This is a genomic window from Nocardia puris (genome assembly GCF_003315035.1).
In the GTDB taxonomy this organism is placed as follows: domain Bacteria; phylum Actinomycetota; class Actinomycetes; order Mycobacteriales; family Mycobacteriaceae; genus Nocardia; species Nocardia puris.
Window position 1 is genome coordinate 1 of sequence record NZ_QNRE01000005.1, and the last position, 112,317, is coordinate 112,317.

Sequence of the window (112,317 nt, forward strand, 5' to 3'; positions counted from 1 at the left end):
TGGCGACGCCGACACCAGCATCGCGCCCGCACCAGCCACTACCAGCGACGATCCCACCTCACACCATGATCACGAAGTCCGGCTGGAGTACTAGATCACGCGCAGCTGGGTAGATCGTCGGCCCACCCTCAGGCGGCTTCGCCAGGCGAACCATCAACCAAGGAAACGGCCCCGAATTCGTGACGGTTCACCCGGTCGGGATCAGCACAGCCACCCAGTTGGTCAAGACTCTCCATCACACCGAAGTTGCTTGGCGCGCCACGCTCCACAGCCTCGTCGGTACCCACGAGAAAGAGTGAACGGTGGTGCGCCTCGTTTGGGCACACCACCGCTCACTGTTGTCGGCCGACCACAACAATCCGCCCGGGGGCTGCGTCACCCGTACCCGTACACACTGTATTCTTGCCGAATACATAGCAACCGGGCGCGGATCAGGCGAACCCTTCGGTGCGATGACCTGCGACGATCCGTTTCGCGGGCACACCGGTAACTCATCGGGGATGGGCTGACCCGACCACCTCCCTTACCGGAGACGGCAGGCCGAACCAACCCGAACCTCACCCGGCCGCCTTATACGCGGAGAGGCGGAAAAGGAGGCGGGCATGCGTAAGAGTTTGATCGGGGGTGCGATCGCGTTGGTTGTGCTCATCCTGCTCGCAGTCGGCACGTACCACCTCATGAACTCCCGCACCTATCAACTCGCGGGCCGCCTCGTCGATCGCGTCGACACCTCCGACAAAGTCGTCGCACTCACCTTCGATGACGGCCCCAGCGAGCGCACCGGCGAAATGCTGGAAGTGCTTGCGGCAGCCGACATCCCGGCCACTTTCTACCTGAACGGCCGCGACCTGGCCGCCCACCCGGAGGCGGGGCGGGCGATCGCCGAGGCCGGCCACGAAATCGGGAACCACACCTACAACCACCGCCGCATGGTCTTCGTCTCCGGCGACACCGTGCGCGACGAAATCGACCGCACCGACGAGGAAATCGCGAAAACCGGCTACACGGGCCCGATCACCTTCCGCCCGCCCTACGGCAAAAAGCTGTGGGCCCTACCGCGATACCTCTCCGAGAACGACCGCACCACCGTCATGTGGGACATCGAACCCGACTCCGGCAAGCGCGCGAGCGCCGACGAAATCGTCACCGAGACAGTCGAATCCGTCCGCCCCGGCTCCATCATCCTGCTGCACGTCATGGGCTCCGCCCCCCAGAACCGCGACTCCGTCGCGGCCGTCCCGCGCATCATCACCGAACTACGCTCCGCCGGCTACTCTTTCGTCACCATCTCCGACCTGCTGCGGCGGTGATTCACAGCATTCCGTAGGCGCGGTCGGGGGTGAAGCGGGCCAGGACTCGGCGTTCTTCGACCATGGCGCGGCGGTAGTCGGACCAGTCGGGGTGTTCGCCGGAGGCGGCGCGGTAGTAGTCGACCAGGGCGTCCACGGTGGGGTCGTCGGGGGCGGCCGCGATGGGGGTCAGTTCCACTGTGCCTTCGAGGACCGCGTAGGCGAAGAAGTCGTCGCGGGTGACGTGCAGCGCGGCCCACGGGTCGCGGCGCAGGTTGTGGTACTTCGCGCGGTCGGCGGTGATGGAGATGCGGATGACGTCGTCGTCGCCGAGCAGGTGCAGGACGTTGGACAGCTGGGGGCGGCCGTTGCGGCGGATCGTGGCCAGCACCGAGCGGCGAGCGGTGCGCGCGAATTCGAGCCCTTCGGAGAGTTCCATATGATGTGCAACCCGGCGGCGCTGCGAGTCGTTCCGCGCGGTCACTCCCGGTGGTAGGCCGCCTGCGCCTCGTGCACGCGCGGCATGTTCCGCTCCACCACCCGGATCAGCCCTTCGAGCTGTTCGGCGACTTCCGCGCCCAGGTCGGTGAGGGTGTATTCGACGCGGGGCGGGATGGTCTCGTGCACCTCGCGATGCACCATGCCGTCGCGTTCCAGGGCTTGCAGGGTCTGCGAGAGCATGCGTTCGCTCACACCGTCGACGCGGCGGCGCAGCGCGCTGAACCGGTAGGGACCCTCGCGCAGCGCGACAAGGGCGAGGATGCCCCAGCGGCTCGCCACGTTCTGCAAAACGGGGCGTGACGTGCAATTTCTCGCGAAGACGTCGGCCTCCAGCGTCGGGTCGCCGGTGTCGGCGGACGCGGTCTGCCGGGTGCTCATGGATCCGATGGTACCGGCCTTGACCACAGCGATGACGGAATGCATAGTGCTTACGAATAGTTAGTACTTGCGGAACCGTACTCAACCCTGGAGGAAGTCATGACCGTCGCCGTCACCGGAGCCAGCGGACAGCTCGGCCGTCTCGTCGTGGAGGAACTGCTCCGCGCGGGCGTCACGCCCGTCGCGATCGTGCGCGACCCGGACAAGGTGGCCGACCTGGCCGAGCGGGGCGTGGACGTGCGGCGTGCCGACTACTCCGACGCTGAAGCCCTGGACCGCGCCCTCGCGGGTGTGGACCGCCTGTTGCTGATCTCCGGCAACGAGTTCGGTGAGCGAATCACGCAGCACACCAATGTGATTCGAGCGGCCGAGCGCGCGGGCCTCGACCTGCTCGCGTACACGAGCATCCCGCGCGCCACCGAAAGTCCACTGGTGCTCGCGCAGGAGCATCGCGGCACCGAGGCCGTGCTCGCGGAATCGACTGTGCCGCATGTGTTGCTGCGCAACGGGTGGTACTGGGAGAACTACCTCGGCGGTCTCGCGCACGCCGTCGAATCCGGTGTGCTGTCCGGCGCCGCCGGTACCGGAACCGTCGCGGCCGCCACCCGCGCCGACTACGCCGCGGCCGCCGCCCGGGTGCTCACCACGGACGGCCATGCGGGCCAGGTGTACGAGCTCGGCGGCGATCGGCTGACCTATTCCGAACTGGCACAGGTGATCTCGGAGGCTTCCGGCAAGCCGGTCCGCTACGAGAACCTGTCCGAGGCCGACTACGCCGCGGCCCTGGTGCAGGCCGGGCTGCCCGAGCCGTACGCCAAGGTCCTCGCCGATGCCGACGCCGGTGTGGCAGGCGGCTGGCTCGACGTCACCTCCGGCGATCTCGAGAAGCTCATCGGCCGCGCCCCCACGCCGCCTGTCGAGGTCTTCCGCGCCGCCCTGGCCTGAGATCGGATGCGTGGTCCTCGTTTACGTCGATGTCGCCCTGTGCTCCGAGCGGGTAGTCGGGCCGCCGGATTCCCGCGCCTCGTCGCCGTGGAGGTGCATCCGTTCGCCGCGCCGGCTCGGCCACAGGCGGCGCGGGGCGCGCCGGCAGGTCGACTTGCCGGCGCGCCCGACGAGACGTCGATGCCGCCCTGGTACGTGGGAGTCGATCTGGAACTATCTGGCTCCGAGATGCATTCGGGTGCAGGGGGATTCGGCGTCGAGCTTTACCGGTTCACCCACTGCACCAGTTGCAGGATGATCCCGTTCGGATCCCGCATCTGGAAGTACCGCTCACCCCACTCCTCGGTCTCGATCGGCGTCACGATCTCCACCCCCGCGCCGCGCAACCGCTCGTACTCGGCGTCGATGTCCTCGACGGTGAACGCCACCAGCAGCCCGTCACCCGCCGGCCCCGCCGCACTCGCGGGCTTGAAGGTGGACAGCCCGACCCGCAGGTAGACGATGCTCATCCCGGCCTCCGGATGTCCCAGCGACACGAAGCCGTCCGCCGACATCAATTCGGAAAACCCCAGGTGATCGATGAGAAAGCGGGCCGAAGCCCCTGGATCCGCGACATTGAGCGAAAGGGTGGACTCGGTGATACGCACGGCGCCTCCTAGGCTTCGGCAAATACTCCGTACTGAGTGCGGTGAATGTTGTACGAAAGATTTCGCCGGGCTGCCATGTGATGTGGGTCACTGACACGACCGGCCCCGCGCCTGGGATCCAGCCGGAGTGACCGAGGCTCGGTGTCGGGGATGGCGAGCGACCACGCGGTCGTGTCGACCGCCGGGCTCGGCATGCGCCCAACGGCGGGGGTCCGGCATGAGCGAGTGCATGCCCTGGTCAGGGCGTCCTGGAGTGTGGCGCAGCGGCTCCGCCCGCGGCTGCGATCGAACACGGGTTCGACGTACGTCCTCGCGGAGGACGACCCCTTCGATTGGGATGCCATCGACCCGGACACCACGCGATTTCTCAACAAGGTGTGGAACACCTACGGGGGTATCGCGGCGTGGAAACTGCGCAATATGACGCACGACGAGCCGCCGTGGCAACCGCATTTCGTCCAAGCGTCCGCGATATCGAGATCCCGGTCGACGAAATCGCCGAGTATTTCGCCGCGCGACGTGGGCGGTAGCCGAGCGGAACGGCGCAGGGCGACGCGGTCGGCCCTGCCGTCCGGCGAACGCTTCGATCTGCCCGCGCCACCGGCCGATTCGGCCGCACTCCGGTGTTCTGCCTGCATCATCTGCAACCGGGGTTCGACGTCGCCGCGTTGCGGGACAAGGACGCGCAGGCGCAGTTCGCGCTGACCCTGCACCAGCGAGCGAAACTGAGTTGGCAACAGGTCGGGCAGTCGGGCAGGCACGGCAACGGAACGGAGCTCATCCCGGCGAGATCAGGGCGCCCATCCCGGATCGGTTCCGGGATCAGGAGAAGTTCGTGGCGTTCCGGTGCAAGGGCAAGTTGCCGATGCTGGGTGTGCGGATCAACGAGGTATTCCATGTGCTGTGGATCGAGCGGCAGTTCGGGGAGGTGTATGACCACGGGTGAGTCCGGGGCTCGCGAACTTCGCGCGGTAGCGGCGGGGGGAGATGCCGACGTCGTGGGTGAAGGTGGCGCGGAAGGTGACGGGGGAGCCGAAGCCTACGTCGAAGGCGATGCGTTCGATGGGGGTGTCGGTGGTTTCGAGGAGTTCGCGGGCGGCGGCGAGGCGCTCGGCGGCCACCCAGCGCATCGGGGTGGTGCCGGTGTCGCGGTCGAAGCGGCGGGCCAGGGTGCGGGGTGAGGTGTTGGTCGCGCGGGCGAGGTCGGCGAGGGTGACGGGTTCTCGCAGGTGCTCGCGGAGCCAGGAGCGCAGGTCGTCCAACCATCCGGCCGGTTCCGAGAGCGGTTCGGCGGCGACGTACTGGGCTTGATCGCCGTCGCGGTGGGCGGCGATCACCAGGTTGCGGGCGATCGTGTTGGCGGCGCGCTCCCCGTGGTCGTGGCGGATCAGGTGCAGGCACAGGTCGAGTCCGGCCGCCGAACCGGCGCTGGTGAGGATTCCGCCGTCGTCCACGTAGATGGCGCGGGCGTCGACCTCGACCTCGGGGTACACGCGCTGGAGCAGGGGCGCGTGGCGCCAGTGGGTGGTGGCCCGGCGGCCGTCGAGCAATCCGGCTTCGGCGAGCGCGAACGTGCCGGTGCACAGCGACGCGACACGAGCGCCCCGCTCGGCGGCCGCGCGCAGCTCCCGCAGCAGCGGTTCGCCGACCGGACGTCCGGGCGGTACGGCCGGGATCAGCACCGTGTCGGCCGCCGCGAGCTCCCGCAGCGGATACTGCGGAGACAGCCGCGCGCCGGTGTGCGTGCGGACGCCGCGCAGATCACCGCACAGCCGGACGTCGTAGAGCGGCGCCGCACCCGGATCCCAGTCGTACCCGAGCGCCTCCAGCGGCATACCGATCTCGAACAACGTCATGCCGTCGACGAGTGGTACCGCGATCGTGGGCCGAGTCATCGTGCCCCTTTCTGGCGGTGGCAATTTTCCATCGTTTTATGTCGATTCTGCCACTCCTCCCGGCCGCCCGCCACTGCCACCATCGGGGTATGGACATCGCGAACGAAATCAACAAGGAAACGCCCGACCGCACCGAAACCGTTGCCGCCGAATCGGTTACCGCGCACCAGGCGCCCTGCCTCACCACGCCAGGCAAAGGGTTCCTCCACGCCCTACGCTCGACCGTCCGCCAGCTCGCCGACGGCCTGGACGCCTCCTCTCGCATCCGCCACGGCCGCCCGGTCCCGCCCCGCCACCCCGCCCGCAACCCGTCGGAATAGCGCACCCGTCACCCGGCGCGCGTGCCGCCCCGACGCTCGGCGAGATGTTCCGCGGCATTCCCGGTCCGATGCGAACCCCCACTTCCTCCGCGGGGATCACGCCGTGCTCGTCGCAGACCACGTGCGCGTGCACGTCGGCCCCGCACTGTGCGTGCTGGTACAGGATGGGCGGCTCGATGGGGGAGGCCCATTCGTCGCCCCACTCCGTCAACGCACAGCGTCGCCGCCGATCTCAACCGCCGTGCCGTGTTCCCTCCCTGCGCTGACCGCCCCGATCAGCGAACCGCCCTGTCGGCGCGCCCCCGTCCAAGACGACCATTCCGTCCACGGGCCACCGTTCAAGAGAACTGACAGCCCTACACCCCATCCCGCTGAATACGCAGCGCGGTGATCGTAGCGGCCAATCCCTCGTATTGATTGATGAGCAAGACGATTTCGATGAGCGACCGCTCGTCGTAATGCGCGGCCAACTCCGCCCACGTCTCGTCATCGATATCGCGGGTCTCCACCATCCGGTCCACGGCGGCGAGCAGCGCCCGGTGCTTGGGCGACCAGCCGGGCGCACTGGGACCGGTGCGGAGGCGGTCGAGAATCTCCGGCGTGACGCCGGCGCGGCGGCCGAGGCGGATGTGGTGGTCGGTCTCGTATTCGCAGTCGCGCAGGTGGGCGACGCGCAGGATCACCAGTTCGGATTCGTGCCGGGGCAGCCTGCCGCCCGGCATGAGCTTGCCGGAGTAGTGCAGCCAGCCGCGGAACAGCCCCTTGGTGCGCCCGAGGGTGCTGAACAAGTGGGCGTCGCGGGTGCCCGTCGCGCGGGAGAGCACCTGCCAGACAACCCAATTGATCGGGCCGAGCTCTTTGATGCGCCCCGGCGCGATGCGTGGTTGCGACGTCGAAACCATGTCCCTGCCTTCCGTACCGACAGCGAGCCTACCGGGGCGTATGGACGTTCCAGTGGTTTTCCCGGGTGTGTACCGGCATCATCAGTACCGGCGCGCGCCGCCGGGGATGTCGGCGGCGCGCGGAAACGAACCGGTCGGGCAGGGGTCGAGACACATGCTGGTGAAGGTCGGGTCCGGAGGGCAGCTCTCCGGCGCCGAGCAGGAGTTCGTCGACTGCCTGCGTTCGTTCCGCTCGACCGGCCTGCTCGCGGTCGGCGTGCACGCCGGCGACAACGGCGCCCGCCGCGTCGACGCGGTGCTGTTCACCCCGCGCGGTGTCGCGGTGGCCGAGGTGAAGGGGTTCCGCCGCAGGCAGAGCGGCATTCTGAAGCTCACCGACGAGGGCCCGTGGACCATCAGCGACACCGCCGCCGACTTCGACGACGAGGACACCGCCGACCCCGTGGATCGGCTCGAGCGGAGCGTTTACGCCGTGCGCACCCAGCTCGAACGCGCCCTCCAGAACCCTGGCCACGTAGCGGGATTGGTCGCGCTGATCCCGTTCCGGGGTGTGGTGGTGCGTCCCGCGCACACCACGGTGCGTCCGGGCCTGGACGTGGTGGTCGCCAATGTGCCCGACGCGACCGAATTGCGTATCTATACCGAACGTTTCGCGTCCGGCCCGCGCTCCTGGTCGGCGGATCGCGTCCTCGGTGCGGCCGCAGCGCTCGGCATCGAACCACTCTCGCGCGAGGAGTTGATCGCCGACGGTTTCGAAGTGCTGGCGGCGCATTCGCACCTTCCGGTCGCGGCCACCCCGCAGCACGCGCCCGCTCCGCCGCCGGCGCCGACCCGGAAATCGGCCGTCGCGGCGTGGACGGTGTTCGCCGTGGCGTGCGTCGGCATCGTCGGCGTCCTGGCCGTGATCGTCTCGGCCGTGGCCAAGGACACCCCGGGCTCGAACTCCGATCAGCGATCGGTCACCACCACGACGGCCGATCCCACGCCCCCGCCGGCCGCGCCCCGCACCTGCTATCCGTTCCAACCCGACTGCTGATCGCGCCCGCGTGCGGCTGCCGGTCCGATCACCTTGCCGCGCTGCCGAATTGGTGCCTTCGACGCCGGTCCGATCGGCGATCGTGCGGTCCGCCCCGATCCACACCGAAGCGCAAAGGGTCCACACGATCCAGCCCCTCAATCCCGATCGTGTGGACCCCTGGTCCGCGTCAGTCGCGGACGGCGCGCCCGAGCCGAGTCAGTTTCAGCGCCTGCTCGGCGCGGGCCAGCACGTGGCGGCGGGCCGATCCGATGTGGGCGACCAGGGTGTGCAGCGCGAGGTCCACCTCGCCGGCGAGCAAGCGTTCGGCGATGGCGATGTGCTCGGCCGTCATCGTCGCGACCCGCTCCGGGGTGGGCAGGTCGAGCGTGCGCACCGGCCGCACCCGCACGTACACGGCGGTCAGCGCCTCGGCGAGCGCCGCGTTGCCCGCCGCCGCCAGCAGCGTGAGGTGGAACCGCTCGTCGGCGGCCACCAGCGCCGGACCGGGCTCGCCCGGTTCCGCGCCGAAACGCTGCCACCACTCCAGTTCCGCCTCGATCACGGTGAGGTCGTGCGCGTCACCGTCGGCGAGCACGCGCTGAATTCCCCTGGTCTCCAGCACCATTCGCAGCTCGAACAGGTTGTCCAGCTCCTCGAGGCGCGGCCGGTACGGGTAGAGACCGTCGGGGTGGCGCTCCACCAGCCCGTCGGCTTCCAGTCGGGCCAGCGCCGCGCGCACGGGAGTGCGTGAGGCGCCGTAGATCTCGGCCAGTTTCTCCTCGCCGAGGCGTTCGGTGGGGACCAGCGCGCCCGCGGCCAGATCCCGCCGCAGCGAGCGATACACCCGCTCGCTCAGCGGGACCCGCCCCTTGCCGTTCACCGTGACGCTCAGATCGCCATGGCCGAGCGGACCGCGCTCGCCGCCTCCGCGCCGCCCTCCCCGGTCGAGGTCACGCGCCCGGACTCGAGCACGTAATAGCGCTGTGCCGCTTGCAGGGCGAAGCCGATGTGCTGTTCCACCAGCAGCACGCTCAGCCCGCCGCGTTTGGTGAGATCGATGATGGTGCGCTCGATTTCGGCCACCACCGACGGCTGGATGCCCTCGGTGGGTTCGTCCAGGATCAGCAGTTTGGGTTCGGTGATCAGCGCCCGCGCGATCGCCAGCTGCTGGCGCTGACCACCCGAGAGCAGACCGGCCTTGCGCCCCAGCAGTTCTCGCAGCGCGGGGAACAGGTCGAGCGATTCGTCGATCAGCGCCTTGCCGCGTTTGCGGCCGTCGGCCACCACCTGGAGGTTCTCGGCGGTGGTGAGCTGGGGGAAACTCTGCTGGCCCTGCGGCACGTACCCGATGCCGCGCTTGACCCGTTTGGACGGCGAGTACTTCGTGACATCCTCACCGTCGAAGTGGATCCGGCCGGATTTCACGCCGAGCAGCCCGACGGCGGTGCGCAGCAGGGTGGTCTTGCCCGCGCCGTTGTGGCCCATGATGGCGACCACGCTGTCGTCGGGGACGGTGAGCGAGACGCCGTGCACCACCTCGGTACGGCCGTACCCCGAATGGACGTCAGTGAGTTCGAGCATCGGCGGACTCCTTGGTCTCGTCTTCCAGTTCGGTGCCGATGGCCGCCGCCGTGCCGAGGTAGACCTCCTGCACCTTCGGATCGGCCTGCACCTGTTCGACCGTGCCCTCGCTGAGCACCTTGCCGCCCGCGAGCACCGTGACCGAGGTGGCGAACGCGCGCATGAACTCCATGTCGTGCTCGACCACCACCACGACGCGCTCACCGCCGATGCGGCGCAACAGGTTTCCGGTCTCCTCGCGCTCCTCGGCGCTCATGCCCGCGACGGGCTCGTCGAGCAGCAGCACCGACGCGTTCTGCACCAGCAGCATGCCGATCTCGAGCCACTGCTTCTGGCCGTGCGCCAGGACGCCCGCGGGCTTGTCGCGCAGCGCGCCGAGCCCGGTGATCTCCAGTGCCTCTTCGATACTCGGCAGCACCGACTTGCGCCGCCGCAGCAGGGTGAGCGGCGAGCGGCCCGCGCCCGCGGCGATGTCGAGGTTCTGCAGCACGCTCAATTGCTCGAAGACGCTGGCGGTCTGGAAGGTCCGGCCCACGCCGAGGCGCGCGATCTGATGCACCTTCTTGCCGAGCAGTTCGGTGCCGGATTTGGTCGCCGACCCGCTCGCGGGCACCAGGCCGGTGATGGCGTCGATGAGCGTGGTCTTGCCCGCGCCGTTGGGGCCGATCAGGAAGCGCAGATCGCCTTGCAGCACGGTGATGTCGACGTCGCTCACCGCCTTGAACCCGTCGAAACTCACCGAGAGCCCGCGGATTTCGAGGTATTCGCTGTCCATACCGGCATTGCCGCCGGGCTTCGGATCGTGACTCGGTGCGGTCATCGCGATTCCACCTTCTCCTCGGTGACGGCTTCCTGGACCTCGACCGGCGCGCTGGGCGGAGATTTCGGCGAACGGCGGAATCTACTGTCCAGCAAGCCTTTCAGCGCGGGCCACAGCCCGGCCAGGCCCGCGGGGATGAAGCCCACGACGACGATGAACAGGATGCCTTGCAGGTAGGTCCATCCCGACGGGAACTGTTCGGAGAACGTGGTCTGCGCCCAGGCCACGCCGATCGCGCCGAGCACCGGGCCCAGCAGCGTGGTGCGTCCGCCGATGGCCACGCCGATCAGGAACGCGATGGAGGGCACCACGCCGATGTCGGCGGGGGAGATGATGCCGACGATCGGAGTGAACAGCGCGCCGGCGATGCCCGCGAAGAACGCGGCCACCACGTAGGCGACGATCTTGACGTTGGCCGGGTCGTAGCCGAGGAAGCGCACGCGCTCCTCCTGATCGCGCACCGCGACGAGCAGTTCGCCGTAGCGGCTGTGCATGAGCTGGCGCGCGATGGCCACCACCACGAGCAGGGTGCCCGCCGCGATGAAGAACAGCATCTGCCGGTTCGCCGGATCGGAGAGCCGGAATCCGAAGAACGCCCGGAAGTCCGAGAGCCCGGTGAACCCGCCGAGCGCCTGCTGACCGGTGAGCAGGATGGCCATGGCCGCGGCCAGCGCCTGGCTCAGGATCGCGAAGTACGCGCCCTTGACGCGGCGCTTGAACACGCCGTAGCCGAGCACGGCCGCGATCAGCGCGGGCACCACCAGGATGGCCAGGATGGTGACCGGCGCGGAGGCGAAAGGCTGCCAGATCGTGGGCAATTCGCGAATGCCCGCGATCTGCATGAAGTCGGGCAGGTCCTGGCCCAGGCGCGCGGCGTCGGCCATCTGCATGTGCATGGCCATGATGTAGGCGCCGAGGCCGAAGAACACGCCCTGGCCCAGGGTGAGCATTCCGCCACGGCCCCAAGCCAATCCGATGCCGACGGCCACGATCGCGAAACAGAGGAACTTCGCCAGCAGGTTCAACCGGAAGTCGCTGAGCACCGCGGGCGCGACCGCGAACAGCAGGATCGCGGCGACGCCGAATCCGGCCCACGCGGTGGCCGAGGAGTGCTCACGCCACCGTTGCGTCAACGAGGTCATGCCAAACTCCTTGTGCGGACGGTGAACAGGCCCTGCGGACGGACCTGCAGGAAGATGACGATGAGGACGAACACGATCACCTTCGCGATGGACGCGGTGGTCGAGTACTCGATGAACGAGTTGAGCAGCCCGAGCGCGAACGCGGCGATCACCGTGCCCTTGATCTGGCCGAGGCCGCCGATCACGACCACCAGGAACGCGTCGATCAGGTAGCTCTGCCCGATGGTCGGGCTGGTCGAGCCGATCAGCGTGAGCGCGACGCCCGCCACGCCCGCCAGGCCCGAGCCGATGAAGAAGGTGCTGATATCGGTGAAACGGCTGGAGACGCCGCTGGTTTCGGCCAGCCCGCGGTTCTGCACGACCGCGCGGATGCGCCGGCCCAGCGGGGTGGTCTTGAGCGCGATCGCCAGCGCGGTCACCGCGACGACGGCCAGCACCAGGATGAAGATGCGGGTCTTGGGCACCACGGCGCCCAGGATGGTCACGCCGCCGCTGAGCCATTCCGGCGCGATGACGTTCTTGGCGGGCGCCCCGAAGATGTCGCGCGCCAACTGCTGGAGCACCAGGCCCACGCCGAACGTGACGAGCAGCGTGTCCAGCGGACGGTCGTACATCCAGCGGATCAGGCCCATCTCCAGCGCCGCGCCCAGCGCGCCGCCGACGAGGAATCCGACGAACAGCGAGACGATCAGCGACACCCCTGCCGAGGAGATCACCTGCTGCACAACGTAGGTGGTGTAACAACCGGCCATGATGAACTCGCCGTGCGCCATGTTGATCACGCCCATCTGACCGAAGGTCAGGGCGAGACCGAGCGCGGCGAGCAACAGGATGGACCCCAGGCTCAGCCCCGTGAAGAGCTGGCCGACCAGTACGTCCACGTCAGGACTCCTCCGATGTCGGGCCGATGCGGTGCGCCCGGGACAGCCGAGCGCACCGCATCGGGAAACGATGGATTTACAGGCCCTCGGCCCACGGGTAGGACTTCAGGTACGGGTCCGGATCGATGGGGCCCTCGGACTCCCAGACCGTGTAGATGAGGCCGTCGGGGCGGATCTCACCGATGCGCGCGGTCTTGGTGATGTGGTGGTTGGAGCCGTCGATGGTGACCTTGCCCTCGGGGGCGTCGAAGCTCACGCCGTCGGCCGCGGCCTGGATGTCGGCGGTGGCGAAGGAGTTGGCCTTCTCCACGGTGGCCTTCCACAGGTAGACCGAGGCGTAGGCGGCCTCCATCGGGTCCGAGGTCGGCTTGTCGGCGCCGTAGGCGGCCTTGTAGGCGTCCACGAACGTCTTGTTCGCCGGGGTGTCCAGCGTCTGGTAGTAGTTCCAGGCGGTGAGCTGGCCCGCGATGTTCTGCGCGCCGATGCCCGCGACCTCCTCCTCGGCGATGGACACCGAGATGACCGGCATCTGCTGGGCGGTCAGGCCCGCGTTGGTGTACTCGCGGAAGAACGCCACGTTGGAGTCACCGTTGAGGGTGTTGAACACCGCGCCCGCGCCCGCGCTGCGGACCTTGTTGACGATGGTGGAGAAGTCGGTCGAGCCCAGCGGGGTGTAGTCCTCGCCCTTGATCTCGATGCCGTTGGCGGCGGCGTACGCCTTGATCTCGCGGTTGGCGGTCTGCGGGAACACGTAGTCCGAGCCGACCAGGTACAGCGAGGTGACGCCCTGCTCCTTGAGGTAATCCAGGGCGGGGACGATCTGCTGGTTGGTGGTGGCGCCGGTGTAGAAGATGTTCTTGCTGTCCTCGAGGCCCTCGTACTGGACGGGGTAGTACAGCAGCGAGTTGAGGCTCTCGAACTTCGGCTTCATGGCCTTGCGGCTCGAGGAGGTCCAGCCGCCGAACACCGCGGCGACGCAGTCGGAGCTGATCAGCTTCTCGGCCTTCTCGGCGAAGGTCTTCGGGTCGGAGGCGCCGTCCTCGAGCACGAGCTGGATCTGCTTGCCCAGCACGCCGCCTGCGGCGTTGATCTCGTTGACGGCCATCTTCACCGAGTTGGCGACGGTGACCTCGGAGATGGCCATGGTGCCCGACATCGAGTGCAGCGAGCCGACCTTGATGGTGTCGGAGGAGGTGTCGACGCAGGAGGCCGCGGCGGCGCCGGGCTCGGCGTCGTCCCTGGCTCCGCAGGCGGTCAGCAACAGGCCGGCGAGCGCCAGCGCGGTCGGGGCGGCCAGTGCTTTGGTCAGCCGGGGGCGATGCCGCCGGGCGGCACGGGGTTCGGACATCGGGAAGTTCCCTCTCACTTCATCTGATGTGCGCGGCACTGGCTGCGCCGCACCGAACACACGCGTTTGTCCCGGTCATGGCTGTAGACGGGGACGTATACAGCGCCTGTATTCGTGGTGGGAACACTAGACAGGAGTTGTTGCGCCGGAATATCTCTCGATGACGACTCCGTTGCCGATGTTTCGGCGGTGTGAAAACTTCCCGGCTACCGGAGGGTGAACGGTTGTGAGGATCACACCGCCCGCCGGTGCCACCTGGGGACCCGGCGCCGCGTGGCTACGGTTGCGTAGCGTCTCGCGGGTGCGGCACGCTTCGGATCGAAGGAGCGTCCGCACACCCGAACACCGCGGCGGGGTCCGCGGCCTGAGTCTCAGGAGGACCAGGTGGGGCATTACCAGGCGAATCTGCGCGATATCGAGTTCAACCTCTTCGAGGTGCTCGAACTGGACAAGCTGCTCGATTCCGGCGCCTACGGCGATCTCGACGGCGACACCGTCCGGGAGATCCTGGCCGAGGTGCGGCGGTTGGCCGAGGGGCCCATCGCGGAGTCCTTCGCCGCCGCCGACCGCGATCCCGTGGTGTTCCGGCCCGAGACCTTCGACATCACCGTGCCCGAACCGCTGCGCAAGACGATCCAGGCCGTGCGCGAGGCCGACTGGGGGCGGCTGGGGATGCCGGAGGGAATGGGCGGCACGCCCGCGCCCGCCGCGCTGGTGTGGGCGGTGAACGAGATGATCACCTGCGCCAACCCCAGCGCCAGCTTCTTCAGCATGGGCACGGTGATGGGCGCGGTGCTCTACACCGTGGGCACCGATCAGCAGAAGCATTGGGCCACGGTGGGTTACGAGAAGGGCTGGCAGGGCACCATGGTGCTCACCGAACCCGACGCCGGGTCCGACGTGGGCGCCGGGCGCACCAAGGCGATCCGGCAGGAGGACGGCTCCTGGCACATCGAGGGCGTCAAGCGGTTCATCTCCGGCGGCGACGTCGGCGACACGGCGGAGAACGTCTTCCATCTGGTGCTGGCCCGTCCCGAGGGCGCGGGGCCGGGCACCAAGGGCCTGTCGCTGTTCTACGTGCCCAAGTTCCTGTTCGACCACGACACCCTCGCCCTCGGCGAGCGCAACGGCGTGTACGTCACCGGCGTCGAGCACAAGATGGGCCTGAAATCCTCGCCCACCTGCGAATTGTCCTTCGGCCTGAACGGCACGCCCGCCAAGGGCTGGCTGGTCGGCGATGTGCACGACGGCATCGCGCAGATGTTCCAGGTGATCGAGAACGCGCGCATGATGGTGGGCGTCAAGTCCTCGGGCACGCTGTCCACCGGCTACCTGAACGCCCTGGCCTACGCCAAGGAGCGGGTGCAGGGCGCGGATCTCACGCGGATGACCGACAAGGAGGCTCCGCGCGTCACCATCACCCACCATCCCGATGTGCGCCGCAGCCTCGCGATGCAGAAGGCGTACGCCGAGGGGTTGCGCGCGGTGTATCTGTACACCGCCGCGCATCAGAATGTCGATGTGGCGCAGCTCGTTTCGGGTGCCGATGCCGATCTGGCGCACCGCGTGGACGATCTGCTGCTGCCCATCGTCAAGGGCGTCGGCTCCGAACGCGCCTACCAGTACCTCACCGAATCCCTGCAAACCCTCGGCGGTTCCGGGTATCTCCAGGACTATCCGATCGAGCAGTACATCCGCGACGCCAAGATCGACTCGCTCTACGAGGGCACCACCGCCATCCAGGCGCAGGACTTCTTCTTCCGGAAGATCCTGCGCGACAAGGGCGTAGCGCTCGCGCACGTCGACGGACGGATCAGCGCGTTCCTCGACGGCGAGAGCGGGCGATTCGACCGGGAACGCGCGCTGCTGCGCACCGCCCTCGACGACGTACGCGCCATGACCGCCACGCTCAGCGGTTACGCCATGGGCGCCCAGGCCGAACCCGCCGAGCTGTACAAAGTGGGGCTGGGTTCGGTGCGCTACCTGCTCGCCGTCGGCGACCTGATCATCGGCTGGCAGTTATTGCGGCAGGCCGAGATCGCGGCCGCCGCGCTGGCCGGTGACGCGGCCGAGAAGGACCGGCCGTTCTACGAGGGCAAGGTGGCGACGGCGAGCTTCTTCGTGAAGAACGTGCTGCCGGGGCTCTCCGCCACCCGCGCCGTGCTCGCCGCGATCGACAACGACATCATGGAACTGGACGAAGCGGCGTTCTGAGCGCGCGGCGGCGGATCCGTTGTCGCGCGACAGATTCGCCGAGCGGCGTAGCCCTGGCGTTCGCCTACTTCAGCACGTACGGCGAGACCGAACTGCGGTGCTCGCTGATATCGAGCACCTTGCCCAGCGGCGGGAACGCCCGCTGCGGGCAGTTGGCGCGCTCGCACACCCGGCAGCCCGCGCCGATCGGGGTGGCCTGCACCTGGTCCAGATCGATGCCGTCGGCGTAGACGACGCGGCCCGCGTGGCGCAGTTCGCAGCCGAGGCCGATGGCGAAGGTCTTGCTGGGCTGGCCGAACCGGGTGGCGCGGCGCTCCACGGTGCGCGCCACCCACAGGTACTTGCGGCCATCGGGCATCTGGGCGATCTGCGTCATGATCTTGCCCGGGTAGGCGAACGTCTCGTACACGTTCCACAGCGGGCAAGTGCCGCCGCTGGAGGAGAAGTGGAAACCGGTGGCGGACTGGCGTTTCGACATGTTCCCGGCCCGGTCCACCCGCACGAACGAGAACGGCACCCCGCGCAGTTTCGGCCGCTGCAAGGTCGAGAGCCGGTGGCAGATGGTCTCGTAACTCTGGGTGAAGAACGCCGAGAGCCGCTCGATGTCGTAGCGGAAGTCCTCGGCCACCTCGTGGAAGTGCGTGTAGGGCAACACCATCGCCGCCGCGAAGTAGTTCGCCAGGCCGAGCATCGCCAGCTTGCGCGCGTCCTCGGAGGCGAAATTGCCCTCCGCCACCAGCTTTTCGAGCAGATCGGCGCATTCCAGGTAAGCGAGTTCGGCGGCCAGTTTGAAGGTGCGCTGCCCGCCGGACAGGTGCGGGGCGATCTCGAGCACCCGGTTGTCGGGGTCGTAGCGGTGCAGCACGCCCTCGCCGAGATCGATGCGCTCGACGATGCGCACGTCGTGCGAGCGCAGCCGCCGCGCGATCTCCGACGGCACGTCGCCGCCGTGGAAGCGGATGCGGGCGGTGAGATCCTCGGCGGCGGTGTCGAGTTCGTGGATGTAGTTCTGCCGCTGATAGAAGTAGTCGCGCACCTCTTCGTGCGGTTTGCTGATGGTGGCGCTGCCCGCGCCGTCGGCGAAGCGGTCCTCGGTGGCGGCGGCGAGCTGGGCACTGGTGTTGCGGTAGCGGTTGTGCATGGCGACCAGCGCGCGGGCCATGCTCGGATGCGCGGAGACCATCTCGGCGATCTCCTGGGTGTCGGCCTCGATGCCGAGCTCCTGGTCCATCACGACCTCTTGGAGTTCGGCGATGAGCCGGGTGTCGTCGGCGGAGGAGAAGAACGTCGCGTCGACGCCGAAGACCTCGCTGATCTTCAGCAGCACCGGCACGGTGAGCGGGCGCACGTCGTGCTCGATCTGGTTCAGGTAGCTGGCCGAGATCTCCAGCTTCTGCGCCAGCGAGACCTGGCTCAGCCCCCGTTCGGTGCGCAGCTGGCGAAGCCGCGCCCCGACGTAAGTCTTGGCCATGTGTCCAGCTTATGGCGGTATTCGCAGCGGTGCCAAGCGAAATTAGCAACAGAGCTGAGCTGTATGTCACAGCCAGGCGCTACCGTCGAGGGGTGTTGTTCGCGGATGTGGTGCTGACCTCGGAGACCGTGCGCGCCACCCGGTCCCGGAAGACGAAGATCGCGGCCATCGCCGCGCTGCTCGGCGCGGCCGAACCGGGGGAGATCGAGCCCGTGGTCGCCTGGCTCTCCGGCGAGCTGCGGCAGGGGCGCGTGGGCACCGGGTGGCGCACCCTGGCCGCGCTCGACGGCACACCGGCCACCGCCGCCACGCTCACCGTCACCGACGTGGACGAGGCGTTCACCGAGCTGGGGGCGATCGCCGGGCGCGGGTCGGGGGAGCGCCGCAAACAGTTGCTCGGCGCGCTGTGGGGCGCGGCCACCGCCGAGGAGCAGTCCTTCCTGGTGCGGTTGCTCGGCGGGGAACTGCGCCAGGGTGCGCTCACCGCGCTGGTCGCCGAATCGGTCGCGGTGGCGGCCGATGTACCGGTCGATCTGGTGCGCCGCGCCTACATGCTCTCGGGCGCGCTGCCCGTCACGGCGCAGGCGGCGCTCGGTGGCGGGGTCGACGCGCTGACCGCGTTCCGGCTGGAGGTGGGCAGGCCGATCCAGCCGATGCTGGCCGCGCCCGGCGGCGCGCTGGACGAGACGCTGTCGGAGTTCGGCGGGGACGTCAGCGTGGAGCACAAACTCGACGGCGCGCGCATCCAGGTGCACCGCGACGGTGCGGAGGTGAAGGTGTTCACCAGGACCCTGCGCGATATCACCTCGGGCGTGCCCGAACTGGTCCACCTGGTCCAGGGGTTGCGCTGCACCAGCGTGGTGCTCGACGGCGAGACCCTCGCGCTCACCGACGCGGGCCGCCCACGCCCGTTCCAGGAGACCATGAGCCGCTTCGCCACCGCCGACCCGAGCGTGGAATCGGCGGTGCCGCGGGTGAATTCGACCCGGGAACTGCTGCTGCACCCGTACTTCTTCGACTGTCTGCACCTGGACGGCCGCGATCTGCTCGACGCGCCGCTCGCCGAACGCCGCGCCGCGCTGCTCCAGGTGGCGGGCGAGCACGCCATCCCCGCGCTGCTGCGCCCCGACGAGGAGGCGGCCGCCGAGTACTTCGACGGCGCGCTGGCGGCCGGGCACGAGGGCGTGATGGTGAAATCGCTGTCGGCGCCGTACGCGGCGGGCCGGCGTGGCCGGGCCTGGCAGAAGATCAAGCCCACCCACACCCTCGACCTCATCGTGCTCGGCGCGGAATGGGGCTACGGTCGCCGCACCGGCTATCTCTCCAACCTGCACCTCGGCGCCCGCGACCCGCGCACCGGCGACAACGTGATGGTCGGCAAGACCTTCAAGGGCCTCACCGACGCCCTCCTGCACTGGCAGACCGCCGAGTTCCCGCGCCACGAACGCGCCCGCGACGAACACACCGTCTACCTGTGGCCCGAACTCGTCGTCGAGATCGCCCTCGACGGCGTGCAGGTCAGCACCCGCTACCCGGGCGGGGTCGCCCTCCGCTTCGCCCGCGTAGTCCGCTACCGCCCCGACAAGGAACCATCGCAAGCCGACACCATCGACACAGTCCGCGCGTTGCTCCCCGGCAAACCCTCCCCCGAACCCTCGGACGCCTGAGCCGCAGACCCGGCCTCCAGGCAGGTTCCGCCTTGTCTTCCGGGGGCGAATTGTCTTGCCGGAGTCTCCCCATGATTTCGTTGGCACATGGGTAACTCACCGGGAACGCTCAGAACCCGACCGCCCGCCGATCTCCGGCCCGGCTGGGAACTCTCCCGCACCCCACGACCGGCGAAAAGACGCGGAGAGGCGGGGGAGTGACCGTCGAACTAATCCTCGCCAAGGAGGAACCCGACCCCACCGACGTCGAGCGCGTCGCGGCGCAGTTGGAGGCCGCGGGCTGGACGCTGGCCGATGAGCTGCCGCCGGGCGATCCGGACTCGGAGTGAGCCGAGCGGGTGATCGGTGGCCGCCCGGGAGCGCCGTTCACGACGTGCGTGCCGCCGCGACGTTGGGCCAGCGGCCACCTGCGGGCGGATAACACGGCCGCCCGGGACACGGACCCGCCCCGATGCGGTCGCCGACCGGTCGCCGGGTCAGAGTTCCTCCACCAGCACGGTCGGTGCGAGACGGTCGCGCAACGTGCGGTCGATCTCGCCGGCCACCGGGATGACGACGGCGGCGGCCGAGGTGGCGACCGCGTCGGCCAGGATCGCGGGCCACTCCGGTTCCGTGCGTTCGGAGAGCGCCGCGATCACCGCGGCGGCGGCGGAATCGCCCGCGCCCGTGGGGTTTCCGGCCAGCGGCTCGGGCAGCGTCGCCGACCAGGCGCCCTTGCCGGTCACCGCGATCATGCCGTGCGCGCCGCGCGTGGCGATGATCGCGCCCACGCCGCGATCCACCAGCGGTCGCGCGGCCGCCACCACTTCGGCGGGCGTCGTCGGCGTGCGGTCGGTGAGCCGGACCAGTTCGGCGGTGTTGGGCATCAGCACCACGCCGGGGACGCCCGCGGCCAGCCGCAGCGCCTCGCCGTCCACGTCGCAGATGGTCGGCACGCCCGCCTCCACGGCGGTGCTGGCCAGCACGGCGGGCAGCGCGGGATCGACGCCGCCGGGCAGTGAGCCCGCGATGACCAGCCCGTTGATATCGGGCAGCAGCCCCGACACGCGGATGGCGAGCTGTTCGGCGGCGTGCGGGTTGGATACGCGCGCGCCCGGCTCCCACAGCGCGGTCGCGGTGCCGTCCTCGGACTCGCTGATCACCACCGTGCGGCGCACCCACGGCAGCGCGTGCACGAAGTCGACGGGCAGTTCGAGTTCGGCGGCGGCCGCGAACGCGTGATCGGAGAAGCCGGTGGCCCTGGCGTATTTGCCGAGTTGATTGAGCACCCGGGTGACGTTGATGCCCTTGCCGCCGATGCGCTGCTCGACCGAGCGCACCCGGTGCGCCTGCCCGCGTTCGAACCGCTCGACACGATAGGTCATGTCGTAGGCGGGATTCATTGTCACCGTGAGGATCACATCAACCACTGTCCAAGTCTGGTTACCCGGCGCACACGCCCCCCTCGGTCGGTCGGAGTTCCATCACCGCAGCGTAGTTACCGGCGGTAACGGACTGTTCGTCGGGCGGTCGTCCGAGGCATCTGTGCAGCATGCCACTTTCGAGAGGCCGACGTGACCGCCGTATTCGGAAATCTATCTTGCCGCAGTGGTGCGGAGGCGGGTGGACGCGCCGTCGTGTTCGTCGGCCCGACCTCGTGATTCCGGCCGAGGCGGAGTTGGCAGAGCGGTTGCCGGAACCCGTCGCGAGTACTCGCCAGTACCCGTCCCTGGGGTGCTTTCGACGGCAGGCCGCGCCGTCTGGGCGGGATCGATCGCGTACTCGTCGCCGAGCCGGACGCGTTGCCGCGCGGTAGCATTGGCCGGGTGGCACGGCGCGATCGCGAATCCGGCAGTGGATCGGCGGACGGACGCAACTACGGGGGTCTCACCAAGGAACAGCGGGTCGCGCAGCGCCGGACCCGTCTCATCGACGCGGCGCTCGAACTGTTCGGCAGCCAGGGGTACGCGGCCACCCCCATCGAGCGGCTGTGCGCCGTCGCGAACGTGTCCACCCGCAGTTTCTACGAGGACATGGGCAGTCGCGAGGCCTTGCTGATCGCGTTGGTCGACCGCGTTACCACGCGCGCGGTCGAGCGCGCCGCCCAAGCCCTGCGCGACGTGCACGACCGGCCGCTCTCGGAACGCGTCACCGAGGGGTTCCGCGCCTACCTCGAGGTGACCTGCGCGGACCGGCGCTCGGCGCGCGTCTGTTACGTCGAGGTGGTCGGCGTCAGCCCCGCCGTCGAAGAGTGGCGGCGCGAACAACGCAGGCGCATCTCGTCTCTGATCGTCACCGAAGCCGAGAATGCCGTCGCCCGTGGCGAAACCAATCCCCGTCGCTTCGACCTCTTCGCTCTCGCCGTCATCGGCGCGGTCGATTCCCTTGCCCAGGAACTCGTCCACACCACGGTGCCCGGCACCGAAGTGTCGCTGGACGAGATCTGCACCGAGATCGCCTTCGTGGTCAACTCCTGCCTCGCGGCGGGGTGAACCGCGAAATTCGCTGGTGCGACGTGCGGTTCACTCAGACCGCTCGGCGATCGGATGGCGCCGGTTACTCGGCGAGCTTTGCTCCCGTCCGCAATCCCGCTGTCGCCAAGGCAGTAGCGCCGAACTCGCCACCAGCGCGACGGCCGCGCAGGCGATCGCCGTGCGCACGGTGGTCACCGCCGCGATGACACCGCCGAGCGCGATGAACGCGGGCTGAAAACACTTGGCGCTGATCGACCACGCCATGCCGACGCGCGCCATATGCGTGTCGGCGGTGTGGTTCATCCGGACGGTGGTGAAGACCGGGTTGAACACTCCCGCGCACAGCAGGAGCAGCGTCTCGGCGGCGATGATCGCGATCAACCCGAGCGCGTCGGGCCCGGCGAGCAGCAGCAGTCCGAGCCAGAGCGTGCGCAGCGTGCCGAACCCGAGCAGCACGGTGCGCTGATCGAACACCGCGACCAGCTTCGGGGCGCACAGCGACCCGATCAGCCCGCCCACCGCCGGAAGCCCGAGCGCCAGGCCGTATTGCCATGGCGCGAAACCCAGTTCACGCAGCATGAGCAGGGCCAGGAGCGGTCCGGTGAGCAGGAGTGAGCCGCCGAAGAGCATGGCGTTCCAGAACAATCGGTTCAGCGTCGGCTCACCGAAGATGTAGGCCCATCCGCCGCGGATGTCGGTGAGCCGTGGTCTTTTCGGCTGCTGCGATGCCGTCTCCGGTGTGGTGATGGCCCGGATTCCGAGCGCCGCCAGCAGATACGTCACGGCATCGAGGGTGATCGTGATCGCGGTGCCGAACAGCGAGATCAACAGCCCGCCCAGCGGCGCGCCCACCGTCGCCGCCGTCCAGAACGTGGTCTCCACCCGGCTGTTCGCCCGAACCCGGAGTGGTTCGGCCACAATGGATTTCAAGTACGCACCGTTGGCCGCGTTGAACACCATCGCGCACAACGTCTGCACCATCGCGACCCCGCACAACTGCGCGTAACTCAGCACCCCCAACGCCGCGGCCACCGGCACACTGGCCAGGGCGACGCAGGACGCCACACACGCCTGGATCATCACCGGCCGCTTCCGGCGAACCTCGATCAACGACCCAAGCGGCAGCGCGATCGCCGCCGCCGCGACCCCCGACAGCGCCGCCATCAACGACACCTGCCAATCCGACGCGTGCACCACCAGGATCGCCACCAGCGGCAGCGCCCCGGTACCGAGCGCACTACCGACCTGACTGACCGTCAGCGCCGCCCACAGCTTGTGGAAGTCGCGCGGCAGGCGGGTGGGTGTGATGTCGGTGTCGACGGGCACCCGCCCACCCTAGGTGGGCCGTGCGGTCGATAGCGTGTGCCCGCGATGCGCCGCGTGATCATGGCGTGCATGCCCATATCTCGAAGCCCGAGCCAGTGATCGTGTTCAGATAATTCCTGAGTTCCTCTCCGCGCGGAGAGTCGCAATTTTCCGAACATCGCCGCCGTCGAACCCGTAGGAAGATGCCAGGCTTACGACGTCTACCCGCATCCGCGCCGAGCTATGCGAAGCTGCTCGAGTTGCGGGTGGCATCATCGCCGCGCCGCACGCCCGCAACGTTCGCGGCGTTCAGCCGACCTGAACCGGCTCGGTGGCGGTGGCGGTGGAGTAGGTCGGGTTGCCGAGGTTCGCCACCAAGTGCGCGACGGATGCGAGCGCACCTTCACGGCGCAGCGTGCCCAGACCTGGTGTTAGGTCGTTCCGCCGTCGGCAGATCCACGGCGCACCTGTCGGCAGATCCACGGCGGGTTCATCGGCAGATCCACGGTGCACCCGTCGGCAGATCCACGGTTGCCACCTATGATCGTCGTATGCGCGAAGCCATCGACTACCTACCGCGGCGTGCCGCCACGCTTGTCGAGGAGGCGTTGGCGGATACGCGGGTTGTGATCATCAACGGTGCACGTCAGACGGGTAAAAGCACGCTCGCCGAACGGTGTTTGACCGATCGTCCGAACGCCGTGAAGCGGTATCTCGACGATCCGCGGACGCGGGCCGCGGCGGAGGCCGATCCCATCGCGTTTCTGGACGCACGGGGAACGATGTTGATCGATGAAGTCCAGCGGGTTCCCGAGCTGTGGTTGTCCATCAAGTACGTGGTGGATCGTGACCCACTCCCGGGCCGGTTTCTGCTCACCGGCTCCGCGCGGTTGCTCGGCCTCAGCGAACTTCCTGATGCCCTGCCCGGGAGATCGGAGACCATCGAACTGTTTCCGCTGTCCCAAGGTGAAATACGCGGAGCCCCGGACGGCTTCATAGATGTCGCCTTCTCGGGTGATCCGCTGACCGCGCCGTCGGACCTGCGCCGCCGGGACTATCTGGCGGCGGTGTCGCGCGGCGGGTACCCGGAGGCGATTCGCCGAACGAATCCGCGTCGCCGTGCCCAGTTCTTCCAGTCCTACCTCGACGATCTGATGAGTCGTGACATCAGCCAGGTGGCGGACATCAAGCGCAGTACCGACATGCGGCGTCTGATCGCGACGCTGGCGGCGCAGAGCGGTGGGCTCCTGAATATCTCTCGTCTGTCCTCCGATCTCGGAGTTCCCGCCACGACGGTTCGCGATTACGTCGATCTGCTGGAACTCGTCTATCTGATCAGGCGAATCCCGGCCTGGTCAGCCAATGCGACTACTCGGGCAATCGCCACGCCGAAGGTTGTTTTCACCGATTCCGGCATCGCGGCGCACCTGATCACCGGCATCACCAATGACGCGGCTATCGGCGGACTGGTCGAAACTTTCGTGCTCGGTGAACTGACGCGTCAGCTGACTTGGAGTCAGACGATGGCGAGGCTCTACCACTACCGGGACCGGGACGGCTACGAGGTCGACGCGGTGCTCGAGGACAGTGCCGGACGCGTTGTCGCGATCGAGGTGAAGGCTGCCGAAACAGTTCGCACCGACGACTTCCGCTCCCTCCGGATCCTGCAAGACCGCCTTGGTGAACGATTCCATGCCGGATACGTGCTGTACTGCGGCGATCAGCAACTCCCGTTCGGCGAGCGGCTGTCCTGCGTCCCCATCAGTGCGCTATGGACAGCGGGGCGGCAGGAAGGTCTGTTGGAGTGATCAGAGTGGAGTACGGCGTCGAGTAGCCGGGCCTCTACACCCCACTCAGAGTGCGGCGGCCGATGGCGGCGCTGAGGGTGTCCAGTTCGGCGATGACGTCGATCGCCGCCCAGATGCGGTTCCGCTTGGTCTCCGAAAGAACCTCGAGGATTCCCGCGTCGGTGAGGCGCTCCATGGCGCGATAGACGCTGGCTTCCGTCGTTCCGGTGATTTGTTGAGCGGTTTCGACATTGAGGATCGGTGTGTCCAGCAGGTTGGCGAGTAGCGCTTCGTCGGCGGATTTCGCCCGCGGACGTGCGATTTCTCGCCAACGTGCCGGTAGGGATGCGAGATTGCGGGCGGATTCCTCCGCCGCACCGGCCGCGTGGATCGTCGCGACGGACACGTATTCGACCAGGTCGTCGACCTGCCCTGAGCGGTAACTGTTCAGTTTCGCGAAGTAGCGGCCCGTGTCGGCCAGCATCGCCGACGCGAGGGGAACCGTGATGCGCCGAGTCAGGCCGCGATACCGCAGCATCGCGCTGATCAAGGCGCGTCCGATGCGTCCATTGCCGTCGGTGAACGGATGGATCGACTCGAACTGCGCGTGTGCGATCGCGGCCTGCGCGAGGATCGGCAGGTCTTTGCGTGCCGCGAAGGTGAGCAAGTCGTCCATCAACTCGGGCACCATTTCGGGGGGAGGCGGAATGAACAGCGCGTCGAGCGGGGTGAAGTCACTACCGCCGATCCAATTCTGGACATCCCGCAGCTGTCCCGAATCGCGTGCCGCGTAGTAGTCGGGCTGCATCAGCAATCGGTGTGCGTCGAGTATGGCCGTGAGCGACACCGCGCCGCTTTCGGCAGTGCGCACCAGAGCGGTCAATGTGCGGACCGCGGCCAATTGAGATCGAGCGTCGTCGGACGCCTTGCCGCCGGCGATCGCCCGGCCGAACGAGCGCCAGCCGGCGTCGATGTGCTCGATCTTCGACGACGCCACCGACTCGCTGCGCAACAGAAAGTCCGCGAGCGGTGCGAGGTGTTCGCCGAAACCCGCTTCCAGACGCGCCACCGCGATGACAGCATCCTCGTGTGCGCGGGCGACTGCGCCGGCCGCCTGGTAGTCGAACGCCGCGATCCGCGGGGGGATCGCCACGTCGATCGACTTCAGCGTGCGATCGGCACGGGAACCCTGCCGCTGTCGAGGGGTCCAGGCGCGGGTCTCCGTTCGATGCGCGGGCCAATGCACGGAAACCTCCACTCGAGTGCCTAAAGTACAGTATGCGATTCCTTACTATACTTTGAGGGGTTGAAAGTACAGTAAGGGATCGCTTGTTAAAGGTTTTGTCGCGCACCGTACAGGGCTCGAGTCGGGTGGCAGTGTCTCGTTGGGATCGGCAGATCCACGGCGATGAGATGGAAAACCGCAGATGGTAACGGTTTTTTGGCGCGCGCCGGGGCGGGCGGGTACGCGCGTTCTGGGCGGTAGTGCACATCCGGCGGTGAATCTTCGGGCGCGAGCCTTGTGAGGTGGGGCGCGGGGCGAGGGGGTTGGGCCGCGAGGACCGATCAGTCGGCTCCGTTGTCCACGGTGATCCAGGCGGGGAAGGGGTCGGGGTAGTGGGTCCAGTGCTGCGGTCCGGCGGCGAATTCGGCGTCGGTGAGCGCTGTTTCGTCGAGGGCGGTGGTGAGGGCGGTGGGGTCGAGGCCGAGGCCGATGAAGGCGAGGTCTTGGCCGAGGGCGAGGAGATCGTCGTCGGCGGTGAGTTCGTCGTCTCGGGTGAGCGGGTCGAAGGAGATGATGTGGCCGACGTGGTCCCACAGGGCGACGGTGTGGGGGCGGGTGGCGAGGCGGCAGAATCCGGCCGAGCGCACGACCGTGCCGAACGTTCCGGATTCGAGGCGATCGAGCAGGTGCTGGAGACGGCCGGGGTGCAGCGGGCGCGCGTTTTCGTAGCGGAACGCGCTGACGCCGGGGTCGGTCAGGCGCGGAGCGTGGTCGTCGTTGAGTAGTCCGATCCAGCCGGGACGATCCTGCGCGATCGTGTAAGGCTCGCCGGGCCGCCATGGTTCCGGCGGATCCTGGTGCAGGTGGACCCGTGCGCGCGGGCTCAGGTGGCTGACCAACCCCATCACCGTCGACAGGGTCGCGGTCGGGAGGGCCGTCCAGTTGACGAGGACGATCGTCGACGCGTATTCGAGTTGCGTCACGGTGAGTTTCGCGTACGGAGTGTCGTGCTCCGGACTCGTCCCGGCGGCGTGAATGTTGTTGTCGCGCCGCAGATCTCCCAACAGGTGCGCGGCGTCGGCGACGCACACCACGCCGGTGAGCGTCGTCGCGTCGCCGGAGAACGTGCCGATCACTTCGGTCGCCGGTGTGGTGGTGGGGAACTCGATTAGGATGCCGTCCGATTCGCACGGCCACGAGGTCAGCGTTGCGGCGTGCTCGACCGGATCGGATGTCGTCGTGAGCCGGTGCGCGGGCACGAACGTCCGCCGCGTCGTCTCGGCGAGACGGGAGGCGTAGTGCCCGCGCTCCGGCGCGCACGTCCCGATCACCGCCAGCACGTCCACCTGCCGCACCCGAACCTCCCATCACCCACCCGATCGACCGAGCCTATAGTATAACGACAATCGTTTTCATAAGGAGGCTGGGATGAAGGTCCGCAAGTCGCTGCGGTCGTTGAAGAAGCAGCCCGGGGCGCAGATCGTGCGGCGCCGCGGCAAGCTCTACGTCATCAACAAGAAGAACCCGCGGTTCAAGGGCCGTCAGGGCTGAGCGCGGGCGCGGCCGGGTGGCACTGTCATTCGGCCGCGCTATCGACCGCGAGCGTGCGACCAGCGCACACAACGGGCGGCTTGCTCCGATCGGCAGCTCTACGGCGCGGACATGACGGCCATCGGCGTGGTGGCGCTGCCGCGTGCTCAGCGCACGCCCACCGCAACCTCCCGCGCCCCTCGCATGGTGCGCACCCACACACTGAATCCCCACAACACGAACCCCGCGTACACGAGATACAGCACGGCGGACGGGTAGTAACCCGCAGCCAGCAGCAATGGCACGCCGACGATGTCGACGGCGATCCAGATCAACCAGAACTCCGCCCACCCCCGCGCCATCCCGTAAGTCGCCAGCACGGACCCGGTGAAGATCCACGCTTCGGCCCACGGACCATAAGAGCCGATAACCTCGAAGAGCTGGGCGAACAGCGCGGTGCCGATCAGCATGGCCGCCACCAGCATCCAGCGTTCGCGGGTGGTGGCCCAGCGCGGCGTCACGCCGCGATGTTCGAGCCCGGTCTCGCGCCGCGCGTGCCGGTACCAGGTGTACCAACCGAACACGCTGACCGCGATGAACATGAGCTGGCGCCCGGCCTGACCGGCCATGTTCAACTGCTGCGGGGTGTTGAACACGCCGCCGACGAACACGGTGAACAGCAGCGCGTTGCCCACGATGCCGACCGGCCACGCCCACACCCGCCGCCGCATCCCCCCGACCGCCGCGGCGACACCGAACACATTGCCGATGATCTCCCGCCACAGAATGGGCGAGCCGGCGATGTGCAGTTCGGCGTCCAGCAGCGCGGTCAACGGATTCACCTGCCGTATAACCGGCGAGTCAGCCCATTCCATCCACGCGGCGGGGGTTACGCGCGTCGTGATGCGAACGCGCCCCCAACAGCGGCGCGCACCGCATCGGCCAGCACGCGCGGGTTCTTCAGATGCACCGCGTGCCCGACCCCGGGCAGGACAACCACCCGCGTGCCCAGCGCCTCCGCCACCGCGCGCACCGCGCGATGCCGCTGAGCGGGCGATCGCTCCCCGACGGTGAGCGTCACCCGGTCCGCCACCTCGCCCAGCGGCGCGGGCTCGAACGCCCGGAACATCGCGAGTTCGCGCCCCACCACCGCCGCCGACGCGGAGGTACACGAGCGAGTCCACAGCGGCCCGTACAGCGCCCGCCCGAACCCTTCCACACCACCAACCCGAAACCGCTCGGCCACGGAATCCAGCAACCCGGGTGCGTACGACCCCGCCGCCGGTTCGTGCAGCAGCGCCCCCGCCAGCGGCGTTCCCCGCGCCGCCAAGGCCAGACCGAGCGTCGCCCCACCGCTCACGCCCACCAGAAACGCACCCGCGCACCGTGATTCGAGGAATTCGAGTTCGGTCGCGAGGTCCCCGGACTGGGGACGGTCGGGACGCGACACCGTCACGTCCCGGCCCAGTTCCCGCACCGTCGCGTCCCAGATCCGCCCGTCGGTGGCGGCGCCGTGCACCAGGACGACGCGCTTCACGCCGTCTCGGGCACCAAGCCGAACGCCGCCAGCACCTGGTCCGAGGTGGCGACCGCGCCGAAGATGCCGCCCTGCATGCTGATCATGCTCAGCGCCGCCTCGTGATGTTCGCGCTGCGTCGCACCGGTGCAGTCGGAGAGCACCAGGCATTCGTAGCCGCGGTCGTTGGCCTCGCGCATGGTGGTGTGCACGCACACGTCGGTGGTGATCCCGGTGAGGATGAGGTGGCTGATTCCCTTGGTGCGCAACAACAGATCCAGGTCGGTGGCGTAGAACGCGCCCTTGCCGGGTTTGTCGACGATCGGCTCGCCCGGTGCGGGCGCGACCTCCGGCACGATCTCCCAGCCCGGCTCACCGCGCACCAGGATTCGCCCGCACGGTCCGGCGCTGCCGATCTCGGCGCCGGCGCGCGCGGAGCGCCAGCGTTTGTTGGCGGGCAGGTCGGACAGGTCGGGCCGGTGCCCTTCGCGGGTGTGGATCACGGTCAGGCCCAGCGCGCGGGCGGCGGCCAGCACCCGGGCCGTCGGTTCGAGCCCGGCGCGGGTGAGCGACAGGTCGTAGCCCATCTGGTCGACGTAGCCGCCCGGTCCGCAGAAGTCGGTCTGCCAGTCGATGAGCAGCAGCGCGGTGCGCGCCGGATCGATGCGGCCGTCGAACGGCCAGGCGTAGGGATGGGAGTCGACGGTGCCGAATGTCATGCGGCCAGCTCCTTTTCGCGTCGAGAGGTGAGGGTGAACAGGACGAGGACGGCCGCCGCGGTGACGAAGCCGATCACGGCGTCCGACAGCCACGGGGCGTAGGCGTGGGCGAGCAGCGCGGCGGCCGCGCCCGCCGCCCAGGCGATGAACGCGGGCAGCCCGGCGCGGGCCCGTATTCCGAACCTCGGCAGCACCAGCTGGCCCAGGATGACGACCGCGCCGATGGGCGGCACGATCACGCCGAGCAGGCTCAGCCAGTACTCGAAGTACGACCAGATGCCCGCCACCGCCAGCGCCACGCCCACCGCGCCGAGGATCAGGGTGAGCCGCCGCATCCGCCCGCCGGTGAGTTGGCTCCAGCCGACCGCGCCGTTGTACAGGCAGTGCGCGCACACCGAGCCGAGATTGATGAACACGAACGCCACCGCGAGCGGCACCAGCACCCCGCCGTGGTCGATGAGCAGGCCCAGGAAGTTGCCGCCGTCGGTGCCGGGATCGGCGCTGCCGCCGAGCGCGACGACGACGCCGCCGATCACCAGCGCCAGTGAATTGCTCACCGGGAACGCCGAGACGGCGGCCAGGAACGCTTCCTTGCCGTTGCGCGACCAGCGCGTGAAATCGGCTGTCATGGTGCCGGAATCGATGAACGCGGCGATGACCAGCGTGACGGCCGCGCCGAAACTCATCGCCGCCGCGCCCGCACCGCCCTGATACGACGTCGGCGCGCCGGAACGGTCGCCGGCGGCGAGCACGATCGCGACGATGCCCAGCACTATGTAGACCGGTGCCGCGATCACGCCGATCACCGACAGCGCGCGGATGCCGAGCAGGGTGAGCCCCACGAACGCGAGTCCGGCGAGCAGCGTGGTGGTGCGCTCCGGCCAGCCGAGGGTGCTGTTCAGGATCGCCCCCGCCATGCCGGTCTGGAAGGCGAACCAGCCGATCACGATGGTGGCCAGGAACGCCGACGGCACGAAAGCGCCTACCCGGCCGAAGGTTTCGGCGGCGGTGAGGGCGAAGTTCTTCCCTGTGCGCCCGGCGATCACGCTGAGTGCGCCGACGTAGCCCATCAGGCACAGGTTGCCGACGAGAATCGCGAGCATGCCCGTCCAGAACCCGAGCGAATAGACGATGAGCCCGCCGAAGACGGCGCAGGTGAGCACCATCGGGAAGCCGAACCACACGGCCGAGACCGACGCGAGGCTGCGCCGGCGCTCCGGGGGTACCGGCGTGGTTTCGAATTCGTCTGCCTCGGAATGTATTCCGGAGGATGCCGGTGCGGCGGTGGTGGTACTCATGCTGTCCTGCTACGCGTGGGGAGTTCGTAGATGACGGTGAGGCTGCCGCCGCCGGGCGGGCCCTGATGTTCGGCGCCGCCCGAGACATACACGGCGCCATCGCCTTTCAGCGCCGCGAGAAGCCCGCCGACGGCGGCGCGCGCGTGCCGGGTGGCGTTGATGTCGGAGTCGGTGAGCATGGTGTGCCGCAACCCTCGGATCGCGCCGGTCGGATCGGCCTCGGCCTTGGCGAAGATCTGCCGCACCGTCCCGCCCCGCGCGGCGACCTCGTCCAGCAGGGCTCGCACGGAGGCGAGGTCGAGTGCGTCGGTCATCTGTCCGTGGATGGCGCGCAATGGATTCGAGGCCGTCGTGCTCTCCGCGACGACCAGCACGTGGCAGTCGTCCAGTTCGGCGCCCGCGCTGGCGGAGGCGCGGGCCGACGACACCTGCGCGAGCCCGGCCAGCGCCTGTTCCGCCGTGTGGCGATCACATTCGCCCAGCGCGACAGCGATGCCGAGCGCGCTCGCGCCCCGCGACTTCCCCATGGATTCGTATGGGTCGCCCGCGGCCGGAACGTGACCGGCGGCGCGGAGCGCGGCGATCGTCTCCGAGGTCAGCAGCGGGCATTTCACGAGAACGAGATGCGCCTCGCCGGGCCCGGCCCCGAGTTCGGCGAGCAGTTTGCCGACGGTGTCGGCGACCGCGTCCACCTGGGCGAGGCCGCCGATCTCCGCGGGCACCAGCACCCGCGTGCGTCCCGCCGCGGCGACCAGTCCACGATCGAAACCCTCGTGGGCGCGGTCGTCGCGGACCAGCACGTTGACATGCGGGCTCAGCACGCCTTCCGTGCCGCCGGAGAAGACGGTGACGGCGGCGCCGGGCAGGCGCGGCTCCCACACCGCCGCCGACAGTGTGCGGCTGAAATCGTTGACGCACCCGTTGCCTTCGGTCTTGCCGATGACGGCCACCACGTCCTCGGAGCGAAAACCGTTGGCTCGCATAGTTTCCAGCGCGCCGAGGTCGTCCGGCCCCGCCGTGGGCACGGTGAACAGGGTGACAGCGCTCATGCGGGTTCCGCCTTCCGGGCCGGGGTGAGATGGTTGAACAGCAGATTCAGCGTGAAGGCCACCAGGACCGTGCTGGTGATGGCGCCGCCGGCGATGATCTTCACCGACGAGGGCATCGAGTCGTAGAGCTCGGGCGCGACGATCGGGATCATCCCGGCGCCCATGGCCAGCGAGACGACCAGCAGGTTGTCGTTGCGGGCGAAGTCGACCTTCGCGAGGGTCGCGATTCCGACCCCGGCCACGGTCGCGAACATGACCAGGCTGACCGAGCCGATCACCGGGCCGGGCAGGCTCGCGACCACTTCGCCCATCTTCGGCACCAGACCCAGCGTCACGAGCAACGCGCCCGCGACCGCGACCGCCGCGCGGCTGGCCACCCCGGTCATCCGGACCAGGCTGACGTTCTGCGCGAAGATCGTGTCGGGGAACGAGGTCAGGAATCCGGCCAGTACCGCCGACACGCCGTCGGCGCCGAGGCCCCCGGCGAACCTGCGTGGTTCGGCGGGCATGCCGATCGTCTCGGCCGTCGACATCAGGTACGCGGTGGATTCGATGAAGATCACCAGCATCACCAGGCACATCGCGACGATGCCCGCGATCGGGAAGGTGGGCGCGCCGAACAGGAACGGATTCGGCAGGCCGAGCCACGCGGCCGAGCCCACCGCGCCGAAGTCGGCCATCGAGCAGGCCGCCGCGACGAGGGTGCCGAGGACCAGCGCGATCAGCACCGCCGACTGGGCGACGACCCCGCGCCCGTAGCGCATGAGCGCCACGATGGTGACCACCACACCGGCGGCGAGCGCCAGCCGCGCACCGCTCGCGGGCTCGCCCTCGAAGGTCATCGACACGGCCTTGCCGATCAGGGACAGGCCGATCATGGTGACGGCCGCCCCGCGCACCATCGGCGGGAAGAAGCGGAGCAGCCGCGTGAACGGCACCGCGACGAGTACGCCGAACACCCCGGCGGCGATCATCGCCCCGTACACGGCGGACAGCCCGTATTCCTGTCCGATCAGGATCATCGGCGTCACGGCGGTGAACGAGGCGCCGGCCACCACGGGCATCCGCGCGCCGAGCAGTGAGCCGATGCCGAGCGCCTGCACGACGGTGATGATCCCGGCGACCAGCAGGTCCGCGTTCACCAGCGTGGCGATGGTCGACTGGTCGAGGCCGAGCGCCGCGCCGAACACGAGCGGGACGGCGACGCAGCCGGTGTACATGACGAGGACGTGCTGCACGCCGAACAGCGCGGTCCGCCAGAACGGCAGGCGCGCGGCGACGGGGCGCGGCGGGGATTCGGTGGGGGCGGCGTCGGCGGACATGGGACCTGACCTTCGGCTCGACGACTTCAACGACACCGCTAGTTGTATACAAATGGTGTTGCGAGCCCGTTGCCGTGCGTTCCCTACGCGTTAAATCGAGCCGATCTCCGGATGTTTGTATACAAACTAGCTGTGATCGAGATCGTCGAGCAGCCGTTCGTCCCGGGTGATGTGCTCGTCCATGAGGTACCCCGCCTGGACCGGCGCCCCGTGCAGGATCGCCTGCGCGATGGCGGCGTGATCACTCCAGGAGATCTCGGTGCGGGTGTCCAGGCGCTGGCCGAAGATCCACGAGACGCGCTGGAGGATCTGCTCGAGCATCGCCTGCAACTGCTGATTGCCCGAGGCCTCCGCGACGAGGGTGTGGAAGCGCAGGACCAGCGGCGGGACGTCGCCGTGGGTGTGCGTGAGCGCGGCCGAGCGGCCGAGTTCGACCACGCGGGCCAGTTCGTCCGCGACCGCCCCGCCGCGGTTGCGCGCCGCCAGCTGCGCCGCGAGCACTTCCAATCCCCGGCGGATCTGCACCAATTCGCGCATGGCCGTCACCGACGGCGCGGAGACCGTCGCGCCCCGGTAGCGCACGATCGTCACGAATCCCTCGCTCTGCAACTGCGACAGCGCCTCGCGGATGGGGATGCGCGAGACCCCGAACCGCTGCGCCAAATCGGCCTCGCGCAGCCGGTCACCCGGCGCCAGTCGCCCGGCGAAGATCTCCTCGCGGAGGGACTGCGCGATGACCTCCCGGGGCGCGGTCCGGCCGTTCTCGTCAGCGACAGTCACGGGAGCGAGCCTAATCTCCGGCGCGGGGCGGGTCGGCCGCTCGCCGTAACCACCACGCAATATGAGCCCCGGATTCGGCAATATCGGTGCAATCGGGCGCTTCTACTGTGGCGGCATGAGTACGGGGACCGGTATCCACATCAGCGGGTTGAGCAAGTCGTTCCGGGCCGGCCGGCGCACGGTGACGGCGCTGGACTCGGTGGACCTGCACACCGCGCAGGGGGCGTTCCTGTCGTTGCTCGGGCCGTCGGGCTGCGGCAAGTCCACTGTGTTGCGGATTCTGGCCGGGCTGGAGGAACCGACGTCCGGGACCGCGCTGATCAACGGGGAGACGCCCGCCGAACTGCGCGGCGGGCACGAACTGGGGATCGCGTTCCAGGATTCGGCGCTGCTGCCCTGGCGCACGGTGGAGTCGAATATCAAGCTGCCGTTGCAGGTGGCGGGGCTGAAGCCGGAACCGGGACAGATCGAGGACCTGATCCGACTGGTCGGCTTGGAGGGGTTCGAGAAGGCCAAGCCCGCTCAGCTCTCCGGCGGTATGCGGCAGCGGGTTTCGATCGCGCGGGCGCTGGTGGTGAAGCCGACCGTGCTGCTGCTGGACGAACCGTTCGGCGCGCTCGACGATATGACCAGGCAGAAGCTCAACCTCGAACTGCTGCGCATCTGGACCGAGAAGCCCGCGACCACATTGATGGTCACCCACGGCATCGCCGAGGCCGTATTCCTCTCCGACGTCGTCGCGGTGATGAGCCCCCGGCCCGGTCGCGTCCTCGAACTCGTGGAGATAGACCTCCCGCGCCCGCGTCTCCCGGAGATGATGCGCACTCCCGAGTTCCACAAGCTGCACGATTACCTCTCCGAGTTGCTGTTCGGCGCGGGCGGTGTGGCGCTGGATCAAGGTGGTGCGGCGTGAAAAGGTTCGCGGGTGCGCTCGGCATCATCGGGCTGGTCGCCGTGTGGTGGCTGCTCGCGGCGATCGGTGTGGCGGGCGGGACCGTGCCGAGTCCGTGGGAAGTGTTGCGCACCATGTACTCCGACGGGTGGGCCCTGTACGGACCGAACTTCGAGATCACCGCGATAGGTGCGTTGAAGGGCTTCCTCTGGGGTAATGCCCTCGCGATCGGATTGGCCCTGCTCGTAATGCTCATTCCGCCGATCGAATCGCTCGCCACCCAGTTGGCGATCCTCTCGTACTGCACACCATTGCTCGCGCTGGGCCCGATCATCCTGGTGGTGTTCGGCGGCCGTACGCCGACGGTGTTCCTGGCCGCCATGTACTGCTTCTTCACCACGATGGTCGGCACGGTGAGCGGATTGCGCTCGGCCGACCCGACCAGCCTCGACCTGGTGCGCGCCTACGGCGGTGGCCGCTGGCAGCAGCTGTACCGGGTGCGGGTGATCGCCGCGCTGCCGAGTACGTTCGCAGCCTTGAAGATCGCCGCGCCCTCGGCGGTGCTCGGCGCGATCATCGGCGAATATCTCGGCGGCGTGGACAGCGGCATCGGCGTCGCGCTGACGGCCGCGCAGACCTCCTACAACGTGCCGCGCACCTGGGGCATGGCGATCGCGGCGGCCGCACTGGCGGGGCTGGGGTACGCGGTGGTCGCGCTGACGGCGCGGTTGGCGGCCCCGTGGACGGCGGAGGCGGCGCGATGAAGCCGAGTGCGAACCGCGTGCCGGCGGCATTGATTCCGGAGACTCCGCGGGCGGACGGCCCCGAGAAACGGCCGAGCGCGAGCCGCGTCCAGCCCGCGGCGACCGCGGAGGTCTCCCGATGACAGTCCTGCGCCGCGTCGGCGGCTTCCTGTTCCCTTTGCTCACCTCGTTGCTGTTGATGCTGCTCATCTGGTGGGTCTTCCTGCGGGCGTTCCCGCAGGTCGGGCCGCGCGTGGGCAAGACGCCCGCGGATGTGTGGGAGTACCTGGTCACCTCGCCCGGCGCGGCGAACGCGCGGTCGGCGATCTTCGACAACCTCCAGATCACGTTGCGCGACGCAGCGTTCGGTTTCGTCGTCGGGATGGGCGCGGCGCTGGTGCTGGCGGCGCTGTTCGTGTCGATCCGCGCGGTGGAGCAGACGGTGATGCCGGTCGCGATGCTGTTGCGGTCGGTGCCGCTGGTGGCGCTGGCCCCGATCATCGTGCTCGTCTTCGGGCGCGGACTGGGCGGCGTCACCGTGATGGCCGCTATCGTGGTGCTCTTCCCGGCGCTGGTGATGATCATGACCGGCTTGCGCAACGCGCCCGCGCAGGCGATGGATCTGGTTGCGGCATATGGCGGTTCGCGCTGGACCGCGCTGCGCATGGTGGCGATTCCGGCCGCGCTGCCGTCGGTGTTCGCGGCGGCGCGAATCTCGGTGCCCGGCGCGCTGATCGGCGCGCTGATCGGTGAATGGCTGGGCAGCGGAGAGGGTTTGGGCGCGAGCCTGATCCGGGCGATCCCCACCTTCCGCTACAGCGAATTGTGGGCCTCGATCGTGATCGTCACGCTGGTCTCGGTGCTGCTGTACGCGATCGTCGGCGTGCTGGAGAATCTGGTGCTGGCCCGTTTCGGCCCCGACGCGGGCCGCCGCTGAAGCACAATGCTCGGAACATTTCAGTAAAGAGGACGAAACCGAATCCCCTTAGATTCGGCCTCATGACACCCGCGCATCGCTCTTCGTTCGGGACGAACCTGAACCGCCGCTCCTTTCTCCGTTATTCCGCGCTGACCGGCGCCGCGCTCGGCGGCGCCGGTCTGCTCGCGGCCTGCGGCTCCGATTCCAGCAGCTCATCGGGTGGTACGACCCAGGACGGGTCGAAATACGGCACCGTCGCCGTGCAGCTCTCCTGGATCAAGAACATCGAATTCGCGGGCGAGTACTTCGCCGATTCGCGCGGCTATTTCCGCGACGCCGGATTCGGCGCGGTCGATCTCATCGCCGGTGGCGCGGCCAGTACGTCGGTGGAGGCCGGTCTCGATACCGGAAAGGTGTGGATCGGCCTGTCCGCGCCCCAGACCACCGCGCCCGCCATTCTGGAAGGCCTGCCCGCCAAGATCGTCGGCACCACGTTCCAGAAGAATCCGTTCGCGATCGTGAGTTCGGCGGCGCGGCCCATCACTTCGCCGCAGGACATGCGCGGGCGCCGCATCGGCGTGCAGGACACCAACCAGCTCGTCTTCAACACGTTGCTCACCGCCAACGGCATGACCCCGGGCGACGTGACCATCGTGCCCGCGCAGTTCGATCCGACGCCGCTGGCCAACGGCGAGGTCGACGGCTGGGTCAGCTACGTCACCAACGAGCCGATCACCTTGGCCGCCAAGGGGTTCCAGAACTCGCACTTCCTGTTCGCCGACTACGGGCTGCCGCTGGTCGCCGAGACCTTCACGGTGCTGCAATCGACCATCGACGACGAGCGTGACAAGCTCAAGGCCTTCCTCACCGCCGAGATCAAGGGCTGGCGCGACGCGGTGGCCGACCCGGCGGAGTCGGCGCGCCTGGCGGTCGAGGTGTACGGCAAGGATCTGAACCTCGACCTCGAGGAGCAGACGCAGGAGGCGATCGCGCAGAACGACCTGGTCGTCTCGGCGGACACGCAGGCCAACGGCCTGTTCACCATGACCGACGCGCTCATCGAGCAGAACATCGCCGCGCTGGCCACCGCGGGGATCGAGATCACCGCCGACCAGCTGTTCGACCTGTCGATCCTCGAGGAGATCTACGCCGAGAACCCCGAACTCAAGGGCTGAGTGTTCGGGCGCCGAGCGTTCGGGCGCCGAGCGTCCGGGAGCTGAGCGTCCGAGGGCCGGGTGTTCGTGGGCTGAGCCCCACTCACAGGGCGACCGAGGTCCGCGCGCCGAACGCCTGGGCGGCGTGGATGACCTCGGCGCTCTCACCCTGGTTTCCCCGCTGCGCCGGCCGTCCTGTGCGCCCCGAGCGCGCCGCGATCAGCTCGGCGGCGATGGCGACGGCGGTCTCGTTCGCGGTGCGCGCGCCCACGTCCAGACCGGCGGGTGAGTGCAGCCGCGCCAGCGTGGTCTCGTCGAAACCGCCGGCGCGCAGGTCGTCGATGCGGCGCGCGTGCGCGGAGAACGAACCGGATGCTCCGAGGTAGCCGAGCTCGGGCAGCCGCAGCGCCACCGTGAGCAGCGGGATCTCGAACTTCGGGTCGTGGGCGAGCACCACGATGCCGGTGGTGGCGTCGATCTCGCCCGCCGCGGACAGGGTGTTGAGGTAGCGGTGCGGCCAGTCGACCACCACCTCGGCGCCGGGGAACGCGTCGGGGTTGGCGAACTCGGCGCGCGAGTCGCAGATGGTGACCCGGTAGCCGAGCAGGCGCGCCTGCACGGTGAGGGCGGCGGCCTGGGCGTTGGCGCCGAAGATGAGCAGCCGCGGCGCGGGCGCGAACGAGGCGACGAACAGGTCCGACTCGGGCAGCGCCACCAGTTCGGTGTTGTGCCGCTTGTCGGTGATCAGGTGCTGGCCGATCAGGTCGGGGTCGGGATTCCACACCACGGTGAAGACCGTCACGCGCCGGTTGGCGGCGATTTCCTTTGCCACGGTGGGGAATTCGGGGAAGTCGTGATGAGAGAACGGCTCGGCGAACACGTCGACCATGCCGCCGGACTCGAAGCCGGGCTCACCGGGCGGCACCGGGACGCGATGCAACGTGCGCGCACCCGTCCTGGCGGCGGACTTGGCGGCCTCGTACACGGCCGCTTCGACCGAGCCGCCGATCCCCGCGCCGTAGACGGCGCCGTTGGCGTCCACCAGGATCGCCGAGCCCACCGGTACCCCGCCGGATCCCACGGTCCGCACGATGGTGGCCAAACCACCGGTCCGGCCGGAATGCCACACCCGCAACAGGTCGTCGACGATATCGCGCATCAGTTCTTGCTCCGATCACAGTGCGGTCGAGGCCGGGACGTCATGATCCATTCCCGTCGCCACATCGTCGCACGTGACGAACACCATATCCGCTCGGCTGTGCAAATAGGTACGCGCCCCGGAATCTCCTGCCGCACTGGTGAATATCGAGGTCCAGTGCTTGTGGTTGATCACAACGGGATGGCCTGGTGTGGTGAAGAACACAGCGCGGGCGAGCCCGCTCTCGGCCGCGCGCGCGGCGGCGAGAACGCGCGCGACGCACACCGCCCCGACGTCGGGTGTGTCCACCGGCATGATCGCGACGTAGCGCGCGGGGGTGCGCGCGGCCGCGGCGAGGCCCGCGCGCAGCGAGGCGGACAGGCCCGTGGCCCAGTCCGCCGCCCAGACGGTTGTCACGTCATCCGGGACCCCGGCGGCCGCCGGGTCGGGTCCGGTGGCGCCGAGCACCACGATCACCGGGGCACAGCCGCCCTCGCGCAGGGCGGCGATCGCGGCGCGCAGCCAGGCGCCGCCCTCGGCCAGCGTCTTGGGCATGCCGTAGCGGGTCCCGGCGCCGGCGGTCAGCACGAGGCCCGCGCAGGGGCCGTCGGGCGGCGGGGTGGACTCGGGCACGGAAACCACGGTAGACCTGCGATATTGCCGAACGGTTACTGCGCGGCGGTGCGCGCTGCCCGACACACCGGGCGTGATCTGTCGCGCTCCGGTGGCGCGCGGCCGGGTCGTATTCGATGCTGGACCGATGACGGACGACGACGTGGGCATCGGTGACTTCGACGCGCTGGCGCAGGACGCGGCCACCGCCGCGCTGCTCGCGTGTTGCTCCTCGCCCGCGTGGGCGCGCGGCGTGCTGGCGGGCCGCCCCTATGGCAGCGTCGACCGGCTGTTCGCGGCCGCCGACGCGGTGCTGGCCGAACTCCCGGAATCCGAGATCGACGCCGCCCTCGCCGGGCACCCCCGGATCGGAGACACACCGGACAACGCCGCCTCGGCGCGCGAGCAGGCCGGTGTGGCCGACTCCGGTGACGAGGTGCGCGCCGCACTGGCCGCGGGCAACCGCGAATACGAAGAACGGTTCGGCCACCTCTACCTGGTGTGCGCGTCGGGGCGGTCCGGACCCGAACTGCTGGAGGTGCTCCGAGCCCGGCTCGGCAACGATCCGGCGACCGAAAGGCAGGTCATGCGAACGGAATTGGCGAAGATCAACCGAATCCGGTTGGCGCGCATGCTCGGTGGTGCGTCGTGAGCACCTTGAGTACGCACATCCTGGACGCGGTGGTGGGCGCCCCCGCGGTCGGGGTGGCCGTGACCTTGTTCTCGGGCACCGAGACGGTGGGATCCGGAGTCACCGACTGCGAGGGGCGGATTGCGGCGCTGGGCGGTGAACTCGCGCCCGGCGTGTACCGGATCGCGTTCGAGTCGGGGGACTATTTCGCGCGGCAGCGGGTGGAGACGTTCTACCCCGAGGTCGCGATCTCGTTCACCGTCGGCGGGGAGCGGCACTACCACGTGCCGCTGCTGCTCTCGCCGTTCGCGTTCTCCACCTATCGAGGGAGCTGACCATGCCGCTGACGGGTCCTATCACGTTGTCCGACAACAGATACGGCAAGGCCGAGAATCGGATCGTGCGGATCCGTCGCGGCGGAGAACGGCACGAGATCCGGGACGTGAACGTGTCCACGGTGCTGCGCGGCGATTTCGCCGCCGCCTACACCGAGGGCGACCAGTCGGCGGTGCTGCCGACCGATACGCAGAAGCAGACCGCCTACGCCTACGCGAAACACCCTGGGCTGGACACCCTCGAGGACTACGGGCTCGCGCTCGCCGGGCACTTCGTGGCCGATATCGCCCCGGTGACCAGCGCCCGCATAGAGATCGAAGAGTATGCGTGGCAACGGGTTTCGATCGACGGGCGCGAGCACGACTTCACTTGGAAGCGCCGGGGCCCCGAGGTGCGCACGGCCGAGGTGACGGTCGCCGAGCCGGGCCGGGCCTGGGTGATCGGGGGCGTCAAGGATCTGGTGCTGCTGAAGTCCACCGAGTCCGAGTTCGCGGGCTTCCTCACCGACGAGTTCACCGTCCTGGAACCGACGGACGACCGCATGCTCGCCACCGCCCTCGACGCCCGCTGGCGCTTCGCCGAGACCGAGGACGTGGCGTGGGACGCGGTGTACGAGGGTGTGCTCGCGGCGCTGACCGAGGTGTTCGCCACCCGGTACTCGAAAGCGTTGCAGCAGACGTTGTTCGACGTGGGGACCGCGGTGCTGGAGCGCTTCCCGGTGCTGGCGGAGATCCGCCTCACCGCGCCCAACAAGCACCACTTCGACTACGACCTGGGGCGTTTCGGTCTGGAGAACCACGGCGAGGTGTACTACGCGGCCGACCGGCCGTACGGGCTGATCCACGCCACCCTCGCCCGTGCCGACGCTCCCGACGCCGGCCTGGCGTGGGAGCCCTGAGAGGAGGCGACGTGATGGACGAGGCCAGTCTGGTGATCGAGAACTGCGCGATCGCGACCGTGGATGCGATCGGCACCGAGTATCGGCGCGGATACGTTGTGGTGCAGGGCAATCGGATCGCCGAGGTGGGAGAGGGTGATCCGCCCGCGATGCTCGCCACGTGGATCGACGGGCGGGGCTGCCTGCTCACGCCGGGACTGGTCAACACCCACCACCACCTGTACCAGTGGATCACGCGAGGTCTGGCGGCCGACAGCACGCTGTTCGAGTGGTTGCGCGAGCTCTATCCCGTGTGGGCGGGCATCGACGAGGACGCCGTGCGGATCGCGGCCACGGGCGCGCTCGCCACGCTCGCACGCACCGGCTGCACCACGACCACCGACCACCACTACGTCTTCCCGCGCGAAGGCGGCGACCTGATCGGCGCGGAGATCGAAGCCGCCACCGAGGTGGGGCTGCGGTTCCACCCCTGTCGCGGCAGCATGGACCTGGGCGCGAGTTCCGGTGGGCTGCCACCGGATTCGGTGGTCGAATCGCCGGAGGCGATCCTCACGGCGAGCGCCGAGGCCATCGCCCGCTGGCACGACCCGACGTTCGGCGCCATGGTGCGCGTCGCCCTCGCGCCCTGCTCACCGTTCTCCGTGACCCCCGAGCTGCTGCGCGAATCCGCCGCGCTCGCGCGCGAGCAGGGCGTGCGGCTGCACACCCATCTCGCGGAAACCCTGGACGAGCAGGACTATTGCCTCGCCACGCACGGTTGCACGCCCGCCGAGTACATGGAGCGACTGGGCTGGATCGGCCCCGATGTCTGGTACGCGCACGGCATCCACTTCGACGACCGGGCCATCGCCACCCTGGCCCGCTCCGGCACCGGCGTCGCGCACTGCCCCACCTCGAACGGACGGCTCGGGGCCGGGATCGCCCGCACGGCGGATCTGCTCGACGCGGGTGTCCCGGTGGGGTTGGGTGTGGACGGCGCGGCCAGCAACGAATCCGGCGCCCTGCTCGCCGAACCCCGCACGGCCCTGCTCTACGCCCGCGCCACCGGCGGCCCCGGCGCCATGACCGTGCGCACCGCGCTGGAACTGGCGACCATCGGCGGCGCGCGAATCCTGGGCCGCGACAACGAGATCGGCTCGATAGAACCGGGCAAACTCGCCGACCTCGCGCTGTGGCGCCTGGACACCCCCACCCACCAGGGCATCGACGACCCGGTGACCGCCCTCATTCTCGGCGACCCGCCCCCGCTCGCGGCGCTGATCGTCAACGGGCGGGAAATCGTGCGCGACAACGAAGTCCGCACGGTGGATGAGGAAACCGTGGGTCGGGAGGTAGCGCGCGCCCAAGCACAACTCGTCGCCAAGGCGGGGTGAGCGATGCTTCAGTCGCGCCAGCCGACCAACTCGGCGCTGTCACTCCACAGCGCGCGTCCCACTGCCTCGTCACGCGCCAGGTTCGACGGCTCACCCCACGTGAGCCGGTCGCGGCGCAGGGCGGCGTAGCGCGACCCTGACGGCGGCGGCGGGCTGTTCCCGAGTGCCAAGTCGGCCAAGGTTTTTCCGGCGGCGGTGCGGCTGTTGAGGGTCGGGCTGAAGGTGCGCAGGGCGCGGCCGAAGACCGGGACGCCCAGGATCGTCCATGCGGTGCGCAGCGGCAGGGCGAGGTCGCGGGCCAAGCCGGTGCCGAACACCTGCCCGGGGTCGTAGGCGAGCACGGTGGCACGCGGCGCGAGCGGGGACAGCGACCGCGCCGTCAGCACCGCGCACAGTTTGGACGCCGTGTACGCGCGCTCCCCGGCCTTGCGCGGCCGCTCGTCCAGGGCGGGATCGCGGTCGGGGTGGGCGAGCAGGCGCGCGTCGGCGTGCCGGGGTGGCGCCAGGCCCGCGCCGGTGGCCGGGTCGTGGGTGCCGCTGGTGGTGAGCACCACCGTCGCGCCGTCGGCCAGCTCGGGCAGCAGCAGGCGCGCCAGCAGGTAGTGGGCGAGGTGATTGACGGCGAAGGTCGTCTCGAAGCCGTCGGCGCTGCGCCCGTCCACATCGGGCCTGATCAGCCCGGCGTTGAGCACGAGCCCGTCGAGAGCCGCACCGTCGAGCCGGTCGCGCACGGCCGCCGCGAATTCACGCACCGATCCGAGGTCCGCCAGATCCACCGGAATCGAGGCGCCCACCTCCGCCGGCCCACGCGCCCCCGAGATCAGCCGAGCGCCTTGGGCGACCATCCGTTCGGCCGCCACGGCGCCGAAACCGGAGGACGCACCGGTCATCACAATCGTCGCCACGCCACCCCTCCGGCAGCCGTCGAACGGAATACCCCGCCAGCGTAACGCAGGTCACATCGCGCCGGCGGGGTTCGGCGCTCAGGCCGCCACCACCGCCGACCCCTCGACGGCGGTGGTGGCGGGGTCCGGTGCGGCGGGGTCGCCGTCGCGCGGGGCGCGCAGGGCCAGCAGGCACAGCACGTCCTGGACGGTGAGCCCGAGTTCGGCGGCGTGCAGGGCCGCGATGTGGCGGTCGAATTCGCCACTGGGCCGGATCTGTTCGAGCAGGATCATCTCGGCCAGGACGATGCCGGCCAGGGCCTGGGCCCGGGTGAGCCGGTACGCCGTCGGGAGGTACGACAGCACCCACCGGCCGCTGTGCGGCTCGGGCAGGTCGATCCGGAAAGCCGCCTCCAGGGCAACATCACTCGTGATAAGCCACTCCGTTGCTGTAATCGCCATCGCGCGAACCCCTTTCAGTCGCCGCGAGCGTCGTGTGCGTGTCTACTACGGTGTCACGGGGGAGCGGGCGTGGGCGATCCCAAGGTGTGGACGGATTTTTCCGGTTGCCGGTGACTTCGTGACCTGGGGAAACGCTGAGAATACCGGCAGAAAGTTCACAACCGGGCCGGGGATCGTCCCGGCGCGGCGCATACTCGCGAGGAGTGCGGTCGGGAGGGAGGAACCGATGAACCGGCGCGGCGAGGGCGGCGTGAGCGCGGACGAGCGGCGACGCCTGCGACAGGTGTTGCTCGGCCTGGGGCTCACCGAACATCAACTGCTGGAACCGCTCGCGGGCGAGCTCAGGCAGCGAGGATACCGCCCCAGAGCGGCCTGGCGCCACGCCAACGGTTTCACCCAGAACACGGTGGCGCGGCGGTTCAACGAACTCACCGACAGCGCCCGCGCCGCGATGAAGGCGAGCCGGATCTCCGAATACGAATCCTGGCCGCTCGGAACGCAATCCGGCGCTCGCCCCACTCTGCGCGTACTGAAAGTCCTTGCCGCCGTGTACGGCACGACGTGGGACCAGCTCGTCGACGTGGCCGATCTGGCCCACATGCCGGAGGCGGACCTCGAGGAGTACCACGACGCCGTCGCCCGCCGCGCCGTCGCGCGCCAGCCGGTGCCCACCGGCGGTGACCTGCCCGCCGAGGTTCCGCACTTCACCGGCCGGGAGAACGCGAAAGACCTTCTTCGCCAACGGGTCCGGGAACATGTGCGCGGGGGAGCGGTGTCGGTGCACGTCATCGTCGGGCTCACCGGCATCGGGAAGACCGCCCTGGCGCGCTACGCGGTGTCGGCGTTCGAGAAGCACTATCCCGACGGCACGATCTGGTTCGACCTGCACGGCTACACGCTGGGCCGGGAACCGCGCGAACCCGCCGACGTGCTCGAACAACTGCTGCTCCAGATCGGCGTGCCGCGCGAGAGCATCGAAGCCGACCTGGCCGGGCGCGCCAACCAGTGGCGCACGGCGATGAGCGATCGCCGCATGCTCGTGGTGTTCGACAACGTGCTCGACAGCGCCCAGGTCAAGGACCTGCTGCCGCAGGCGCCGGGCTGTTTCGTGCTCGTCACCAGCCGCGGCAAACTCACCGGGCTCGCCTACGCGGCGCCGCTGCGGCTGGACGTGATGGGCTGGGACGAGGCCGAGGAACTGCTGGTCAAACTGGCCGGGCTGGGGCCGGGCTACGACCGCCAGGCGGTACGCCAGATCCTCCAGACGGCGGGTCGGCTGCCGCTGGCGATCCGCCTGATCGGCGGCCAGATCGCCCACCACGGCGAGGAGATGCTGGCCGACACCGCCGCCGAGATCGTCGCGCTCACCGAGCGGATCAAGCGCGCGTCGGCGGTGCACGTGGCGGGTGAGTCGGGCGCGGCGCACCTGCTGGACCGCTTCACCGCCGAGGACGAGTCGCTGCGCGCGGCGTTCGAGGTGTCGTATCAGCGGCTGCGCGATCCGACGCATCAGCGCGCGGTGCGGCTGCTGGGCTGGTTCCCCGGACCGGAGATCACCGCCGACACCATGGCCGCGATGGCCGATGTGGCGCCCGCCGAGGCGAACGCGTTGGTGCGCAAGCTGTTCGAGTCCGGATTCCTGGACCGGTCCTCGGGCGGCGCCGACGGGCAGCGCTACCGCATGCACGACCTCACCCGGCTGTGCGCGCGCATGCACGCCGAGCGTGAGGACCCGCCCGGCTGGGACGCGGTGGTGCTGGACCGGTTGGTGCAGGCGGGCCTGGAGATCGCGCGGCGGGCCAGCACCCACCAGGTGTTCGATCCCTCGGGCGGGGAACATCTTTCGAGTCACAGCGTCGCGGCCGAGCGGGCGCGCGCCTGGCTCACGCAGGAGCGCGAGATGTTGCAGAGCTGCGTGCACGCGGCCGAACCCACCGCCGCGGCGGCGGAACTCGCGCGCCGCGTGGCCTCCCATCTCACCGCCACGGGCTACTGGTCCTCGGCGCGGCGACTGTTCGCGCGCGCCTTGCGGATCGCGGGTGAGGTGGGCGATCGGGGCGCGGAATCGTGGGCCCTGGTGGGGCAGGGGCGCGTCGACCGGCTGTTCGGCCATCACGCCGAGGCCGGTGCGGGATTCGAACGGGCGCTGGCGATCGCGGCCGAGCTCGGTGACGAGCACACGCGGGCGGCGGTGCTGTGCGAGCTGGGTCAGACCGCCCGCAGCACCGGGGATCACGGCGTCGCGCAACGGTACTTCGGTGAGGCGCTGGAACTTTCGCGCAGGATCGGGAACCGGCCCGCCGAGTGCGACGCCCTGCACGGGCTCGCGCACGTGTTCCGCGCGGCGTCGGATTACGGTGCGGCGTCACGGCATTCGGAGCGGGCGCTGGCCATCGCCACCGAGATCGGCGACGCGGTGCGGGTCGCGACCGCGCAGTGGGGTCTGGCCGAGGTGGTGCGCCGCCTCGGCGATCACGAGACGGCCTCCGAGCTGTACCAGGAGGCGTTGAGCAACGCGCGAAAGATGAACCACCGCAAGCTCGAAGGCGACGCGCTGCGCGGGCTCGGCCACATCGAACGCCTGGTCGGCGATCAGCGGCTCGCGCGCCGCAACTTCGAGGACGCGCTGCGCATCGCCTGTCGCATCCACGACCGCTACGGGGAGGGCTGGACGCGCTGGGGCCTGGGCAATATCGCGCGCAAGGACGGCGACTACGACGAGGCGCGGGCCATGTTCCAGCAGGCCTACGACATCGCCGTGGAGATCGCCGACCCGCTCGGCCAGGTGGACGCATTGCGCGGGCTCGGCCACGTCGAACGCCACTTCGACGAATACGATCGCGCCCGCCGCTTCTACACCGAGTCGATGGACATCGCCCACCGCATCGGCGACCCGCTCGGCCAGGCCGACGCCTACCGGGCGCTGGCCCACCTCGCCGCCCGCAACGGCGCCCCGCGCGAGGCCGAGGCCCTGCGTACCCGGGCGCTCGACCTCTACGAGAGCATCGGGATGCAGCGCGTCGACCACCTGCGCGGGCAGCCGTGACCGCGGTCAGGCCTTGAAGTAGACCATCTGGTGGCTGGTGGCCAGCAGGGTGCCGTCGGCGCCCCACAGTTCGGCGGACTGGTCGAAGTAGCCGCCGCCGAAGTGCGAGGCGCGTGCCACGCCCAGTACCGGGCGGTCGCCCTGCGCGGCGAGGATCTCGGCGTCGGCGTGGAAGTGCACGGTGAGCGAGACGGTGCCGGCCGGCACCATCCGGCCGAGGCGCATCATGATGCGGGGCAGAAAGATATCGGCGAGCGAGGCCAGTGCCGGGAAGTCGAGCGGGCGGTGCGGCACGTCGCGCACCCAGACGGCGGTGCGGGAATTCGCGGGCTCGCCGGTGGCCATGCCCTCGGGGCCGCCCTCGGCGAATCGCATCTCGTAGTTGTGGATCCAGGCGATGGCCTCCGGGAACTGCTGCACCGGAAGGGATTCGGCGGGTGGCACGTCGGGAGCCGTGCGTTCGGCGTCGGACCAGCCGGGCTTGCGCACGCCGAAGACGGCGGTGGCGGTGGTGCTCACCTCGCCGTCGCGGCCCAGTTTCAGCGTCCAGTGCTGGGTGCTGCGGTTGGTCCGCGCGGGCCGCGCGCGCACCTCGAACTCGCCGTCGGCGATCGGCGCGGCGTAGTTCACCGTGAGCGCGACCGGATCGCCGATGCGCTCCGGGTGATCCAGCACGGCGCGCAACAGCGTCGCGGCGGTGATGCCGCCGAACGGGCCGACCATGTTGGCGTAGGCCGCGGTGGTGCGGCCCAGCAGCACACCCGGCTCGCGCGCGGTGAGCGCGGTCGCGGTGTCGAACGGATGCGGTGGGGCGATCGTGGGTGGCATGCGGCTCCTTGCGCGCTGCGGTAGGTCGAATCGGACTATACAACGAGTTGAGTATCGCCCCCGTGGGCGCGGTCGGCCCTGTGCCAGAATGCGCTGGTGGTGGGGATGCGAGCGGCGGCGGGCAGCGACATAGGGCGGCGGTACCCCGCGAACTTCGACGTGGTGCATCTGGGCGCCGATCCGCTGGTCGCGGTGGTGGCCGACGGCATGGGCGCCGGTGCGGGGAGTGCGGCAGCGGGGCAGACCGCCGTCGATCTGTTAGTGGCCGGAATCGCCGGTGCGCCAACGGGTTCCGCCCCGGATGCCGCGCGCGCTGCCGTGGCGGCGGCACAGGCGCGAGTCGGGGAGATCGGCGCGCGGCTGCGCGAACTGGCCGGGTGCACGCTGGCCGCGATGGTCGAGGCGGGCGGCGGGTACTGGCTCGTCCAGATCGGCGACTCCCGCGTGTACCGGCTGCGCGGCGAGCTGCTGGAGCTGCTCACCGTGGACCACACGATGGCGTGGCTCGGGGCGGTGCACGGCTGGTTCCCGTTCGACTCCGAACAGGCCGCCCGAGCCCGCTACCAGCTCACCCGCTACATCGGCCACCCGGACGCGCCGGAACCCGACGTGCTGAACCTGTCCGTGCGCCCCGGCGACGTGTACCTGCTGTGCACCGACGGCGTCACCGACCAGGTTCCGTACGGAGTGTTGCGTGAGGTCCTGGGCGAGGTGGGTGATCCCCAGCGAGCGGTGGACCGATTGATCGCCGCGGCGTCGGCGGCGGGCGGGAGCGACAACGCGACCGCGATCGTGGTTGTCGCCGAGAGTGTTTGAGCGAGCGGCCGCCTCACCCGCACCGCTGGACTGCCAGCGCCGCGAGAGTGTCCGCGCACGCGCGCATTTCCGAGAACAGGACGTGGTGTTCGGTGTCGGGGCCGTCGCCGCGGGGGCCGAAGAGGCAGGATTCGATGCCGGCGCGGGTGAGGTGGGTGGTGTCGTTGCCGCAGAAGGAGTAGGGGAGGGCGAGGCCGGTTTCGGAGACCGTGAAGTCCGAGACGCGGGGGAGCAGGGCGGCGATGTCGTGGACCAGCGGGGAGTCGGGCGGGACGTCCATGGGCGGCATGTCGGTGCCGCCGACGCGGTGGGCCGGGTCGACGGGGTGCTCGAGGGCGAGGTCGGCGTCCGGGAAGGCGGGGCGCAGGCCGGTGAGGAAGGCGTCGAGGGCGGCGGTGACGTCGGCGGGTTCGAACGGCGGGGGATAGCGCAGGTCGATGAGGGCGGTGGCCTTGTCAGCGCAGTACGAGACGCCGGCGACATCGTGACCCTCCCCCCGGCCGGCGAGCAGACTGGCGATCTGGAGGCGCGGCAGCGGCGGGAAGTCGGGGTTGCGCAGCCCGAGGTCGGCGGTGTCGAGCCGGTCCAGAACGGCGCGGAGCACGGCGATGGCGTCGACGCCCTCGTGATGCCTGCTGGTGTGCGCGGTGCGGCCCCGCGCCACCAGCGCGAACTTGTGCACACCGGCGGTGCGGGTGATCACCCGTCGCACCGAATACGGCTCCGGCACCACCGCCGCCTCGGCCGCGAGCCCGGCGGCCAGCGCGTGCCGGGTGCCGACGCCGCCCTGCAGCTCGCCGACCACGAACTCCAGCAGGAGACCACGCCGTAGCGGTAAACCACTGCGGCGCACCATGATCGCCGCGCCGAGGATGGCTGCCAGGCCGCTCTTCATGTTGTGCAGGCCCGCACCGTAGAGCTGGTCGCCGTCGAGACGCGCGACGAACGGGTCGGCCGGGTGGTTGCGCCCGAGCGGGTCCATGTCCAGGTGGCCGTTGAACAGCAATGCGGGCGTGCCGGTTTCGGGGCCGAGCAGCCCGATGGTCTGGTGACGGCCTGGCGTCACCTCGTCCAACCATGCGGGAATGTCGTTGCGGCGCAGGATGTCACGCACGACTTCGGCGAGCGCGGTCTCCTCGCCGGTGAAGGACGGGACGGCGGTCAGCGCGGCGGCCAGCGCGATCAGTTCGTCGTCGGGCATGAGGTCGGCGCGGGCCGAGATGACCCGCGCTGTCGCGTCATTCATGTCGGCGGAACCCGATCAGCAGGACGTTGCGGTAGGCGGGTTCCCCGGGCTCGCTCGCGTCGATATCGGTGGTGTGGTGCAGGACGCGCTCGTCGTCGAAGACGTAGGAGTCCAGCGGTTCGCGCAGCTCGAACCGCGACAGCACCCGATCGGGCTCCGCGCCGTCGTAGATGGCCGATATACCGGTGCCCCGCTTGATGTTCCGCCGTTCGATGAGGTGCGCCGACCCGGCGATCAGCCCGTCGCGGTGCTTGCCCTCCGGCGCCGGGCTGCCCGGCGCGCTGATGCTCATGTAGTGCGCGTCCACCAGGCAGTGCGGCACCTCGCGGGCCGACAGCACGCCCGCGGCGGTGAGCCCGCGCGCCACCGTGGCCGCGATCCGTCCGGCGGGCGCCGTGGCGGGGTGGTCGGGAGCGATCACCCGGAAACGGCGCTCGACGCCGCCGACGAGAGTGTTGACCGCCTTCGACTGCACGTACGGCGGCGGTTCGGGCACCGGCCGCAGCACCAGGTCGGCGACGCTGAGATCGAAGAGTTGGTACGCCCGCCGCCGGTAGGTGGCGCCGTTCGGCAGCCACCGGTCGGGCTCGGTGGCATCGTGGAACGTGCGGCGCAGCACGTCGCGGTCGCGGCCGGTGAGGCCGAAGTCGGCGGCCGCGAGCCGCCAGAACGGTGCGCCCGCCGATGGCGCGGACCGGAGATCGGCGCTGATCTCGGGCACCCTGTTGTCGTTGATGGCCGGAACCCTTCCGACGGTGTGGGTCAGTACTCAGGCACGCGAGCGCGCCCACCGCCGGGTGTGGCGAACGGGCGCCGCGGCCACGAGACTAGTGGAAAGCGCGCCGCGCCGCCCGGATGCCCGCGAGCGGGGCCCGGTAACCCGCCCGCAATGTGGAGCGTCGCCGTGCAACATTTCGGCAACTCCGCGCCCTTACTGTGGCCGCAGGTGTTGTGGAGTGAGGTGAGACGTGGATCTGGACACGATCGGGGAGGTGCTGGTGGCCCGGGGCCGGGCCGACCTCGCGCGGATCGGCGGCTCGACCGGGGTGCTGGCCGGCGGCACCTCCCTCTTTTCGGAACCGCAGGAACACCTGGCCCGGCTGGTGGACATCACCCGGCTCGGCTGGGCCCCGTTCACGCGCGTGGACGACGGGCTGGAAATCGCCGCGACCTGCACACTCGAGGAGTTCGCCGGCGCCGCGCCCGGTCGCGAACTGGGAGCCGATCGGCGCTTCCCGGAGTGGCCGGGGACCGCGCTGTTCCCGCGCGCGTGCCGGGCGCTGCTGGCCTCGCACAAGATCTGGCGGACCGCGACGGTGGGCGGCAACGTGTGTCTCGCGCTGCCCGCGGGCGCGGTGCTGGGCGCGCTCACCGCGCTCGACGGCACCGCGCTGGTGTGGACGGCTTCGAGCGAGCGGCGGATTCCGTTGCGGGAGTTCGTTCTCGGTGCGGGCGTCTCGGTGCTGCAGCCCGGCGAGGTGCTGCGTTCGGTGACGATTCCCACACGGAGTCTGCTGGCGCGCACGGCGTTCCGCAAGATCGCGCTGGCTCCGCTGGGGCGCTCGGGTGCGGTGGTGATGGGCCGCACCGAAGCGGGTGGGCGCACCGCGCTGACGATCACCGCCGCGACCGCGCGACCCGTCGTGCTGGATCTCCCCGAGCCCCCGAGTGACGACGAAGTCGACGCCGCCGTGCGCGCGATCGACCCCGCGCTGTGGTTCGACGACCCGCACGGCGCACCGGACTGGCGCGCGCACGTCGCCGGGCTGCTGGCGCGCGAGGTCGCGGCGGAACTCCGGGCGGGAGGTGCGTCGTGAAGTTCGAAGTCGACGGACGGATGCTGGACGCCGATCCCCGTCCGGGCCAGTGCCTGCGCACCCTGCTGCGCGAACAGGGCGTCTTCGCGGTCAAGAAGGGCTGCGACGCGGGCGATTGCGGCGCGTGCTCGGTGCTCCTCGACGGCGCACCCGTCCACTCCTGCCTCATCCCCGCCTTCCGCGCCGCCGACCGCGCCGTCACCACCGCCACCGGACTCGGCACTCCGGAGGACCCGCATCCGGTGCAGCGGAAGTTACTGGCGGAGAACGGCTTCCAATGCGGTTTCTGCACGGCGGGGATGGTCGTCACGGCGGCGGGCCTCGGCTGTGGCACCGGCTCCGGGCCGGACGCGGCGGAGCTGCCGGAACTGATGAAGGGAAACCTGTGCCGCTGCACGGGATATCGGCCGATCTTGGCGGCGCTGGGTAGCGGGGGTGATGTGCCGGGTGAGACCGGATGCGAGCACGATGAACGCCGGGCGGCGCCGTCGGGTGCGCCGGACTCGGCGACGTCTGGGGCGGGTGCCGCGCCCGGGGCGGGTGTCGCAGGTCGGGCCGGTGCCCAATTCGGCGCACCCGCCGGACCCCGAATCGTCACGGGCACCGAACCTTTCACTATGGACACCGGCGTCGGCGGCCCCGGCGAGCCGCCCACCGAGCCGCTGCACATCGCGGTGCTCCCCAGTCCGCACCCGCACGCGCGGATCGTCTCGATCGACACCTCCGCCGCCGAGGCGATCGACGGGGTGCGGGCGGTGCTCACCCACGCCGACGCCCCGGACATTCCCTTCTCGACGGCGCGGCATGAGTTGCGCACCGACGATCCGGACGACACCTACGTGCTCGACCGCGTGGTGCGGTTCGCCGGGCAGCGGGTGGCGGCCGTGGTCGCGGACACCCTCGACATCGCGCGCGCCGGGTGCCGGGCACTGCGGGTGGAGTACGAGATCCTGCCCGCCGTCTTCGATCCCGAACTCGCCTACGCCGAGGACGCGCCGAAACTGCACGGCGACAAACCGGATTCGGCCCGTATCGCCGATCCCGGGCGCAATCTGGTCGCCGAACTACACGGCGAAGTGGGCGATATCGAAGCCGGGCTGGCCGCCGCCGCGAAAGTGGTGCGCGGGGTGTGGCATTCGCCGCGCGCCCAGCACGTCCACCTCGAAACCCACGGCGGCACCGGCTGGCTGGACGCCGACGGCCGGCTCGTCGTGCGGTGCAGCACGCAGGTTCCGTTCCTGGTGCGCGACGAGCTGTGCCACCTGTTCGGACTGCCGCGCGACCGCGTGCGGGTGATCGCGGCCCGCGTGGGCGGCGGTTTTGGCGCCAAACAGGAGATGCTGGTCGAAGACCTCCTCGCGCTCGCCGTCCTGCGCACCGGCCGGCCCGTGCGCTACGAGTACACGCGCGGCGACGAATTCACCTCCGCCACCAGCAGACATCCCATGCGGGTGGCCGTCACGGCGGGCGCCGACGCCGCGGGCGTGCTCACCGCGCTCGCCGTGGACGTGCTGTCCGACGCGGGCGCGTACGGCAACCACAGTCCCGGCGTGATGTTCCACGGCGTCGGGGAATCCGTCGAGGTGTACCGGTGCGCGAACAAGCGCGTGGACGCACGCGCGGTCTACACCAACAACATTCCCTCCGGCGCGTTCCGCGGCTACGGGCTCGGCCAACTCATCTTCGGCATCGAGAGCGCCCTCGACGAACTGGCGCGCGAACTCGGCATCGAACCCTTCGAATTCCGCAGGCGCAACGTCGTGGTCCCGGGCGATCAGTTCGTCGGCGCGCACGTGAACGACGGCGATATGGTCTTCGGCAGCTACGGCCTGGACCAGTGCCTCGACCTCGCCGAAGCCGCACTGCGGCGCGGAAACGGCGTCGCACCACCGGGTCCGGACTGGCGCACCGGCGAGGGTATGGCCGTGTCGATGATCGCGACCATCCCGCCGCGCGGCCACCGCGGCCACGCCGTCGCGGCGCTGCGCTCGGGTGGTCACTACGAAATCTCCTTCGGCACCGCTGAATTCGGCAACGGCACCACCACCGTGCACGCCCAGTTGGCCGCCGACGCCCTGCGCACCGACGCCGACCGCATCGCGCTGCGCCAATCCGACACCGACCTGATCGAGTACGACACGGGCGCGTTCGGCTCCACCGGAATCGTGGTGGCGGGCAAGGCCACCCACGCCGCCGCGCTCGCGCTGCGCGACGCGATCGAACGCCGTGCCGCCCGGCGCACCGGAATCCCGCGCGGCGACTGCGTGCTCGAGCGCGACGGCGTGCGCTGCGGAGAAGAACTCCTGAGCCTGTCCGAGCTGGCGGCCGAAGGCGACCTCGTGGAGCACGGCGCGCACGCGGGCAGCCCCCGGTCGGTGAGCTTCAACGTGCACGCCGTGCGCGTCGCGGTGCACCCGCCGACCGGCACCGTGCGCATCCTTCAGTCGATCCAGGCCGCCGACGCGGGCACGGTGCTCAACCCGGCCCAGTGCCGCGGACAGGTGGAAGGCGGTGTGGCGCAGGCCGTCGGGACCGCGCTGTACGAGGACATGCGCGTCGACCGTGGCGTGGTCACGACACGGACTTTGCGGCACTACCACATTCCGCAGTTCGCCGATCTACCCTCGACCGAGGTCTATTTCGCCGATACCGCCGACGAACTCGGGCCGCTCGGCGCCAAGTCCATGAGCGAGTCACCGTACAACCCGGTCGCACCGGCCCTGGCCAACGCGATCCGCGACGCGGTGGGGGTGCGCATGACCGGGTTGCCGATGACGGCCGACCGGGTTTGGCGCGCCTTGCAGGAGGGAGCACCACGGTGACCGCCACACGGCTGCCGGAGAACGTCCGAGCCAGGATCGAGGCCGTGCTGGACGCGGTCGACGCCGAATTGCGCGCCCACTACCCGGGTTCCGGGGATCGCGCCCAACCCGTCCACACCGTCTACGTGCCCGCCGACCGGGTCTCGGCTGCGACACCGCGCGAATGGGGCGCCGAGGCGGTGACGCTGCTGGACAACCACCGCGACGTGCTCGCCGAACTCGGCGACGATGCCTTGCCCGCGGTGCGGGAACGGTTGACCAGCGCGCCGATCCAGGATCTGCGCATCGATTTCGAGGACGGCTACGGCTTCCGCCCCGACGCCGAGGAGGACGCCGCCGCCACCGCGGCGGGCACGATCCTGGCCGAGTGGGCGAACGCCGCCGACGGACCGGCCGGATTCGGCGTCCGGATCAAGGGTTTGGGCGGCCCGGAGCGACGGCGCGCCATCCGCACCCTGGAGCTGGTGCTCGACGCGCTGGACGGCGTTCCGGACGGATTCGTGTTCACCGTGCCGAAGATCCGCGCGGTGCGCCAGGTTTCGGCGTTGGCGGCGCTGTGCGAAGGGCTGGAGCGCGGCTCCGGATTGCCCGCCGGGTCGCTGCGGTTCGAGTTGCAGATCGAGAGCCCGCAGGCGGTGATCGCGGCGGACGGCACGGTGCCCGTCGCGGCGATGATCAGCGCCGCCGGAACCCGCTGCCACGGACTGCATTTCGGCACCTACGACTACACGGCCGCATGCGGGGTAGCCGCGCCAGACCAAGCGCTGGACCACCCGGCGGCCGATTTCGCCAAGGCCGTCATGCAGGTCGCGGCCGCGCAGACCGGAGTGTGGGTGTGCGACGGCTCCACGCAGATCGTGCCCGACTCCGATCCCGAAGCGGCACTGCGCAATCACCACCGGCTGGTCGAGCGCGCCCTGCGGCGCGGTTACTACCAGGGCTGGGACATGCACCCCGGCCACCTGGTCACCCGCTGGTTGGCGACCTACCAGTTCTTCCGCGCGGCGATCGACGTCGCCACACCCCGCCTGCGCGCCTACGTGGCCCGCAACCAGGACCCGGCCGGTGTGCTCGACGAACCGGCCACCGCCGAGGCGCTGGCGGCGACCGTACTGCGCGGCCTGCGCTGCGGGGCGCGCACGGAGGCGGAATTGGCCACGGCGGCACCGGAACTCACGACGGAGGTGTTGCGCGCCCTGGTGGCGCGCAAGCCGGTCGGGCGGACCTGAGAGATGAGGAGACGGAATGGATGACTGGAGCGGGCGGCCCGAGGATTTCACGCTCCTGCCCGACCTGGCCGTCCGCCCGCTGGGCGGTTCGGTGATCTGGGCGAACGACGAGTTCTTCGCCGAGAAGGAGAATCTGATCAACCCCGGCCCGGCCGAGCACCGCACGGCCACGTTCGGGCACAAGGGCCAGATCTACGACGGCTGGGAGACCAGGCGGCGGCGCGGGGTGCCCGGCGAGGACAGCGCCATCGTGCGGCTCGGCGTGCCCGGCGTGATCCGCGGGATCGTGGTGGACACCGCCTGGTTCACCGGCAATTACCCGCCGGCGGTGTCGGTGTCGGCGCTCGAGATCGAGGGGTATCCGCCCGCCGCCGATATCGCCGCGCGCACCGACTGGGTGCCGCTGGTGGAGCACGCGCCCGTCGCGGGCGACAGCCGCAATCCGTTCGCCATCGACAGTGAAAAGCGCTGGACCCATGTCAAACTCACCATGCACCCCGACGGCGGTATCGCCCGGCTGCGGGTGCACGGCGAGGGCAGGCCCGATCCGGAGCTGCTCGGCCTCGGGCCGCTGGACCTGGCGGCGCTGGAGAACGGCGCCCTGGTGCTGGACTGCTCCAACCGCTTCTACAGCTCGCCCAACCAGATCCTCTACCCCGGCCTGGCGCGGCGCATGGGCGACGGCTGGGAGACCTCGCGCCGCCGCGACGACGGCAACGACTGGGTGCGCATCCGCCTGGCCGGACCGGGCCTGATCCGGCTCGCCGAGATCGACACCTCCTACTTCCTCGGCAACAGCCCCGGCTCCGCGCGGCTGAGCGGCCGCACCGCCGACGGCACCGACCTCGAACTGCTGCCCCGCACCGACCTGCTGCCCGACACCAGGCACCGGTTCGCGGTGCCGCCCGCGGCGGCCTCGGTGGAGGAGGTGCGCCTGGACATCTACCCCGACGGCGGGCTGGCGCGGCTGCGCCTCTACGGGGAGCTGGGCGGATGAGGGATTTCGTCGGCTACGGGCCCACGCCGCCCGACCCGCGCTGGCCGGGCGGGGCGAAGATCGCCGTGCAGTTCGTGCTGAACTACGAGGAGGGCGGGGAGAACAGCGTCCTCGACGGCGACCCGCACGCCGAGACGTTCCTGTCGGAAATCGTTCCGGCCGAGCCCTTTCCGAACCGCCACATGAGCATGGAGTCGCTGTACGAGTACGGCTCGCGGGCCGGATTGTGGCGCGTGCTGCGGGTTTTCGAGCGGCGCGGTCTGCCGCTGACGATCTTCGCGGTGGCCAGGGCCATGCAGCGCAACCCCGAGGCGGTGTCGGCCTTCCTCGAGCTCGGGCACGAGATCGCCTCGCACGGCTTGCGCTGGAAGTCCTACCAGCTCAGCGATATCGAGACCGAGCGCGCGCACATGGCCGAGGCCGTGCGGGTACTCACCGAGCTGACCGGCACCCCGCCGCGCGGCTGGTACACCGGCCGCGACTCCCCGCACACGCGCGAATTGGTGGTCGAGCACGGCGGTTTCGTCTACGACTCCGATTCCTACGCCGACGATCTGCCCTACTGGGTGCGCGTCGGCGAGCGGGACCACCTGGTGGTGCCCTACACCCTCGACACCAACGACATGCGGTTCTCCTCCCCGGCCGGATTCCCCAGCGGCGACCAGTTCTTCGCGCACCTGCGCGACGCGTTCGACGTGCTGTACCGGGAGGGTGCGGAGGGCAGCCCGAAGATGCTCTCGGTGGGCCTGCACTGCCGTCTGGTCGGACGGCCGGCGCGCACGGCGGCGCTGGAACGGTTCCTCGACCACATCCAGGCGCGCGAGGGCGTGTGGATCACCCGCCGCATCGACATCGCCGAACACTGGCGCGCGGAGCACCCCGCGACGGGCGCCTGACCACACCACAATCCGGGGGTTGTCCGCCGCCGCCCGCGCGCTTAACGTTCCCTCCAGGCACAACGGAGGGAAATGATCATGTTCCAAATTCGAACGATGGCGCGCGCGACGGTGGCCGCGGGCATCGTGGGCGCGGCGGTTCTGTCGGGGAGCGGGATGGCCGCGGCCGCGCCCGCCGCCGAACCACCGCGGGCCGAGGCCATCGAATGCCGCCCGGACACGGCGTACCTGCTGAGCTGCTTCCTCGAGGCGCTCACGCTCGGCTCGTCGTCGCTGTCGGCGAAGTAGGCCGTTCGTCCCGCCGCCGGTTGGTCGTCGGGAACAACCGGGCCGAGCGGGACGAACGCGCGACGCCCCCGCGATCCTTTTCTGGGGTCGCGGGGGCGTCGTGTTCGATCAGGCGGGGGCGTTCAGGCGCAGGAACACCGTCTCGCCGGTGTTGTCCTCGGTGCCGTCGTTGTCGGTGACCACGTACAGCGTGCCGTCGCTCAACGCCATGCCCTCGACCTTCTCCTGCACCCAGCCGTTGGTGGCGCGCAGTTCCGCAAGCAGGTCCACGGCAAGGGTTTTGGGCAGCACGGTGGGCGGCGTGGCCGCGTCGGTGACGCCGTCGCCCGCCGGTATCGCCACCCGGTATACGGCCTTCACCCGCGCGCGCGGGCCGCTCAACTTGTCGCGCTCGAGCACCAGCAGCGAGTCGCCGTCCACCACGATCTCCGAGACGCCGAGCCAATCCCCCTCGGTGTCGGTGGTCTCCAGTTGGTAGCCGAACCACTGCCAGGTGCCGTCGGCCGGAGAGTACCTGCCGATCCTGGTGATGCCCTTCGGGTCCGACTTCAGCTCGCGCTGCAGCACCACCCAGACGGTCTCGTCCGCACCGGACCCCTGCACGGCTACGCCTTCGAGACCCTGCGCGCCGAGTTGGCCCGAGATATCGGCGGGCAGCGCGACGCGCTTGTCGATCGCGCCGGTCGCCGAGACCTGGACCAGCTGGTTCTGCGGGCCCTCTTTGCCCTCGACGGCCAGGTAGAAGCCGCCGTCCGCGCGGGCCGCCAGACCCTCGACATCGAGAGCGACCGGCTCGCCGTTCTCGGTGATCGGTATCTCGGTGTCGATCACAGCGGGTCGGGTGGACACGTCCACGCCGAGGACGCGGGAAGGGCCGAAAGCGTCGTCGGTGGCGGTGTAGAGCCGATCGGCCGCTGCCGGGTCTGCGCTGAGCGCACCCAGCGCGCCCCAGCCGATCGGGGCGCCGTCGGCGTCGGCGGAGACGATGGAGGGGTAGCCGGGCGCTCCCGAGCCGGCGAACTCGTCACCATAGCCGTAGATGTTGACCGCTGCGCGCATGCCGATCTCGGCGTCGTCCAGTTCGGTGGAGATGACCAGCAGATCGCGCGAGGGGACGGGGAGAATGCCCTCCGGACCGATGGTCGTGGGCAACAGCTGGCGGAACACCGGCGAAGTCGGGTCCGAGACATCGTACACCGCAACGAAATTGCTGCGTTCGGAGCCCATCAGCAGCACCGGGGTGCCGTCGAGTTCGGTCACCGCGAGTCCTTCCGGTTCGGGCCCCTTCTTGCCCGCGCGACTCTCGATGTGCATACCGCTGCGCACCGCGAGGCGCTCGAACTCGTCGCCCGCGTCCCACACCACCTCGCCGGTGCGTGCGTCGAACACGCTCCAGCCACGGGTGCCGCCCTTCCAGTCGCCCTCGTTGGCGGTGACCAGGTGATCGTCGCCGATCCAGCCGATGGCGTCGGGTTCACGGGGCAGATCGGTGATCGCACCGGATTGGTCGATCGTGCCGTCGTCCTCGGTGTCGATGCCGCTCACCGACGCCGTGCCCGCCGAGAAGATCGAACGCACCGTCGCGGTCGCGGCGTCGATGATCGCGATGCCGTTGTTCTCCTGCAAGGTCACCGCGACCTCGCCGCGCCCGTTGAAGCTGACGTACTCCGGCTCCAGATCCTGCGGCGTGTCCAGTCCAGCGGCGGCGGCCTGTGCTTCGTCGAACCGCACGGCTTGCGCCGACCAATCCTGCGGTGCGCCATCCAGTTTCAGGATCTGCACGAAACCGGTCGGCGGCTGCGGGAGATCGCCCTCCTCGCGGCCCTCGGGGGTGAACTCCTCGTCGCGCTGGTTCTCGATCGCGATCGCGGCCAGCTTGCCGTCTGCGCTCACGGCGATCGAATCCGGTTGGCCGCCGAGGTCGATGCTGTGCACCTTGGTGCGGTCGCTCACCCGGACCACGTCCACCCGGCCCGACGGCGCGGCGAAATTCCCACCGCTGCTGTCGATCACGACGAGCACGTGGTCGCCGACCACCGCCACCGACGTGGGCTGGTCGTCGGCGTTGCCGAGCTGGGCCAGCGACAACGTGCCCGCGCCCACCGGGTTCGACGGATCGCTCAGGTCCACGAAGCCGATCCGCTTGCCCGGCGCGTCGGTGTAGACGAGCGTCTCGCCGTCCTCGGTGACGGCGGAGATCTCCGCGACCGTCTCCTCACTCGGATCGACGCCGTCGGGCCGGTTCTCGAACACCGGGTAGGTGGCGAGCCGGTGGTAGCTGCTCGACGGGTCGTGCTCCCAGCCCGCGGGTGCGGGCGGCGCGCCCGCACCCTCGTCGTCGCCGCCGCACGCGGCCACGGCGGTGACCGTCACCGCCGCGATCGCGGCGCCGAGCCACCTTCGCCTCATCCTGGCCATCGTCGGCCCCTTCCTCACTCGACTCGCGTTCCCGCCGGGGCGGGAACGCGGCGAGCCTGGTGCAACGGGGTGACGCGAGCGTGACGCGCGGGTGAATCGGCCGGGACGGCTCGGCTGCGGATCAGGACTCGAACAGACTCCGCACGAACGGCAGCGAATCGGGCAGCGAGGCGTTCACGGCGCCGCTGTGGTCCTCGTCGTAGGTGTGCAGCACGACCGGTTCGCCGTTCGCTTGCAGCTTCGCCGCGAACGCGAGGGTGGCCGGGGTGATCACATCGGTGTCGCGCAGGCCCTGGCCGAGGAACACCGGACGGTCGTAGCCGGACTCGGGCAGCGCCATGGTGCGCGACAGGATGCCGCGCAGATCGGGGATCTGCGCCAGCGGACGGGTGAACATCTCGCCCAGCACCACGTTGTTCGCCGACAGTTCCTCGCCGAACTCGTCGATGCAGGCGGTGCGCCCGCGCTCGAGCCAGGTGCGGCCCTCCTCGGTCAGGTACGACTCCACCGCGAGCTCCGGGTGGGTGGTGCGCAGGCCGTTGAGAATGTAGAAGACGTAGGCGGTGCTGTGCGGACCCAGTTCCATGGGCGGCATGCCGGGGCCGAGCGGCAGCAGGATGTCCTCGATGTAGGCGGGCACGCCGGTGCCGACCGCGCCGCGGTAGTCGAGTTCGGGGCCGCCGAACTCGGTGGCGTAGCGGGCGGTGAAGACCGCCGCGCCGCCGCCCTGCGACTGCCCGACCACGGCCCACTTGTTCGACAGCTCGGGGTATTGCCGGGTCGCCGCCTTCACCGCGTCGACGACGTTGTGCGCCTCGACCTTGCCGTTCAGGTAGGGATGCTCGCCCGGTGTGCCCAGGCCCGCGTAGTCGGCGGCCACCACGGCGTAGCCCTCGTTCAGCCACGTGCCCAGGTAGGTCCAGTCCCGTTCGACGGCCGAGGGGCCCACGACGCTGTAGGCGCAGTCGTCGCCGATGCCGACGGTGCCGTGCGCCCACGCGATCACCGGCCAGCCGCCCTCGGGCGCCTCGCCGGCCGGGAAGTAGACGGCCGCGCTCGCGGTGGTGGGCGCCTCGCCCACGGTGGTGGACTCGTAGAGCAGCCGGGCGCCGCGCGCCGCGTCGGGCGGCGTGGCCACCGCGGCCAGCGGTCCCACCGAAGTCACCGCGCCGGGGGCGGCGCTCGCGGCGGCCGGATGCAGCAGGACGGTCGCACAGGCCACGGCCGCGGCGACGCACAGTTTCCGCATGGGACTCCGTTCGGTACGTGGAGCGGTCCTCCCGACAAGTTGGACGACCGCTCGAGATTTGGCTCCTCGCTCGAGTCTGCCGCATCGGCCCGGTCCGGCGTGGCGCGGCCCACACGCGCGGGCGGGGGCAGGGCTGTGAATCGACTCACAACCCCGCGCGCACGGGCGTGTCGATCCCGGGGTGCCGCGCGATCGCAAACAGTACGAGCGTTACGCTGAAACCGCACGTCAGGGCTACCCGTCGGTAGATTGCCGCCGTGCAATTCGCCCGCAAATTTCGCAGAGTTAGCAAAGTTGTTGCGAAACCTAGCTCGATTTCACAGTAGCAACAGGTAGACGGCTATTTCCTGGTGTGCAATCGTGTGGAAGTACACCCCATGGGCCTAGCAAGCCTGCGAATCGCCGCCCCAGCAGTTTTCCGTTGCGCGGTGCGGCACATCGACCGAACAGAGAAGTGGAGTCAGAGATGTCGACAGTCGGCACCCCGAAGACCGCTGCGGAGATCCAGCAGGATTGGGACACCAACCCGCGCTGGAAGGGCATCACCCGTAACTACACCGCGGAACAGGTGGTGGCGCTGCAGGGCACCGTCGTCGAGGAGCACACGCTCGCCCGCCGCGGCTCGGAGATCCTGTGGGATCTCGTCAATAACGAGGACTACATCAACTCCCTCGGCGCCCTCACCGGCAACCAGGCGGTCCAGCAGGTCCGCGCCGGCCTCAAGGCCATCTACCTGTCCGGTTGGCAGGTCGCCGGCGACGCGAACCTCTCCGGCCACACCTACCCGGACCAGTCGCTGTACCCGGCCAACTCGGTCCCGCAGATCGTGCGCCGCATCAATAACGCGCTGCTGCGCGCCGACGAGATCGCCAAGGTCGAGGGTGACACCTCGGTCGAGAACTGGCTCGCCCCGATCGTCGCCGACGGCGAGGCCGGCTTCGGTGGCGCCCTCAATGTCTACGAGCTGCAGAAGGCCATGATCGCGGCCGGCGTCGCCGGTTCGCACTGGGAGGACCAGCTGGCCTCGGAGAAGAAGTGCGGCCACCTCGGTGGCAAGGTGCTCATCCCCACCCAGCAGCACATCCGCACCCTGACCTCGGCCCGCCTGGCCGCCGACGTCGCCGGCGTGCCCACCGTGGTCATCGCCCGCACCGACGCCGAGGCCGCGACCCTGCTGACCACCGACGTGGACGAGCGCGACCGCGAGTTCCTGGACGGCACCCGCACCGCCGAGGGCTTCTTCGGTGTGAAGAACGGCATCGAGCCCTGCATCGCCCGCGCCAAGGCCTACGCGCCCTACTCCGACCTCATCTGGATGGAGACCGGCGTGCCGGACCTCGAGGTCGCCCGCAAGTTCGCCGAGGCCGTTCGCGGCGAGTTCCCGGACCAGCTGCTGGCCTACAACTGCTCGCCCTCCTTCAACTGGAAGGCGCACCTGGACGACGCGACCATCGCGAAGTTCCAGCGTGAGCTCGGCGCGATGGGCTTCAAGTTCCAGTTCATCACCCTGGCCGGCTTCCACTCGCTCAACTACGGCATGTTCGACCTGGCGCACGGCTACGCCCGCGAGGGCATGACCGCGTTCGTCGACCTGCAGGAGCGCGAGTTCAAGGCCGCCGCCGAGCGTGGCTTCACCGCCATCAAGCACCAGCGCGAGGTCGGTGCCGGCTACTTCGACACCATCGCCACCACCGTCGACCCGAACACCTCGACGGCCGCCCTGAAGGGCTCCACCGAAGAAGGCCAGTTCCACTGAGCCCCTTCGCGTGACGGGTGGGGTGCGGCCGTGAAACCGCACCCCGCGCGCACCGGGTGTCGCCTCGGGAAGAGAGGTTCCCGAACGTGAATACCGGCAATCCTCTACTCAGGTAGGGGTGTACCGCCCTCCCCCGCTGAACAGCCTCGGCGGGGGAGGGCATCCCTATACCTTGGACATCGTCCAAACCCCAGCCACCCCAGAGCCAGACCAACCCAGCAGGAGCGGGACGTGAGCAGCGAGAAGATTCAGCGCGTCGGCATCATCGGCGCCGGACAGATGGGTGCCGGAATCGCGGAGGTGTGCGCCCGCGCGCACGTCGACGTGCTCGTCTACGAACAGACCAGGGAACTAGCCGCCGCCGGGCGCGCCCGCATCCTGCGCTCGCTCGACCGCGGCGTGAGCAGCGGCAAGATCACCGAACGCGAGCGGGAACAGGCCGCCTGGCGCCTGCGCTTCACCTCCGATCTGGGCGACTTCGCCGACCGCCAGCTGGTGGTCGAGGCCGTGCTGGAGAACGAAGAGGTCAAGACCTCCATCTTCGCCGAGCTCGACAAGGTCGTCACCGACCCCGACGCCGTGCTGGCCTCCAACACCTCCTCCATCCCGATCATGAAGATCGCGGTCGCCACCGCCAACCCCGAGCGGGTCGTCGGCATGCACTTCTTCAACCCGGTGCCGGTGCTGCCGCTGGTCGAGCTGGTCACCACGCTCAAGACCAGCGAGTCGGTGTCGGCGCGCGCCGAGGCCTTCGCCGGCGACGTGCTCGGCAAGCAGGTCGTGCGCTCGGCCGACCGCTCCGGCTTCGTGGTCAACGCCCTGCTGGTGCCCTACCTGCTCTCGGCCATCCGCATGGTCGAGTCCGGTTTCGCCACCAAGGAGGACGTGGACAAGGCCATGGTGCTCGGCTGTGCCCACCCGATGGGCCCGCTGGCGCTGACCGACCTGGTCGGCCTCGACACCGTCAAGTCCATCGCCGACTCGATGTACGCCGAGTTCAAGGAGCCGCTGTACTCCGCCCCGCCGCTGCTGATGCGCATGGTCGAGGCGGGCCTGCTCGGCAAGAAGACCGGCGCGGGTTTCTACCAGTACAAGAAGTAGTGAGCGGCGCGCGGACGCGCGTTGTGACAGGCGGCCCCGATGCCCGAGCGAGGTGCCCGCGCGAGGAGCGCGGACCTGGTCGGCGCGGGGTCGCTCGCTTCCTCCGGGCCGCACCGGGCCGACGGGTATGGTCGGTTCCGGATCCCGCACGGCACGGGCCATAAGGTGCAATACGGCTGGGTAGCGTGATCGAAAAGGAGTTCTCGCGCATGGTCAACGTCACGGACGGCTACGGGTCGAGCATCCTGGGATATCCCAGGATCGGACCGCACCGGGAACTCAAGCGGGCGCTGGAGGCGTACTGGCGCGGCGACATCCCGCGCGCCGAGCTGCTGGCCGTCGGCCGCGACATCCAGGAGCGCCAGTTCAGCGAGCTGGCCGCCACCGGCCTCAGCCAGGTGCCGGGCAACACCTTCTCCTTCTACGACCACGTCCTGGACAACGCGCTCATGTTCGGCGCGGTGCCGCAGCGGTTCCAGCCGTACCAGGACGTGATGGAGCCGCTGGACTTCTACTTCCTGATGGCGCGCGGCCGCCCCGATCTGCCGCCGCTGGAGCTGGTGCGCTACATCGACACCAACTACCACTACCGCCAGCCCGAACTCGACGCCGACACCACGTTCTCCCTGCACGCCGAGGCCCTGCTCGACGAGTTCGACCGCGCCAAGGCCCAGGGCATCGAGCTGCGTCCGGTGATGCTGGGCCCGGTCTCGCTGCTGCTGCTCTCCAAGGCGGGCCACGTGCCGGGCGAGGCCGAGTTCGATCAGCTCACCCTGCTCGACCAGCTGCTGCCCGTGTACGAGGAACTGTTCGAGATCCTCGCCAAGCGCGGCGCGACCTGCGTGCAGCTGGACGAGCCGGTGTTCACCAGCGAGCGCACCGAGGCCGAGCTGGCCGCGTTCGAGCGCGCCTACCAGCGGCTGTCCACCGCAGCGCTGCGCCCGCGCATGCTCGTCACCGGGCAGTACGGGGATTTCGGTCCCGCGCTGCCGATCCTGGCCGCCTCCAACGTGGAGGCGATCGGGCTGGACCTGGCCAGCTACCGGATGCGGCCCGAGGACCTGGCCGCCGTGCCCGGCATCCGCCGCAAGCGGCTCTACGCCGGCGTCATCAGCGGGCGCAACGTGTGGCGCGCCGACCGGTACGTGACGCTGGAATACCTCAACGAGCTGGCCAAGGTGTGCCCCGACCTGGTGGTGTCCACCGGCAGCACGCTGCTGCACGTGCCCTACGACCTGCTCGTCGAATACGACATCGAGGGCAATGTCGCCGATCGCCTCGCCTTCGCGAAACAGAAGGTGGGCGAAGTGGTTTCGCTCGCCAAGGCGCTCACCGAGGGCCCGTCCGACAAGTGGCGCAAGCGGCCCACCGAGGTGCACTTCAAGCAGAAACACGCCGTGCGCCAACGGGTTTACGCGATCACGCCCGAGATGCGCACGCGCGAGCCGTACGAGCAGCGCCGCGTCGCGCAGCAGGAGCGGCTGAACCTGCCGCCGGTGCCCGCCACCACACTCGGCTCGTTCCCGCAGACCGCGAAGGTGCGCCAGGCGCGCTACGACCTCGGCGAGGGCCGCCTGTCCTACGAGGAGTACCGCAAGCGGATCGAGGCCGAGATCGAGGCCACCATCCGGTTGCAGGAGGACATCGGCCTGGATGTGCTGGTGCACGGCGAGCACGAGCGCAACGACATGATCCAGTACTTCGCCGAACTGCTGGACGGCTTCGCCACCACGCACTTCGGCTGGGTGCAGGTCTACGGGTCGCGCTGCGTGCGCCCGCCGATCATCTACGGCGACGTGTCGCGTCCGGCGCCGATGTCGGTGGAGTGGATCAGCTACGCGCAGTCGCTCACCGACAAGCCGGTCAAGGGCATGGTCACCGGGCCGGTCACCATGCTGGCGCGCTCGTTCGTGCGCCAGGATCAGCCGCTGTACGAGACCGCCGACCAGGTGGCGCTGGCCATCCGCGACGAAGTGGTGGATCTCGAGCGCGCGGGCATCGCCATCATCCAGGTGGACGAGCCCGCCATCCGCGAGATGCTGCCGCTGCGTGCCGAAGGGCGCGCCGAATACCTGCGCTGGGCCGTCGGGGCGTTCCGCCTGGCCACCTCCGGCGTCGGCCCGGCCACCCAGATCCACACGCACATCGGGTATTCCGGTCGCGCGGAGATCGTCGAGGCGATCGAACAACTCGACGCCGACGTCACCGCCATCGTCGCCACCCGCTCCATCGAATGGGTGCTCAAGGCGCTCAAGGAGGACTGCGCCTCGGGCCACGGGCTCAGCCACGGCGTGGGACCGGGTGTGTACGAATCGCGGTCGGCGCGCATCCCCGATATCGACGAGCTGGACGAACTGCTCACGGCCGCTGCGGAAGCCGTGACGCCGCAACGGTTGTGGGCCAATCCTGACGGCGGGTTGAAGACCAGGCACTACTGGCAGTTGGAGCCTTCGCTGCGCAACCTCGTCGCGGCGGCCCGGCGCATCCGGCGCCGGATTCCGGCCGAGTAGTTCGTTGCGGGCCGCCTTCTCCGAAAGGGGAAGGCGGCCTTGCTTTTCCGGCTAATTGGGCGTGCCCTCCCCCAACACCACGGTCACCGTCCGTTCCTCACCGTCGGTACCTAGCACGACCAACTGCACGGTGTCGCCCGGCCGGCGCACGTTGATCGCGGAACGCAGGGCGCGGGCCGTGGTGATCGCGCGTCCGTCGACCGCCGTGACGATCTCGCCGCGCGAAAGTCCCGCCGCGTAGGCCGGACTGCCGTAGATCGCCACGTCCACGCGCGCGCCGGTGGGCGCGGCGTCGGAGATCAGCACGCCCAGCGTCGCGGTGGGGCCGATGTGCACCGAATCGGTGGGCGAGCCGGAGCGGATCTGGCGCACCACGCGCATCGCCGTCTCGATCGGCACCGCGTAACCGTTGGGCTCGCGCGGCCGCTCGGATTCCTCGCGCTCCCCCGACGCCGCCGTGATCACCCCGACCACGGCGCCGAACCGGTCGGCCAGCGCGCCGCCGGACTGTCCCGAACTCACCGCCGCCGCCACCTCCAGCATCCCGGTCAGCGCCTTGCGCGAGAGGTCCGCAGAGTTCAGCGCGACGATGGTGCTGTTCAGCGCCGTGATCCGGCCCGCGATCGCGGTCGGCTCCCCGCCCGTGCCGCCCGCGTTGCCGATGGCCAGCACCTCGTCGCGGATCCGCAGATCGGCGGCGTTGCCGAGCTGGGCGGCGGTCAGCCCGGCCGCACCCGGCAACTCCAGGAGCGCGATATCGGCGGACGAGTCGTATCCCAGGACGGTCGCTGTGAAGATGCGGCCGGTGTCGACCAGCGTCACCACCACCCGGTCCGCGCCCTTCACCACGTGGTGGCTGGTGAGCACCTGTCCCTCGGCGGTGAGCACGATCCCCGACCCGGCCGCGCCCGGCCCGAACGCGCGCGTCGAGGTGCTGATGTGGACGAGCGCGGGTGAGACCGCGGCCGCGACCGCGACCGGATCCAGCGGTGGCGGCGGCACGGTGCTGGTGACCGGCCTGGTCGCGTCGCCCGCTCCGGCGAACGGCGACCACCTCGGCGGCTCGCCCCGGTAGGCGAAGAAACCCGCCGCGACCAGCACCGCTACCACGATCAAGGTGAGCGCGCGCCCACCCCCGGTGTGCCGACCATCGTCCATGGATGCTCCCGACTCCGCTGAGGGCTCGCGTTCCATTGTGGCCGGAGATCGCCGGGAACCCCGGCGCTGCGGATGACAAAACCGCCCATGCGACGGTAGGCATGTATTCATGAGCACCGCTGCCGCCGCCTATGCCGTGTCCGCTCCCGACGGGGCCTTCGAGAAGGTCACCATCGAGCGCAGGGAGCTCGGCCCGCACGACGTGCTGATCGACGTCAAGTACGCGGGCATCTGCCACTCCGACATCCACACCGCGCGCGACGAATGGGGCGGCACCCGCTACCCCTGCGTGCCGGGCCACGAGATCGCGGGCATCGTCGCGGGCGTCGGGTCGGCCGTGTCAAAGTTCGCGGTCGGCGACCGCGTGGGCGTCGGCTGCATGGTCGATTCGTGCGGGAAGTGCGGGCCGTGCCTGGCCGACGAGGAGCAGTACTGCCTGCGCGGCGCGACCATGACCTACAACTCGGCTGTCGACGAATCCGTGCAGCCGGGCGGCACCACCCTCGGCGGCTACTCCACCCGCGTCGTGGTGACCGAGAACTTCGTGGTGGGCATCCCCGAAGGCATCGGGCTGGACGTGGCCGCGCCGCTGCTGTGCGCGGGCGTCACGCTGTTCTCGCCACTGCGGCGCTGGGACGCCGGGCCCGGCAAGCGCGTCGCGATCATCGGCATGGGCGGGCTCGGGCACGTCGGGGTGAAGATCGCCGCCGCGATGGGCGCCGAGGTCACCGTGCTCAGCCACTCGCTGTCCAAGCAGGAGGACGGCAAGCGCTTCGGCGCGCACCACTACTACGCCACCGCCGACAAGCAGACCTTCCGCGAACTGCGCGGCCGTTTCGACCTGATCCTCAACACGGTGTCAGCCGACCTGCCGCTGGACGACTACCTGAAGCTGCTCGCCCTCGACGGCACCCTGGTGATCCTCGGCCTGCCCGAGAACCCGATGAGCGTGAAGCCGTTCACGCTGGCCGGTTTCCGCCGGTCGCTGGCCGGGTCGATGATCGGCGGCATCGCGCAGACCCAGGAGATGCTCGACTTCTGCGCCGCGCACGGAATCGGCGCCGAGATCGAACTCATCTCCGCCGACGAGATCGACAGCGCCTACGACCGCGTGGTGGCCAGCGACGTGCGGTACCGGTTCGTCATCGACGCGGCCACCATGTAGCGGAATTCCGCTCGCGGACGGCATGTTCGCGGGCGGCGGGCGTGCGGCGTCGCCTACCTTGGGCATGTGTCCGAGGATGAGGAAATGCCGCCCGCACCGAAGTCCGACGCTACGGTGGTGACCGCGAACCTGACCGCGGGCCCGCCGCCGTGGCTGCTGCGCGCCTTCCTGCTCGCGGCCACCACGGTGGCCGGGCTCATCGCGTCGTTCTGGGTACTGCAGAAATTGCAGGGCTTCCTGACGGTGCTGCTGGTCTCGCTGTTCCTGGCGTTCGCGATCGAACCCGCCGTGAACTGGCTGGCCGCGCGTGGGGTGCGCCGCGGGCTCGCGACCGGTGTGGTGTTCCTCGGGCTCGTCACGGTGGTGGTGGCGTTCGTGTGGACGCTCGGCGCGCTGTTGATCGACCAGGTCACCACGCTGGTGCAGAATGCGCCCGACTACGCGGACCAGGGTGTCGACTGGATCAACGAAACCTTCAACGCGGAACTGTCGGGCGAGGACATCTCCCGCTATCTGACGCAGTGGAGCGACCAGATCGAGAGCTATCTGGTCGGTGTCGCCGAAAACGCTTGGGGCATCGGCACGGCCGCGATCGGCGCGCTGTTCCAGGCCCTCGGCATCCTGCTGTTCACGTTCTACTTCGCCGCCGACGGGCCTCGGTTCCGCGACGCCGTGTGCTCGCTGCTGCCGCCCGAACGGCAGCGGCACGTGCGCCGCGCGTGGGACATCGCGGTCGAGAAGACCGGCGGCTACATCTACTCGCGCGGCCTGCTCGCGCTGTGCTCGGCGCTCGCGCACTACGTGGTGCTGCGCTGGCTCGACATCCCGTCGGCGTTCGCGCTCGCCCTCTGGGTCGGCGTGGTCTCCCAGTTCATCCCCACGGTCGGTACGTATCTCGCCGGCGCGCTCCCCGTGATCGTCGCGCTCGTCCACCACCCCACCGACGCCCTGTGGATCCTCGGCTTCATCATCCTGTACCAGCAGTTCGAGAACTACGTCCTGCAACCCCGCATCACCGCGACCACGCTCGACATGCACCCCGCCGTCGCCTTCGGCTCCGTCATCGCCGGCGCCGCTCTACTCGGCGCCACCGGCGCCCTGCTCGCCATCCCCGTCACCGCCACCGTCCAAGCCTTCGCCGGCGCCTACATCCGCCGCTACGACGTCGAAACCGACACCACCCCACCACCCCCGAAACCCAGGAAGTCACGAAACTGGACCCGGCAGTTGACGATTCGCCTCACGGGTGCGAATCCAGCTCCCGAACCCGCTGCGCCGGAAGAGAAGCCGAACCCGGATCGGTAGCGGTGTCGCCGGCCGATCGGTGGTGGCGGTCCCGATCAGTTGCGGTGCGCCCGGCGTAGTCCAGCGCTGCGATCCGTCAGTCCGCGTCGGGGAAGAGCGTGAGGACAGCCGCCGTCACCTTCTCGATCGTCTCCCGCTCGGCACCCGCGATACTCACGGCGGGCACACTCTCGAACTCGTAGCCATCGGCGACCGGGTCGAAGGTGGGGCCGACCCGCACTTTGTACGTGCCGTTGGGCTCGTCGGATGTCCGGTAGACCCGGCGCCCATCTATCTCCAGGGACTTGTAGTTCGTGAATTCACGGTCGGTCGAATGCCCGTACTCGACGTAGAGCGAATCCCCGTCGAGCTGGAACCAGCAACGATCGACCCACTGGTTGTCGCCGACCCGGGCGTCCGGGAGTTCGGTCAGGACATCACAGGGATCCGCACCGGTGACCACCGTGCGGACGGTATGCGGCGAATCTCCCAGCTTGGGAAAGCGTTTCCACTCCGACAGCGCGACCGTCACCAGCGATTGCGCGACCGGGCACGGCTCGGTGCCCGGAGGCAGCTCGACGGTCAGGTCTATCGAACCTCCGGTCGGCAATTGCGCGTAGGCCGAGCACATTCGGAATGTCCTGTCGGCGAGCTCCTCCTCCGACAGGACGTCGTGGTCACCGAGCAAGGTGACCGACATCCCGTCGATGGTGATGTTGGTGGCCTGGTCCATCTCGGTGTTCTCGACCGCGCGGACGACCCACTCCACCGAAGCATCCGGGTCCGAAAGATCATCCCCGATCGCCGCCTCGCACTCGTACAGCCAGTCGGTGCCCACCGCCGCGACCGGGCCGAGCTTCGCCAGCTCGGACTCCGGCAGCAGCGCACAGATATCGGTGCTGCGCAGCCTGTTCAGTTTGTCCGCGCCCGGCACCGCCGAAGTGGGCTGCTGCTCCACCCCATCGTCACAGGCGACCACGGCAACCATCAGCGCCACGAGCACCACAGCTCGCCGAACCATGCTCTCCCCCTCTTCGCGACCGTCCGCTACAACGTAGTCCAGCCGGTCCGCTCTCGCGCAGAGGCACTGGAAGCCGCGGAACCGGTCGCGCGACACCAGCGGCAGATCCGCCACGGAGGTAGCGGCAGATCCACCACAGATGTGGCGGCAGATCCATCATCCATCGAGGTTCGCACGCGGAGGTGACGATGCAGACCAGGCTCGGACCGGCAATCCCGCGCCGCGCTGAGGCTGCGGTGCGCGAGGCGCTCGGGGACACGCGAGTAGTCCTTGTCAACGGCGCTCGTCAGAGTGGCAAGAGCACCTTGGTACGGCTCGCCGCCAAGAACAGTGACGCCGAATGGCGAGACCTCGACACCGCCCTCAACCGACAGGCGGCGTTGGCGGACCCGGACGGATTCGTCGACTTCCCCGGGCTGATGGTGATCGATGAGATTCAGCGCGCGCCCGAACTGCTGTTGTCGATCAAAGCCCGCGTTGACGTGGACCCGCGACCTGGCCAATTCCTACTCACCGGATCAGCGCGCGTGCTCGGAGTGCGGTCACTGCCCGACTCGTTGGTCGGGCGTATGGAAACGATTGAACTCTGGCCGTTTTCGCAGGGCGAGATCGACAGCGGGCCCGACGGGTTCATCGACGCCGCGTTCGCCCTCGGCGATGCGCTGCGACACAGTTCCACTCTCGCCAGGTCCGAATATGCCGAGCGGCTCCTTCGCGGCGGGTTCCCCGAAGCGGTCGCGCGTACCAACGACCGTCGGCGCCGCGCCTTCTTCGATTCGTATGTCGGCGATCTCATCGCGCGTGACATCCAGCAGCTGACCGAGATCGAGCGGACCGCGGAATGCAGAATCTCGTGCGCATGCCGGCCGCCAGATCCGGCGGATTGCTGTCGGTCACCACCCTGAGCGACGAACTGGGTCCAGCTGCGGCGACTGTCAAGCGATACTTGGCACTGTTGGAGGAAGTCTTCCTCATCAAGCGGATTCCGGCCTGGTCCCGCAATGTGAGCAGCCGTGCCACCACAGCGCCGAAACTCGCGTTCGTCGACTCGGGTATCGCCGCACACCGAGTCGGCGCCGACCTGCGCAGCCTGCTCCGGCCCACCGGCCAGTTCGGCCCGCTGTTGGAGGGATCCGTCCTCATGGAACTTGCTCGCCAGCTGACCTGGTCCGAGGACGAAGCCGAACTCTTCCACTACCGCACGCGCGACCAGGTAGAAGTCGGCGCGGTCCTGGAGAACCGGCGCGGCGAGGTCGTCGGCGTCGAAGTCAAGGCGGCGTCCACGGTCCACCCCAACGACTTTCGCGGCCTCCGCCACCTCGCGGCACGACTGGGCGACGATTTCCGCGTCGGCATCGTCCTCCACACCGGACGGCAGACCCTGCCCTTCGGTCCCGGAATGCTGGCCATGCCGATCAGTGCGCTGTGGGAAACTCGGGCCGCCTGATCACTGGTGGGTGAAGGCCGCGGTGGACGTCTCCGGCGTGGGGCTCAGGACAACGTGAGTTCGGCGTTATGCAGCAATCGCCCTACGGGGAGAGAGGTTCGGGCTGCGGTGAGGCGGTTGTGACACCGGGCTGGCTGGGGACCGCCCGGATCGGGGTGGGGTTCTCGGGTAGTCGTTCGAGTAGGGCGTTGACCCGTTGTGCGAACTCGGCGTCGGCGGCGATGTAGCGGTCTTTGATGACGTTGTGCAGCGTTTGGATGTCCTGGACGATCTTGTAGTGCTCTTCGAGAAGAGCGTGGACGCTGTTGTCGGAGCCTTTGGCTTTTTCTTTGAAGCGGCTGACCAGCGTCTGGGCGGAGGTCAGCATCTGCATGTCGGCGCCGATGCCCCAGTCCTTGTCGTCGATTTGGGAAATGGCTTCGGCCTCACGCTGCATCTCGTTGATGAGTTCGAGGAAGCGGGTGCAGTCGCGGTCGATGTAGACGAAATCTTCCGGTTCGATCCGCAGTCCGAGCCTGCCTTCTCGTGCCTCGGTGATCAGGTTCGCCAGTGGCGAAGGTGTGTCGTTCTCACTCATAGTCTTTCCCCTCCTGAGAGTGTGTCCGGCGCAGGCGACAGGTGTCAGCTGCCCACGGGAAGAATTGGTACGACCTTCTCGGCGAAGGACAGTCCGAGGTCACAGGCATCGATCGTTCCGGTCGCTTCGCGCGAGGGGGGGTTGTTGACAAAGAACTCGAGACTTCCGCCCTGCATCTCCACGTTGACGCTGCAGACTTCGGTTCCCCGGTTCTCGTTGCGTCGTGCGATGACGGTGGGCCGGCCACTAACAGTTGCCTCGCGGCCGTCGTAGTAGAACTCCTGGCGCACGAAGTCGAGCGTCATGTTCGTGACCTGAACAGACACCGCGTGCCCCTTGGTCCTTACCCAGGAGCATCCACGCCACTTCACCAAACCACCCTGTGCGTCGGCGTCGGCGGTGTTCGGAATAACCGCCGGGTGTACGTCCTCGGCATCCAGCACACTCTGCGGGATATCCGTACAAGGATCGAATGACTGCGGCACCTCCGGTTCCAGCCCCAGCGAGTTCTTCCCATCCTCCGCACTCGTACTGGTACCCCCGCCGGCCGGCTGCGCCTCCCCGTCGGTGGTCGACCCACACCCGACCAACCCGGCCCCGGCCGCCACCACTCCCAGAATGCAAACAGCCCTGGTAACGGCTCGCATCGTCACCCCCGCTTCCCGTTCCACGGTCACTCAGTCGCGGCAACTATATCCAAACAGGCAATCCGCAGGTCGCCCCGTCAACCGCCCGAAGCCGCGGGAACGGATCCTGAGCCGCATCCGCTCCACACTTGTTTGGACGCGGCGACTTGCAGTCTGGTTCCCACTGATTCTCACGCCACGCGAGTGCCCGTGGCGGCGCCGATCGTTGCATCAGGGCACAGTCCGTACGCCACGTAAACGCTTGGGCCACAGCAGTACTCGGGCCGGGCTGATCCGGCGAACCGTTCGGAAACTCAGCGTCCGCGCAGATCGGCCGGTGTCCGCCCGAGCAGGGCGCGGGCGGTGCGGGTGAAGTGGGCCTGGTCGGCGAAATCTCCGAGATACGCGGCCTCGGCCGGGGTGTGGTGCGGGGCCGACGCCAGCGCGGCGCGGAGCCGATGCCACTGGCGCACGCGGTGCAGCGGGATGCCGAGCGAGGTCCGCGCGAGCGTCCGCAAGCGCGGGGGCGAGAGCCCGGCGTCCGTCGCCAGCGCGGACAGGTCGGTTGCCGTGGCGCAGTGGGTGACGGCGTGGCGCAGCCGTGGGTCGAGGGCGGGCGGCGATCCGATGGTCGCCGTCAGTTCGTCGTGGACCGCGGTGAGGTCCCACTCGGAGCCGAGGGCGTCCAAAAGCCGCGCGGCGGAAAGCGTATCGAGCGGGCGCGGATCCTCGGAGCGGGGGAGCAGCCACGGGTTCAGCAGCACCGCGACGAAACCCTCGGAGGCCGTGCAGGTGTGGCGCACTTGCGGCGGGACGAGAACCCCGGGAACCTCGTGACCGTCGAAGGTGAGGACGCCGCCGACCGGCAGCGCGAGCTTCCACGCCGGCTGGCTGTGCGCCGTGGTGGCGGCGCCGCCGCTCGCCCCGTACGCGTCGACGCCGTGCAGCGAGGCGAAGCGCACGAGGCGATCGTTGCGTTCAAGACTCCAGTCGACGCGCGCGGAAATCATCCCGAGTATGCACACTGTCGCAGCACTCGCCCTCGGTGGCTTCTTCACGGCCACCGGCCTCGGCCATTTCCTGGCCGCGCCGTACTTCCGCTCGCTGGTGCCCGCGTGGATACCCGCGCCCGGCGCGGTGGTGGCGGCCAGCGGCATCGCGGAGATCGCCGTCGCCGGTTCGCTTTTCGTGCCCCAGACCCGCGTGGCGGGCGGCTGGGCGGCCGTCGTCCTGATCGGCGGCTTCCTGGTGGTCTGGCTCGACGCGCTGCGCCGGGTCTCGTCCGGAGCCGAGCGGTTCGCGGACCGCCCGCTCGGGATGGCGGCCGTGCTCGCCGCCAACGCCGGATACCTGCTGTGGGCCGGCTATATCGCCGTCGGGTGAGCTACACCAGGCTCAGCCAGTAGTCCTGGAAGCGCAGGAAGATCAGCAGCAGCACCACTGCGAAGAACACCACGACCAGCGTCCACCGCCATTCGGCGACGATGCCGAGCGGACCGCGCTGCCCACCCCACAGCTGATCGGTGACGACCGCGAACAGCGGCGTGATCACCGCCCACACCACCATGCAGTACGGGCACAGCGCGCCGATCCGGTACAGGCTCTGGAAGATCAGCCAGCACACGAAGACGATGCCCGCGAGGGTGCCCAGCCACAGCCCGCCCCACACCCAGCGGGGCAGGCCGACGCCGGCCACCGCGAGCACGCCGAGCGTGACCACCACGGAGAACCCGACGATGCCCAGGATCGGATTGGGGAACCCGAACACCGAGGCCTGATCGGTCTCCATCACCGACCCGCAGGACAGCACCGGGTTGAGGCTGCACGAGGGCACGTATCCCGGATCGGTGAACAGTTTGAACCGCTCGACGGTCAGCGTCACCGAGGCGAGCCAGCCCGCCAGGCCGCCGATCAACAGCAGCCAGGCGGCCCGGGGCGACGCGGCGATCACTGTCCCGCGGCCGCCGTGGCGATGGCCTGCTCGAGTTCGCTCGGGTTGACCTGCTTGCCGTTCACGTACACCGTCGGGGTCTGGGTGACGCCCTCGGCGAAGGTCTGCTCGGTCTTGGCGGACACGAACTTCTCGTAGGACTTGTCGTTGATGCAGGGCGCGACCGCGTCGGTGTAGCCGACGGAGCGAGCGATCTCGATCAGCTGCTCGTTGGTCAGGCCGGCGCCGCCCTCGGCGGGCTGCTGGGCGAACATCGTCCGCAGCCAGGTCGGGTACTTGGCCGGGTCCTCGCCGGCCACGCAGTAGGAGGCGTTGGCGGCGCGGCTGGAGAACTGCGTGGTGGACGCGCGGTCCAGGAACGAGATGATGTTGTACTCGACCGCCGCGGTGCCGCTGTTCACGGCGTCCTCGAGCACCTGCCCGTAGGCCTGCTCGAACGCCTTGCACGCGGGGCACTGCAGGTCGGCGACCAGGCGCACGGTGACCTTGGCGTCGGGCTGCCCGACCCGGATGGACCCGTTGTCGGTGATCGAGCCGGTGAGGCCGCCGGGCGCCTGCGGCGCGGCGATGGTGGGGGTGGGCCCGGGATCGTCGCTGTCGGACTTCTGGACGGCCAGGCCGATGCCGATGGCGGCGACCAGGCCGACCAGCACGGCGGCGACGCCGACCTGGATGGCGATCTTGCGCTTGCGGTCGGCTTGTTCCGCCTTCTGCAGCGGATTCTTCCGTCCCGGGTTGTTGCTCACCGTGCGTTCACCACGCCTTTCGCTCGCTTTCCGGTAACGCGCCCTGCCCTCCCGATGCTAGTTCGGCGCGAGGGGCCGCGTTCGGGCCGAAAGTCATCATGATCGGTGAACCTGAGAGATTGCGTAGTGTCGCGGCGCGAGTTCAGCGCGGCAGCAGGCCCGACAGCACCAGCTCGACCGCGCGCTCGGCCAGATCGGGCGGCATCGCGCCGTCGAACTGGGTGACGTACATGTGGACCAGCCCGCCGAGGGTGAGCAAGGTCATGCGCGGATCGGCGGTGGGCGGGAGCTCGCCGCGGGCGATGGCGCGCCGCACGATCTCCTCGGAGGCGGCCAGGCGCGCGATCCAGAATTCGCGGCGCGTCTCGGTGGTCTCGGGGTCGCCGCCCGCGAATCCGGCGCCCCGGATGAGGGCCGCGCCGAACGGGCTGGCGCCGAAGCGCATCAGCCGTCGCGTGAACTCCTCCAGGTCGGTGCGCACCGAGCCGGTGTCGGGGATCGGGATATCGGCGTCCACGCGGGAGAGCAGCGCGTCGAGCAGCAGCCTGGTCAGGGTTTTCCAGCGGCGGTAGATCGAGGTCTCGTGCACGCCCGCGTCGGCGGCGATATCGGCGACGCGCACGTGGTCGATGCCGTCGGCCTCGATGCGGGCGACGGTGGCGTCGAGGACCGCGCGGCGCAGGCGGGCGCCGCGCAACTGCGGGGTGGGGTTCACCATGCGCCGATTATCGCAAGTGCTCTTGCGTTATTGCCAGCCGCGTCCTACCGTGGCCGTAACGCAAGTCGACTTGCGATAGAGGTGGAGTGCATGGACAGCGTGGTCGCGCCCTCGGGGCGTTGGAACGGCATCGAGACCGAGGGCGTGGTGACCTTTCGTGGCATCCGCTACGCGCGGGCGTCGCGCTTCGGTCCGCCCGAACGGGAACCGGTGAGCAAGACGCCTATCGACGCGACGAGCAGGCACACGACGGCTCCGCAGCTGCCGCCCCGGCTCGCGGTGGTGATGGGACTCGCGTCCCCGCTCGAACAATCCGAGGACTGCCTCGTGCTCACCGTGACCGCGCCCGCCGACGTGCGGGAGCCGCGCGCGGTGCTGGTGTGGTTGCACGGCGGGGCGTATCTCACCGGCAGTGGTGAATGGAATCTCTACGATGCCGACCGGCTGGTGCGCGAGACGGGCATCGTCGTGGTGTCCGTGTCGTACCGGATCGGCGTGCTGGGATACCTTCGCGCGCAGGGTGTTTCGCCGGGCAACCTCGGTCTGGTCGATCAGCTGGCCGCGCTCGAGTGGGTGCGCGAGAACATCGCCGCGTTCGGCGGTGACCCCGGGCGGGTGACGTTGGCGGGGCAGTCGGCGGGTGCGCATTCGGTGGTCGCGCTGCTGGGGATGGAGCGGGCGCGCGGGCTGTTCGCGCGGGCGATCGTGCAGAGTGCGCCGTTCGGCGTCGGATTCCACACGCCGGAGCGGGCCGAGAGGGCCGGGGCGGTGTTCCTGGCGGAGCTGGACGGTGATCCTCGCTCGGCCTCGGTGCCGGAAGTTCTGGCGGCCCAAGGGCGAGCCGTTCGCCGGTTGGCCGGGCCGGGTGGGCTGAACTCCGCGCCGCCGTTCCTGCCGGTCGCCGGCGTCGAGCCATTGCCGGGGGATGCGCTGTGGCGGGCCGAGGTTCGGCATCGGGCGGCCGGCATACAAGTGATCGTCGGCTGTACGGCCGAGGAGATGCGCGCGTTCTTCGACGGCCCGCACCCGGTGTGGGACGCCGTGCGCCGGGTGCCGGTGCTCGGTCGACGGTTCGTCTCCGCGGCGGGAGCGCTGGTCGGGCGAAAGGTGTTCGCGGACGGCGTCTTCGAGTTCGCCGACCTGCTCGCCGCGGCGGGCGCGCGGGTCTATTGCCACCGGTTCCACGCGCCGCATCCGGACAACCCGTTCGGCGCGTGCCACTGCATCGAGCTGCCCCTGCTCTTCGGCGCGGCCGAGGACTGGCGCGACGCGCCGATGGTGCGCCCGCTCGACCCGGCGGGACTGGACGCGGCCGGTATCGGAACCCGCCGCCGCTGGGCGGAATTCGTGCGCACCGGCGCGGTCGGCGACGGTGCGTGGCCGCCGCACCGGCCCGGATCGCGCTTCGCCCGGCAGCTGCCCTGAAAGGAAACCCATGGGACGACATGCGGAAGTCATCGGCGGCGGCATCGGCGGGCTCACCGCCGCCACCGCCCTGGCGATCGACGGTTGGACGGTGCGGCTGCACGAGCGTCAGCCGGAGATCCGCGCGGTGGGCGCGGGAATCTACGTGTGGGACAACGGTTTGGCCGCCCTGGATGCGGTCGGCGCGTTCGAGGAGGCGACCCGCGGCGCGCATATCGGCCCGGCCGTGGAGGCGCGGTCGCGCACCGGGAGGACGCTCTACCGGATCGGCATCAACGGTCCCGGGCAGCCGCGCTGCTACACGCTGTTGCGGGACCGCCTGATCGACGCGCTGGTGCGTGCCGCGGGTCGTGCGGGGGTGGAGCTGGTGACGAATTCCCGTGCGGTGCGGGCCGACCCGGACGGCACCGTGACCTTCGACGACGGGCGCAGTGCCACAGCCGATCTCGTGGTGGCCGCCGATGGCGTGCACTCCCGATTGCGCGACCAGCTCGGAATCGCCGTCCGGCGCAAGCGGATGCGCCAGGGCGCGGCTCGGTTGATGGTGCCCGCCACGGACGACTGCTTCACTCCCGAGGACCGGGTGAAGCACCTCGAGTACTTCCAAGGCAGCCGCCGGTTGCTCTACACACCGTGCACGCCCGACCAGATCTACCTGGCACTCGTGGCGGACGCGGACGATCCGTCGATCACCGGCACGACCGTCGACATCACCTCCTGGACACGCGGTTTCCCGGGAATTGCCCCGCTGCTGCGGACTGCCGAGGGAATCCCGTTGCGCTGGGACACCTTCGAATACATCCGGCTCGCGTCCTGGTCGCGGGGGCGGGTCGCCCTGCTCGGCGATGCCGCGCACGCCCAGCCGCCCTACCTCGGGCAGGGCGGCGGCACCGCCATGACCAACGCGGTGTCGCTCGCGGGGACCGTCGGCAGGCGCGGGATGTCGCTCACCGACGCGCTGACGGCGTGGGAGCGCGAGCAGCGGCCGGATGTCGAACGCACCCAGCGCATGTCGTATCGGATGCGCCTGCTCAACGCGGTGCCCGACGTCGTGCGCGATCCGCTGCTGAGCCTGGCCGGACGGTCTTCCGGGTTCGCCGACGCGCAACTCGCGGCGACCAGGCTGCGGCCCGCCGCGAACGGAAACACTTCATCGAAGAAGGAGTAAGGAATGCTCAACACCTATCGGATCAACGGCGTCGAGATCGGTTTCGACGACCAGGGATACGCGCCCGACAAGCCGGCGATCGTGCTGCTGCCCGGTTGGGGACACGACCACCGGGCGTTCGACCGCCTGCTGCCGTACCTGCGGCCGCACCACCGGGTGGTGCGCGTGTGCTGGCGCGGACACGGCATCGATCGCACGCTGGTCGACGATTTCGGTGTGGCCGAACAGGTTTCGGACACCATCGGCCTGCTCGACGCGCTCGAGGTGGACCGCTTCATCCCGCTCTCGCACGCCCACGGCGGATGGGTGGCCATGGACATGGCCGACGAGCTGGGCGCGGCGCGGGTGCCCGCGCTGCTGCTGATGGACCTCATCATGACCCCGCCGCCGCCCGAGTTCGCGGGCGGCCTGCAAGCGTTGCAGGGCAAGGACACCTGGCGCGGCGCGCAGCGCGCGTTGCTGGACAGCTGGCTGGCGGGCAGTGTGGACGAAGCCGTGCTGAACCACGTGCTCTACGAGGCGGGCGGTCACGGTTTCGACATGTGGTCGCGCTCGGGCCGCGTGATCGAGAAGGCCTACGCCACTTGGGGTTCGCCCATGGGGCGGCTGGACCGGCTCGCCGAACCGCGCCCGGTGCGCCACGTGTTCTCGCATCCGAAGTCCTCCGACTACGACGCCGTCCACGACGAATTCCAGCGCGCCCACCCGTGGTTCACCTACACCCGCCTCCCCGGACACACCCACTTCCCCGGTATCGAACTCCCCGGTGAAGTCGCGGACGAATTGTTCGATCTTGTGCGCACGGCCTGACCTCACGCGCAGGCCACACCGTCGCGAGCCAGCCCCGATCGCCAGCCGGATCGCCCCGCCGCGAGACTCGGGCGGTGCGGTGCCGGTCGCCCGCCACCCGGGTGACATCATTTCCGGCGTGACCGGATACGACTACGAGCATCTCGACACGTCCACCCTGCCGCCGCGTCAGCAGCGGATCCTCGCGGTGATCCGCGACTGGGCCGTCGAGTGCGGGTATCCGCCGAACACCAGGCAGCTCGCGGACGCGATCGGGGTGCGGTCCACCTCGACGGTGTCCAAGCACCTGCGCGAACTGGAGGAGCGGGGGTTCCTGCGGCGCGGTGCGGGGATGGCGCGGCCCATCGACGTGCGGCTGTTCCTGCGCGGAACTCAGCAGCCGGAAAGCTCCGACAGCGCGGTCACCGTGCCCGTCGTCGGCGACATCGCGGCGGGCACCCCCATCCTCGCCGAGGAGCACGCCGACGAAACCCTCACCGTGCCACGCGAACTCGTGGGCCGTGGCACGGTGTTCGCGCTGCGCGTGCGCGGCGACTCGATGATCGACGCCGCCATCTGCGACGGCGACGTCGTGGTGGTCCGCCAACAGCACGAGGCCCACTCCGGCGACATCGTCGCCGCGCTGCTCGGCGACGAAGCCACCGTAAAGGTCTACCGCCGCAAGGGCGGTCACATCTACCTCGAACCCCGCAACCCCGCCTACGAGGTGCTCGACGGCGACGAAGCCGTCATCCTCGGCAAGGTCGTCTCGGTTATGCGCCGCGTGTGAGCGCCTACGCCAGCGGGTCCTTGCCGCCGAGGAACATCTCGAAGGAGCGGTAGGACTCGAGGGCGGCGAAGTGGCGGGAGTAGAGGTCGGTGGTCGGGGCGTCGGCGATTTCCTCGGTCGCCTCGTTCACGTCGACCAGGGCGTGGAGGCGGACGTAGCGGCCGTCGGCGGGCTCGTATGTCTCGCGGTCGATGTGCTCGCGCGCGCGGCGGACCGCCTCTTCGCGATCCGCCGCGCGTACGAGCACGAAGTCTTCGCGATAGAACACGCCCGCGCCGTCTCCCTTGCCCAGTGCGTAGACGATCAGGGCGACATACGAGGTCACGCGTTTTCGAGGCGGCGCAGTTGTTCGGGGATATCGAAGGAGGCGGGCGGCCAGTCCAGGTTCAACCGCTCCAGGGCTTCGATCAGCAGTTCGGTGATCGTCAAGCGGGAGAACCACTTCCGGTCGGCGGGGACCACGTACCAGGGCGCGTGGGCGGTGGAGGTGCGCGAGAGCATGGCCTGGTACGCCTCCTGGTAGGCGGGCCAGTACGCGCGCTCGTCGATGTCGGCGGGGTTGAACTTCCAGTATTTGTCGGGGCGCTCCAAGCGTTCGCGCAGCCGCGCCTTCTGCTCGTCCAAGGAGACGAACATGGCGACCTTCACCAGTGTGACGCCTTCGTCCACGAGTTCGCGCTCGAAGTGGTTGATCTCGTCGTAGCGCGGCTCCCACTCCGAGCGCGGGACCAGATCGTGCACCCGCACCACCAGCACGTCCTCGTAGTGTGAGCGGTCGAACACGCCGAGCTGACCGCCGCGCGGCAGCGCTTTGCGGATGCGCCACAGGAAGTGGTGGCGCTTCTCCTCCGGCGTCGGCACCCCGAAGGCGGCGTGGTCGACGCCCTGCGGGTCGACCGAGCCGATCACGTGCCGCACGATGCCGCCCTTGCCCGCGGTGTCCATGCCCTGCAACACCAGCAGCACGCTGCGCTTGTCGCCGGAGCGGCCGTTGGCGTACAGCTTCTCCTGTAGATCGGAGAGCACCCCGCAGCGCTCGACCAGCAATCCCTGGGCATACTTCTTGTCACCGGTGAACCCGGGCGTCGCGGAGGGATTCAGATCCGCGATCCGCAAACCATCGGCTTTCAGGGCCTCCATGGCCGGAACGGTCCAGTGCTTCGACATCTCCCACACTTACCACGGCGGACCGTCGGGGACGAGTGGTCTCGGGCGTGGCGCGCCCTCTCAGCGGATCTGCGCCAGCCGCAATAGCTGCGCGGCGAATTCGTGGTCGGACACCGGGGTGAGGATCAAATCGTGGGAAGTGGTGAGCAGGTAGCGGCCGTCGCCGCTGAAGTCGAGCCAGGTGCGGTGGCGGGTGGGCGGCGACATCGGGTTGTCCGGCTCCACCGTGACGGTGATGAATCCGCGGCAGTCGACCGGCTTGCGCAGCGTCTGCCGGAAGCGCGCGGCTCCGGCTGGCGAGGGGGCCTCCACACCGTCGGTGGTGAGCACCGCCTCCTGCGGTTCGCGCATCGGGCCGAGCCGCCCGGCCCGCGCCGGCCCGATGATCTCGACCAGGCGCTGGCCGAGGCTGCGCGCGTGCATCATCCGCACGGTGACCTTGTCGGGCGTCGCGACCAGCACGGCCGCATGCTTGTGCACCACGGCCGCGAAGGCGAGGATGCGGTCGGCGGCGGGACCGCCCGGCCCGCCGCGCTCACCGGACACGGTGAGGGTGGTGGCGTCGGAGCGCGCGCAGAGCATGAGCGCGGCCGCCAGGTCCGGATCGGCCTGCCGGGCGAAGCGCTGCGGCAATCGCAGTGCGGCGTACTCGGTTTCGGTGCGCACGGTGGCGGCGGGCGCCATGTTGATCGGATACGGCCTGCGGTCCAGTCCCGTTTCGCTCTCCCAGACGTGGCTGAACTCGTCCGGGGTGAGAACCCATCTCACCGTGCTCCGCTCCCGCCGCTCGCCGGGCCGTCCACGGTGGGGAACCGGGGCACGTTGTCGCCGGTGGCCGGCATGGTCGGGGAGTACAGGTAGGTCATGGCGTCGGCGGCGTCGGCTTGTTCGGCGGCCGCGGCCAGATCGTGGTCGAGCCTGCGGCGGCCGCCGAAGACGGCCTCGGCGGCGGGGTCGTCCAGCGGGACATAGTGCCCAGGCGGTGGGATCGCGGCCCGAACTGTCTGCGCCGCATCGCGATTGAGCTCCATCAGCCGCTGCACCGCGCGGCACACGTCCTGGGCCTGCGCGCCGACGCCGAGGAACGTCCGGGTGGCCCGCTCGGCGGCGAATGCGGATTCGCCGGACCAGCGCGCGAATTCGCGCGCGGTGGTGTCGGCGAACGTCTGGAAGGCCTCGCCGACGGCGTCCGCCCCGGCCTGCCACGCGGCGGCCGTCGCGCCGAGCGCCCCCGGGTCCAGCCGCTCGTGGACGTTCTCCCAGATCTCGGCGTGGGTGTACGCGCCGAAGCGTTCCCGGTCGGGCGCGTAGGCGGAATCGATGCCGGCGCTCGATGTTTCGGCGGCGGAGGCGAGGGCGCGCCGACGGGCGGTCAGCGCGTCGGCGGCGGCGCGGGCGGCGGCGTCCACGGTCACCACCTCCCGGCGTGGCGACGCCGGAGTGCGCGGCGGGTACCCGGCTCGGCGGTGTGGCGCGGCGTGCTCATCGCGCCCCTCGTCCGGCGGGAGTTTTCGCACCGCGTCGGTGTGATGGGCGCGGCGCGGAAAAGCTTGTGCGCGGAGCGGATACCCGGCTCGTCGACACGGCGCGCGGTGCTCATCGCGCCTCCAAATGCTCGGTGACCAGACTCAGCGCGGCGCGATTCGCCGCGTCGGCCTCGGCCAGCCGCCGCCCCGCCGCCAGATAGGCAGCCTTGAACAGCAACGCCGTCTCCTGGAAAGCGGCGACGGTGTCGAGGAATTCCCGTCCCTTGGCGCCGAATCCGGCCGCCAGCGCGTGCCCGGTCGGCAGGTCGGGGAAGCCGGTGACCTCGGTGAGCGCGTGCGCGCCCGCCACCGCCCGGTGCAGATCCTCGACCAACCGGTCGCACGCCGCGGCCAGGTGCTCGGCCACGTCGCCGTCCAGTTCGAAACGCGCGCCGCCGGTTTCGCCGATCGCGGCCGCGTACAGTTCCCGTGCCAGCCCCTGTCCCGTGTCCGGGATCGCCATGCGGTTCGCCCCCTTCCGCTCGGTCCACACCCACCGCCGTACTGGTCGGCACTCTACCCGCGGGTAACGGCGGTCGGGACCGGCTCGAAGGGCCGACCCGGCTGTGATGTGGCACACCATCGGCGCGCGGCGAACCGCGGCGCCCGACGGTGTGCGGGGCGAGATCTGGTGGGGCACAGGGGGATCGCGAAGTCCGGCTCGGGCGTGACGCCCCGGCTCGTCAGGCGCGCTGCACGTCGATGGTCATGCCCGCGGCGCGCAACCGGTCGGTGAGCGCGTCACCCATCGCGGCGGCGGGCGTGAGCACACCGGCCAGCTCCGGCTGCTTGTCGGTGTCGAACGCCAGGCACAGCCCGGCCTCGCCCAGCAGCACGGCGGTGGCCTGGTAGCCGGGGTCGCCCTTGCCCGCGAACGTCGCCACGTACTTCGCGCCGGAGGTGGTGTGCGCGAAGGTCTTCATGCGGAACCAGCCACTGCGCCGGGACTCTTCGCTCGGGCCGGTGCCCGGCTTCGGCAGCACCTTGTCCAGCAGCTTGCGGCCCAGCGACACTCGCGAGAGCACCGCGCCGGTGGCCAGCCCGGCCACGAGACCGCCCGCGAGACCGGCCGCCACGAGCGGCGCGACGGGCGAGGAGCCCGCGCTCATCACCTCGCGGTAGCGGAAGTTCTTCCCGTACACCCAGCCCAGCAGTCCGTTGCTGCGCCGCACGATCTTGGTGTTGTGCGCCGCCATCACGAAGGTGCTCACCCAGCCGTCCAGACTGGGGTCGATGCTGCTCGCGCGCTGCAACGCCTGATCGGACTGGCGGCCCACGTCGGGGTCCATCGCCTTGTCCGGGCTCAGCGAATACGGGTGAGCCAGCACCGAGGCCTTGCTGGAATCGGCGGCGATCGCCTCCATCATTGCGCGGCCGGAGTCGATGGTGCCGCCGCTGACGCCGCCCTTGAGCGAGGCGATCAGGGTGGTGTCGGTGAGTTCGCCGGTGTTGTCCTCGACGGTGCGGCGGTAGAGCTGGTAGACGCTCAGATCCGACGGAATCGAGTCGTAGCCGCAGGAATTCACGATCTTCGCACCCGTAGCGACGGCTTGGTCCTGGTAGCCGTCGATGGCGTCGCGCACGAACAGCGGCTCGCCGGTGAGGTCGGCGTAGTGGGTGCCCGCCTTCGCGCACGCCGCGACCAGCGGCAGGCCGTAGCGCAGGTAGGGGCCGACGGTGGTGACCACGACCTTGGTGCGCGCCGCGAGCGCGTCCAGCGCGCCCTGATCGGTGGAGTCGGCCACCAGCAGCTCCCACTGCGCGGCGGCCGGGCCCAGCTCGTCGCGGACGGTGCTCAGCTTGTCCAGCGAGCGGCCGGCCAGCGCGATGCGCGCCCCGGCGGGCGCCGCGTCGAGCAGGTACTTCGCGGTGAGCTTGCCGACGAAGCCCGTCGCACCGAAGAGGGCGAGGTCGAACTCGCGGTCGTCTGCCATGTGTGTGTCAACTCCCGATCGGATGTGGGTACTCAGGCTTCGCGGCGCGAACGCCCGGCCTGGCGGATTCTCTTGGCGGGCGTGCGCTTCTTCGGTTCCGCTGTCGCGGTCTTCGCCCCGGCTTTGCGCTTGCGCCCCGCCGGCCGCACGACGGGCCGCTCGTCGAGCCACTGCCGGTGCGCCACACCGAGTTCGGTGGCGGGCGGTTCGTCGTAGAGCCATTCGCGGGCGATGCGATGCCAGTTCGCGGTGACGTTGAGCTGGCCGAGCATGCCGAAGGTGAGGAAGTCGGCGCGCCGGGAGAACAGGTGCTCCGGCGGCAGGTTCTGCTGCTTCATACCGGCGAACTCGCTGGCCCTCGGGTCGACGGCGAGCAGGAACGCGCCGCTGGCCAGCTCGGGGGTGATGGTGAGTTCCTCGTCCACCAGGCACCATTCCGAAGCGGCGAGCACGTATTCCAGACACTCCTCGGCGCCGATCTCGTCGGGGGAGTCGATCACCCCGCGCTGGATCATCAACTCGCGCAGGTCTTCCGCGCGGTCCTCGGCGGCCGCGCGCAGGCAGATCGCCTCGAAGCGCACGTGCTCGGGGTCCATCCGGTTGAACAGGCCGAAGTCCAGGAAACCGACCCGGCCGTCCTCGGTGAGCAGCACGTTGCCCGGGTGCGGATCGCCGCAGAACTCGTTGAACGTGAACAGCGAACCGACGTAGAAGCGATAGATGATCTCGCCGATGCGGTTGCGCTCGGCGTCGGGGAACTCGCGCAGCTCGTCGAATCCCTTGCCGGGCAGGTACTCGCTGACCAGCACGCGCGTGGTGCTGAGCTCGGGCAGCGAGCGCGGCACCCGGATGAACGGGTGGCCGTCGTAGAGTTCGGCGATCTCGAGCTGGGTGGCGGCCTCGGCCTCGTAGTCGAGTTCGCCTTCCATGTTCAGGCGCAGCTCGTCCAGCACCGCGGGGGTGACCCACGGCATCGCCGAGGTGAGCACCTTGCGGAACATGTTGAGGTTCTTCAGGTCCGCGCGCACGGCGGCGTCGATGCCGGGGTACTGCACCTTCACCGCGACCACCCGGCCGTCGTGCAGCCGGGCCCGGTAGACCTGGCCGATCGAGGCGGCCGCCACGGGCTCGGACTCGAACTCGGCGAACATCGAATCCAGCGGCGCGCCGTAGTCCTCCTCGACCACGCGGCGCATCGCCTCGAACGAGACGGTGGGCGCGGCGTTGCGCAGCACGGCCAGCCGCTGCTGGAAACGCTCGCGATGCGGTTCGGGCACCAGATCCAGATCCAGCACCGACATCATCTGGCCCAGCTTCATGGCGACGCCCTTCATGGTGCCCAGCACCATGACCACCTGTTCGGTGGTGCGGATCATCGACTCCTCGGCCATTTTGGCCCGCACCGCCTCGGATCTGCCCCGCATGGACAGTCTGGTGCGCTGGGTCCGCAGTACCGAGCTGGCCGCCACGGCACCGAGCTTGGTGCCGCGAGCCAGCCGGGATGTCGGCACTTGCTTCGCCATCGAGGTACCTCCATTGGTGCCGACGGACTCGCGATGGCACACCCCACGTGCGCACCGCCCGCGTTCAGACTAGCCAACCCCTCGGCGTTGTCGAGTCGGCCGTCACAGACAGCTGTTCGATCAGGAGTCGGCGTCGGTGACGGGCGCGGGGATGACGTGCTTCTGCTTGTTGAACAGCTCGCGGGACCCGCCCGCGCGCGCCATGCCCTCGATGGCGCTCCAGGCCATCATGGTGAGGTAGTCGATGACTGCTTCGCGCGACATGGTCTTGTCGGTGGTCCACCAGTGCGTGGCGAGCTGGATGCCGCCGACCAGGACGTAGGACCACAGCATCGCGCCGGTGGTGTCCAGGCCGAGCGAGCCCGCCTTGTCCACGATGACGGTGCCGACCACTTCGGCGAACAGCTTCTCGAACTCCGCCAGCGAGGAGGAGTCCGACCCGCCGCTCATGATGAAGCGGTAGACCTCGGGGTCCTCGTCGACGGTGCTGACGTAGGCGGCCAGCGCGGAGCGCACGAGCTGGAACTCGTCGGCGTCGAGGCTGATCGCCTCGTACACGCGCGGCATCAGCGTGATCTCGATGAACCGCTGCATGGTGGCGTGCACGAGATCGCTCTTGTCGGAGAAGTAGCGGTACAGCACGGTCTTGGAGACGCCGATCTCGGCGGCGATCTCGTCCATGCCCGCGTTGCTGCCCCGGCTGCGCACGGCGGCGAGGGTGCCGTCGACGAGTTCCTCGCGACGGTCGATCTTGTGCTGACGCCAGCGGCGTTTGCGGCCGTCCATCCGGCCGCCGCGCACCGCAGCCGGTCGCTCGGCGCGCTCACCGATGTCGACAAGGTCTTCGGCGGACAGCGTGGGCTCCCTCGTTCGTGGTGGTCCGTGGCCAGGCACGGGTGGTGGGACCAAGCTTATGTGCCGCGGAAGTGCTATAGGCCCTTTTGGCGGCCGGATGCGGTACGAACCACACAGTTTCCGTCCCGGATGCGGTACGCGCCACACAAATGGGCCGCGCGGGAGCGGGCCGAGCGCGCCGGGCACAGCAGAATGGAGGGCATGCAGAAAGCTCTCGGCACCCCCGCGGTCCTGACGGCGCCCGCTCCGGCGGCACCGAACGGGTTCTTCGTGGACGAGGCCGCCAAGCGCCGCGACCTGTTCAAGATGAAGGCCTTCGCCACGGGACTGCTGGCCTTCGCCACGGCCGTCTATCTGTTCTGCCGCTGGCTGGAGTCGCGCGGCGGGGGCGGTGACTGGGTCGGGTACGTGCGGGCCGCTTCCGAGGCGGGCATGGTCGGCGCGCTCGCCGACTGGTTCGCGGTGACGGCGCTGTTCCGGCATCCGCTCGGGCTGCCGATCCCGCACACCGCGATCATCCGCAGGAAGAAGGACCAGCTCGGGGCCAGCCTGGGCAGTTTCGTGGGCACCAACTTCCTGGCGCCGGAGGTGGTGTCGGAGAAGGTGCGCTCGGCGCAGGTGTCGCTGCGGATCGGGCGGTGGATGGCCGATCCGGGGCACGCGGCGCGGGTGGCCGAGGAGAGTTCGACGATCCTGCGCGCGGTGGTGGGCGTGCTGCGCGACGAGGACGTCGAGCAGATCATCGACAACACCATCGTCAAGCGGATCGCCGAGCCGTTGTGGGGCCCGCCGATCGGCCGGGTGCTGGCCGAACTGCTCGCCGACAACCGCCAGCTGCCGCTGCTGGACATGCTCGCCGAACGCGCGCACCAGTGGGCATTGGGCAGCCAGGAGACGATCGACCGGATCGTTTTGCGCGACGCGCCGCAATGGGCGCCGAAATTTGTAAACATTCTGCTTTCAGAAAAGATCTACCGGGAGCTGGTCGAGTTCACCTGGAAGGTGCGTTCGAACCCCGAGCACGAGGTGCGGCTGGCGGCCAATCGATTCCTGGAGGAATTCGCCGAGGATCTCCAGCACGACGACGCCATGATCAAGAAGGCCGAGCGCATCAAGGCCCAGATCATGGGCCGCGAGGAGATCACCGGGATGGCCGAGGCCACCTGGCGCGCGGCCAAACGTCTCATCCTGGAATCGGCCGACGATCCGAACAGCACCCTGCGCCGCAAGGTGGGGGAGAATGTGCAGCAGCTCGGCGAACGTCTGCGCGACGATCCCGAGATGCGCGACAAGGTGGACGGCTGGCTCGACCGGGGTGTGCGCTACCTCGTCTCGAATTACGCGGCCGAGATCACCACACTGGTCACCGACACGGTTGCCAAGTGGGATGCCGAAGAAGCGAGCAAGAAGATCGAATTGCAGGTGGGGCGCGATCTGCAATTCATCCGGATCAACGGAACGGTCGTGGGATCACTGGCCGGACTGGTGATCTACACGATTTCGCAGTTGCTGTTCCAGCACTGATCCGGTGCGCGCCGGGGGTTTGCCGAAGGCGTGCTAACAGGGGTGCTTGCAATAGTTAGCACCCTCCCCTAGAATCGGACACGTACAACCGCCAGAAGGTGAGTGATGGCAGACCGTCCCGAGGTTTCCACCGAGTACACCGGCGCTGCGGCCGACTTGTCGGACGACGCCGGAGAACGCGGGGGCCGCGTCGCGAACGCGGCGCACGACATCGGAGGGTTCATCAGGGCACAGCGAGAAGCCGCGCAAGTCTCGCTGCGTCAACTCGCCGCGCTGGCGGGGGTCAGCAATCCGTATCTCAGTCAGATCGAGCGCGGATTGCGCAACCCCTCCGCCGAAGTGCTCGCGCAGATCGCCAAGGCGCTGCGCGTGTCCTCGGAGGTGCTGTACGTACGGGCTGGCTATCTCGAGCAGCGGCCGCACAGTCCGGTCCGGGATGCCCTGCTTGCCGACACGACCATCAGTGAACGGCAGAAGCAGGTCCTGCTGGACATCTATGAATCGTTTCGCCGGGAAAACGGAGGGAACGAGCCAGGGGGGGAATGGGACAGCGACGTTCCGCGCACGACAACCGACACTCCGCCACGCCAGGAGAACGAAACACCATGACCGAGAAGAACGCCACCGTGACCAAGCCCCTGTTCGCCGCCGTCGGCGCGGGCGATGCCGTGTACACCGCCGCCCTGGACGTCGTCACCCAGGTGCGCGAGCGCGCGGCCGCCACCGATGTGACCGGCCGGGTCGAGGAGGCGCGCGAGCGCTTCGCCAACGTGCCCGCCGACGTGCAGGCCCAGTTCGATTCGCTGCGCGAGCGCCTCACCGGCCTGCCGTCCGAGCTGCCCGAGGACCTCGCCGAGCTGCGCGAGAAGTTCACCTCCGAGGAACTGCGCAAGCTGGCCGAGGAGTACTACACCAAGGTTCTCGACCTGTACGCCGACCTGGCCGAGCGCGGCGAGGACACCGTCGAGCGGCTGCGCGCCAACCACCTGGTCGAGGACCAGATCGAGCGCGTGGAGACCCTGTACAAGGACGCGGCCACCCGCGCCGAGGAGGTCCTGGACCGCGTGAACGGCCTGATCGGCCGTCCGGGCAAGACCGAGGACGCGCCGGCCGAGCCGGTCGTCGACGCCGAGGTCGTCGCCGTCACCACCGAGACCGCGCCCGCCGCCAACGGCGCGCCGAAGAAGGCGCCCGCCAAGAAGGCGCCCGCGGCCAAGAAGGCCCCCGCGAAGAAGGCCGCCCCCAAGAAGGCCTGACCTCGCCGGTCTTTCACGTATCGACGCCCCCTTGCGCACTGCCGCACGGGGGCGTCGCTCGTATCATGGTGGGGTGAATACCGTGAACGGGTTGACCGGGCTGATCATGCTGGTGCTGTGGCTCGCCGCGCTGGGCGCGGCGATCTTCGCCCTGATCCACGCCATCCGCCAGCGGCCCGACGCGTTCACCGCGGTGGACAAGCAGACCAAGCCGATCTGGCTGGCCATACTCGGTGTGGCGCTACTGCTGTTGCTGCTGTCGCCGGGCCGTCTCGGATTGCTCGCGTTCGTCGCGATCATCGGAACGGGCGTCTACCTGGCCGATGTGCGGCCGAAGGTGGACGAGGTCCAGCGCGGTCCGCGCTGGTAGCGGTAGTTCTCGCGCCCGCGCCGCCCCTCGCGGGCGGTCGCTGATGCGGCGTGTTCGCTCGGCCCGATGCTCAGGCATCGGGCCGTTTTTTTGTGCCGTCCGACTGGCGCCGCGCGTTACTTCGGGTTACTGTATCGAGCAGTAACACAAAGGAGTGTCGATGCGCGCACTGTCGCCGATCGCGTTGACCGAGCTGCCGGGAAAGGCTCGGGACCTGCTGAACGCCCACCGCGCCGCCCTGCGGGCGCGGACCTTTGGGAACCCCGCCCTCAACCCGCCGACCGCACCTCGCACGGTCATCCCCGTCACCGCCACCGACGGCGCGAAGCTGCGCGTCCACGCCTACGGCCCGGACGACGCGCCCGCCGTGGTTCTGGTGCACGGCTGGACCTGCGCCATCGAGTACTGGAACGCCCAGATCAACGAGTTCGCCGGTGCGTACCGCGTCATCGCCTACGACCAGCGCGGTCACGGCGAGAGCGAGCGCGGCACCGCAGCGCTGACCTGGGACCAGCTCGCCGACGACCTCTCCGCCGTCCTCGACGCCGCCCTGCGGCCCGGTGAGCGCGCCGTGCTGGTCGGCCACAGCCTCGGCGGCATGACCATGCAGGCGTGGGCCGGCCGTCACCCGGAGCAGGTCACCGAGCGGGCTCTCGCCGCGCTGCTGGTCAACACCGCCGCCGACCGGTTGGTCGCCGAGACCACCGTGGTGCCGCTGCTGAACCGCACCTGGTTCGGTGAATTCGTGGCGCTGCCGTTCTGGTTCGGCCGCCTCGGCCTGGGCACGCCCATCGTGTTCCCGCCGCTGGCGCCGGTGCGCTGGGCCTTCGCCCGTCAGATCATGAGCCTGGCCGCCGACCGCGAACTCGTCGACTACAGCATGGCCGTGGTGCGGTCGTGTCCGGCCGCCGTGCGGGCCCGCTTCGGGTTCCTGCTCGCCGATATGGATCTGGGCGAGTCGGTGCGAAACCTGGTGGTGCCCACCACGATTCTGGCCGGGTCCAAGGACGATATGACCCCGCCGGTGCACTCCGAGCGCCTCGCCGCGCTGCTCGCCGAGACCGGCAACCTGGTGCGCTACCAGGTGTTCGACACCGGCCACCTGGGCAACGTCGAGGCCTACGAGCGCTTCAACGAAGAGCTGGCCCGTGTGCTGGCGGCGGCCACCGAATCCGTCGAGGTGGTCGAAGCCGTCGGCTGACACGCGCCGAACGGACGCGGGGCGGATCTCGGGCCGCCCCGCGTTTCGCGCGTCCGGGGGAGGGTGCGCTGCTGGTGGACGATGCCGTGGCGGCTGCTCGCACTGCGCCGATGCGAACCGGCCGGTGCGCGACCTGGGCCGAACCGGCGGGTGCCGACGGTCGCCGGGGCGTTCGCCGGTCCGACTACCTCAGCTGAAGACGACGGTGCGGCGTCCGTGCACCAGGACCCGGCCCTCCAGATGCCAGCGCAGGCCCCTGGCCAGCACCACCCGCTCGATATCGCGGCCCTGGCGCACCATGTCGCGCACCTCGTCGGCGTGATCGATGCGGATCACGTCCTGCTCGATGATCGGGCCCGCGTCGAGTTCCGCCGTCACGTAGTGGCAGGTCGCGCCGATGAGTTTCACACCGCGCGCGAACGCCTGGTGGTAGGGGCGCGCGCCCACGAACGAGGGCAGGAAGCTGTGGTGGATATTGATCGCCCGGCCCGCCCAGTGCTCGCACAGTTCCGGCGGCAGCACCTGCATGAAGCGGGCCAGCACCACCGCGTGCGGGTCGTGCGCGTCGACCAGGGCGCGGACCTCCTCGAACGCCGGGCCGCGCTCGGCCGGGTCCTTCGGGAACGGCACGTGGTGGAACTTCACGCCGTGCGCCTCGGTCATCGCGGCCAGGTCGGGGTGGTTGCCGATGACGGCTTCGATGGTGGCGGGCAGCTCGCCCGCCGCGGCGCGCCCGAGCAGGTCGTGCAGGCAGTGCCCGTCCTTGCTCACCAGCAGCACCGCGCGGCGGCGCTCGCCGGAATCGAGCAGCTGCCATTCGGTCTCCGGCCCGAGTTCGCGCGCCACCTCGGTGAACCGCTCGCGCAGTTCGGCCAGGCCGAACGGCACGGTCGAGGCCTTGATCGCCTGGCGGGTGAAGAACCAGCCGGTGTCGTTGTCCGAGTGGTAACCGGCCTCCACGATGGAGCCGCCGAAGTCGGCGATGAACGACGTGATGCGGGCGATGATGCCCGGCCGGTCGAGGCAGCCGAGACCGAGCACGAAACGGCGGTCGTCCGGTGCGGACGGTGCGGAACTCATGGGCCCATCCTCGCAGGCAGCCGCGCGCGGACCCGGCGCGGCCCCGCGCGGATGCGGTGAGTTCGCCGCGCCCCTCGGATGCCGCCATCGCCCCGCCTCCCGCACATCCCGGCCGACCGTCCGCGCGCACCAACCCATTACCCTGTCTCGAATGGCACGTCGACTGGATTACTCCGCTCGCTACCCGTTGCACACCTCCAAGGAGGTGTACGAGGCGCTGACGACGCGTGCGTACTGGGAGGCGCGCATCGAGGAGATGCGGAAGTACACGCCGGAGAACGAAGTGGTCAGCCACGAGGTCACCGACTCCGGGATCGACGTGGTGCTGCACCACACCCTGCCGCGCGAGATGCTGCCGGAGATCGCGCAGACCGTGATGCGCAAGGACATGATCATCACCCGCAAGGAGAGCTGGGGTCCGTTCGACGGGCAGCAGGCCGAGGGCAAGTTCTCGGCGTCCATCCCGGCGGGGCCGGGCAGCCTGGGCGGCACCATCAAACTGTTCCCCACCGAGACCGGGTCGACCGTGCGGTTCTCGTCGGAGGCGAAGGTCTTCATCCCGATGGTCGGCCCGCGCCTGGAACAGCTGATGCTGGTGAACCTGGTCGACCTGTTCCGCGCCGAGGCCGAGGAAACGGTGCGGTGGCTGGAAGAGCGAAACCCGACCAGCTGAGCAAACCCGTCGGCACCGTCACCCGCGGCACCACCGGGGTGAACCGGCTGCGGCGCAGCGATCGGTGGTTGGTGCACGACGCGCTGGTATCGGAGCGGTTGCGCGCGGCGCCCGATCCGCTGGTGGTGGATCTCGGGTACGGCGCGAGCCCGTGGACCACGTTCGAACTGGCGTCCCGGCTGCGCGCGGTGCGCGCCGACGTGCGGGTGGTGGGTCTCGAGATCGACCCGGCGCGCGTGGTTCCCGGCCGCGACGGTGTGACGTTCGCGCGCGGCGGTTTCGAACTGGCCGGGCTGCGCCCGGTGCTCGTGCGCGCCTTCAACGTGCTGCGCCAGTATCCGGAATCCGCTGTGCCCGACGCGTGGTCGACGATCCTGTCGAACTTGGCGCCGGACGGCCTGCTCGTCGACGGCACCTGCGACGAACTGGGCCGCCGCTGCGCGTGGGTGCTCCTGGACCGCACCGGCCCGCTGTCGCTGACGCTGGCGTGGGATCCGTTCACCGTCGAGCGCCCCTCCGACATCGCCGAACGCCTCCCGAAGGCGCTCATCCACCGCAACGTCCCCGGCGAACCCGTCCACGCCCTGCTCGCGGCCGCCGACCGCGCCTGGTCCCACACCGCCCCGCTGGCACCCTTCGGCCCGCGCGTCCGCTGGCGCGCCACCGTCGAAGCCCTGCACGCCCAAGGGATCCCGCTGCGTCGCTACCGCCGCCGCATGCGCGACAACGTCCTCTCCGTCCCCTGGCCCCAGGTCGCCCCGAACCCCTGACCCCGCCGTTGCCCTAAGCTGCCTCTGCTATGGCTCTCAACGCGACAATGCACAACTTCTCGGTACAACTGGCCGACGTGGATCGGGGGGTGTACGAGGAGTTGGAGTTGCGGGTGGCCAGGCATCCGTCGGAGACCGCGGAGTTCATGGTGACGCGGCTGCTCGCGTACTGCCTCGAATACGAGGAGGGAATCGCCTTCAGCGACGGTGGGGTGTCGTCCACCGACGAGCCCGCCGTGCTGGTGCGGGACCGGACCGGCCGGCTGACGGCGTGGATCGAAGTGGGCGCGCCCGACGCCGACCGCGTGCACCGGGGCAGCAAGCTGGCGGGACGGGTCGCGATCTACACGCACCGCGACCCCGCGAAAGTGCTGGCGCTCTACGCGGGCAAGCGCATCCACCGCGCCGAGGACATCCCGCTCCACAGCTTCGACCGCGCGTTCATCGATGCGGCGGTGGCCGCGGTGGACCGGCGCAACACCGTCACGTTGTCGGTCACCGAGCGTCAGCTGTTCCTGGAGATCAACGGCGCGTCCCTGTCGGGATCGGTCACCGAACACCGGATCGATCAGTGATCCGTGCCATACCCCGGGGCGCGGGCGCGGCCGCTACGTCGTCGCGGGTGTCGAGGTAAGTAGGTCCCGCCACCGGTGCGTACTTCCGCCGGCCCGGCCCGCGCGCCCACCATCGGTGCGAAGGTCGCGTCGTGGAAGGGAAACGCAGATGAGTTCGGTGACGGTGATGGGTCTGGGCCCGATGGGCCAGGCGATGACACGCACGTTGCGCCGGGCGGGCACGCGGGTGCGCGCCTGGAACCGCAGCGTGGAGAAGGCTTACGCCATGCGGGAATTCGGTGCGATCCCCGCCGAGAGCCGGGCCGAAGCGGTGGATGCGAGCGCGGTGATCGTCGTGAGCCTCACCCACTACGCCGCGATGTACGACGTGCTCGAGCCGGTCGCCGACCGGTTGGCAGGCAAGACGATCGTCAACCTGTCCTCCGACTCCCCGGAGGTCACCCGCGCGGCGGGCGCCTGGATCAGGGAGCGAGGCGGCAGGTTTCTCGCGGGCGGCGTGATGGCCGATCCGGCGGGCGTGGGCGGCGCGGAGGCCACCGTCTTCTACAGCGGTTCCCGCGCCGCCTTCGACGCATGCGTGGATCTGCTCCGCCCGCTCGGCCGCCCCGAATACCTCGGTGCGAACGAGGGCACCGCGCAGCTCTACTACCAGGCCGTCCTGTCCATGTTCCTGCCCGGACTGCTCGCCTTCGAACAGGCGCTGGCGATGATCGCGGGCTCGGGTGAGTCGATCGAGCGTTTCGCGCCGCACGCCCGGCGCGCCATGGCGGGGATGCCGGACTCCTACCTCGCGCTGGCCGCCATGGCCGCCGAGGGCGGGTGGCGCGACACCGCCCACCTGCGCATGATGGCTGCGGGCGCCCACCACGCCCTCGACACCGCCACCGCCGCCGGTGTGGACGCCACCCTCGCCGCCGCCGTCGCCTCCTACTGGGACCGCGCCCTCGCCGCCGGTGACCGGGCGGGCGAACCGGTCTCGACCTACCAGATCCTGCGCGGCGAGCACCCGAACGCGGCCCGAGCCGCGAACGGCTCTTCGGCGTCCGCGTCGTAGGTGTCCCCACCGAACAGTCCAGCACCGCTACGGCTTCGGCGAATCCCCGGCAGGGCTGCGTGATCCGGATGCGCGGACCGCGAATAGAAGCCGAGCCGGAGGAGGAGAGGGCAGGACTGCGCGTACCGGCGCGCGACACACCGAGCCTCGGCGGGCGATCTCACCCGCGACGGGTCAGGCGGCGCGGGGGTAGGTGAGGGGGAGGGCCGGGAGGTGGAGGGTGCGGTCGAGGCGGAGGGTGAGGGCGCCCGCGGCGGCGAGGGCGACGGTGGTGAGGTCCTCGGCCATGGTGAGGTCGTCGTCGGCGAGGGCGAACAGGGAGATGTCGAGGGTGCGCGGCGCGTCGGGCACGGTGGGCGCGGGGGTGAAATCGGTGGCGGTGGCGGGGCATCCGGACAGCAGCATGATCGCGGTGGCGAAGCGGATCAGCGGGTCCTCGGGGAGGGGCCGTCCGCTCGCGGCGGCGGTGAGCGCGCCCGCGAGATCGGGGTGACCGGGCGGCGTCGGCTGCCGCAGGACACGGCTCCACCGCCGCAGCGGCGGGAACACGGCCAGATCGGTGCGCCCGGACCAGCGGCGCAGCCCGGAGTCGAACAGCGTCGTCACCGCGCACCGCCAGGACCGCGGCCGCTCGACCACGCCCAGCAATCGCACGTGGTGGCACGGCATTTCGGCGGACACCGCCACCGGGTCGAGGGTCAGGCTCATGGCGGCCTCCGTGGCTCAGGAACCGGTGCGACGGTCGGGCGGCCGGTGCGGGGCGGTGTGGTCGGCGCGCGACACGTGACTGGTGCGCCACGCCTCGGAGAAGAAGAACGCCGCGCCCACCAGCAGCGCCACCGAGCAGATCAGGACCGCCACGAGCGCGACGGTGCGCGGTCCGGCGTCGTCCTGGTGGAGCTGGATGAGCAGCGCCGCCACCAGCGGGCCCATCGCGATGAGCACGGGTATGAGCAGGAGCAATCCGGTGGTTATCAGAGATGTCGGGGAGAGCCAGTGCTGCGACCACGGGGCGATGCGGCCGAGGCCGCGCATTTCCGGTTTCGAATGCTGCGTTGCCATAGGACCCGACCTCCAGACTTGCTCTTGAACCCACCTGCCGAAAAGCGATCTATCTGGAGAAATGGACGATACCGGTGTCCATGGCGGCATGAGTCGATCTACATCGAAAAGTGATCTTCACTGTCCGGTGTGTCACTTGAATTCGGCGATCCCCGACTCGGGGTGGTTGACCGTTGGATAACTACCTGATTGCCGTTTCAGTGCCCGGTCAGCGCGCGGACGCGGCCGGTGAGCAGCGCGACGGGAAATACCGAGCGCGGCTCGAACGGGAGATGCCAGAGTCCGCCGTGCGCGGCCCCGGTGGTGAACAGCGACTCCGGGTTGGCCTCGTCGGGCGGGGGAGCGTGCAGATCGGCGACCACCTTCGCGGCCAGCAGGGTGCCCGCGGTCTCGGGCTCGAACACCTCCAGGCCGAATCGAGGGGCGACCCGGTAGACCGCGGACAGTCCGCTGTTGCCCCGTGCGGCCCTGGTCCAGGTGAGCGGGGCGACCGGGTAGGAGACAGTGTGCCCGTCGTGCCGCGCGAGGGTCGCGCGCCAACGCAGGATGCGCTGGGCGAGCGCGTAGTTCGGTCCCTGCAACGAGGTGAGCGCGTCGGCGATCGACCACGTGGCCCCCTCGGAGTCGGTGCAGTGGGTGCCGTAGTTCGGCTGGTAGAGCGCGGATCCGGTGAGTATCCGCAGCACATCCTGGGCCACGCCCCGCGCACCCCGCCCGTGCAGTTTCGTGTGCGCCTGGGCGACAACGGTTTCCGGGACGGCGTAGCTGTCGGTGGGTGCGCCGAGTCCGATCAGCGCCGCGTCGGACCGGGCGCCGAGCAGATCGGTGGCGAGCGCGTCCAGCGCCGCCGCCAGCCGGACCGCCCCGGGCCCTCGGCGCGTGACGTATCCGCCGAAGACCGGCCGCGCGTCGTCGGTGAACTGCCCGCGCAACCATCGCGCGAGCGCGGGCAGACGCGTCACGAGATCCGCGCCCGGCCCGTCGGTGACGGGATGGCGCAGTGTCCCAGCGCTTTCGGCGGCCCACTCCGTGAGTTCACGCCACCGCGCCGGGGCCGGGCGTGCGATCGCGAGCACGTCGGCGCCCCAGCGCAACAATGGCCGCACCGGCGCGAGTTCGCTCGCGCCCGCGATCACGACGCGGAAACCGCTCAGCGACAACCACTCCGGATGGTCGATCACGCGTTCGACGGCGGCCGCGAATCCCGGTTCGACCAGGCCGCCCCGCCGCCACTCGGTGAGCGCGCGTAACAGCGTGTCCTCGGTCAGCGTCTCGCCGTGATACGGAACCTCCAGGCGGCCCGGACTTTTCGCCCGTCCTTCGACCGTGCCGGAGTCGAGCTCCTGGGCGTCGGTCTCGGTCAGCGACACCTCGCTCAACGGCCGCACCGAGTATCCCGACACGAACCGCAACAGATGACGCGCCGCGCGCAACCCCTCACTCGCGATACCCGCCGATGCCGCGGGCGAACTCGCGGCCAGCGCCGTCATCGCGCGGAACACCGCACGATACTGCCGCGACCAGTTCCCGCAGGTCTCCACCCACTGCGCCATGTCCGCGTCGTAGCGGCGCACCGCGTCGGCGATCACGGCGGCGCCGAGCATATCGGCCACGCGTTCGGGCTCCCCGGACGGAAACACGAGATCCCACCTACCCGCACCTACCGTCCCCATGCTCGAAACCCTGCCATGTTCAGGCGCCCCGCAACACCGCACCGCGGTGGAATTGATAGCGCAACCGGATCATTCACAGCGCCGACAGCGCCCGGCGGACCCGCGCGGCGGCTCGCGGCGGCAGACCCGCACCCGCGGAACGGATCTCGGCCCCCTCGCATCGGTGCAGGAAGACGGCGTCGGTGACCACCTCGTCCAGGGCGCTCTGCCCGATATCGGCCTCGGCGAGGTCGAGCACCGTGCGCACCGGCGTGGTGACCAGGAACGATCCCGCCGACTCCACGTCGTCGCGCACCAGCCTGCGGCGCAGCACCACAAGGCGCGGTGTGACCGGCGGGCGCCCCGCGCCCACGGACAGGTGCAGGAACCGGGGACGCAGCCTGCCGAGCCCGTGCAGTTCGGCGGCGCTCTGATGGGACACGGCCGCCGCGCCGTCGAACCAGGCCGCCCACATCGCGTACTCGTCCAGCGGGCCGTCGGGCCATTCGGTGAGCCGCAGCATCCCGACGCCCGCCCTGGTCACCGTTCCGTCGCCGAGGGCCGCGCGCACCCTGGCCTCGCAGCCGGTGCGCAGCACCTGGCGGGTGGTGAAATACCCCGCGTGCCGCCCGGCGAGCCTGCGCAGCACGCGCCACCCTTTGTCCACGGTCTCGGGTGCGCGGCCCGCCGCTTCGCCAGCCATACCGACCAGGCTACGCCCGAACTCTGTGTCACATGTCACAATCGGGACCCTCACCGAGCCCACAGAGGTCACTCAGAAACGTCCGGAAGAATCGGCCCCATGAGCACGAAGCCGTCCACCGCGCCGAAAGTCAGCAGGCGCACGCTGGTGATCGCCCTCGCGGTGGTCGCCACGCTGCTGGTCACCGTCCTGGTCGGCGGCGAGGCGTACGCCCGCCACGTCGTGTCCCGGTGCATCAGTACGCAGTTCGAACGCGAGATGGGTTCTCAGATCGACGTGAGCTTCGGCGCCAAGCCGATGCTCATCACCTGGCTCGACGGCAAGGTGTCCTCGGTCAGGGTCGACAGTCTCGACAATCAGTTCGGCCCCGCCGTCGGCATGGACGTGCACGCGACCTTCAACGACGTCGAGGTGATCGACAACGGCCGCGGCGGCGGCGTGGTCGGCAGTTCCTCGGCCGAGGTGACCTGGTCCAACGAGGGCATCAGGGACACCCTCGGCGGGCTGGTCAGCGGTGTCACGTCCTCGCAGAACAACGACATGATCACCCTGGACGTGCTCGGCGGCTTCGCGCAGTTGCAGGTGCAGCCGCAGGTGAGCGCGGGCGCGGTGGACGTGCGGACGCACTCCGCCGAACTGCTCGGCATCGGGCTGCCGACCGATCTGGTGGCCGGCATCGTCGAGCTGTTCTCCGACAGCTTGCAGAGCTATCCGCTGGGGCTGAAGGCCACCAGGATCACCGTCACCGACGACGGCATCGCCGTGCACCTGGAGGGTGGGCGCGCGGAGATGCCGCCGTCGTCGGGGTCCGAAACGAGTTGCTGAGCGGGCGTTCTCCGGTAGGGGCCGAAAGGGCGTGCGGGAGTGAGGGTTCGGCTGCCCGGATGGTCGCCGGGCCCGCGTGCGAGGGGATCGGCGTCAGGCCGGGAAACCCTCGAGCACGGCACGGGATTTCGACAGGCCCAGCCGGGTGGCGCCCGCGGCGATGAGTTCGGCGGCGGCTTCGGCGGTGCGGATGCCGCCGCTGGCCTTCACGCCGAGCCTGCCGCCGACCGTCTCGGCCATCAGCCGCACCGCGTGCGCGCTCGCGCCGCCCGCCGGATGGAAACCGGTGGAGGTCTTCACGAAATCTGCGCCCGCGCGTTCGGCGGCGCGGCAGGCGCCCACGATCGCCTCGTCGGGCAGGGCGGCCGATTCGATGATCACCTTGAGCACCGCGCGGTCGCCGATGGCCTCGCGCACGGTGACGATGTCGGACAGCACCGCGTCGTAGGCGCCCGCGAGCGCGGCGCCCACGTCGATCACCATGTCCACCTCGGCGGCGCCCTGGTCGACGGCGAGGCGGGCCTCGGCGCCCTTCACCAGCGAATGGTGTTTGCCGGAGGGGAATCCCGCGACCGTGGCCACCACCAGGCCCGGCGCGCGCACCGGCAGCATCGACGGCGACACGCAGATCGCCAGCACGCCCAGCTCGCGCGCTTCGGCGATCAGCGCCGTCACGTCGGCGTCGGTCGCCTCCGGGGCGAGCAGGGTGTGATCGATCATCCCGGCCACGTCGGCCCGGGTCAGCGCCGCGGAATCTGCCATGGACCGGAGTCTGGCACACGGGGAAGGCAATCCGATTGCGCGGGCCGCGCGGCGTACCGCACACTCGTAGGCGTCGGTGGAAGCGGGCGACCGCGACGTTGGTACCTACTCCTCGCCCGCGCGAGGAAGAGCCCCTCGCTCAGGAGGAGACACCGTGCTGATCCGTCGTGAACGGGCTGCCGACGCCGCAGCCGTCGCGCAGGTCCACCGCCGCGCCTTCGGCGAGCTGTCCGAGCGCGAGGGCAGGCCCCTCGACGGCGACCCGCCCGAGGTGGCGCTGGTCGACCGGCTCCGCCAGAGCGAGAGCTGGATTCCCACCCTCTCCTTCGTCGCCACCGAGGTCGACACCGTCATCGGCCACCTCTGCCTCACCCGCGCCTCCGTGGGTCCGTTCCCGGTGCTGGCGCTGGGCCCCATCGGCGTCCTGCCCACCCACCAGTCCACCGGGGCGGGCTCGGCCCTCATGCACGCCGCCCTCGGCGCGGCCGACGCCCTCGACGAACCATTGATCGGATTGCTCGGAAGTCTGGAGTGGTACCCGGGATTCGGCTTCGTGCCGGGCGTGCGCGTGGGCATCGTCCCCGACGTGGCGGACTGGACGTCGCACTTCCAAGTGCGCACGCTGTCCGCATTCGAAGTCGAGATCAGCGGCGAGTTCCGCTACGCGAGACCGTTTACGAGCTGTGAGAGCGGTGCCGGTGCGCGCCGCGTCGGCGGGACACCGGCACCAGCCGTTCAGTTCTGGGCGAGCCAGGTGTTGGTGAACTCCTCTTCCGACTGGAGGAGTTCGGTCAACCGTTCGGAGATGGCGGATTCGATCTTGCTGCCGAAGAGGGGGACCTTCACCTCGATGGTGCCGGTGACGGTGGCCACGGCGGAGGTGGCGTCGCCGGTGAGGGTGACGGTGCCGCTGATGGTGGCGGGGGCGCCCTCGACGCGGACGTCGAAGGTGGCGTCGTTGCCGGACCAGGTCTCCACGCGCGGGATGATCAGGTCGCCGGGGCGCACGGCGGTGATGGCCGGCGGGAGCAGTTCGGCGGCGATGGCCTGCACCATGTCGATGCGTGCCTTGTCACCGTCGACGGTGACCGACTCCAGCCGAGCGTTCGGACCGCCGACCTCGGCGATGCGGTCCTTCCAGTACTGCTCGGTGGAGATGGCCGCGCGGACCGCGGCGACGGGGTGGGGATAGCGGGCCGTGAACGCCAGCGGTGTAGCCATGGTTCGACACGCTACCGTCTGGAGCGTGCGAACTACACGTGTGGTGGCGACCGATCGGGTGCGTGACGTGCTGGCCGAGACCGGCGCGACGGTGCGCGAGGGCGTCGCCCTTGCCGAGCTGACCACGTTGCGCGTCGGCGGCCCCGCGGTGCTCGCCGACTGCGCCACCACCGACGCGCTCATCGCGACGGTGCGCGCGCTGGACGCGGCGGGCATCCCGGTCCTGCTGCTCGCGGGCGGTTCGAACCTGCTCATCGCCGACGACGGCTTCGATGGCGTGGTGGTGCGCATCGCCACCGGCGGTGTGGAGATCGGCGCGGACGGCGTGGTCGCCGAGGCCGGTGCGAACTGGGATTCGGTGGTCGAAGCGACGGTCGCCGCCGGGCTCGGCGGACTCGAATGCCTTTCCGGCATCCCGGGTTCCGCAGGCGCGACGCCGGTGCAGAACGTCGGCGCCTACGGCGTGGAGGTGGCCGATCTGCTGCGCCGGGTGCGGCTGCTGGATCGTCCCACCGGCGAGACGCGCTGGGTGGCACCGGCCGAACTCGGCTTCGGCTACCGCACGAGCGTGCTCAAGCACCGCGACGACGCCGTGGTGCTCGCCGTGGACTTCGCGCTCAACCCCGACGGGATGAGCGCACCGCTGCGCTACGGCGAGCTGGCCAGGGCCCTGGACGCCGCCGACGGCGAGTCGAAGCCCGCCGCCGCGGTGCGCGAGGCGGTGCTGCGGCTGCGCGCGGGCAAGGGCATGGTGCTCGACGCGGACGACCACGACACCTGGAGCGCGGGCTCGTTCTTCACCAACCCGGTGGTGCCGCACGAGCGCGCCGACGCCGTGCGCGCGGCCATCGCGGCGCATGTGGGTGATGTCACGATCCCGACGTATCCGGCCGAGGGCGGGGTGAAGTTCTCCGCGGGCTGGCTCATCGAGCGGGCGGGTTTCGCGAAGGGCTTCCCCGGTCCCGGCGCGGCCGCCCGGCTCTCCACGAAACACACTCTGGCGCTGACGAACCGGGGCGGGGCGAGCGCGGCCGACCTGGTGGCGCTGGCGCGTACGGTGCGCGACGGGGTGGCCGAACGGTTCGGCGTGCGGCTGGAACCGGAACCGGTGACGGTGGGCGTCACGCTGTAACCGGGCGAATCGGGCGAACCGCCGCGGGGCGGGTGAGCTGGGCGTTTGTCGGGCGTAGATTCGATCCGGTGAGCAAGCGTCCAGTGATCGCGGCCGTCTCGGCCGTGCTGTTCGTCGTGGCGCTCGTGGCCGGATGTTCCGCCGACAGCGGCGAGGGGCAGCCGGGTCGCGAGGCGGGTCCGGTCGCGCGGGTGACCATGACCCCGGGCGCCGGCGACGCCGCCGTGAGTCCGACCGCACCGGTCTCGGTGAGCGTGAGCGACGGCACGATCGACCAGATCGCGCTGTCCAACGACGCCAGCGGCAAACAAGTGGCGGGTGAACTCAGCCCCGACCGGCACACCTTCCGCGCCACCGAACCGCTCGGCTACGGCGCCGCCTACACCTGGACCGGCACGGCCGTCGGCAGCGACGGCAAGCCGGTGCCGATCGACGGCCGGTTCACCACGGTGGCCCCCGAGCGCACCGTCCCCGCCACGCTCAACATCGGCGACGGACAGGAGGTCGGCATCGCCGCGCCGATCATCCTCCAGTTCCAGGGCCCGGTGCGTGACAAGGCGGCGGTGGAGAAGGCGCTGACGGTCACTACCCAGCCCGCCACCGAGGGCGCCTGGGCCTGGTTCCCCGACGACAACGGCGGCGCCCGGTTGCACTGGCGCCCGAAGCAGTACTGGACGCCCGGCACCACGGTGCACGTCGCGGCGAATCTCTACGGCGTGGACATGGGCGAGGGCAGCTACGGCGACGCCGACCTCACCTCGGATTTCACCATCGGCCGCAGCCAGATCGTGCTGGCCGACGCGCCGAGCCACCGGATGCGGGTGGTGCGCGACGGGCAGACCGTCTTCGATTTCGCCGTCAGCTACGGCGAGGGCAACGAGGCGCGCAACGTCACCCGTTCGGGCATCCACGTGGTGACCGAGAAGTACGAGGACTTCCTGATGTCGAATCCCCCGTACTACACCAACGTTCGCGAGCGCTGGGCCGTGCGCATCTCCAATAACGGCGAATTCATCCACGCCAACCCGGAATCCCTTGCGGCGCAGGGGTCGGCGAACGTCACCAACGGGTGTATCAACCTCTCGCCCGCCGACGCGCAGGCCTACTTCGGGACCGCACTGTACGGCGATCCGGTCGAGGTGACGGGCACCTCCATCGACCTGTCGGCCGCCGACGGGGATCTCTACGACTGGACCATCGACTGGGAGACGTGGCAGTCGATGTCGGCGGTGGACGGCGCGCCGTCGCCGGTGGTGTCGGCGACGCCGCTCGCGCCGGCGCCGCCGCGGTAACCGGTACGCCCGCCGGGCGCGGCGGCGCCGAGTCTCACCGCTCGGTGGACGACCCCACGGTCGGGTCCAGATCCGCGAGCACCTCGGCGGTGCGGTCCGCGCGGGCGTCGGCGTTCTGCTTGGCCAGCAGGTCGCGGATCTCGATGAGCAGCTCGGTCTCGGTGGGCTCGGCGGCCTTGGTGGTGCCGAAGCGGTTCTTCAGCGTCTTCATCGGCAGGATCAGCACGAAGTAGAGCACCGCGGCGATCATCAGGAAGTTGATGCAGGCGGTGATGATCGGGCCGATGGCGATGAAGGTGGACGGCTTGTCACCGACCAGCTGCACGCCCAGACCCAGTTCGGCGGAGGATCCGAAAACGGCGAGCAACGGGTCGATCACGCCCTTGGTCACCGCAGTCACTACGGCCGTGAACGCCGTGCCGATCACCACCGCGACGGCGAGGTCGATCACATTGCCGCGCATCAGGAAGTCTTTGAAGCCTTTGAGCATGGGTCGAACCACTCCGATCCGGGTATAGCCGAGTTCTCGCGAAACGATCCGATGCTAGCGGGGCGCTCGCAACCGGAGCGAATTCCCAGCAAGCCTCGGGACCCGGGCGGAGGGCGCGGTGGCGCGCGGTGAAACCCCAGGTCAGGAGCTTCGGGCGAAGCGGCCCGGATCGGCCTGGTCGCGCGGCTTGACGATGATCGTGTCGAGATTCACGTGCGGCGGGCGGGACGCGACGAACCCGACGATCTCGGCGATGTCGGCGGCGACCAGCGGATCGATGCCCTCGTACACCTTCGCGGCCCGCTCGGCATCGCCGTCGAAACGCACCAGCGAGAACTCCGTCTCCACCGCGCCGGGCGCGATCTCGGTGAGCCGCACCGGCTTTCCGAGCAGCTCGCCGCGCAGCGTGCGGTGCAGGACGGCCTGGGCGTGCTTGGCCGTGGTGTAGCCCGAGCCGTTGTCGTAGGCGTGGAACGCGGCGACCGAGGTGATGGTGACGATCAGGCCGTCGCCGGAGTCGATGAGCTTGGGCAGCAGCGCCTTGGTGACGCGCAGCGTGCCCAGCACGTTCGTCTCCCACATCCAGCGCCAGTCGTCGAGGTCGGCCTCGGCCACCGTGGCCAGGCCCTTCGCCCCGCCCGCGTTATTGACCAGCACGTCGACGGCCGGGATCGCCTCGGTGAACGCGCGCACCGACTCCTCGTCGGTGACGTCGAGCGCGAGCGCGGTGCCGCCGATCTCCTCGGCCAGCTTCTCCAGCCGGTCCACCCGCCGCGCCCCCACGTACACGTGGAATCCCTGCGCGGCCAGCGTCCGGGCGGTCGCCTCCCCGATTCCCGAACTGGCTCCTGTCACGACGGCATGGCGAGTGGTCATGCGACCGAGCTTAGAACCCGCCCGCGCCGGGGTCGTGATTTCATGATCGTGATGAACGGAATACCGCTCCGTTCGGGGGTGGGGTTCGTGCCTGCGCCGCGCGGGCGGTCCAACGGCCTCGGTGGGGGCGTGAAGGAGGGGGTTGTGAGCGCTGAACAGGCGCGGCCGGAGATCTCGCCGGTCAAACAGGTTCTGTGGCGGGTGGTGGCGCTCGTTCTCGGGCTGGCGTTGACCGTCGGGGCGTTGGTCATGCTCGCCGGCCCGATCAACGTGCTCGCCTATTACGCCGGATACGGCGAAGACGTGCGCGTGGAGGTCACCGAGAGCGGCGTGGGGTCGTTCCCCATGGGCCGGGACAGCAAGCCGGCGCAGGCGCGGGTGATCGACGACGGTCGCGTGATCCACCTCTACGGGCTGCGCACCGGCGACATCGTCACCGCGACCCCGCCCCTGCTGGAGTTCGGCGCGCGCCCGCACTGGTACCACGACAAGGCCGGGGCCGCGCAGGAGTTCGCCAACCTCCTCGGATTCCTCTGCCTCGGCATCATCGGCCTACCCCTGCTCCTCCTCGGCCTCCCCATCCCGGCCTCGTGGAAAGCCGCCCTCGCCGGGATCCTGTTGGCGGTGACTCGCAAGGGCGCACCCCGGCAGCGCTGACATCCACCCGCATCCCTGATCGGGTACGGCTATCCGGGAGTAGACCAGCGCTGACGGCCCTCACGTCGTCGTGCGGCCGACGGTGCGAGCCCAGCGGAGCGGCTCACGGGTGTTCGCGCTCGGACGCGGTAGCTGCGCGCGGGTGCGGAAGGCGCCAACTCGGTCGCAAGTTCCGTACATCGACCGTACAATCGTGGGTGCGCGATTACCGGACGCGCCGTCGAGGTGTGAGACGCGCCGTCGACGGGTCGATTCAGCACGGAGCGAGGCAGCGCCATGACGAAGACGGAGCGGGTCGAGCTGCGGCTCGACAAGGATCTACAGGAACAGATCGCGGCGGCGGCCGATGCCGTCGATGAGCGGGTCAGCGAGTTCATTCGCAAGGCCGCGTTCGATCGCGCCGACCGCATTCTCGCGTTGTCCAGCCGCACGCTGATGCCCGCCGCCCAGTTCGACGCGATGATGTCCGCCCTCGACGTGCCCGACGAGGCGCCCGAGTTGAGGAAGGCCGCGGCCGCGCCCCGCGCCTTCACACGGCGATGACGTGGATCTCGACGGGGATCACCGTCGATCACAAGCTCGACGCCTTCGATTGCGGCAAGCCGGATCTCGACACCTGGCTGCGGCGCATGGCGTTGCCGGCCGAGCAGCGCTGGACCAGCCGCACCTACGTGTGGGTCACCGAGAGCGACCCGACTGTGCGCGCCTACTACGCGATCGCGCCCACGTCGGTGGAGCGGGAGGTGGATGGGCTCTCGCAGAGCCTCTCGTCCGGGCTGAAGACCGTACCGGCGTTCCTGCTGGCGAAGTTCGCCCTCGACCGGAGCCTGCACGGTCGAGGGCTCGGCGGGCAACTGCTCGTCGACGCCGTCTCGCGGATCATGGGCGCCGCTCAGGCGACCGGCGGCCGCCTCATCGTGGTCGACGCGATCGATGCCGAAGCGGCCCGCTTCTACTCGAAGTTCGGATTCATCCAGGTCAAGAACACAGAGAACCGCCTGGTCATGAAAATGGCGACAGCGCTGGCCGCGTTCGGCGTGGGTTGACGCCTTACCCTGGCGGGCATGGCTATCCGGGAAGCAATCAGCGTTGACGGCACGGCGATCGTGTACCGGGTGACGGGGCCGGTGGGGGCGCGGCCGTTGGTGCTGGTGCACGGGTGGGCGGCGGATCTGCGGTGCTGGGGTGGGGCGGCCGAGGATCTGGCGCGGCGGTTCCGGGTGGTGGCCGTGGACCTGCGGGGGCACGGGTATTCGGGCAAGCCGGAGGCCGGGTACGACGATCCGAAGAACTGGGCGGGCGATATCGCGGCGGTGCTCGCGGCCGAGGGGATCACCGAGGGCGCGATCCTGCTCGGGTGGTCCTACGGCGGGATCGTGCTGGCCGACTACGTCACGGTGCACGGCACCTCGGCGCTGGCGGGACTCGTCTTCACGGGCGCGATGGTCAACATCGGACGCGGGGTGCCCGGCGCCACCACGGGGCCGGCGATGCGGGCGGCGATCCCGGGCGTCTTCGAGGAGAGCGCGGGCCGCGCGACGCGCGCGTTCGGCGAATTCGGCAACGCCAACGTCGGCGCGGGACCGGGCAAGGGCGTGGACGCGCAGCGACTGTTCGGTGCGAGCCTGGCCACTCCGCCCGCCGTACGCAAGGCGCTGTTCTACCGCACCATCGACAACACGGCCACGCTGCGCGCCCTCGACATCCCGGTGCTGGTCCTGCACGGCGAGGACGATCCGGTGGTGCTCGCGGAGAACGGCCGCCACATCGCCGAATCCGCTCCTGACGTGCGCGCGGAGTTCTGGCCGGGCGCCCAGCACGGCCTGTTCCTGGAGGACCGCGCGCGCTTCGTGGCGGCGGTCGAAGGGTTCGCCGACTCGCTGTAGCCGTCCGCACATACATTCGAACCGCAGGTCAGCCGGGCTGTGGCGTGACTCTCAATCACACCGGACCCGTGCTTTCGGGGTGTGCGCGTGCGTGCACTATGGAGAGTGTGAGTCAGCGTGCGGACCTACGGCCCGATCGAATCGCGGTGTTGTCGGTGCACACCTCCCCACTCGCGCAGCCGGGCACCGGCGACGCGGGCGGGATGAACGTCTACGTGCTCCAGACCGCGCTGCAGCTGGCCCGGCGCGGTATCGAGGTGGAGATCTTCACCCGCGCCACCTCCTCGAACGTGCCGCCGGTGCAGGAAGCCGCGCCCGGAGTGCTGGTGCGCAACGTGGTGGCGGGCCCGTTCGAGGGCCTGGACAAGCACGATCTGCCCACCCAGCTGTGCCCGTTCACCGCCGAGGTGCTGCGCCAGGAGGCCAGGCACCTGCCCGGCCACTACGACCTCGTGCACTCCCACTACTGGCTGTCGGGCCAGGTCGGCTGGCTGACGCGGGACCGCTGGCGGGTGCCGCTGGTGCACACCGCCCACACCCTGGCCGCGGTGAAGAACGCCGCGCTGGCCGAGGGCGATTCGCCCGAGCCCGCGACCCGCGAGATCGGGGAGAAGCAGGTCATCGCCGAGGCCGACCGCATGGTCGCCAACACCGACGAGGAAGCCCGCCAGCTGGTCGAGCTGTACGGCGCGCCGCGCGAGCGCATCGACGTGGTGCCGCCCGGCGCGGATCTGACCCGCTACCGTCCCGGCGACCGGGCCGCCTCGCGCGCCGAACTGGGCCTGCCCGCCGACGAGCGGATCGTCGCGTTCGTGGGCCGCATCCAGCCGCTGAAGGCCCCCGACGTGCTGGTGCGCGCCGCCGCCGAGGTGCTGCGCGCCGACCCGGACCGCTCGCTGCGCGTGCTGATCGTGGGCGGCCCGTCGGGCACCGGGCTGGACCGTCCCGACGCGCTGATCGAGCTGGCCGCCGAACTCGGCATCGCCGAGCGGGTCACGTTCCTGCCGCCGCAGCCGCCGGACCGGCTGGTGCACGTGTACCGGGCGGCCGATCTGATCGCGGTGCCCAGCCACAATGAGTCCTTCGGCCTGGTCGCCTTGGAGGCGCAGGCCAGCGGCACCCCGGTGCTCGCGGCCGACGTGGGCGGCCTGGGCACGGCCGTGCGCGACGGCGTCACCGGCCTGCTGGTACCCGGCCACCGCACCGGCGACTGGGCCGCCGCGCTCGGCTCGCTGCTGGACGCGCCCGCCCGGCTGCGGGAGATGGGGGAGCGGGCCGTCACGCACGCCGCCGACTTCTCCTGGGAGCACACCGCCGACGGCCTGCTGGACAGCTACGCCGCGGCGCTGAGCGAATTCCGCGCCGCGCGAACCACTCTCGGCGGCGGCCGTCCTGTCGTGTTCGACGGTCCGCAGCCCCGCACTACCCTGGCCGGTACCGCCCTCCTCGGTGAGGTGGGGCAGGCCAGATCGCGGGCGCTGTGGCGGCGCCGGACGGGAGTGCGTCGATGAGTACGGCCGAGCTGATCGAGGCGACCCTGCGCGAGCGGGAGATCGAATACACCCGTCACGGTGACGACACCTTCGTGGTGATCCTGCCGGGCGAGCGCAAGCTGAAGACGACGGTCATGCTCACCGTCGGCAAGCACGGCGTGCGGGTGGAGTCGTTCGTGTGCCGCAAGCCCGACGAGAATTTCGAGGGCGTCTACAAATACCTGCTGCGCCGCAACCGCCGCCTCTACGGCGTGGCCTACACGCTGGACCGGGTTGGCGACATCTACCTCGTCGGCCGGATGTCGACGCACGCCGTCACCGCCGACGAACTCGACCGCGTGCTCGGCCAGGTGCTAGAGGCCGTCGACGGCGACTTCAATGTGCTGCTCGAGCTCGGTTTCGCGGAATCCATTCGCAAGGAATGGAAATGGCGCGTGTCGCGGGGCGAGTCGCTGAAGAATCTGCGCGCGTTCGAACATCTGGTGGAGTCCTCCGAGAACAACTGATCACCGGGTCCGCCTGCACGGCGGCGCGCCGGGAGGCAGTACCGTTGGCCCTCGCACAGCAAGATCAAGACGTGGGGGTTTTCCAGATGACCGTTCTCGCACTGGACATCGGCGCGACCAAGGTCGCCGTCGGACTGGTGGGGGCCGACGGCGTGACGCATGAGGTGGGCCGCATCGCGGTGCCACCGGCCGGGGTGTGGGAGGCGGTGCGCGGGCTGCTGCTGGCGGCCGCCAACGGATCGCAGGTGGAGATCGTCGGCATCGGGGCGTGCGGGCCGGTGGACGCGCCCGCGGGCCTCGTGTCGCCGCTGAACATTCCGGAG

At 69.8% G+C, this 112,317-nt stretch carries 117 protein-coding genes and 1 pseudogene (1 of these 118 only partly in view); 59 read left to right on the top strand and 59 right to left on the bottom strand.

The window, feature by feature from the left end; genetic code table 11:
- Positions 1-128 precede the first annotated feature (128 nt).
- On the bottom strand, positions 129-287 hold the full coding sequence (locus DFR74_RS35995) for a hypothetical protein (protein WP_157115807.1): 159 nt from the start codon (positions 285-287) through the stop codon (positions 129-131).
- Between the two features lie 315 nt (positions 288-602).
- Between DFR74_RS35995 and DFR74_RS15780 the strand changes: the two genes are divergently transcribed.
- On the top strand, positions 603-1,310 hold the full coding sequence (locus DFR74_RS15780; protein ID WP_067505658.1) for a polysaccharide deacetylase family protein: 708 nt from the start codon (positions 603-605) through the stop codon (positions 1,308-1,310).
- Between the two features lies 1 nt (position 1,311).
- Here the strand turns inward: DFR74_RS15780 and DFR74_RS15785 are convergent, their stop codons facing one another.
- Entirely contained in the window at positions 1,312-1,728 is a 417-nt protein-coding gene (locus DFR74_RS15785) for a PPOX class F420-dependent oxidoreductase (protein WP_067505661.1), read from the bottom strand.
- Positions 1,729-1,769: 41 nt separating this feature from the next.
- On the bottom strand, positions 1,770-2,168 hold the full coding sequence (locus DFR74_RS15790; RefSeq protein ID WP_067506370.1) for a winged helix-turn-helix transcriptional regulator: 399 nt from the start codon (positions 2,166-2,168) through the stop codon (positions 1,770-1,772).
- A gap of 99 nt (positions 2,169-2,267) precedes the next feature.
- Here DFR74_RS15790 and DFR74_RS15795 point away from each other — a divergent pair, with 99 nt between their 5' ends.
- Entirely contained in the window at positions 2,268-3,113 is an 846-nt protein-coding gene (locus DFR74_RS15795; RefSeq protein WP_067505664.1) for an SDR family oxidoreductase, read from the top strand.
- Positions 3,114-3,376: 263 nt separating this feature from the next.
- On the opposite strand, the gene DFR74_RS15800 is transcribed toward DFR74_RS15795, so the two are convergent.
- Positions 3,377-3,760: a VOC family protein gene (locus DFR74_RS15800; protein ID WP_067505668.1), complete on the bottom strand. Its 384-nt coding sequence runs from the start codon at positions 3,758-3,760 to the stop codon at positions 3,377-3,379.
- A 192-nt stretch (positions 3,761-3,952) separates the two neighbouring features.
- Here DFR74_RS15800 and DFR74_RS37985 point away from each other — a divergent pair, with 192 nt between their 5' ends.
- Complete coding sequence (locus DFR74_RS37985; RefSeq protein ID WP_369123285.1) at positions 3,953-4,465, top strand: type II toxin-antitoxin system antitoxin SocA domain-containing protein; 513 nt, start codon at positions 3,953-3,955, stop codon at positions 4,463-4,465.
- 176 nt (positions 4,466-4,641) lie between these two features.
- On the opposite strand, the gene DFR74_RS15810 is transcribed toward DFR74_RS37985, so the two are convergent.
- Positions 4,642-5,655 carry a GlxA family transcriptional regulator gene (locus DFR74_RS15810; RefSeq protein ID WP_067505674.1) on the bottom strand — a complete coding sequence of 338 codons (1,014 nt, stop codon included), beginning with the start codon at positions 5,653-5,655 and terminating at the stop codon, positions 4,642-4,644.
- Between the two features lie 89 nt (positions 5,656-5,744).
- Here DFR74_RS15810 and DFR74_RS15815 point away from each other — a divergent pair, with 89 nt between their 5' ends.
- Positions 5,745-5,975: a hypothetical protein gene (locus tag DFR74_RS15815; RefSeq protein WP_067505677.1), complete on the top strand. Its 231-nt coding sequence runs from the start codon at positions 5,745-5,747 to the stop codon at positions 5,973-5,975.
- Between the two features lie 356 nt (positions 5,976-6,331).
- On the opposite strand, the gene DFR74_RS15820 is transcribed toward DFR74_RS15815, so the two are convergent.
- Positions 6,332-6,877, bottom strand: a complete 546-nt coding sequence (locus DFR74_RS15820) for a carboxymuconolactone decarboxylase family protein (protein WP_067505681.1) — start codon at positions 6,875-6,877, stop codon at positions 6,332-6,334.
- A 154-nt stretch (positions 6,878-7,031) separates the two neighbouring features.
- Here DFR74_RS15820 and DFR74_RS15825 point away from each other — a divergent pair, with 154 nt between their 5' ends.
- Positions 7,032-7,913 (top strand): nuclease-related domain-containing protein, encoded by an 882-nt coding sequence (locus tag DFR74_RS15825; RefSeq protein ID WP_067505684.1) that lies wholly within the window; start codon positions 7,032-7,034, stop codon positions 7,911-7,913.
- Between the two features lie 169 nt (positions 7,914-8,082).
- Here DFR74_RS15825 and DFR74_RS15830 read toward each other — a convergent pair whose 3' ends face one another.
- The 6 genes from DFR74_RS15830 to urtA form a co-directional block, all read right to left on the bottom strand.
- On the bottom strand, positions 8,083-8,775 hold the full coding sequence (locus DFR74_RS15830; RefSeq protein WP_067505687.1) for a GntR family transcriptional regulator: 693 nt from the start codon (positions 8,773-8,775) through the stop codon (positions 8,083-8,085).
- Between the two features lie 8 nt (positions 8,776-8,783).
- On the bottom strand, positions 8,784-9,476 hold the full coding sequence (gene urtE / locus DFR74_RS15835; RefSeq protein WP_067505690.1) for an urea ABC transporter ATP-binding subunit UrtE: 693 nt from the start codon (positions 9,474-9,476) through the stop codon (positions 8,784-8,786).
- On the bottom strand, positions 9,460-10,296 hold the full coding sequence (urtD, locus tag DFR74_RS15840; RefSeq protein WP_067505694.1) for an urea ABC transporter ATP-binding protein UrtD: 837 nt from the start codon (positions 10,294-10,296) through the stop codon (positions 9,460-9,462). The genes urtE and urtD overlap by 17 nt, the downstream gene beginning before the upstream one ends.
- Positions 10,293-11,438, bottom strand: a complete 1,146-nt coding sequence (gene urtC, locus DFR74_RS15845) for an urea ABC transporter permease subunit UrtC (protein WP_067505697.1) — start codon at positions 11,436-11,438, stop codon at positions 10,293-10,295. Before urtC ends, urtD begins: the two co-directional genes overlap by 4 nt.
- A complete protein-coding gene (gene urtB / locus DFR74_RS15850) occupies positions 11,435-12,319 on the bottom strand; it encodes an urea ABC transporter permease subunit UrtB (RefSeq protein WP_067505703.1) in 885 nt (294 codons plus the stop codon). The genes urtC and urtB overlap by 4 nt, the downstream gene beginning before the upstream one ends.
- A gap of 76 nt (positions 12,320-12,395) precedes the next feature.
- Positions 12,396-13,667 (bottom strand): urea ABC transporter substrate-binding protein, encoded by a 1,272-nt coding sequence (gene urtA, locus DFR74_RS15855; RefSeq protein ID WP_067505706.1) that lies wholly within the window; start codon positions 13,665-13,667, stop codon positions 12,396-12,398.
- Between the two features lie 384 nt (positions 13,668-14,051).
- On the opposite strand from urtA, the gene DFR74_RS15860 reads away from it, so the two are divergent.
- Positions 14,052-15,881, top strand: a complete 1,830-nt coding sequence (locus tag DFR74_RS15860; RefSeq protein ID WP_067505710.1) for an acyl-CoA dehydrogenase — start codon at positions 14,052-14,054, stop codon at positions 15,879-15,881.
- A 64-nt stretch (positions 15,882-15,945) separates the two neighbouring features.
- On the opposite strand, the gene ramB is transcribed toward DFR74_RS15860, so the two are convergent.
- Entirely contained in the window at positions 15,946-17,352 is a 1,407-nt protein-coding gene (gene ramB, locus DFR74_RS15865; RefSeq protein ID WP_067505713.1) for an acetate metabolism transcriptional regulator RamB, read from the bottom strand.
- Positions 17,353-17,444: 92 nt separating this feature from the next.
- On the opposite strand from ramB, the gene DFR74_RS15870 reads away from it, so the two are divergent.
- Complete coding sequence (locus tag DFR74_RS15870) at positions 17,445-19,019, top strand: ATP-dependent DNA ligase (protein WP_067505716.1); 1,575 nt, start codon at positions 17,445-17,447, stop codon at positions 19,017-19,019.
- Between the two features lie 197 nt (positions 19,020-19,216).
- Positions 19,217-19,348 carry a DUF3349 domain-containing protein gene (locus DFR74_RS37165; RefSeq protein WP_228788984.1) on the top strand — a complete coding sequence of 44 codons (132 nt, stop codon included), beginning with the start codon at positions 19,217-19,219 and terminating at the stop codon, positions 19,346-19,348.
- 147 nt (positions 19,349-19,495) lie between these two features.
- Here the strand turns inward: DFR74_RS37165 and DFR74_RS15875 are convergent, their stop codons facing one another.
- Positions 19,496-20,428 (bottom strand): hexose kinase, encoded by a 933-nt coding sequence (locus DFR74_RS15875; RefSeq protein WP_232331669.1) that lies wholly within the window; start codon positions 20,426-20,428, stop codon positions 19,496-19,498.
- A gap of 396 nt (positions 20,429-20,824) precedes the next feature.
- On the opposite strand from DFR74_RS15875, the gene DFR74_RS15880 reads away from it, so the two are divergent.
- The gene (locus tag DFR74_RS15880) at positions 20,825-21,490 is read left to right on the top strand and encodes a TetR/AcrR family transcriptional regulator (protein ID WP_067505722.1); all 666 of its coding nucleotides are present in this window, start codon (positions 20,825-20,827) and stop codon (positions 21,488-21,490) included.
- Between the two features lie 30 nt (positions 21,491-21,520).
- Here the strand turns inward: DFR74_RS15880 and DFR74_RS15885 are convergent, their stop codons facing one another.
- Positions 21,521-22,798 (bottom strand): MFS transporter, encoded by a 1,278-nt coding sequence (locus tag DFR74_RS15885; RefSeq protein WP_067505726.1) that lies wholly within the window; start codon positions 22,796-22,798, stop codon positions 21,521-21,523.
- Positions 22,799-23,086: 288 nt separating this feature from the next.
- A complete protein-coding gene (locus DFR74_RS36000; protein WP_157115808.1) occupies positions 23,087-23,260 on the bottom strand; it encodes a hypothetical protein in 174 nt (57 codons plus the stop codon).
- A 68-nt stretch (positions 23,261-23,328) separates the two neighbouring features.
- Here DFR74_RS36000 and DFR74_RS15890 point away from each other — a divergent pair, with 68 nt between their 5' ends.
- Entirely contained in the window at positions 23,329-24,585 is a 1,257-nt protein-coding gene (locus DFR74_RS15890; protein WP_067505731.1) for an ATP-binding protein, read from the top strand.
- A 34-nt stretch (positions 24,586-24,619) separates the two neighbouring features.
- Here DFR74_RS15890 and DFR74_RS15895 read toward each other — a convergent pair whose 3' ends face one another.
- Positions 24,620-25,810 (bottom strand): Fic family protein, encoded by a 1,191-nt coding sequence (locus DFR74_RS15895; protein WP_067506373.1) that lies wholly within the window; start codon positions 25,808-25,810, stop codon positions 24,620-24,622.
- A gap of 320 nt (positions 25,811-26,130) precedes the next feature.
- Positions 26,131-27,144, bottom strand: coding sequence for a GTP-binding protein (locus DFR74_RS15900; protein WP_113975139.1), 1,014 nt, complete (start codon positions 27,142-27,144; stop codon positions 26,131-26,133).
- 73 nt (positions 27,145-27,217) lie between these two features.
- Here DFR74_RS15900 and ykgO point away from each other — a divergent pair, with 73 nt between their 5' ends.
- Entirely contained in the window at positions 27,218-27,340 is a 123-nt protein-coding gene (gene ykgO, locus DFR74_RS15905) for a type B 50S ribosomal protein L36 (RefSeq protein WP_067505734.1), read from the top strand.
- A gap of 146 nt (positions 27,341-27,486) precedes the next feature.
- Here the strand turns inward: ykgO and pnuC are convergent, their stop codons facing one another.
- The 7 genes from pnuC to DFR74_RS15940 form a co-directional block, all read right to left on the bottom strand.
- The gene (gene pnuC / locus DFR74_RS15910) at positions 27,487-28,161 is read right to left on the bottom strand and encodes a nicotinamide riboside transporter PnuC (RefSeq protein WP_067505737.1); all 675 of its coding nucleotides are present in this window, start codon (positions 28,159-28,161) and stop codon (positions 27,487-27,489) included.
- A 47-nt stretch (positions 28,162-28,208) separates the two neighbouring features.
- Positions 28,209-28,856: an alpha/beta fold hydrolase gene (locus tag DFR74_RS15915; protein WP_170160764.1), complete on the bottom strand. Its 648-nt coding sequence runs from the start codon at positions 28,854-28,856 to the stop codon at positions 28,209-28,211.
- Complete coding sequence (gene biuH, locus DFR74_RS15920) at positions 28,853-29,554, bottom strand: biuret amidohydrolase (RefSeq protein WP_067505741.1); 702 nt, start codon at positions 29,552-29,554, stop codon at positions 28,853-28,855. Before biuH ends, DFR74_RS15915 begins: the two co-directional genes overlap by 4 nt.
- Complete coding sequence (locus tag DFR74_RS15925) at positions 29,551-30,852, bottom strand: cytosine permease (protein WP_067505745.1); 1,302 nt, start codon at positions 30,850-30,852, stop codon at positions 29,551-29,553. The genes biuH and DFR74_RS15925 overlap by 4 nt, the downstream gene beginning before the upstream one ends.
- On the bottom strand, positions 30,849-31,901 hold the full coding sequence (atzD, locus tag DFR74_RS15930) for a cyanuric acid amidohydrolase (RefSeq protein ID WP_067505749.1): 1,053 nt from the start codon (positions 31,899-31,901) through the stop codon (positions 30,849-30,851). The genes DFR74_RS15925 and atzD overlap by 4 nt, the downstream gene beginning before the upstream one ends.
- Positions 31,898-33,223, bottom strand: coding sequence for a nucleobase:cation symporter-2 family protein (locus DFR74_RS15935; protein WP_067505753.1), 1,326 nt, complete (start codon positions 33,221-33,223; stop codon positions 31,898-31,900). The genes atzD and DFR74_RS15935 overlap by 4 nt, the downstream gene beginning before the upstream one ends.
- A 126-nt stretch (positions 33,224-33,349) precedes the next feature.
- Positions 33,350-34,003 (bottom strand): GntR family transcriptional regulator, encoded by a 654-nt coding sequence (locus DFR74_RS15940; RefSeq protein WP_232331671.1) that lies wholly within the window; start codon positions 34,001-34,003, stop codon positions 33,350-33,352.
- A 115-nt stretch (positions 34,004-34,118) separates the two neighbouring features.
- Here DFR74_RS15940 and DFR74_RS15945 point away from each other — a divergent pair, with 115 nt between their 5' ends.
- From DFR74_RS15945 to DFR74_RS15960, 4 genes are all read left to right on the top strand, one after another.
- A complete protein-coding gene (locus tag DFR74_RS15945; RefSeq protein ID WP_067506377.1) occupies positions 34,119-34,916 on the top strand; it encodes an ABC transporter ATP-binding protein in 798 nt (265 codons plus the stop codon).
- Complete coding sequence (locus DFR74_RS15950) at positions 34,913-35,659, top strand: ABC transporter permease (RefSeq protein WP_067505759.1); 747 nt, start codon at positions 34,913-34,915, stop codon at positions 35,657-35,659. Before DFR74_RS15945 ends, DFR74_RS15950 begins: the two co-directional genes overlap by 4 nt.
- A gap of 118 nt (positions 35,660-35,777) precedes the next feature.
- Positions 35,778-36,575, top strand: a complete 798-nt coding sequence (locus DFR74_RS15955; protein ID WP_067505763.1) for an ABC transporter permease — start codon at positions 35,778-35,780, stop codon at positions 36,573-36,575.
- A gap of 62 nt (positions 36,576-36,637) precedes the next feature.
- Entirely contained in the window at positions 36,638-37,732 is a 1,095-nt protein-coding gene (locus DFR74_RS15960; RefSeq protein WP_067505766.1) for an ABC transporter substrate-binding protein, read from the top strand.
- Between the two features lie 82 nt (positions 37,733-37,814).
- On the opposite strand, the gene DFR74_RS15965 is transcribed toward DFR74_RS15960, so the two are convergent.
- Complete coding sequence (locus DFR74_RS15965; protein WP_084537418.1) at positions 37,815-38,870, bottom strand: XdhC family protein; 1,056 nt, start codon at positions 38,868-38,870, stop codon at positions 37,815-37,817.
- A gap of 15 nt (positions 38,871-38,885) precedes the next feature.
- Positions 38,886-39,482 (bottom strand): nucleotidyltransferase family protein, encoded by a 597-nt coding sequence (locus DFR74_RS15970; protein ID WP_067506380.1) that lies wholly within the window; start codon positions 39,480-39,482, stop codon positions 38,886-38,888.
- Between the two features lie 127 nt (positions 39,483-39,609).
- On the opposite strand from DFR74_RS15970, the gene uraD reads away from it, so the two are divergent.
- Genes uraD through DFR74_RS15990 form a run of 4 tightly spaced genes read left to right on the top strand, consistent with a single transcriptional unit; the run spans position 39,610 to position 42,699 of the window.
- Positions 39,610-40,113, top strand: coding sequence for a 2-oxo-4-hydroxy-4-carboxy-5-ureidoimidazoline decarboxylase (uraD, locus tag DFR74_RS15975; RefSeq protein WP_067505771.1), 504 nt, complete (start codon positions 39,610-39,612; stop codon positions 40,111-40,113).
- Positions 40,110-40,427: a hydroxyisourate hydrolase gene (gene uraH / locus DFR74_RS15980; RefSeq protein WP_067505775.1), complete on the top strand. Its 318-nt coding sequence runs from the start codon at positions 40,110-40,112 to the stop codon at positions 40,425-40,427. The genes uraD and uraH overlap by 4 nt, the downstream gene beginning before the upstream one ends.
- A 2-nt stretch (positions 40,428-40,429) precedes the next feature.
- Positions 40,430-41,326, top strand: coding sequence for a factor-independent urate hydroxylase (gene pucL / locus DFR74_RS15985; protein WP_067505779.1), 897 nt, complete (start codon positions 40,430-40,432; stop codon positions 41,324-41,326).
- 14 nt (positions 41,327-41,340) lie between these two features.
- Positions 41,341-42,699 carry an 8-oxoguanine deaminase gene (locus DFR74_RS15990; protein ID WP_067505783.1) on the top strand — a complete coding sequence of 453 codons (1,359 nt, stop codon included), beginning with the start codon at positions 41,341-41,343 and terminating at the stop codon, positions 42,697-42,699.
- Between the two features lie 8 nt (positions 42,700-42,707).
- Here the strand turns inward: DFR74_RS15990 and DFR74_RS15995 are convergent, their stop codons facing one another.
- Both DFR74_RS15995 and DFR74_RS36005 read right to left on the bottom strand, forming a co-directional pair.
- Positions 42,708-43,604 (bottom strand): SDR family NAD(P)-dependent oxidoreductase, encoded by an 897-nt coding sequence (locus DFR74_RS15995; protein ID WP_084537420.1) that lies wholly within the window; start codon positions 43,602-43,604, stop codon positions 42,708-42,710.
- A gap of 78 nt (positions 43,605-43,682) precedes the next feature.
- A complete protein-coding gene (locus DFR74_RS36005) occupies positions 43,683-44,045 on the bottom strand; it encodes a hypothetical protein (protein WP_170160765.1) in 363 nt (120 codons plus the stop codon).
- Between the two features lie 226 nt (positions 44,046-44,271).
- Here DFR74_RS36005 and DFR74_RS16000 point away from each other — a divergent pair, with 226 nt between their 5' ends.
- On the top strand, positions 44,272-47,091 hold the full coding sequence (locus tag DFR74_RS16000; protein ID WP_067505796.1) for a tetratricopeptide repeat protein: 2,820 nt from the start codon (positions 44,272-44,274) through the stop codon (positions 47,089-47,091).
- 6 nt (positions 47,092-47,097) lie between these two features.
- Here the strand turns inward: DFR74_RS16000 and DFR74_RS16005 are convergent, their stop codons facing one another.
- Positions 47,098-47,919: an acyl-CoA thioesterase gene (locus DFR74_RS16005; RefSeq protein WP_067505799.1), complete on the bottom strand. Its 822-nt coding sequence runs from the start codon at positions 47,917-47,919 to the stop codon at positions 47,098-47,100.
- Between the two features lie 105 nt (positions 47,920-48,024).
- On the opposite strand from DFR74_RS16005, the gene DFR74_RS16010 reads away from it, so the two are divergent.
- The gene (locus tag DFR74_RS16010) at positions 48,025-48,735 is read left to right on the top strand and encodes a PP2C family protein-serine/threonine phosphatase (protein ID WP_067505803.1); all 711 of its coding nucleotides are present in this window, start codon (positions 48,025-48,027) and stop codon (positions 48,733-48,735) included.
- A 13-nt stretch (positions 48,736-48,748) separates the two neighbouring features.
- Here DFR74_RS16010 and DFR74_RS16015 read toward each other — a convergent pair whose 3' ends face one another.
- Positions 48,749-49,981, bottom strand: coding sequence for a M20 family metallopeptidase (locus tag DFR74_RS16015; protein WP_067505808.1), 1,233 nt, complete (start codon positions 49,979-49,981; stop codon positions 48,749-48,751).
- Complete coding sequence (locus tag DFR74_RS16020; protein WP_067505811.1) at positions 49,974-50,702, bottom strand: 2OG-Fe dioxygenase family protein; 729 nt, start codon at positions 50,700-50,702, stop codon at positions 49,974-49,976. Before DFR74_RS16020 ends, DFR74_RS16015 begins: the two co-directional genes overlap by 8 nt.
- Positions 50,703-50,949: 247 nt before the next feature.
- Between DFR74_RS16020 and DFR74_RS16025 the strand changes: the two genes are divergently transcribed.
- The 6 genes from DFR74_RS16025 (at position 50,950) to DFR74_RS16050 (ending at position 58,030) form a co-directional block, all read left to right on the top strand.
- A complete protein-coding gene (locus DFR74_RS16025) occupies positions 50,950-51,798 on the top strand; it encodes an FAD binding domain-containing protein (RefSeq protein WP_067505816.1) in 849 nt (282 codons plus the stop codon).
- Complete coding sequence (locus DFR74_RS16030) at positions 51,795-54,620, top strand: molybdopterin-dependent oxidoreductase (protein WP_067505820.1); 2,826 nt, start codon at positions 51,795-51,797, stop codon at positions 54,618-54,620. The genes DFR74_RS16025 and DFR74_RS16030 overlap by 4 nt, the downstream gene beginning before the upstream one ends.
- Positions 54,617-55,849 (top strand): DUF6986 family protein, encoded by a 1,233-nt coding sequence (locus DFR74_RS16035; protein WP_067505825.1) that lies wholly within the window; start codon positions 54,617-54,619, stop codon positions 55,847-55,849. The genes DFR74_RS16030 and DFR74_RS16035 overlap by 4 nt, the downstream gene beginning before the upstream one ends.
- Before the next feature lie 16 nt (positions 55,850-55,865).
- Positions 55,866-56,846: an allantoicase gene (alc, locus tag DFR74_RS16040; RefSeq protein ID WP_067505829.1), complete on the top strand. Its 981-nt coding sequence runs from the start codon at positions 55,866-55,868 to the stop codon at positions 56,844-56,846.
- Positions 56,843-57,742 carry an allantoinase PuuE gene (puuE, locus tag DFR74_RS16045; RefSeq protein ID WP_067505833.1) on the top strand — a complete coding sequence of 300 codons (900 nt, stop codon included), beginning with the start codon at positions 56,843-56,845 and terminating at the stop codon, positions 57,740-57,742. The genes alc and puuE overlap by 4 nt, the downstream gene beginning before the upstream one ends.
- Positions 57,743-57,820: 78 nt before the next feature.
- Positions 57,821-58,030, top strand: coding sequence for a hypothetical protein (locus DFR74_RS16050; protein WP_147265839.1), 210 nt, complete (start codon positions 57,821-57,823; stop codon positions 58,028-58,030).
- 108 nt (positions 58,031-58,138) lie between these two features.
- On the opposite strand, the gene DFR74_RS16055 is transcribed toward DFR74_RS16050, so the two are convergent.
- Complete coding sequence (locus DFR74_RS16055) at positions 58,139-60,448, bottom strand: esterase-like activity of phytase family protein (RefSeq protein WP_067505840.1); 2,310 nt, start codon at positions 60,446-60,448, stop codon at positions 58,139-58,141.
- A gap of 121 nt (positions 60,449-60,569) precedes the next feature.
- Positions 60,570-61,697, bottom strand: coding sequence for an alpha/beta hydrolase family protein (locus DFR74_RS16060; RefSeq protein WP_067505844.1), 1,128 nt, complete (start codon positions 61,695-61,697; stop codon positions 60,570-60,572).
- A gap of 466 nt (positions 61,698-62,163) precedes the next feature.
- Between DFR74_RS16060 and aceA the strand changes: the two genes are divergently transcribed.
- The 3 genes from aceA (at position 62,164) to metE (ending at position 67,064) form a co-directional block, all read left to right on the top strand.
- Complete coding sequence (aceA, locus tag DFR74_RS16065) at positions 62,164-63,453, top strand: isocitrate lyase (protein WP_067505848.1); 1,290 nt, start codon at positions 62,164-62,166, stop codon at positions 63,451-63,453.
- A gap of 231 nt (positions 63,454-63,684) precedes the next feature.
- Positions 63,685-64,554: a 3-hydroxybutyryl-CoA dehydrogenase gene (locus DFR74_RS16070; protein ID WP_067505851.1), complete on the top strand. Its 870-nt coding sequence runs from the start codon at positions 63,685-63,687 to the stop codon at positions 64,552-64,554.
- A gap of 209 nt (positions 64,555-64,763) precedes the next feature.
- A complete protein-coding gene (gene metE / locus DFR74_RS16075) occupies positions 64,764-67,064 on the top strand; it encodes a 5-methyltetrahydropteroyltriglutamate--homocysteine S-methyltransferase (RefSeq protein ID WP_067505853.1) in 2,301 nt (766 codons plus the stop codon).
- 51 nt (positions 67,065-67,115) lie between these two features.
- On the opposite strand, the gene DFR74_RS16080 is transcribed toward metE, so the two are convergent.
- The gene (locus tag DFR74_RS16080) at positions 67,116-68,222 is read right to left on the bottom strand and encodes a S1C family serine protease (RefSeq protein ID WP_067505856.1); all 1,107 of its coding nucleotides are present in this window, start codon (positions 68,220-68,222) and stop codon (positions 67,116-67,118) included.
- A gap of 109 nt (positions 68,223-68,331) precedes the next feature.
- Here DFR74_RS16080 and DFR74_RS16085 point away from each other — a divergent pair, with 109 nt between their 5' ends.
- Both DFR74_RS16085 and DFR74_RS16090 read left to right on the top strand, forming a co-directional pair.
- Entirely contained in the window at positions 68,332-69,387 is a 1,056-nt protein-coding gene (locus DFR74_RS16085; RefSeq protein ID WP_067505859.1) for an NAD(P)-dependent alcohol dehydrogenase, read from the top strand.
- A 66-nt stretch (positions 69,388-69,453) separates the two neighbouring features.
- Positions 69,454-70,692 (top strand): AI-2E family transporter, encoded by a 1,239-nt coding sequence (locus DFR74_RS16090; protein ID WP_232331675.1) that lies wholly within the window; start codon positions 69,454-69,456, stop codon positions 70,690-70,692.
- 76 nt (positions 70,693-70,768) lie between these two features.
- On the opposite strand, the gene DFR74_RS16095 is transcribed toward DFR74_RS16090, so the two are convergent.
- Entirely contained in the window at positions 70,769-71,692 is a 924-nt protein-coding gene (locus tag DFR74_RS16095) for a hypothetical protein (protein ID WP_147265840.1), read from the bottom strand.
- 188 nt (positions 71,693-71,880) lie between these two features.
- Here DFR74_RS16095 and DFR74_RS36670 point away from each other — a divergent pair, with 188 nt between their 5' ends.
- A complete protein-coding gene (locus DFR74_RS36670; protein ID WP_228789142.1) occupies positions 71,881-72,597 on the top strand; it encodes an ATP-binding protein in 717 nt (238 codons plus the stop codon).
- Positions 72,552-73,139, top strand: coding sequence for an ATP-binding protein (locus DFR74_RS36675; RefSeq protein ID WP_198161698.1), 588 nt, complete (start codon positions 72,552-72,554; stop codon positions 73,137-73,139). The genes DFR74_RS36670 and DFR74_RS36675 overlap by 46 nt, the downstream gene beginning before the upstream one ends.
- A gap of 82 nt (positions 73,140-73,221) precedes the next feature.
- Here DFR74_RS36675 and DFR74_RS16105 read toward each other — a convergent pair whose 3' ends face one another.
- From DFR74_RS16105 to DFR74_RS16115, 3 genes are all read right to left on the bottom strand, one after another.
- Positions 73,222-73,716, bottom strand: coding sequence for a hypothetical protein (locus DFR74_RS16105; protein ID WP_067505869.1), 495 nt, complete (start codon positions 73,714-73,716; stop codon positions 73,222-73,224).
- A 44-nt stretch (positions 73,717-73,760) separates the two neighbouring features.
- Complete coding sequence (locus tag DFR74_RS16110; protein WP_170160766.1) at positions 73,761-74,387, bottom strand: DUF3558 domain-containing protein; 627 nt, start codon at positions 74,385-74,387, stop codon at positions 73,761-73,763.
- 269 nt (positions 74,388-74,656) lie between these two features.
- Positions 74,657-75,304, bottom strand: coding sequence for an AraC family transcriptional regulator (locus DFR74_RS16115; protein WP_198161699.1), 648 nt, complete (start codon positions 75,302-75,304; stop codon positions 74,657-74,659).
- A 55-nt stretch (positions 75,305-75,359) separates the two neighbouring features.
- Between DFR74_RS16115 and DFR74_RS16120 the strand changes: the two genes are divergently transcribed.
- Entirely contained in the window at positions 75,360-75,725 is a 366-nt protein-coding gene (locus DFR74_RS16120; protein WP_067505881.1) for a DoxX family protein, read from the top strand.
- A 1-nt stretch (position 75,726) separates the two neighbouring features.
- Here DFR74_RS16120 and DFR74_RS16125 read toward each other — a convergent pair whose 3' ends face one another.
- The 3 genes from DFR74_RS16125 to DFR74_RS16135 form a co-directional block, all read right to left on the bottom strand.
- Complete coding sequence (locus DFR74_RS16125; RefSeq protein WP_067505884.1) at positions 75,727-76,293, bottom strand: vitamin K epoxide reductase family protein; 567 nt, start codon at positions 76,291-76,293, stop codon at positions 75,727-75,729.
- A complete protein-coding gene (locus DFR74_RS16130) occupies positions 76,290-77,039 on the bottom strand; it encodes a DsbA family protein (RefSeq protein WP_067505887.1) in 750 nt (249 codons plus the stop codon). Before DFR74_RS16130 ends, DFR74_RS16125 begins: the two co-directional genes overlap by 4 nt.
- A gap of 142 nt (positions 77,040-77,181) precedes the next feature.
- Positions 77,182-77,757 (bottom strand): TetR-like C-terminal domain-containing protein, encoded by a 576-nt coding sequence (locus DFR74_RS16135; RefSeq protein ID WP_067505890.1) that lies wholly within the window; start codon positions 77,755-77,757, stop codon positions 77,182-77,184.
- A gap of 90 nt (positions 77,758-77,847) precedes the next feature.
- Between DFR74_RS16135 and DFR74_RS16140 the strand changes: the two genes are divergently transcribed.
- The 4 genes from DFR74_RS16140 (at position 77,848) to lexA (ending at position 81,929) form a co-directional block, all read left to right on the top strand.
- A complete protein-coding gene (locus DFR74_RS16140; protein WP_067505894.1) occupies positions 77,848-79,182 on the top strand; it encodes a carboxylesterase family protein in 1,335 nt (444 codons plus the stop codon).
- Positions 79,183-79,192: 10 nt separating this feature from the next.
- On the top strand, positions 79,193-80,350 hold the full coding sequence (locus DFR74_RS16145) for an FAD-dependent oxidoreductase (protein ID WP_067505897.1): 1,158 nt from the start codon (positions 79,193-79,195) through the stop codon (positions 80,348-80,350).
- A 3-nt stretch (positions 80,351-80,353) separates the two neighbouring features.
- A complete protein-coding gene (locus tag DFR74_RS16150) occupies positions 80,354-81,160 on the top strand; it encodes an alpha/beta fold hydrolase (protein WP_067505901.1) in 807 nt (268 codons plus the stop codon).
- Positions 81,161-81,278: 118 nt separating this feature from the next.
- Complete coding sequence (gene lexA, locus DFR74_RS16155) at positions 81,279-81,929, top strand: transcriptional repressor LexA (protein ID WP_067506383.1); 651 nt, start codon at positions 81,279-81,281, stop codon at positions 81,927-81,929.
- A gap of 4 nt (positions 81,930-81,933) precedes the next feature.
- Here the strand turns inward: lexA and DFR74_RS16160 are convergent, their stop codons facing one another.
- From DFR74_RS16160 to DFR74_RS16195, 8 genes are all read right to left on the bottom strand, one after another.
- Entirely contained in the window at positions 81,934-82,254 is a 321-nt protein-coding gene (locus tag DFR74_RS16160) for a DUF4288 domain-containing protein (RefSeq protein WP_067505904.1), read from the bottom strand.
- Positions 82,251-83,096, bottom strand: coding sequence for a polyphosphate kinase 2 family protein (locus DFR74_RS16165; RefSeq protein WP_067506385.1), 846 nt, complete (start codon positions 83,094-83,096; stop codon positions 82,251-82,253). The genes DFR74_RS16160 and DFR74_RS16165 overlap by 4 nt, the downstream gene beginning before the upstream one ends.
- A gap of 60 nt (positions 83,097-83,156) precedes the next feature.
- A complete protein-coding gene (locus tag DFR74_RS16170) occupies positions 83,157-83,864 on the bottom strand; it encodes an ESX secretion-associated protein EspG (protein WP_067505907.1) in 708 nt (235 codons plus the stop codon).
- A complete protein-coding gene (locus DFR74_RS16175) occupies positions 83,861-84,505 on the bottom strand; it encodes a hypothetical protein (protein WP_232331676.1) in 645 nt (214 codons plus the stop codon). Before DFR74_RS16175 ends, DFR74_RS16170 begins: the two co-directional genes overlap by 4 nt.
- A gap of 187 nt (positions 84,506-84,692) precedes the next feature.
- Positions 84,693-85,085, bottom strand: a complete 393-nt coding sequence (locus tag DFR74_RS16180) for a hypothetical protein (RefSeq protein WP_067505910.1) — start codon at positions 85,083-85,085, stop codon at positions 84,693-84,695.
- A 220-nt stretch (positions 85,086-85,305) separates the two neighbouring features.
- The gene (locus DFR74_RS16185; RefSeq protein WP_067505913.1) at positions 85,306-86,556 is read right to left on the bottom strand and encodes a saccharopine dehydrogenase family protein; all 1,251 of its coding nucleotides are present in this window, start codon (positions 86,554-86,556) and stop codon (positions 85,306-85,308) included.
- Positions 86,557-86,588: 32 nt separating this feature from the next.
- A complete protein-coding gene (locus DFR74_RS16190; RefSeq protein ID WP_067505916.1) occupies positions 86,589-88,079 on the bottom strand; it encodes an ABC1 kinase family protein in 1,491 nt (496 codons plus the stop codon).
- Between the two features lie 120 nt (positions 88,080-88,199).
- A complete protein-coding gene (locus tag DFR74_RS16195; protein ID WP_084537424.1) occupies positions 88,200-88,880 on the bottom strand; it encodes a TetR/AcrR family transcriptional regulator in 681 nt (226 codons plus the stop codon).
- 255 nt (positions 88,881-89,135) lie between these two features.
- On the opposite strand from DFR74_RS16195, the gene DFR74_RS16200 reads away from it, so the two are divergent.
- The 5 genes from DFR74_RS16200 (at position 89,136) to DFR74_RS16220 (ending at position 93,285) form a co-directional block, all read left to right on the top strand.
- Positions 89,136-90,458, top strand: a complete 1,323-nt coding sequence (locus DFR74_RS16200) for a DUF445 domain-containing protein (protein WP_195124625.1) — start codon at positions 89,136-89,138, stop codon at positions 90,456-90,458.
- A gap of 105 nt (positions 90,459-90,563) precedes the next feature.
- Positions 90,564-91,067 carry a helix-turn-helix domain-containing protein gene (locus DFR74_RS16205; protein WP_067505919.1) on the top strand — a complete coding sequence of 168 codons (504 nt, stop codon included), beginning with the start codon at positions 90,564-90,566 and terminating at the stop codon, positions 91,065-91,067.
- Positions 91,064-91,714 (top strand): heparin-binding hemagglutinin, encoded by a 651-nt coding sequence (locus tag DFR74_RS16210; protein WP_067505923.1) that lies wholly within the window; start codon positions 91,064-91,066, stop codon positions 91,712-91,714. The genes DFR74_RS16205 and DFR74_RS16210 overlap by 4 nt, the downstream gene beginning before the upstream one ends.
- A gap of 73 nt (positions 91,715-91,787) precedes the next feature.
- On the top strand, positions 91,788-92,084 hold the full coding sequence (locus DFR74_RS16215; protein ID WP_113975142.1) for a DUF2516 family protein: 297 nt from the start codon (positions 91,788-91,790) through the stop codon (positions 92,082-92,084).
- A 160-nt stretch (positions 92,085-92,244) separates the two neighbouring features.
- Positions 92,245-93,285 carry an alpha/beta fold hydrolase gene (locus tag DFR74_RS16220; protein ID WP_067506400.1) on the top strand — a complete coding sequence of 347 codons (1,041 nt, stop codon included), beginning with the start codon at positions 92,245-92,247 and terminating at the stop codon, positions 93,283-93,285.
- A gap of 189 nt (positions 93,286-93,474) precedes the next feature.
- Here DFR74_RS16220 and purU read toward each other — a convergent pair whose 3' ends face one another.
- A complete protein-coding gene (gene purU / locus DFR74_RS16225; protein WP_067505927.1) occupies positions 93,475-94,365 on the bottom strand; it encodes a formyltetrahydrofolate deformylase in 891 nt (296 codons plus the stop codon).
- Positions 94,366-94,516: 151 nt separating this feature from the next.
- Between purU and DFR74_RS16230 the strand changes: the two genes are divergently transcribed.
- The 4 genes from DFR74_RS16230 (at position 94,517) to DFR74_RS16245 (ending at position 97,437) form a co-directional block, all read left to right on the top strand.
- The gene (locus DFR74_RS16230) at positions 94,517-95,038 is read left to right on the top strand and encodes a DUF2505 domain-containing protein (protein WP_067505930.1); all 522 of its coding nucleotides are present in this window, start codon (positions 94,517-94,519) and stop codon (positions 95,036-95,038) included.
- The gene (locus tag DFR74_RS16235) at positions 95,008-95,808 is read left to right on the top strand and encodes a class I SAM-dependent methyltransferase (protein ID WP_195124626.1); all 801 of its coding nucleotides are present in this window, start codon (positions 95,008-95,010) and stop codon (positions 95,806-95,808) included. Before DFR74_RS16230 ends, DFR74_RS16235 begins: the two co-directional genes overlap by 31 nt.
- Before the next feature lie 29 nt (positions 95,809-95,837).
- On the top strand, positions 95,838-96,383 hold the full coding sequence (locus tag DFR74_RS16240; protein ID WP_067505933.1) for a YaeQ family protein: 546 nt from the start codon (positions 95,838-95,840) through the stop codon (positions 96,381-96,383).
- A gap of 115 nt (positions 96,384-96,498) precedes the next feature.
- Complete coding sequence (locus tag DFR74_RS16245) at positions 96,499-97,437, top strand: NAD(P)-dependent oxidoreductase (protein ID WP_324192005.1); 939 nt, start codon at positions 96,499-96,501, stop codon at positions 97,435-97,437.
- Between the two features lie 174 nt (positions 97,438-97,611).
- Here the strand turns inward: DFR74_RS16245 and DFR74_RS16250 are convergent, their stop codons facing one another.
- The 4 genes from DFR74_RS16250 to DFR74_RS16265 all read right to left on the bottom strand — a co-directional run bounded on the left by DFR74_RS16250 (position 97,612) and on the right by DFR74_RS16265 (position 100,854).
- Positions 97,612-98,145, bottom strand: coding sequence for a hypothetical protein (locus DFR74_RS16250; protein WP_067505940.1), 534 nt, complete (start codon positions 98,143-98,145; stop codon positions 97,612-97,614).
- 15 nt (positions 98,146-98,160) lie between these two features.
- Positions 98,161-98,499 (bottom strand): hypothetical protein, encoded by a 339-nt coding sequence (locus tag DFR74_RS16255; protein ID WP_147265841.1) that lies wholly within the window; start codon positions 98,497-98,499, stop codon positions 98,161-98,163.
- Positions 98,500-98,696: 197 nt separating this feature from the next.
- Positions 98,697-100,139, bottom strand: coding sequence for a hypothetical protein (locus tag DFR74_RS16260; protein ID WP_084537425.1), 1,443 nt, complete (start codon positions 100,137-100,139; stop codon positions 98,697-98,699).
- Between the two features lie 106 nt (positions 100,140-100,245).
- The gene (locus tag DFR74_RS16265) at positions 100,246-100,854 is read right to left on the bottom strand and encodes a hypothetical protein (protein ID WP_067505949.1); all 609 of its coding nucleotides are present in this window, start codon (positions 100,852-100,854) and stop codon (positions 100,246-100,248) included.
- 99 nt (positions 100,855-100,953) lie between these two features.
- Here DFR74_RS16265 and DFR74_RS16270 point away from each other — a divergent pair, with 99 nt between their 5' ends.
- Positions 100,954-101,679, top strand: coding sequence for an LmeA family phospholipid-binding protein (locus tag DFR74_RS16270; protein ID WP_067505952.1), 726 nt, complete (start codon positions 100,954-100,956; stop codon positions 101,677-101,679).
- Positions 101,680-101,772: 93 nt separating this feature from the next.
- Here the strand turns inward: DFR74_RS16270 and deoC are convergent, their stop codons facing one another.
- The gene (gene deoC, locus DFR74_RS16275; protein WP_067505956.1) at positions 101,773-102,441 is read right to left on the bottom strand and encodes a deoxyribose-phosphate aldolase; all 669 of its coding nucleotides are present in this window, start codon (positions 102,439-102,441) and stop codon (positions 101,773-101,775) included.
- A gap of 154 nt (positions 102,442-102,595) precedes the next feature.
- Here deoC and DFR74_RS16280 point away from each other — a divergent pair.
- Positions 102,596-103,117: pseudogene (locus tag DFR74_RS16280) on the top strand (GNAT family N-acetyltransferase); the annotation flags it as partial.
- 59 nt (positions 103,118-103,176) lie between these two features.
- Here DFR74_RS16280 and DFR74_RS16285 read toward each other — a convergent pair.
- Positions 103,177-103,662 (bottom strand): DUF2505 domain-containing protein, encoded by a 486-nt coding sequence (locus tag DFR74_RS16285; RefSeq protein ID WP_067505963.1) that lies wholly within the window; start codon positions 103,660-103,662, stop codon positions 103,177-103,179.
- 40 nt (positions 103,663-103,702) lie between these two features.
- Here DFR74_RS16285 and DFR74_RS16290 point away from each other — a divergent pair, with 40 nt between their 5' ends.
- Both DFR74_RS16290 and DFR74_RS16295 read left to right on the top strand, forming a co-directional pair.
- Positions 103,703-104,794, top strand: a complete 1,092-nt coding sequence (locus DFR74_RS16290) for a UDP-N-acetylmuramate dehydrogenase (RefSeq protein ID WP_232331687.1) — start codon at positions 103,703-103,705, stop codon at positions 104,792-104,794.
- Positions 104,795-104,862: 68 nt separating this feature from the next.
- On the top strand, positions 104,863-106,086 hold the full coding sequence (locus DFR74_RS16295) for a L,D-transpeptidase (protein WP_067505966.1): 1,224 nt from the start codon (positions 104,863-104,865) through the stop codon (positions 106,084-106,086).
- 34 nt (positions 106,087-106,120) lie between these two features.
- Here DFR74_RS16295 and mscL read toward each other — a convergent pair whose 3' ends face one another.
- Both mscL and DFR74_RS16305 read right to left on the bottom strand, forming a co-directional pair.
- Positions 106,121-106,576 (bottom strand): large conductance mechanosensitive channel protein MscL, encoded by a 456-nt coding sequence (mscL, locus tag DFR74_RS16300; RefSeq protein ID WP_067505969.1) that lies wholly within the window; start codon positions 106,574-106,576, stop codon positions 106,121-106,123.
- A gap of 141 nt (positions 106,577-106,717) precedes the next feature.
- On the bottom strand, positions 106,718-107,452 hold the full coding sequence (locus tag DFR74_RS16305; protein ID WP_067505972.1) for an SDR family NAD(P)-dependent oxidoreductase: 735 nt from the start codon (positions 107,450-107,452) through the stop codon (positions 106,718-106,720).
- A 144-nt stretch (positions 107,453-107,596) separates the two neighbouring features.
- Here DFR74_RS16305 and DFR74_RS16310 point away from each other — a divergent pair, with 144 nt between their 5' ends.
- From DFR74_RS16310 to DFR74_RS16340, 7 genes are all read left to right on the top strand, one after another.
- Positions 107,597-108,109 (top strand): hypothetical protein, encoded by a 513-nt coding sequence (locus tag DFR74_RS16310; protein ID WP_147265842.1) that lies wholly within the window; start codon positions 107,597-107,599, stop codon positions 108,107-108,109.
- A gap of 276 nt (positions 108,110-108,385) precedes the next feature.
- Positions 108,386-108,652, top strand: coding sequence for a type II toxin-antitoxin system TacA family antitoxin (locus tag DFR74_RS16315; protein WP_067505978.1), 267 nt, complete (start codon positions 108,386-108,388; stop codon positions 108,650-108,652).
- On the top strand, positions 108,649-109,155 hold the full coding sequence (locus DFR74_RS16320; protein WP_067505982.1) for a GNAT family N-acetyltransferase: 507 nt from the start codon (positions 108,649-108,651) through the stop codon (positions 109,153-109,155). The genes DFR74_RS16315 and DFR74_RS16320 overlap by 4 nt, the downstream gene beginning before the upstream one ends.
- An 18-nt stretch (positions 109,156-109,173) precedes the next feature.
- Entirely contained in the window at positions 109,174-109,995 is an 822-nt protein-coding gene (locus DFR74_RS16325) for an alpha/beta fold hydrolase (RefSeq protein WP_067505985.1), read from the top strand.
- 98 nt (positions 109,996-110,093) lie between these two features.
- Positions 110,094-111,506 carry a D-inositol-3-phosphate glycosyltransferase gene (gene mshA, locus DFR74_RS16330; RefSeq protein ID WP_067505989.1) on the top strand — a complete coding sequence of 471 codons (1,413 nt, stop codon included), beginning with the start codon at positions 110,094-110,096 and terminating at the stop codon, positions 111,504-111,506.
- The gene (locus DFR74_RS16335) at positions 111,503-111,994 is read left to right on the top strand and encodes a type III secretion system chaperone family protein (RefSeq protein WP_067506411.1); all 492 of its coding nucleotides are present in this window, start codon (positions 111,503-111,505) and stop codon (positions 111,992-111,994) included. Before mshA ends, DFR74_RS16335 begins: the two co-directional genes overlap by 4 nt.
- Positions 111,995-112,080: 86 nt before the next feature.
- Positions 112,081-112,317 carry the start of an ROK family protein gene (locus DFR74_RS16340; protein WP_067505994.1) on the top strand. Its footprint extends 657 nt past the window's final position, so 237 of the gene's 894 nt are visible here — the first part of the coding sequence; its start codon is at positions 112,081-112,083; the stop codon falls past the right edge of the window.

Coding starts and splice junctions, on each gene's coding strand:
- DFR74_RS15890 (WP_067505731.1), top strand. CDS start 23,329: ATGCGCGAAGCCATCGACTACCTACCGCGGCGTGCCGCCACGCTTGTC.
- DFR74_RS16050 (WP_147265839.1), top strand. CDS start 57,821: ATGTTCCAAATTCGAACGATGGCGCGCGCGACGGTGGCCGCGGGCATC.
- urtD (WP_067505694.1), bottom strand. CDS start 10,296: ATGACCGCACCGAGTCACGATCCGAAGCCCGGCGGCAATGCCGGTATG.
- DFR74_RS16190 (WP_067505916.1), bottom strand. CDS start 88,079: ATGGCGAAGCAAGTGCCGACATCCCGGCTGGCTCGCGGCACCAAGCTC.
- DFR74_RS16010 (WP_067505803.1), top strand. CDS start 48,025: ATGCGAGCGGCGGCGGGCAGCGACATAGGGCGGCGGTACCCCGCGAAC.
- uraD (WP_067505771.1), top strand. CDS start 39,610: ATGACGGACGACGACGTGGGCATCGGTGACTTCGACGCGCTGGCGCAG.
- DFR74_RS16105 (WP_067505869.1), bottom strand. CDS start 73,716: ATGAGTGAGAACGACACACCTTCGCCACTGGCGAACCTGATCACCGAG.
- puuE (WP_067505833.1), top strand. CDS start 56,843: ATGAGGGATTTCGTCGGCTACGGGCCCACGCCGCCCGACCCGCGCTGG.
- DFR74_RS16060 (WP_067505844.1), bottom strand. CDS start 61,697: ATGCGGAAACTGTGCGTCGCCGCGGCCGTGGCCTGTGCGACCGTCCTG.
- DFR74_RS16265 (WP_067505949.1), bottom strand. CDS start 100,854: ATGGCTGGCGAAGCGGCGGGCCGCGCACCCGAGACCGTGGACAAAGGG.
- atzD (WP_067505749.1), bottom strand. CDS start 31,901: ATGAGCGCTGTCACCCTGTTCACCGTGCCCACGGCGGGGCCGGACGAC.
- urtA (WP_067505706.1), bottom strand. CDS start 13,667: ATGTCCGAACCCCGTGCCGCCCGGCGGCATCGCCCCCGGCTGACCAAA.
- DFR74_RS15790 (WP_067506370.1), bottom strand. CDS start 2,168: ATGAGCACCCGGCAGACCGCGTCCGCCGACACCGGCGACCCGACGCTG.
- pucL (WP_067505779.1), top strand. CDS start 40,430: ATGCCGCTGACGGGTCCTATCACGTTGTCCGACAACAGATACGGCAAG.
- DFR74_RS16210 (WP_067505923.1), top strand. CDS start 91,064: ATGACCGAGAAGAACGCCACCGTGACCAAGCCCCTGTTCGCCGCCGTC.
- alc (WP_067505829.1), top strand. CDS start 55,866: ATGGATGACTGGAGCGGGCGGCCCGAGGATTTCACGCTCCTGCCCGAC.
- DFR74_RS16315 (WP_067505978.1), top strand. CDS start 108,386: ATGACGAAGACGGAGCGGGTCGAGCTGCGGCTCGACAAGGATCTACAG.
- DFR74_RS37985 (WP_369123285.1), top strand. CDS start 3,953: ATGCGCCCAACGGCGGGGGTCCGGCATGAGCGAGTGCATGCCCTGGTC.
- ykgO (WP_067505734.1), top strand. CDS start 27,218: ATGAAGGTCCGCAAGTCGCTGCGGTCGTTGAAGAAGCAGCCCGGGGCG.
- DFR74_RS16335 (WP_067506411.1), top strand. CDS start 111,503: ATGAGTACGGCCGAGCTGATCGAGGCGACCCTGCGCGAGCGGGAGATC.
- urtE (WP_067505690.1), bottom strand. CDS start 9,476: ATGCTCGAACTCACTGACGTCCATTCGGGGTACGGCCGTACCGAGGTG.
- DFR74_RS15780 (WP_067505658.1), top strand. CDS start 603: ATGCGTAAGAGTTTGATCGGGGGTGCGATCGCGTTGGTTGTGCTCATC.
- DFR74_RS16085 (WP_067505859.1), top strand. CDS start 68,332: ATGAGCACCGCTGCCGCCGCCTATGCCGTGTCCGCTCCCGACGGGGCC.
- DFR74_RS16120 (WP_067505881.1), top strand. CDS start 75,360: ATGCACACTGTCGCAGCACTCGCCCTCGGTGGCTTCTTCACGGCCACC.
- metE (WP_067505853.1), top strand. CDS start 64,764: ATGGTCAACGTCACGGACGGCTACGGGTCGAGCATCCTGGGATATCCC.
- DFR74_RS16015 (WP_067505808.1), bottom strand. CDS start 49,981: ATGAATGACGCGACAGCGCGGGTCATCTCGGCCCGCGCCGACCTCATG.
- DFR74_RS36670 (WP_228789142.1), top strand. CDS start 71,881: ATGCAGACCAGGCTCGGACCGGCAATCCCGCGCCGCGCTGAGGCTGCG.
- DFR74_RS16230 (WP_067505930.1), top strand. CDS start 94,517: ATGGCACGTCGACTGGATTACTCCGCTCGCTACCCGTTGCACACCTCC.
- aceA (WP_067505848.1), top strand. CDS start 62,164: ATGTCGACAGTCGGCACCCCGAAGACCGCTGCGGAGATCCAGCAGGAT.
- biuH (WP_067505741.1), bottom strand. CDS start 29,554: ATGACATTCGGCACCGTCGACTCCCATCCCTACGCCTGGCCGTTCGAC.
- DFR74_RS16205 (WP_067505919.1), top strand. CDS start 90,564: ATGGCAGACCGTCCCGAGGTTTCCACCGAGTACACCGGCGCTGCGGCC.
- DFR74_RS16145 (WP_067505897.1), top strand. CDS start 79,193: ATGGGACGACATGCGGAAGTCATCGGCGGCGGCATCGGCGGGCTCACC.
- DFR74_RS16255 (WP_147265841.1), bottom strand. CDS start 98,499: ATGGCAACGCAGCATTCGAAACCGGAAATGCGCGGCCTCGGCCGCATC.
- DFR74_RS15825 (WP_067505684.1), top strand. CDS start 7,032: ATGCTGGTGAAGGTCGGGTCCGGAGGGCAGCTCTCCGGCGCCGAGCAG.
- purU (WP_067505927.1), bottom strand. CDS start 94,365: ATGAGTTCCGCACCGTCCGCACCGGACGACCGCCGTTTCGTGCTCGGT.
- DFR74_RS15990 (WP_067505783.1), top strand. CDS start 41,341: ATGGACGAGGCCAGTCTGGTGATCGAGAACTGCGCGATCGCGACCGTG.
- DFR74_RS16250 (WP_067505940.1), bottom strand. CDS start 98,145: ATGAGCCTGACCCTCGACCCGGTGGCGGTGTCCGCCGAAATGCCGTGC.
- DFR74_RS15785 (WP_067505661.1), bottom strand. CDS start 1,728: ATGGAACTCTCCGAAGGGCTCGAATTCGCGCGCACCGCTCGCCGCTCG.
- DFR74_RS16270 (WP_067505952.1), top strand. CDS start 100,954: ATGAGCACGAAGCCGTCCACCGCGCCGAAAGTCAGCAGGCGCACGCTG.
- DFR74_RS16220 (WP_067506400.1), top strand. CDS start 92,245: ATGCGCGCACTGTCGCCGATCGCGTTGACCGAGCTGCCGGGAAAGGCT.
- DFR74_RS15925 (WP_067505745.1), bottom strand. CDS start 30,852: ATGAGTACCACCACCGCCGCACCGGCATCCTCCGGAATACATTCCGAG.
- DFR74_RS15795 (WP_067505664.1), top strand. CDS start 2,268: ATGACCGTCGCCGTCACCGGAGCCAGCGGACAGCTCGGCCGTCTCGTC.
- DFR74_RS15810 (WP_067505674.1), bottom strand. CDS start 5,655: ATGACTCGGCCCACGATCGCGGTACCACTCGTCGACGGCATGACGTTG.
- deoC (WP_067505956.1), bottom strand. CDS start 102,441: ATGGCAGATTCCGCGGCGCTGACCCGGGCCGACGTGGCCGGGATGATC.
- DFR74_RS16240 (WP_067505933.1), top strand. CDS start 95,838: ATGGCTCTCAACGCGACAATGCACAACTTCTCGGTACAACTGGCCGAC.
- DFR74_RS36675 (WP_198161698.1), top strand. CDS start 72,552: ATGCCGGCCGCCAGATCCGGCGGATTGCTGTCGGTCACCACCCTGAGC.
- DFR74_RS36005 (WP_170160765.1), bottom strand. CDS start 44,045: ATGGCGATTACAGCAACGGAGTGGCTTATCACGAGTGATGTTGCCCTG.
- DFR74_RS16185 (WP_067505913.1), bottom strand. CDS start 86,556: ATGGCAGACGACCGCGAGTTCGACCTCGCCCTCTTCGGTGCGACGGGC.
- mscL (WP_067505969.1), bottom strand. CDS start 106,576: ATGCTCAAAGGCTTCAAAGACTTCCTGATGCGCGGCAATGTGATCGAC.
- DFR74_RS16320 (WP_067505982.1), top strand. CDS start 108,649: ATGACGTGGATCTCGACGGGGATCACCGTCGATCACAAGCTCGACGCC.
- DFR74_RS16180 (WP_067505910.1), bottom strand. CDS start 85,085: ATGGCGATCCCGGACACGGGACAGGGGCTGGCACGGGAACTGTACGCG.
- DFR74_RS15960 (WP_067505766.1), top strand. CDS start 36,638: ATGACACCCGCGCATCGCTCTTCGTTCGGGACGAACCTGAACCGCCGC.
- DFR74_RS16055 (WP_067505840.1), bottom strand. CDS start 60,448: ATGGCCAGGATGAGGCGAAGGTGGCTCGGCGCCGCGATCGCGGCGGTG.
- DFR74_RS16165 (WP_067506385.1), bottom strand. CDS start 83,096: ATGTCGAAGCACTGGACCGTTCCGGCCATGGAGGCCCTGAAAGCCGAT.
- DFR74_RS15945 (WP_067506377.1), top strand. CDS start 34,119: ATGAGTACGGGGACCGGTATCCACATCAGCGGGTTGAGCAAGTCGTTC.
- DFR74_RS15955 (WP_067505763.1), top strand. CDS start 35,778: ATGACAGTCCTGCGCCGCGTCGGCGGCTTCCTGTTCCCTTTGCTCACC.
- DFR74_RS16135 (WP_067505890.1), bottom strand. CDS start 77,757: ATGGTGAACCCCACCCCGCAGTTGCGCGGCGCCCGCCTGCGCCGCGCG.
- DFR74_RS16285 (WP_067505963.1), bottom strand. CDS start 103,662: ATGGCTACACCGCTGGCGTTCACGGCCCGCTATCCCCACCCCGTCGCC.
- DFR74_RS16150 (WP_067505901.1), top strand. CDS start 80,354: ATGCTCAACACCTATCGGATCAACGGCGTCGAGATCGGTTTCGACGAC.
- DFR74_RS16200 (WP_195124625.1), top strand. CDS start 89,136: ATGCAGAAAGCTCTCGGCACCCCCGCGGTCCTGACGGCGCCCGCTCCG.
- DFR74_RS15965 (WP_084537418.1), bottom strand. CDS start 38,870: ATGCGCGATATCGTCGACGACCTGTTGCGGGTGTGGCATTCCGGCCGG.
- DFR74_RS16140 (WP_067505894.1), top strand. CDS start 77,848: ATGGACAGCGTGGTCGCGCCCTCGGGGCGTTGGAACGGCATCGAGACC.
- ramB (WP_067505713.1), bottom strand. CDS start 17,352: ATGGCCAAGACTTACGTCGGGGCGCGGCTTCGCCAGCTGCGCACCGAA.
- DFR74_RS16080 (WP_067505856.1), bottom strand. CDS start 68,222: ATGGACGATGGTCGGCACACCGGGGGTGGGCGCGCGCTCACCTTGATC.
- DFR74_RS16305 (WP_067505972.1), bottom strand. CDS start 107,452: ATGACCACTCGCCATGCCGTCGTGACAGGAGCCAGTTCGGGAATCGGG.
- DFR74_RS15820 (WP_067505681.1), bottom strand. CDS start 6,877: ATGGTTTCGACGTCGCAACCACGCATCGCGCCGGGGCGCATCAAAGAG.
- DFR74_RS15935 (WP_067505753.1), bottom strand. CDS start 33,223: ATGTCCGCCGACGCCGCCCCCACCGAATCCCCGCCGCGCCCCGTCGCC.
- urtC (WP_067505697.1), bottom strand. CDS start 11,438: ATGACCTCGTTGACGCAACGGTGGCGTGAGCACTCCTCGGCCACCGCG.
- mshA (WP_067505989.1), top strand. CDS start 110,094: ATGGAGAGTGTGAGTCAGCGTGCGGACCTACGGCCCGATCGAATCGCG.
- DFR74_RS16095 (WP_147265840.1), bottom strand. CDS start 71,692: ATGGTTCGGCGAGCTGTGGTGCTCGTGGCGCTGATGGTTGCCGTGGTC.
- DFR74_RS16325 (WP_067505985.1), top strand. CDS start 109,174: ATGGCTATCCGGGAAGCAATCAGCGTTGACGGCACGGCGATCGTGTAC.
- DFR74_RS16000 (WP_067505796.1), top strand. CDS start 44,272: ATGAACCGGCGCGGCGAGGGCGGCGTGAGCGCGGACGAGCGGCGACGC.
- DFR74_RS15815 (WP_067505677.1), top strand. CDS start 5,745: ATGGACATCGCGAACGAAATCAACAAGGAAACGCCCGACCGCACCGAA.
- DFR74_RS16005 (WP_067505799.1), bottom strand. CDS start 47,919: ATGCCACCCACGATCGCCCCACCGCATCCGTTCGACACCGCGACCGCG.